At 37.8% G+C, this 115,343-nt stretch carries 97 protein-coding genes, 5 pseudogenes and 3 riboswitches (2 of these 105 cut by a window edge); of the genes and pseudogenes, 81 read left to right on the forward strand and 21 right to left on the reverse strand.

What is annotated here, in order from left to right; genetic code table 11:
• The 3 genes from AC2TDL_RS12210 to rlmD all read left to right on the forward strand — a co-directional run.
• On the forward strand, positions 1–128 hold the end of the coding sequence (locus AC2TDL_RS12210; protein WP_484696379.1) for a MarR family winged helix-turn-helix transcriptional regulator. 334 nt of this gene lie to the left of the window's left edge; only the last 128 of its 462 coding nucleotides appear in the window; its start codon lies beyond the left edge, outside the window; it ends in the stop codon at positions 126–128.
• 27 nt (positions 129–155) lie between these two features.
• A complete protein-coding gene (locus AC2TDL_RS12215; protein ID WP_484696380.1) occupies positions 156–1,610 on the forward strand; it encodes an MFS transporter in 1,455 nt (484 codons plus the stop codon).
• Between the two features lie 86 nt (positions 1,611–1,696).
• The gene (gene rlmD / locus AC2TDL_RS12220; protein WP_484696381.1) at positions 1,697–3,535 is read left to right on the forward strand and encodes a 23S rRNA (uracil(1939)-C(5))-methyltransferase RlmD; all 1,839 of its coding nucleotides are present in this window, start codon (positions 1,697–1,699) and stop codon (positions 3,533–3,535) included.
• A 264-nt stretch (positions 3,536–3,799) separates the two neighbouring features.
• On the opposite strand, the gene AC2TDL_RS12225 is transcribed toward rlmD, so the two are convergent.
• Both AC2TDL_RS12225 and AC2TDL_RS12230 read right to left on the reverse strand, forming a co-directional pair.
• Entirely contained in the window at positions 3,800–5,053 is a 1,254-nt protein-coding gene (locus tag AC2TDL_RS12225) for a tyrosine-type recombinase/integrase (RefSeq protein WP_484696382.1), read from the reverse strand.
• A gap of 42 nt (positions 5,054–5,095) precedes the next feature.
• On the reverse strand, positions 5,096–5,782 hold the full coding sequence (locus AC2TDL_RS12230) for a helix-turn-helix domain-containing protein (protein ID WP_484696383.1): 687 nt from the start codon (positions 5,780–5,782) through the stop codon (positions 5,096–5,098).
• 156 nt (positions 5,783–5,938) lie between these two features.
• Here AC2TDL_RS12230 and AC2TDL_RS12235 point away from each other — a divergent pair, with 156 nt between their 5' ends.
• The 12 genes from AC2TDL_RS12235 (at position 5,939) to AC2TDL_RS12290 (ending at position 13,942) form a co-directional block, all read left to right on the forward strand.
• Positions 5,939–6,190 carry a helix-turn-helix transcriptional regulator gene (locus tag AC2TDL_RS12235; protein ID WP_484696384.1) on the forward strand — a complete coding sequence of 84 codons (252 nt, stop codon included), beginning with the start codon at positions 5,939–5,941 and terminating at the stop codon, positions 6,188–6,190.
• Positions 6,171–6,590 (forward strand): helix-turn-helix domain-containing protein, encoded by a 420-nt coding sequence (locus AC2TDL_RS12240; protein WP_484696385.1) that lies wholly within the window; start codon positions 6,171–6,173, stop codon positions 6,588–6,590. Before AC2TDL_RS12235 ends, AC2TDL_RS12240 begins: the two co-directional genes overlap by 20 nt.
• A gap of 25 nt (positions 6,591–6,615) precedes the next feature.
• On the forward strand, positions 6,616–6,798 hold the full coding sequence (locus AC2TDL_RS12245; protein WP_484696386.1) for a helix-turn-helix domain-containing protein: 183 nt from the start codon (positions 6,616–6,618) through the stop codon (positions 6,796–6,798).
• Positions 6,799–6,919: 121 nt separating this feature from the next.
• The gene (locus AC2TDL_RS12250; protein WP_484696387.1) at positions 6,920–7,156 is read left to right on the forward strand and encodes a hypothetical protein; all 237 of its coding nucleotides are present in this window, start codon (positions 6,920–6,922) and stop codon (positions 7,154–7,156) included.
• Positions 7,157–7,203: 47 nt separating this feature from the next.
• On the forward strand, positions 7,204–8,178 hold the full coding sequence (locus tag AC2TDL_RS12255) for a conserved phage C-terminal domain-containing protein (protein ID WP_484696388.1): 975 nt from the start codon (positions 7,204–7,206) through the stop codon (positions 8,176–8,178).
• A 4-nt stretch (positions 8,179–8,182) separates the two neighbouring features.
• The gene (locus AC2TDL_RS12260; protein WP_484696389.1) at positions 8,183–8,863 is read left to right on the forward strand and encodes a DnaA ATPase domain-containing protein; all 681 of its coding nucleotides are present in this window, start codon (positions 8,183–8,185) and stop codon (positions 8,861–8,863) included.
• A gap of 39 nt (positions 8,864–8,902) precedes the next feature.
• Positions 8,903–9,715 (forward strand): hypothetical protein, encoded by an 813-nt coding sequence (locus AC2TDL_RS12265; RefSeq protein WP_484696390.1) that lies wholly within the window; start codon positions 8,903–8,905, stop codon positions 9,713–9,715.
• 141 nt (positions 9,716–9,856) lie between these two features.
• Positions 9,857–10,345 (forward strand): hypothetical protein, encoded by a 489-nt coding sequence (locus AC2TDL_RS12270; protein ID WP_484696391.1) that lies wholly within the window; start codon positions 9,857–9,859, stop codon positions 10,343–10,345.
• A gap of 99 nt (positions 10,346–10,444) precedes the next feature.
• Positions 10,445–11,059, forward strand: coding sequence for a head maturation protease, ClpP-related (locus tag AC2TDL_RS12275; RefSeq protein ID WP_484696392.1), 615 nt, complete (start codon positions 10,445–10,447; stop codon positions 11,057–11,059).
• Between the two features lie 21 nt (positions 11,060–11,080).
• On the forward strand, positions 11,081–11,647 hold the full coding sequence (locus AC2TDL_RS12280; protein ID WP_484696393.1) for a hypothetical protein: 567 nt from the start codon (positions 11,081–11,083) through the stop codon (positions 11,645–11,647).
• Between the two features lie 11 nt (positions 11,648–11,658).
• Positions 11,659–12,105, forward strand: coding sequence for a hypothetical protein (locus tag AC2TDL_RS12285; protein WP_484696394.1), 447 nt, complete (start codon positions 11,659–11,661; stop codon positions 12,103–12,105).
• Between the two features lie 88 nt (positions 12,106–12,193).
• A complete protein-coding gene (locus AC2TDL_RS12290; protein WP_484696395.1) occupies positions 12,194–13,942 on the forward strand; it encodes a phage tail protein in 1,749 nt (582 codons plus the stop codon).
• Positions 13,943–14,542: 600 nt separating this feature from the next.
• Here the strand turns inward: AC2TDL_RS12290 and AC2TDL_RS12295 are convergent.
• The 4 genes from AC2TDL_RS12295 to AC2TDL_RS12310 form a co-directional block, all read right to left on the reverse strand.
• The gene (locus AC2TDL_RS12295) at positions 14,543–14,812 is read right to left on the reverse strand and encodes a group-specific protein (protein WP_484696396.1); all 270 of its coding nucleotides are present in this window, start codon (positions 14,810–14,812) and stop codon (positions 14,543–14,545) included.
• A 1,048-nt stretch (positions 14,813–15,860) separates the two neighbouring features.
• Positions 15,861–16,445, reverse strand: coding sequence for a replication-relaxation family protein (locus tag AC2TDL_RS12300; protein WP_484696397.1), 585 nt, complete (start codon positions 16,443–16,445; stop codon positions 15,861–15,863).
• On the reverse strand, positions 16,387–17,670 hold the full coding sequence (locus AC2TDL_RS12305; protein WP_484696398.1) for an FtsK/SpoIIIE domain-containing protein: 1,284 nt from the start codon (positions 17,668–17,670) through the stop codon (positions 16,387–16,389). The genes AC2TDL_RS12300 and AC2TDL_RS12305 overlap by 59 nt, the downstream gene beginning before the upstream one ends.
• Positions 17,671–17,917: 247 nt before the next feature.
• Positions 17,918–18,106: a hypothetical protein gene (locus AC2TDL_RS12310; protein ID WP_484696399.1), complete on the reverse strand. Its 189-nt coding sequence runs from the start codon at positions 18,104–18,106 to the stop codon at positions 17,918–17,920.
• Positions 18,107–18,220: 114 nt separating this feature from the next.
• Between AC2TDL_RS12310 and AC2TDL_RS12315 the strand changes: the two genes are divergently transcribed.
• Both AC2TDL_RS12315 and AC2TDL_RS12320 read left to right on the forward strand, forming a co-directional pair.
• On the forward strand, positions 18,221–18,439 hold the full coding sequence (locus AC2TDL_RS12315; protein WP_484696400.1) for a hypothetical protein: 219 nt from the start codon (positions 18,221–18,223) through the stop codon (positions 18,437–18,439).
• A gap of 147 nt (positions 18,440–18,586) precedes the next feature.
• On the forward strand, positions 18,587–19,354 hold the full coding sequence (locus tag AC2TDL_RS12320) for a hypothetical protein (protein ID WP_484696401.1): 768 nt from the start codon (positions 18,587–18,589) through the stop codon (positions 19,352–19,354).
• Positions 19,355–19,721: 367 nt separating this feature from the next.
• Here AC2TDL_RS12320 and AC2TDL_RS12325 read toward each other — a convergent pair whose 3' ends face one another.
• Positions 19,722–19,913 carry a DUF3427 domain-containing protein gene (locus AC2TDL_RS12325; protein ID WP_484696402.1) on the reverse strand — a complete coding sequence of 64 codons (192 nt, stop codon included), beginning with the start codon at positions 19,911–19,913 and terminating at the stop codon, positions 19,722–19,724.
• A 146-nt stretch (positions 19,914–20,059) separates the two neighbouring features.
• Here AC2TDL_RS12325 and AC2TDL_RS12330 point away from each other — a divergent pair, with 146 nt between their 5' ends.
• Positions 20,060–20,290: a helix-turn-helix domain-containing protein gene (locus AC2TDL_RS12330; RefSeq protein ID WP_484696403.1), complete on the forward strand. Its 231-nt coding sequence runs from the start codon at positions 20,060–20,062 to the stop codon at positions 20,288–20,290.
• 13 nt (positions 20,291–20,303) lie between these two features.
• Positions 20,304–21,089: a type II restriction endonuclease gene (locus tag AC2TDL_RS12335; RefSeq protein ID WP_484696404.1), complete on the forward strand. Its 786-nt coding sequence runs from the start codon at positions 20,304–20,306 to the stop codon at positions 21,087–21,089.
• Positions 21,090–21,333: 244 nt separating this feature from the next.
• Here the strand turns inward: AC2TDL_RS12335 and AC2TDL_RS12340 are convergent, their stop codons facing one another.
• Together AC2TDL_RS12340 and AC2TDL_RS12345 are read right to left on the reverse strand one after the other, a co-directional pair.
• A complete protein-coding gene (locus AC2TDL_RS12340) occupies positions 21,334–21,603 on the reverse strand; it encodes a hypothetical protein (protein WP_484701159.1) in 270 nt (89 codons plus the stop codon).
• A gap of 114 nt (positions 21,604–21,717) precedes the next feature.
• Complete coding sequence (locus AC2TDL_RS12345; RefSeq protein WP_484696405.1) at positions 21,718–21,876, reverse strand: hypothetical protein; 159 nt, start codon at positions 21,874–21,876, stop codon at positions 21,718–21,720.
• Between the two features lie 99 nt (positions 21,877–21,975).
• Between AC2TDL_RS12345 and AC2TDL_RS12350 the strand changes: the two genes are divergently transcribed.
• A protein-coding gene (locus AC2TDL_RS12350; RefSeq protein WP_429776203.1) for an IS3 family transposase occupies positions 21,976–23,099 on the forward strand; the annotation gives its coding sequence in 2 pieces (ribosomal slippage) (positions 21,976–22,225 and positions 22,225–23,099; 1,125 coding nt in all).
• 598 nt (positions 23,100–23,697) lie between these two features.
• Here the strand turns inward: AC2TDL_RS12350 and AC2TDL_RS12355 are convergent.
• Positions 23,698–24,615, reverse strand: coding sequence for a DNA adenine methylase (locus AC2TDL_RS12355; protein ID WP_484696406.1), 918 nt, complete (start codon positions 24,613–24,615; stop codon positions 23,698–23,700).
• A gap of 569 nt (positions 24,616–25,184) precedes the next feature.
• Here AC2TDL_RS12355 and AC2TDL_RS12360 point away from each other — a divergent pair.
• The 6 genes and pseudogenes from AC2TDL_RS12360 to AC2TDL_RS12385 all read left to right on the forward strand — a co-directional run.
• A pseudogene (locus AC2TDL_RS12360) lies at positions 25,185–25,575 on the forward strand (transposase); the annotation flags it as partial.
• Between the two features lie 690 nt (positions 25,576–26,265).
• Positions 26,266–26,442, forward strand: coding sequence for a hypothetical protein (locus AC2TDL_RS12365; protein ID WP_484696407.1), 177 nt, complete (start codon positions 26,266–26,268; stop codon positions 26,440–26,442).
• An 818-nt stretch (positions 26,443–27,260) separates the two neighbouring features.
• On the forward strand, positions 27,261–27,470 hold the full coding sequence (locus tag AC2TDL_RS12370; RefSeq protein ID WP_484701161.1) for a lactococcin 972 family bacteriocin: 210 nt from the start codon (positions 27,261–27,263) through the stop codon (positions 27,468–27,470).
• A 180-nt stretch (positions 27,471–27,650) separates the two neighbouring features.
• Entirely contained in the window at positions 27,651–27,959 is a 309-nt protein-coding gene (locus tag AC2TDL_RS12375; protein ID WP_484696408.1) for an ATP-binding cassette domain-containing protein, read from the forward strand.
• A gap of 103 nt (positions 27,960–28,062) precedes the next feature.
• The gene (locus tag AC2TDL_RS12380) at positions 28,063–28,164 is read left to right on the forward strand and encodes a hypothetical protein (protein ID WP_484696409.1); all 102 of its coding nucleotides are present in this window, start codon (positions 28,063–28,065) and stop codon (positions 28,162–28,164) included.
• 85 nt (positions 28,165–28,249) lie between these two features.
• Complete coding sequence (locus AC2TDL_RS12385; RefSeq protein ID WP_484696410.1) at positions 28,250–29,230, forward strand: MerR family transcriptional regulator; 981 nt, start codon at positions 28,250–28,252, stop codon at positions 29,228–29,230.
• A gap of 75 nt (positions 29,231–29,305) precedes the next feature.
• Here the strand turns inward: AC2TDL_RS12385 and AC2TDL_RS12390 are convergent, their stop codons facing one another.
• Together AC2TDL_RS12390 and AC2TDL_RS12395 are read right to left on the reverse strand one after the other, a co-directional pair.
• Complete coding sequence (locus AC2TDL_RS12390; protein WP_484696411.1) at positions 29,306–29,938, reverse strand: sensor histidine kinase; 633 nt, start codon at positions 29,936–29,938, stop codon at positions 29,306–29,308.
• Entirely contained in the window at positions 29,916–30,347 is a 432-nt protein-coding gene (locus AC2TDL_RS12395; protein WP_484696412.1) for a hypothetical protein, read from the reverse strand. Before AC2TDL_RS12395 ends, AC2TDL_RS12390 begins: the two co-directional genes overlap by 23 nt.
• Positions 30,348–30,474: 127 nt before the next feature.
• Here AC2TDL_RS12395 and AC2TDL_RS12400 point away from each other — a divergent pair, with 127 nt between their 5' ends.
• From AC2TDL_RS12400 to AC2TDL_RS12430, 7 genes and pseudogenes are all read left to right on the forward strand, one after another.
• Positions 30,475–31,116, forward strand: a complete 642-nt coding sequence (locus AC2TDL_RS12400; protein WP_484696413.1) for a DUF4352 domain-containing protein — start codon at positions 30,475–30,477, stop codon at positions 31,114–31,116.
• Positions 31,117–31,728: 612 nt separating this feature from the next.
• The gene (locus AC2TDL_RS12405; RefSeq protein WP_484696414.1) at positions 31,729–32,517 is read left to right on the forward strand and encodes a cache domain-containing protein; all 789 of its coding nucleotides are present in this window, start codon (positions 31,729–31,731) and stop codon (positions 32,515–32,517) included.
• Positions 32,518–32,546: 29 nt separating this feature from the next.
• Entirely contained in the window at positions 32,547–33,410 is an 864-nt protein-coding gene (locus tag AC2TDL_RS12410) for a methyl-accepting chemotaxis protein (RefSeq protein ID WP_484696415.1), read from the forward strand.
• Between the two features lie 79 nt (positions 33,411–33,489).
• A complete protein-coding gene (locus tag AC2TDL_RS12415) occupies positions 33,490–33,816 on the forward strand; it encodes a hypothetical protein (protein ID WP_484696416.1) in 327 nt (108 codons plus the stop codon).
• 246 nt (positions 33,817–34,062) lie between these two features.
• Positions 34,063–34,869 carry an arginase family protein gene (locus AC2TDL_RS12420; protein ID WP_484696417.1) on the forward strand — a complete coding sequence of 269 codons (807 nt, stop codon included), beginning with the start codon at positions 34,063–34,065 and terminating at the stop codon, positions 34,867–34,869.
• A gap of 38 nt (positions 34,870–34,907) precedes the next feature.
• Positions 34,908–35,795, forward strand: coding sequence for a fructosamine kinase family protein (locus AC2TDL_RS12425; RefSeq protein WP_484696418.1), 888 nt, complete (start codon positions 34,908–34,910; stop codon positions 35,793–35,795).
• A 127-nt stretch (positions 35,796–35,922) separates the two neighbouring features.
• A pseudogene (locus AC2TDL_RS12430) lies at positions 35,923–36,459 on the forward strand (IS1595 family transposase); the annotation flags it as partial.
• Positions 36,460–36,509: 50 nt separating this feature from the next.
• On the opposite strand, the gene AC2TDL_RS12435 reads toward AC2TDL_RS12430, so the two are convergent.
• Positions 36,510–36,665: a hypothetical protein gene (locus AC2TDL_RS12435; RefSeq protein ID WP_484696419.1), complete on the reverse strand. Its 156-nt coding sequence runs from the start codon at positions 36,663–36,665 to the stop codon at positions 36,510–36,512.
• 197 nt (positions 36,666–36,862) lie between these two features.
• Here AC2TDL_RS12435 and AC2TDL_RS12440 point away from each other — a divergent pair, with 197 nt between their 5' ends.
• From AC2TDL_RS12440 to AC2TDL_RS12465, 6 genes are all read left to right on the forward strand, one after another.
• Complete coding sequence (locus tag AC2TDL_RS12440) at positions 36,863–37,822, forward strand: IS30 family transposase (protein ID WP_340834498.1); 960 nt, start codon at positions 36,863–36,865, stop codon at positions 37,820–37,822.
• Positions 37,823–38,071: 249 nt separating this feature from the next.
• Entirely contained in the window at positions 38,072–38,458 is a 387-nt protein-coding gene (locus AC2TDL_RS12445; RefSeq protein ID WP_484696420.1) for a hypothetical protein, read from the forward strand.
• A 6-nt stretch (positions 38,459–38,464) separates the two neighbouring features.
• Entirely contained in the window at positions 38,465–38,767 is a 303-nt protein-coding gene (locus AC2TDL_RS12450) for a hypothetical protein (RefSeq protein ID WP_484696421.1), read from the forward strand.
• 156 nt (positions 38,768–38,923) lie between these two features.
• Positions 38,924–39,037: riboswitch (TPP riboswitch) on the forward strand.
• Between the two features lie 82 nt (positions 39,038–39,119).
• On the forward strand, positions 39,120–39,689 hold the full coding sequence (locus AC2TDL_RS12455) for an ECF transporter S component (RefSeq protein WP_484696422.1): 570 nt from the start codon (positions 39,120–39,122) through the stop codon (positions 39,687–39,689).
• Between the two features lie 58 nt (positions 39,690–39,747).
• Positions 39,748–41,355: an ABC transporter ATP-binding protein gene (locus AC2TDL_RS12460; protein WP_484696423.1), complete on the forward strand. Its 1,608-nt coding sequence runs from the start codon at positions 39,748–39,750 to the stop codon at positions 41,353–41,355.
• A gap of 69 nt (positions 41,356–41,424) precedes the next feature.
• Positions 41,425–42,216 carry an energy-coupling factor transporter transmembrane component T family protein gene (locus AC2TDL_RS12465; RefSeq protein ID WP_484696424.1) on the forward strand — a complete coding sequence of 264 codons (792 nt, stop codon included), beginning with the start codon at positions 41,425–41,427 and terminating at the stop codon, positions 42,214–42,216.
• 114 nt (positions 42,217–42,330) lie between these two features.
• Here the strand turns inward: AC2TDL_RS12465 and AC2TDL_RS12470 are convergent, their stop codons facing one another.
• Positions 42,331–42,981 carry a TVP38/TMEM64 family protein gene (locus AC2TDL_RS12470; protein ID WP_484696425.1) on the reverse strand — a complete coding sequence of 217 codons (651 nt, stop codon included), beginning with the start codon at positions 42,979–42,981 and terminating at the stop codon, positions 42,331–42,333.
• Between the two features lie 290 nt (positions 42,982–43,271).
• Here AC2TDL_RS12470 and AC2TDL_RS12475 point away from each other — a divergent pair, with 290 nt between their 5' ends.
• Positions 43,272–44,633 (forward strand): amino acid permease, encoded by a 1,362-nt coding sequence (locus AC2TDL_RS12475; protein WP_484701163.1) that lies wholly within the window; start codon positions 43,272–43,274, stop codon positions 44,631–44,633.
• 94 nt (positions 44,634–44,727) lie between these two features.
• Here AC2TDL_RS12475 and AC2TDL_RS12480 read toward each other — a convergent pair whose 3' ends face one another.
• Positions 44,728–45,198: a GNAT family N-acetyltransferase gene (locus tag AC2TDL_RS12480; RefSeq protein WP_484696426.1), complete on the reverse strand. Its 471-nt coding sequence runs from the start codon at positions 45,196–45,198 to the stop codon at positions 44,728–44,730.
• Positions 45,199–45,493: 295 nt separating this feature from the next.
• A riboswitch (purine riboswitch) is annotated at positions 45,494–45,597 on the forward strand.
• 127 nt (positions 45,598–45,724) lie between these two features.
• On the opposite strand from AC2TDL_RS12480, the gene AC2TDL_RS12485 reads away from it, so the two are divergent.
• From AC2TDL_RS12485 to AC2TDL_RS12530, 10 genes are all read left to right on the forward strand, one after another.
• Positions 45,725–46,339, forward strand: a complete 615-nt coding sequence (locus AC2TDL_RS12485; protein ID WP_484696427.1) for a xanthine phosphoribosyltransferase — start codon at positions 45,725–45,727, stop codon at positions 46,337–46,339.
• A complete protein-coding gene (locus tag AC2TDL_RS12490; protein WP_484696428.1) occupies positions 46,329–47,597 on the forward strand; it encodes a nucleobase:cation symporter-2 family protein in 1,269 nt (422 codons plus the stop codon). Before AC2TDL_RS12485 ends, AC2TDL_RS12490 begins: the two co-directional genes overlap by 11 nt.
• A 139-nt stretch (positions 47,598–47,736) precedes the next feature.
• The gene (locus AC2TDL_RS12495; RefSeq protein WP_484701165.1) at positions 47,737–49,101 is read left to right on the forward strand and encodes an amino acid permease; all 1,365 of its coding nucleotides are present in this window, start codon (positions 47,737–47,739) and stop codon (positions 49,099–49,101) included.
• Between the two features lie 86 nt (positions 49,102–49,187).
• Positions 49,188–50,747, forward strand: a complete 1,560-nt coding sequence (locus AC2TDL_RS12500; protein WP_484696429.1) for an NAD(P)H-hydrate dehydratase — start codon at positions 49,188–49,190, stop codon at positions 50,745–50,747.
• A 631-nt stretch (positions 50,748–51,378) separates the two neighbouring features.
• Entirely contained in the window at positions 51,379–52,161 is a 783-nt protein-coding gene (locus AC2TDL_RS12505; RefSeq protein WP_484696430.1) for an arginase family protein, read from the forward strand.
• A 408-nt stretch (positions 52,162–52,569) separates the two neighbouring features.
• Positions 52,570–53,661 carry a methyl-accepting chemotaxis protein gene (locus AC2TDL_RS12510; protein ID WP_484696431.1) on the forward strand — a complete coding sequence of 364 codons (1,092 nt, stop codon included), beginning with the start codon at positions 52,570–52,572 and terminating at the stop codon, positions 53,659–53,661.
• A gap of 2 nt (positions 53,662–53,663) precedes the next feature.
• Positions 53,664–54,997, forward strand: a protein-coding gene (locus tag AC2TDL_RS12515; RefSeq protein WP_484696053.1) for an IS3 family transposase whose coding sequence is annotated in 2 segments (ribosomal slippage) — positions 53,664–54,048 and positions 54,048–54,997 — 1,335 coding nt in all. Because the reading frame shifts where the segments join, the coding sequence is not laid out codon by codon here.
• A gap of 59 nt (positions 54,998–55,056) precedes the next feature.
• On the forward strand, positions 55,057–55,725 hold the full coding sequence (locus tag AC2TDL_RS12520) for a methyl-accepting chemotaxis protein (protein ID WP_484696432.1): 669 nt from the start codon (positions 55,057–55,059) through the stop codon (positions 55,723–55,725).
• Positions 55,726–55,842: 117 nt separating this feature from the next.
• Positions 55,843–56,772 (forward strand): ribonuclease Z, encoded by a 930-nt coding sequence (gene rnz / locus AC2TDL_RS12525; RefSeq protein WP_484696433.1) that lies wholly within the window; start codon positions 55,843–55,845, stop codon positions 56,770–56,772.
• 456 nt (positions 56,773–57,228) lie between these two features.
• Positions 57,229–65,433, forward strand: coding sequence for an InlB B-repeat-containing protein (locus tag AC2TDL_RS12530; RefSeq protein ID WP_484696434.1), 8,205 nt, complete (start codon positions 57,229–57,231; stop codon positions 65,431–65,433).
• A 95-nt stretch (positions 65,434–65,528) separates the two neighbouring features.
• Here the strand turns inward: AC2TDL_RS12530 and AC2TDL_RS12535 are convergent, their stop codons facing one another.
• On the reverse strand, positions 65,529–66,404 hold the full coding sequence (locus AC2TDL_RS12535) for an AraC family transcriptional regulator (protein WP_484696435.1): 876 nt from the start codon (positions 66,402–66,404) through the stop codon (positions 65,529–65,531).
• 129 nt (positions 66,405–66,533) lie between these two features.
• Between AC2TDL_RS12535 and AC2TDL_RS12540 the strand changes: the two genes are divergently transcribed.
• The 8 genes from AC2TDL_RS12540 (at position 66,534) to AC2TDL_RS12575 (ending at position 77,496) form a co-directional block, all read left to right on the forward strand.
• Positions 66,534–69,236 carry an MGH1-like glycoside hydrolase domain-containing protein gene (locus AC2TDL_RS12540; RefSeq protein ID WP_484696436.1) on the forward strand — a complete coding sequence of 901 codons (2,703 nt, stop codon included), beginning with the start codon at positions 66,534–66,536 and terminating at the stop codon, positions 69,234–69,236.
• A 211-nt stretch (positions 69,237–69,447) separates the two neighbouring features.
• Entirely contained in the window at positions 69,448–70,416 is a 969-nt protein-coding gene (locus AC2TDL_RS12545) for an ABC transporter permease (RefSeq protein ID WP_484696437.1), read from the forward strand.
• A 30-nt stretch (positions 70,417–70,446) separates the two neighbouring features.
• Positions 70,447–71,319: a carbohydrate ABC transporter permease gene (locus tag AC2TDL_RS12550; RefSeq protein WP_484696438.1), complete on the forward strand. Its 873-nt coding sequence runs from the start codon at positions 70,447–70,449 to the stop codon at positions 71,317–71,319.
• A 29-nt stretch (positions 71,320–71,348) separates the two neighbouring features.
• Entirely contained in the window at positions 71,349–72,911 is a 1,563-nt protein-coding gene (locus AC2TDL_RS12555) for an extracellular solute-binding protein (protein WP_484696439.1), read from the forward strand.
• 88 nt (positions 72,912–72,999) lie between these two features.
• A complete protein-coding gene (locus AC2TDL_RS12560; protein ID WP_484696440.1) occupies positions 73,000–74,196 on the forward strand; it encodes an MFS transporter in 1,197 nt (398 codons plus the stop codon).
• A gap of 273 nt (positions 74,197–74,469) precedes the next feature.
• The gene (locus AC2TDL_RS12565) at positions 74,470–75,807 is read left to right on the forward strand and encodes an ABC transporter substrate-binding protein (RefSeq protein WP_484696441.1); all 1,338 of its coding nucleotides are present in this window, start codon (positions 74,470–74,472) and stop codon (positions 75,805–75,807) included.
• A 127-nt stretch (positions 75,808–75,934) separates the two neighbouring features.
• Complete coding sequence (locus AC2TDL_RS12570; RefSeq protein WP_484701167.1) at positions 75,935–76,999, forward strand: methyl-accepting chemotaxis protein; 1,065 nt, start codon at positions 75,935–75,937, stop codon at positions 76,997–76,999.
• 8 nt (positions 77,000–77,007) lie between these two features.
• Positions 77,008–77,496, forward strand: coding sequence for a methyl-accepting chemotaxis protein (locus tag AC2TDL_RS12575; protein WP_484701169.1), 489 nt, complete (start codon positions 77,008–77,010; stop codon positions 77,494–77,496).
• A gap of 124 nt (positions 77,497–77,620) precedes the next feature.
• Here the strand turns inward: AC2TDL_RS12575 and AC2TDL_RS12580 are convergent, their stop codons facing one another.
• The 4 genes from AC2TDL_RS12580 to AC2TDL_RS12595 all read right to left on the reverse strand — a co-directional run bounded on the left by AC2TDL_RS12580 (position 77,621) and on the right by AC2TDL_RS12595 (position 84,239).
• Positions 77,621–78,676 (reverse strand): response regulator transcription factor, encoded by a 1,056-nt coding sequence (locus AC2TDL_RS12580; RefSeq protein WP_484696442.1) that lies wholly within the window; start codon positions 78,674–78,676, stop codon positions 77,621–77,623.
• 6 nt (positions 78,677–78,682) lie between these two features.
• Entirely contained in the window at positions 78,683–80,374 is a 1,692-nt protein-coding gene (locus tag AC2TDL_RS12585) for a sensor histidine kinase (RefSeq protein WP_484696443.1), read from the reverse strand.
• Between the two features lie 326 nt (positions 80,375–80,700).
• Positions 80,701–80,804, forward strand: a riboswitch (guanidine-I (ykkC/yxkD leader).
• A 100-nt stretch (positions 80,805–80,904) separates the two neighbouring features.
• Positions 80,905–83,142 (reverse strand): MMPL family transporter, encoded by a 2,238-nt coding sequence (locus AC2TDL_RS12590; RefSeq protein WP_484696444.1) that lies wholly within the window; start codon positions 83,140–83,142, stop codon positions 80,905–80,907.
• 101 nt (positions 83,143–83,243) lie between these two features.
• The gene (locus AC2TDL_RS12595; RefSeq protein WP_484696445.1) at positions 83,244–84,239 is read right to left on the reverse strand and encodes a 3-oxoacyl-[acyl-carrier-protein] synthase III C-terminal domain-containing protein; all 996 of its coding nucleotides are present in this window, start codon (positions 84,237–84,239) and stop codon (positions 83,244–83,246) included.
• 214 nt (positions 84,240–84,453) lie between these two features.
• Between AC2TDL_RS12595 and AC2TDL_RS12600 the strand changes: the two genes are divergently transcribed.
• The 14 genes and pseudogenes from AC2TDL_RS12600 (at position 84,454) to AC2TDL_RS12665 (ending at position 100,124) form a co-directional block, all read left to right on the forward strand.
• Positions 84,454–87,153 (forward strand): PEP/pyruvate-binding domain-containing protein, encoded by a 2,700-nt coding sequence (locus AC2TDL_RS12600; protein WP_484696446.1) that lies wholly within the window; start codon positions 84,454–84,456, stop codon positions 87,151–87,153.
• Between the two features lie 15 nt (positions 87,154–87,168).
• Positions 87,169–87,921, forward strand: coding sequence for an ABC transporter ATP-binding protein (locus tag AC2TDL_RS12605; RefSeq protein WP_484696447.1), 753 nt, complete (start codon positions 87,169–87,171; stop codon positions 87,919–87,921).
• Positions 87,922–88,006: 85 nt separating this feature from the next.
• Positions 88,007–89,116, forward strand: a pseudogene (locus AC2TDL_RS12610) (ABC transporter permease); the annotation flags it as partial.
• Between the two features lie 419 nt (positions 89,117–89,535).
• Positions 89,536–90,348: an alkaline phosphatase family protein gene (locus tag AC2TDL_RS12615; RefSeq protein WP_484696448.1), complete on the forward strand. Its 813-nt coding sequence runs from the start codon at positions 89,536–89,538 to the stop codon at positions 90,346–90,348.
• Positions 90,349–90,405: 57 nt separating this feature from the next.
• Complete coding sequence (locus AC2TDL_RS12620; RefSeq protein WP_484696449.1) at positions 90,406–91,578, forward strand: ABC transporter substrate-binding protein; 1,173 nt, start codon at positions 90,406–90,408, stop codon at positions 91,576–91,578.
• Positions 91,545–92,399: an ABC transporter permease gene (locus tag AC2TDL_RS12625; RefSeq protein ID WP_484696450.1), complete on the forward strand. Its 855-nt coding sequence runs from the start codon at positions 91,545–91,547 to the stop codon at positions 92,397–92,399. Before AC2TDL_RS12620 ends, AC2TDL_RS12625 begins: the two co-directional genes overlap by 34 nt.
• Positions 92,396–93,241, forward strand: a complete 846-nt coding sequence (locus tag AC2TDL_RS12630) for an ABC transporter permease (protein ID WP_484696451.1) — start codon at positions 92,396–92,398, stop codon at positions 93,239–93,241. Before AC2TDL_RS12625 ends, AC2TDL_RS12630 begins: the two co-directional genes overlap by 4 nt.
• The gene (locus tag AC2TDL_RS12635; RefSeq protein WP_484696452.1) at positions 93,238–94,269 is read left to right on the forward strand and encodes an ABC transporter ATP-binding protein; all 1,032 of its coding nucleotides are present in this window, start codon (positions 93,238–93,240) and stop codon (positions 94,267–94,269) included. Before AC2TDL_RS12630 ends, AC2TDL_RS12635 begins: the two co-directional genes overlap by 4 nt.
• Before the next feature lie 10 nt (positions 94,270–94,279).
• Entirely contained in the window at positions 94,280–95,059 is a 780-nt protein-coding gene (locus AC2TDL_RS12640; RefSeq protein ID WP_484696453.1) for a DeoR/GlpR family DNA-binding transcription regulator, read from the forward strand.
• Between the two features lie 2 nt (positions 95,060–95,061).
• Complete coding sequence (locus AC2TDL_RS12645) at positions 95,062–96,060, forward strand: histidinol phosphate phosphatase domain-containing protein (protein WP_484696454.1); 999 nt, start codon at positions 95,062–95,064, stop codon at positions 96,058–96,060.
• A 2-nt stretch (positions 96,061–96,062) separates the two neighbouring features.
• The gene (locus AC2TDL_RS12650) at positions 96,063–96,836 is read left to right on the forward strand and encodes an MgtC/SapB family protein (protein WP_484696455.1); all 774 of its coding nucleotides are present in this window, start codon (positions 96,063–96,065) and stop codon (positions 96,834–96,836) included.
• A 29-nt stretch (positions 96,837–96,865) separates the two neighbouring features.
• Positions 96,866–98,251: an ethanolamine ammonia-lyase subunit EutB gene (locus tag AC2TDL_RS12655; RefSeq protein WP_484696456.1), complete on the forward strand. Its 1,386-nt coding sequence runs from the start codon at positions 96,866–96,868 to the stop codon at positions 98,249–98,251.
• Positions 98,248–99,021, forward strand: a complete 774-nt coding sequence (gene eutC / locus AC2TDL_RS12660) for an ethanolamine ammonia-lyase subunit EutC (RefSeq protein WP_484696457.1) — start codon at positions 98,248–98,250, stop codon at positions 99,019–99,021. The genes AC2TDL_RS12655 and eutC overlap by 4 nt, the downstream gene beginning before the upstream one ends.
• 140 nt (positions 99,022–99,161) lie before the next feature.
• Entirely contained in the window at positions 99,162–100,124 is a 963-nt protein-coding gene (locus AC2TDL_RS12665; RefSeq protein WP_484696458.1) for a tRNA dihydrouridine synthase, read from the forward strand.
• 185 nt (positions 100,125–100,309) lie between these two features.
• Here AC2TDL_RS12665 and AC2TDL_RS12670 read toward each other — a convergent pair whose 3' ends face one another.
• Positions 100,310–101,128: an alpha/beta fold hydrolase gene (locus AC2TDL_RS12670; RefSeq protein ID WP_484696459.1), complete on the reverse strand. Its 819-nt coding sequence runs from the start codon at positions 101,126–101,128 to the stop codon at positions 100,310–100,312.
• 203 nt (positions 101,129–101,331) lie between these two features.
• Here AC2TDL_RS12670 and AC2TDL_RS12675 point away from each other — a divergent pair.
• The 9 genes and pseudogenes from AC2TDL_RS12675 to AC2TDL_RS12715 all read left to right on the forward strand — a co-directional run.
• Positions 101,332–102,284 (forward strand): annotated as a pseudogene (locus tag AC2TDL_RS12675) (helix-turn-helix transcriptional regulator).
• Between the two features lie 178 nt (positions 102,285–102,462).
• Positions 102,463–103,206 carry a CPBP family glutamic-type intramembrane protease gene (locus tag AC2TDL_RS12680; RefSeq protein WP_484696460.1) on the forward strand — a complete coding sequence of 248 codons (744 nt, stop codon included), beginning with the start codon at positions 102,463–102,465 and terminating at the stop codon, positions 103,204–103,206.
• 69 nt (positions 103,207–103,275) lie between these two features.
• Entirely contained in the window at positions 103,276–103,719 is a 444-nt protein-coding gene (locus AC2TDL_RS12685; RefSeq protein WP_484696461.1) for a GNAT family N-acetyltransferase, read from the forward strand.
• Positions 103,720–103,726: 7 nt separating this feature from the next.
• On the forward strand, positions 103,727–105,973 hold the full coding sequence (locus AC2TDL_RS12690) for an MFS transporter (RefSeq protein WP_484696462.1): 2,247 nt from the start codon (positions 103,727–103,729) through the stop codon (positions 105,971–105,973).
• A 221-nt stretch (positions 105,974–106,194) separates the two neighbouring features.
• A complete protein-coding gene (locus tag AC2TDL_RS12695; protein WP_484696463.1) occupies positions 106,195–108,942 on the forward strand; it encodes a type I restriction-modification system subunit M in 2,748 nt (915 codons plus the stop codon).
• Positions 108,939–110,360 (forward strand): restriction endonuclease subunit S, encoded by a 1,422-nt coding sequence (locus tag AC2TDL_RS12700; RefSeq protein WP_484696464.1) that lies wholly within the window; start codon positions 108,939–108,941, stop codon positions 110,358–110,360. The genes AC2TDL_RS12695 and AC2TDL_RS12700 overlap by 4 nt, the downstream gene beginning before the upstream one ends.
• A gap of 177 nt (positions 110,361–110,537) precedes the next feature.
• Positions 110,538–112,085 (forward strand): annotated as a pseudogene (locus AC2TDL_RS12705) (IS1182 family transposase); the annotation flags it as partial.
• A gap of 339 nt (positions 112,086–112,424) precedes the next feature.
• The gene (locus tag AC2TDL_RS12710; RefSeq protein ID WP_484696465.1) at positions 112,425–113,981 is read left to right on the forward strand and encodes a PTS sugar transporter; all 1,557 of its coding nucleotides are present in this window, start codon (positions 112,425–112,427) and stop codon (positions 113,979–113,981) included.
• A gap of 657 nt (positions 113,982–114,638) precedes the next feature.
• Positions 114,639–115,343 carry the beginning of a methyl-accepting chemotaxis protein gene (locus AC2TDL_RS12715; protein WP_484696466.1) on the forward strand. 1,242 nt of this gene lie beyond the right edge of the window, so 705 of the gene's 1,947 nt are visible here — the first part of the coding sequence; it begins with the start codon at positions 114,639–114,641; its stop codon lies off the right edge, out of view.

The raw sequence follows: 115,343 nt of genomic DNA on the forward strand, positions 1-115,343 counted from the left end.
AAGGCGTTATTCAGGAAATGAAAAATGGAATAGGTGAGCAAAACTATAACGAGCTTATTCAAAACTTAATGCGATTAAATGATTACTTAAGTATTGTGAAACTCGAGGATGAAGAAAAAAGCTTCTAGAGCTTGGCGATGGAAGGGAGAGACACCATGGGAGAAGTAAATACAGCTACACAAGCCATGCAGCAGAAGCCTGCATTGTGGACGAAGCAGTTTGTCACATTGACACTGTCTTCGTTTCTTTTATTTATGAACTTACAAATGCTATTATCAACGTTTTCCATGCATATTAAAAGTAACCTGCATGGAGGAGATATTCAGGTCAGCCTGTCTACCAGTATTTTTGCTGCTGCAGCGATTGTAGCTAGGCTAATGACAGGTGGTTGGATTAAGAAATTATCGAGAAATGCAGTGCTAACTATCGGACTTATTATTGCCGCCGCAGCAACTGCACTTGCCGCATTGCCAGAATCCATTATGCCGCTCCTCTTGCTGCGAGCGTTATATGGTATCGGCTTTGGGATTGGCAGTACCGTTATTCCGACACTTGTATCACAAATAATCCCGATTAAGCGAATGGGAGAAGGCATCGGGTACTTTGGGTTATCTACTAGCCTTGCGATGTCGATCGGTCCAGCTTTAGGGTTATCGATTATGAAACAGATGGGGTTTCCTACCCTAGCAGTTTGCGGAGCGTGCGCCATTCTGTTTATTTTTCCAATGCTAATCTTGTCCGGCACCTATGTCCTGCGCAAGAAGCGGGATGAGTCTAGTTATAAAGAAATTAAAGGAATAGAAGCAGGAAAAGTTGAGAAGAACAAAGGAGCCAAGATCGCAGCAACAAATGAGAGTTTGTTGCAGTCTGACGGAACAGCAGCAAATCAGGATTCGTTGCAGTCTGATGGAACAGCAGCAAATCGGGCTTCGTTGCAATCTGGTGGAACAGCAGCAAATGAGAGTTTGTTGCAGTCTGACGGAACAGCAGTAAATCAGACTTTATCGCAATCTAATGAAGGAGCTATAAATCATGCATCATCTCAGCCACGCTCTGTATGGCGCTTTACAATTTGGTTTCCAGCACTGCTTAATGTTCTGCTTTCCGTTACCTATAGTGGTATTTTAAGTTTTATTGCCGTTTATGGAGAGGAACGACTGCTTGCTCAGGTTGGATTATTTTTTATGTTTAATGCAATTGCTATTTTAATTGTACGACCATTTGCGGGAAAGCTTTTTGACAGAAAGGGACCGCTGCTTGTACTAATACCAGCAGCGTTATTTGTCATTGTAAGTATATGGGTGCTTTCCTTTGCCGATCGGATGTGGATTTTGCTTGTTTCAGCACTTCTGTATGGAACAGGCTTTGGTTCAATTCAGCCAACCTTACAGGCATGGATGCTGCGTTCCTCTAATAAGGAAGAATACGGGAGTGTAAATGGAATATTTTATAACTCTACCGATGTCGGTGTTTCACTTGGGGCAATGATTCTTGGTGTTATCGCTTCAATGACCTCATATATTATGATGTATCGTTTATCTTCCGTCTTTATGATCGTCTTTGTGCTGGCAATGATGATGATGATCGGAAAATCGAAAACGGCGAAGTAATTTCATTTGAGCCTAGTAATCCAATGTAGGATCTGTATGCAGAATCGTCTATAATAGATGGATATAGCAAATTTACAGGAGAACGGATGAAAGAGGACAAAATGATGACAGAGCAACGGTCCAAAAAAGAAGTAAAACAGATGAAAAATAAAACAGCTGGCGGGACTCAAACTGGGAGTAAGCCCTTTGCAGCAGGAAAGCATAAACATGCTAAAGCGCTGGAAGCAGAAAGCAAACAAGCGGATGTAAGCAACGCCAACGATCCTGTTGCAGCAGTTCAGCAAAAGCGAGCGCAAGGCAATATGCAAGGGATGAATGATAGCACAAATAAGCAGAAGCTAAGTACTAAAGCAAATAAGCAAAAGCAAAGTGCTAATGCAAGTAAGCAAAAGCTAAGCGCTAATGCAAATAATCAGATGCTGAGCACTAATGCAAGTAAGCAAAAGCTAAGGGCTAATGCAAATAAGCAAAAGCTAAGCACAAACGCAAATAATCAAATGCGAAGTACTAGCGCTATTAAGCGAAAGGGATCAGGGCAAAATAGTCATTCCTCCGCAGAAGACGTGGTTGTTGGAGAGCGTATCGTTGTAACGATTAAGCGAATCGGCATTAATGGTGAGGGTGTCGGCTATTATAAGCGCAAAGCAGTGTTTATTGAAGGAGCGATTACTGACGAAGTTGTAAAGGCTAGAATAACAGCAGTCGAACGTTCTTATTTACAAGCAGAACTAGTGGAGATTGAGAAGCGTTCACCATACCGTCAGGAGCCTCCTTGCCCAGTGTATGAGCAGTGCGGCGGCTGCCAATTGCAGCATATGAGCTATGAGGCTCAATTAATAGCCAAAGAAGAAATTGTACGTGAGGCGTTTAATCGTTATACCGATGTGAAGGAGCTACCTTTGCGTCCAATTTACGGGATGGAGCATCCTTGGCATTATCGCAATAAAGCGCAATTGCAGCTTGGCTGGCAGCAGGGGGAAAAGCAGCAGCTTGTAGCGGGGTTATATGCTGCTAATTCCCATAAACTTATTGATATTAGTGAATGTACGGTACAAGAAACAGCAATTAATGAAGTATATAAAAATTTAAAACCGATCTTAATGGAGCTAGAGATAGAGCCATATGATGAGCGGACGCGCAGTGGCTGTGTGAAAACAATTGTTGTGCGTATTGCTAAAGCTAGCGGAAAGCTGCAGCTTACCTTTGTGACTGCAACGGACAAGCTGCCGCAGCAGCGACTCCTGGTGCAGCGAATTCGTACAGCTTTGCCAGAGGTTATTACGATTGCCCATAACATTCATAAGGAACGCAGCTCGGTTATCTTTGGTCCGAAAACGAACATCCTTTGGGGTGAGGAGCGTCTGCCTGAAACATTGGGCAGCATTCAGTTTGCCCTATCGCCAAGGGCATTTTTTCAGTTAAATCCGACGCAAACCGTTAAGCTGTATGATGCGGTTAAGGAAGCTGCCGAACTAACGGGCAAAGAGCTTGTTGTTGATGTCTATTGCGGCACAGGTACGATTAGTCTATGGCTTGCGGAGCAGGCGAAGGAAGTGCGTGGGGTAGAAATCATTGCAGAAGCGGTTGCTGATGCACGCAGTAATGCGAAATATAGCGGAATCGACAATGCGTTGTTCTATGAAGGCAAGGCAGAGCAGCTAATTCCTGAATGGGTAAAGCAAGGCATCCGTCCAGATGTTATCGTCGTCGACCCTCCTCGCACTGGCCTCGACCCAGAACTAATCGCAGCCGTACTTCAAGCAAAACCGAAGCGGTTTGTTTATGTGTCGTGCAATCCGTCCACACTTGCGAAGGATTGTAAAGAGCTGCTCAGCGGCGGGTACAAGCTAGAGTGGGTTCAGCCAGTGGATATGTTTCCGCAGACGGGGCATGTGGAGTCGGTTGTTTTGATGAAATGTAAATAGTACAGAGTCTGAAAGCCTTGATTTTACTGGGTTTATTCAGTAGAACAGGCTTTTAGTTTTATATATAACAGTGTTGTTTTTGTATCGTTGATGTGAAATTGATGTGAAAAATGATTAGATTAGCTGTGAAAAGAAGATATTTCGACATGATCAACAGTAACGGTATGGGCATGGGCTACTAAACTTTACATGCTCAAAATTGAGAGTGCAGTAGTACAGTCATGTTGGTAAAAGAGCATACGAAAGAAAACAAGATGCCAGCTATTAACTTCCAGCATCTTGTTTTTTCGTTTTGTCATTATTCAGGAATAGTACTTCAAATTTATCTGCTGCAGCTTGATCGGCTGACCGCAACGCATGCCCGTAGATGTTCATTGTTGTGGTAATGTCACTATGTCCTAGCCTTTCAGATATTACTTTTGCATGCACTCCTTGATTGATTAGCAGCGTAGCTGATGTATGGCGCAGATCATGGAAACGAATAGGGCGCAAGCCAGCTCGTTTTAAAAATTGCCTGAACCACTGGTAGGGTCTTTCGTGATGAAATGCTGTACCGTCTGCATGTGAGAATACAAAGTTCCATTCATTACCGTTCTTATCACGATTATTGTAGGCATCTCCCATCTTATCGCGTTCTTTAACACGATATAGATAATATTCACGCAATTCATTAAGGACAGAATTCGGTAAGGAAATGAGACGACTTGATTTCTTTGTCTTAGGCTCTTTAACAATAACCTCTCCTTTAAGAGCATGTACGAGAGATTGACGTACATCAATTGTACCGTTTTTCCAATCTATATGCTTCCATTCTAACCCCAATAGCTCTCCTCTACGCATTCCAGTGGTCAATGCAAGTGTAATCATCATTCGCCAGTGGTAAGGCTCTTTCTGTAAGGCTACAAGCATTTGTTCTACTTCATCCTTATCGTATGGAACAACCTCTTTATAAGTTACTTTTGGCTTTTTTACCGTTTCCACAGGATTTACTTTAATAAGTTTCCACTCTACAGCTCTACTAAAGATGTTTTTCAATATACGGTGAGCCATTTCAAGAGATCCTGAAGATAATTTACCACTTTCACGATCTCCGCGAGCACCTTCCTGGCTGAGATGTTCCATGAAATCAAGTATATGCAGTGGCTTAATTTCATCAAGTTTCATATGACCGAAAAAAGGGAGGATTCGTGTTTTTAAATTCGATTCGTAATTGATTATGGTCTTAGCTGCTAGTTGTTTTTCAGCATATTTACTACGCCATTCCTTTATAAAATCTTCAAACTTCATCTTTTGCGGTGCAATGTATAGCCCTGCTTCCACTTCTTCTTTGAACTTCATGTATTCAGCCGTTAGATAGTCATTAAGCTTCTTTGTGGTCTTTAGTAGTGCCTGGTCGGTTATAGTAATCGTTTTAGTTTTGCGGCCGTACTTCTTGTCTGGCCCAAGTCCTGTGTATACAGTGAAAAACCATGAATTTTCACCACGTTTTTGAATGTTCAGCTTTTGACCTTTAGCCATTTTGGATCACCTCACTAATGTTTTTACTATATAGATTAATAATTATTCTTGATTGAGATAATTAGGGAGCAATGCTTTAATAACGTTATTTACTTGTTCAGATTCTTTACTGGATAACTCATAACCATTAAAAATAATCGGATCTTGAGATATAACTTCAAATAAATCATTGTATGATTCTGACATTTGGGTGCACTTTAGCAGAATAAATACTAAACCAAACAATTGTGCCTGTTTATTATTCTTAACATCAACTGTAAAAGCAATTTTTCCTAAACTAAAAGGCAAAGAGTTGAATAATTCCATTTCACTTACATTACCACCATTTTTGTAAGTAATAAAATTCCATAAAAACGATTCTAAGGATTTATCTAACTGATCAGAATTTTTTAATTCATCAACAAGACTCTCTATAAGCCTTATAATTAGAACATTTAAATTCAAATCTCTATTGGGTTGATTATCCTTCAATAGGAATTCAATTATGTTTGAATGAGTGTGAGTACTATCGATATATCCAGCTGCTAACAACAAAGATCCATTTGGGATTCCTAACCCTAATGCAAGTTTATTGAGGGTTTCTATTTTAGGTGTTTTTCTATTCCCGTTTTCTAAGTTAGAAATATAAGATTGTGATAATCCTGATAATTCAGCCAACTGACTAGTAGTCAATCCTTTCTCTTTTCTCTGTTCCTTAATGAAATTTGCAAACCACATATTTTGATCCAAAACTATTCACTCCATTTCAACGTCTTTTGTTCACATTATAAATCATTTTTAATTCAAATGAAATAAAAATATTGACAAAAGAATTAATTGAAGTTTATCATATAGTTAATCCAAATGAATTAAATATTTCAAACAGAATTAAAGGGGGTGCTCAAGATGTTTGTGTGTTTGAAGGACCTTAATAAACTTAACATACTAATGATAAAAAAAGGGTTCAACAAAAGCAGTTTTGCACAAGAGTTACAAATTTCCAAGTCGACACTGACTAATATAGCTAAGGGGGAACGTAATCCAAGTCCCAAAGTAGCGAAGAGAATAACGGAATTATTAGAGGTTGATTTTGATGACATTTTTGAGATCGTAACTAACGAAAAGGGAGATGAAAAAAATGAACAAGATCATTGTTAAGTCAGTTCCAGAAACATGCGGTATTTTTGCAAAGTTGAATGAGGATAATTTAACTTACGATTGCTACATACGTGTAAATGATGAGGAATTCGAATACCTTCACACGATGAGTTATCAGTTATTTTCTATCTACCTAAGGCTTCTATCTCAGGCAAGTTTAAAAACTAAAGATTTGTTTTTTATTGAAGGCAAGATTAAGTTATCTCAATTACGAAAACATGCAGGTCTTAGTTTGAAAGAAGCCGGATTGAAAGGAGGAATGGATCCTAGAACTTTAAAACGATGGGAATCTAATTGCGGCAAAGCTCCAGCTTGTAGAATGTTTATTTATCTAACGACTGTCTATGGTTGTTCTTCTGATCTGTTGTACATAGGAGAGGTTCAAGAACAAGCAATATAATCTCAAAATAGGAGTGGTTTATGTTATGGAAAAGATCACATTGGAAGTCAAGGAAGTTGCTCAGATGTTGGGTGTATCAGTAGGCACTATTTACACAATGGTTCGACTTAATGAAATTCCTCATTTGAGAATCAGAGGAAGAATTCTCTTTAATCGTAACGTGATTGAGGAATGGTCTAAAGGTTCATATTCGACTGTTAATGCGTGATATATGGAAAGGAGCGGTCAACTATGACATTAGAGCAATTAGCTAGATTATGGTTTAATCGTCCCTTACAACATGCGGTTATCGTTAAAAATATCGTGAGGGTTTCAAGGAGGAATAGCCCATGAATTTTAGTAAGCGCGCTGTATGGTTAGCTGTTAACTCAGAGCATGGAGATCGGCTTGTGGAGATTGCTCAAGAGCATTTGAAGCTTGCTAATGCGTTATCTCCTAGACCACATCTTGTTATGGATGCTGCTGAGCTGAAAGCTTATGAATCAATTAAGGAGCGCTCATTGACACGTATCAATGAATTACGCATGGAGAGAAATGCAATCATTAGTCGTTTCGTAGGTGTGTAATGTAAGCAACACAATAATTAAATGCTTTATACGAAAGCGGTGATCCAGTGGCATTTGTAAAAGTTGATAGAAGTATTGTAGATCACTGGATATACCAGGATGCAGAATACTTCAAAGTATGGTTTGAAATGTTGTATCGAGCTAGGTACTCAGAAGAACCGACTAGAGAAATTATTAATGGTGAACTGATAACTTTAAATTACGGTGAGTTTGTTTTCGGGAGAAAAAGTTGGTCTGAACGACTTAATATAAGTGAACGAAGAATTAGGACTTTAATAGAGTTATTAAAAGCAGAAGGAATTATAGAGGTTGTTTCGACTCATAACAAATGTACTATCTATCGCATTAATAATTTATGTAGTACTGACCACCAAGAAGTCCATGAAGGGCAAGGGTTTAGGGATTTAGACGACCACCGCGCGACCACCGCGCGACCACCTAGAAGAGCTGAAAACGACCATCGGAGCGACCAACAGACCGACCACCGAAGTGACCACCAAGAACTTCAATATTATCAAAGGTTTGAAGGTATTAGTGACCATCGAAACGACCTTCAAGCTGACCATCGAAGCGACCAACAGACGACCACCGAAGCGACCACAAAAGAAGAAAGTAAAGAAAGTAAGAAAGAAAAGAATAAAGATATATATATTATCGTGCAATACCTCAATGAGAAAACAGGCAAAAGATTTTCACCTGAAACTAGCGATACAGTCAAACATATCAATGCCAGATTAAGAGAAGGCTTTACGGTAGATGATTTTAAAACAGTTATTGATAACAAGGTTAGGGATTGGATGCATAGTCCTACAATGAAACAATATTTACGACCTAAAACATTATTCAGTCCTAGTAATTTTGAAGGATATTTGAATCAAGGAGGGACAAGCCATGAAAAAAGCAATAGAAGCCAGCAATTTAATGGACGAGATCAAGAAGCGAGTGAGTTTGCTTACCTCAACAGAAATAGCAAAGTCGAACCAATCTCAGACGAAGAACTCGCAAATGCAGGAATCTTTTGAATGTATGGAATGCAAGGACGAAGGCGGCAAGTTAGTAATCAATGATGAAGGTTACGAAGTTTGGCGGTTTTGCAGCTGCATTGAACAGAAGCGTATTAAGCGACTAATGGCATTTAGTAACATATCGGAGGAATTCAAAAAAAAGACCTTCAGCAATTTCCAGCATGAAGGTTTAGCAGAATGCGTCTCACAAGCCCTTACAATGGCTCGTAATTACGTTATAAAGTTCTCTGAGATAAAAGATACTAGGGAGAACAGTATAGCCCTTCTAGGACGCCCTGGGAGCGGTAAGACACATCTGCTTATGGCGGTGTCTAACAATCTTCTAGCAAGAGGGGTCGAAGTTAAATACTTCCCTTGGGTAGAGGGGTTCAATTCAATTAAAAACGACCTAACCTTGCTAGATGAAAAAGTGAAAGTGTTACAAAATGCTGAGGTTCTATTCATAGATGACATGTTCAAAGGTCGAAAGGAACCTACAGACTTTGAAATACAGCAGTTATATGGAATCATAAATTACCGTTATACCCATAATAAGCCGCTGCTAATAAGCTCTGAGAAAAGTATAGCACAAATCTGTGTGTTTGATGAAGCAATTGGAAGCAGAATTAATGAAATGTGTAAAAATTATATGGTTCATCTTAAAGGTGGGAAAGAATTGAATTACAGACTAAGAACGGAGTAGGTACTACATTTAATAACGCAGTAACTACGGAGGGAAAATATGTTCTGTGTAATTCAAAAAATCACCAATAAGAAGCCTAACCTAAACGGAGCTTATAAAGAAATAATCTCAGATACTTTCTCTATCACCTATAACGGTAAAACAACGACAAGATACAAGTATTATTACGGTGGAGAACGCTTTGAACGACCCAATAAAACCGCTTATAAGATCATGATTCATAAAAGCTATCGTGAAAATGGTAAGGTCAAGAAAAAGCAATGGGTAATCTGCACCGTAGGATATTATGACTTGATAGATTACGGGGTTAGCGATTGTGTTAATTATAGTATGCTGGAAGAAAAGCTAACTGAAATGGGGATTGACGAAGATACACTATGGGAGTTGATCTATGAGAAGCTTGATCCGCTAATTGAGCGAGTAAAAGCTGAGTTTAGCATGACTGAAGAGTATCAAATGCAACAAAGGCACAAGCAACTTATAGCAGATTATGAGCAGCGCAAGAAGGAATTTGAAAGTAAATATGGTGTAGATACCTACGAATATTGTTACGACTTCTACGGAGAGCTTAAAAATCCTGAATACCTAGAATCTTTGGAGGAAGCACTAAAGCAGCGTGAACAATATCGAGAAAGTAGTTACCGAAGCCAATCCAGTAGTAACTACAATTATGAAAGCTTCTTTAATAGTAGTTACTCTAATTCAAAACAAAGTACCTACACAGAAGAGGAACGAGTTTTGCTTAAAAAAATAGTTAGAACTCTTACAAAGACATATCATCCAGACATTACAAAAGATGATGGTGAAATGATGAAACTCATTAACAAATTAAAAGAGCAATGGGGGATATAAAAATTATAAAGGTGGCAAAAGTATGGTTCTTAGTCAAACGAATAATTTTAAGCGGGCAAGTCCTGATATTATGCTGCTGAATGTTGTCAATGGTACCAATCTATATAAGTGTAGGTGCTACAAATGAGATATGACCGACTAATGAGAAAAGAATTAATGGCGTATATGGTGTTAGTTTCAATCGTACAGGAGTTAGAAGAGGAAAGCGAATCGTTAACAGATAGCTTTTATGTTGCATCAAATTACGGTCGTATCGGCTCAAGAAGCACTAAAATGACCTCTTCAGTAGAATCCTCTGTAATTTGGATGGACGGGAGAGAAAAGAAACTCAAATATATTCAACTAGCTCTTATTCCTTTGAAAAATGCAATAAATAGCTTAGAAGAGCACGAAAAGCAGCTTATTAATTATTTATACCTATCTCCTTTTCATTCTGAATTTGATCGCATGAGCTACACCGATTACCAATTTGAGGAGTTGAAGTATCGTGTAATGATTAACTTGTATCTGAATTATAGAAGGGAGTTGTTAAACAAACCTAACTTTATGTTGTTACATGAGATTACAAAATTATTGCGGTATGAGACGGAGCATTTCAACGAAGTTCTTGGAAGTGTGTTTAATGAGTAATTCGCAATAAGGTAACTGACCATAAAAGGTTATTTAGCTTATGACATGAATACCAGATTAGTTATCTGAATTTTCAAAAAAAAGGAGTGGTGATAGTTGATGATGAGAAGGCAAGACGCTTTCCGAATGAGCAAAAAATTAGATTTCAAAAACGCTGCAATCAACAATCAGAAGATAATGAGTGTTCAATACAACGCTGAAACTAAAAAAACTGATCTAGTTTTATATGGGGTAATCGGTCCCGAAGAATGGGAAAATGCGATTTCTGTAAAGGATGTTGAGCATTCATTGAAATCAGCTAAAGGTGATTTAGTGGTATATGTCAATTCGCCTGGTGGAGATACGCAAGAAGGCATTGCGATCTATGAATGGCTAATGAATTACAAGAAAACCAAAAAGTCTAGCATCGAAGTCATTGTTAATGGTCACGCTTGCTCTGCTGCATCCGTTATAACAATGGCTGGAGATAAGATGAAAATGGGTCTTGGTTCGTTGCTCAAATTGACTAACGCTTATTCAATCATTGTGGGTACAAAACAAGATATACGTAAAGCCGCGGTAGAGTTAGATAAGCTAGATCAACAAGTCATTGATATTTACATGACTAAAGCGAAAGTTTCTCGCAATGAATTAGTTCAAATGATGGAAGATGAAACATGGATCAATGCTAAAAAAGCATTAGATATAGGATTCGCAACAGAATCCCAACAATAACCCAAACAGGAGTGAAGAGTAATGAAAAAAGTAAAGTTAATTAACCCTAATCAGTTTTTCGTCGAATCAAGAAAAGCAATTAATGCTGCATTAGATACTGAACAAGCTCTATATGCAGAATTGCCTAAAAAGGAAAAGTTGCAATTGATCAGAGAAAGAAAGAAGGTGACGACTTCACAGGAGGAGTATGAAGAAATTGAAAAGCTGGAGAAGATACTGGAAAAAGAAATTCAATTTTCTAAGCCTATCCCACTTGTTCCAAAAGAATATAGAACATTAATTAAGCGTAATATCAAGGTTGAAAGTGAGGAGCATAAGAAGCATTTAACAAAAGTTATAGACGAACTAAAAGAGCAATTGCCTTATTTGCAGCATGTTCTAAAACCGTTGCTACTGAATTTAAGTCAGTTAACCAGCCTTGGTATCATCCCAGCACATGTGGACAAAGTTCTTAAAACTGAATTTATATATGGAAAAAGCCACTCCCATTCAGCGGGATATGTGATTAAGAATATGGGTGTGCAATCGGATAAAGAAAGTATTGAATCATTGAATACATTAATTAAAGCTATACAGGAGCTTAAATAGGGGGAATGAAAATGTTTGAATTTGAAAAACAAATTATGAAACGTGAAAACCGCTATCCGATGGTTGGTTATCCATACAAAGTAATACCTAAAACTGAAAAGGCAAAAATGTGCTTTGCAAAATTTGTAGCTCCGCATGAGGTAAGTTCAACTGCCGTAAATACGAAAAAATTTATTGATAAGTATATGGATTTATCTCGAGAACCATTTGAAGGTGTGATTGATTTTTATGCTGATATGAACGAGCATGAGATCGAAACAAACGGAAAATATCGTATTCTAGTGAAGTTAGGGGAATACGGAGTGCCAGGTATTGAATATTCAGATGAAAAAGGATTAAAACAACGAGTATCGTTAAATCCTTTGAAAAATGGTGAAGATTATGTAATTGAATTTGGTCAAAGAATCACATATACCACACCTCGAACATTAAGTTTTGATGATATTAAAGCTCTGTAGTTAGAAAGCGCCCCTACCATTTATAAATCATTTATATTTTGGTAGGGGTATCAAGAACATGAAAATTATAAAGTTGAGGTGTTAAAAGATGAGTAATGGAGCACATATCATTGTTTATGATAAAGAAATGAACAAAGTTGCTTTCTTAGAAAGTGCATACGGTATTGGTTATGAAATGCCATTTAATTCATTGTGGAGTGCTAGCTTTACGCTTCCAGCAACGGACGAAAAGAATAGTGAGTGTAAACCGTTCAATTTTATTGAGATTTATGATAATGGCGAATATATCGGCATTTTCCGTATATTAAGCAGCCAAACGAGCAGAGGGAATGACGGACTAACAGCAATTACTTACCGTTGTGAGCATGTACTCGCAACCTTACTGGATGATATTCTATTCCAATATCACACAGTGGGTGGAACAGATATTACAACTGGGGATGTAATAGCATATCTCCTTAGTAAGCAGTCAGTAACACGCTGGCAGCTTGGTACATGCGATTATAATTACGAGTTTGAATATACATGGGAAAACAATAATCTGCTAGGAGCATTATTCAGCGTGCCCAAGCCGTTTTTAGACGAATACCAATGGACATGGGATACACAGACATATCCTTGGACATTAAACCTTGTACAAGCTCCTGAGGGCGTAGAAGCGTATATTCGTTATGGTATGAACATGCAGGGGATAAGCAAGCAAGTTGATCCAACTGACTTGTGTACACGACTATATTGTTTAGGCTATGGAGAAGGGGTTAATCAGCTAACGATTAGTGACGTTAACGGAGGATTGCCCTACATAGATAGCGATACAATTCCTCAATATGGTTTAGCTATTAAGACTTTTATAGATCGCAGCATCGAGAAGCCTGAAATCTTAAAGGCAAGAGCACAAGTATTGCTTGAACAATCTAAACATCCTCGTATCGCTTATAGTGTGGATGCTTCTGAATTATATTCTATGACGAAGGATACGATAGATAAATTCAAAACGGGTACACAGGTACGAGTGATTGACGAGGAATTAGGCATTGATATAATTTCAAGGGTAGTTAATTATTCCAAAGGTGATATGTTAGGAAATCCATCGGCTGTAAGGCTGGAGATAGCCAACAAAACACAAGATATTGCATCTAGTTTAGCTGATCTTGAAAGCAGACAGCGAATAAATGAAACCCACGCACAGGGAGCGACCAACGTCAATAACTACAACCTAGCAGAAAACTGTGACCCAACACATCCAGCAGTGTTTAAGATATGGATTCCTTCCGAAGCAGTTAGAATTAATAAGGTATTGCTGACGTATGAAAATGAACCATTCAGAGCCGACAGCAAGGCAACGTTAGGCGGTGGAGGAGAGGCGGTGACTTCTACCAGTGAAGGGGGATTTATCGGCGACACTGCGGGGAATGAAACGGATGTAGATGGTATAGTTCACGAATCGTTATGGAGAACAACCACAACTCCAAGGGATGGAGACGGTACGGACCCAAACCATGTACACAAGATTCCTCCGCATAAGCATAGAGTAGTTATCCCTACTCACAATCATACAGTAACATATCCTGAACATGTACATGATATAGAGTTTGGTATTTACGAAGGACCAAAAGCAACAGCAACTGGTTTATTTGTAGATGGTAATTTAGTACCTGGTTCAAACGCTAGTGCGACAAATTTTGATATCGTGGACTACTTGGAGCTTGACGAAGAAGGCAAGGTAAAGAGAGGGCATTGGCACACTATTGAACTTGTACCGAACACTCTCAGCCGAATTGTAGCTAATGTTATGGTTCAGTTTTTCGTTAACTCTCGTGGTGGCGGGCAATACTAATATGATGGCAGCTCTTAGGAGCTGCTTTTTATTATAACCATTCATCAATGATTGAAACCCTTATAGAACGAATGAAGAAACAATCCAATCTTGGTTTGGTTAAATGTGAACAGATTTCTCAAACCAGCGCAATTTTTCGCTCGTTAACCTAGTGGAAAAGTGAGGTGAACGCAAAATTGCGCTCAGTAGGTTGTAAGTGAAAAGGGCTAGATAGACCGTACAGCCCTTTATAAATTAAAGAAGTATATAAGAAGTTTAATCAAGCAATCGACTCTAACCTTTTGATTCAGAAGGTTTGAAATTCGGATATTGCGAATCGCCATGACCGAAATAAAATCGGATACGGCGAATAACCGAACCCCAAACTCAGACCTTCTGATTTGGAATGACCAATTCTAATATGGCGAATCATTTATAAAAAACTTTTCCCCAGTAGATGGGGAAGGAGTGAACAGACCATGCAAGTGCTCACCTCAAATTTGAGGGAATCCCTATCGGACTAGGAGGTCATAATTTGACGATCTAGACTAAACCTAGACCGTGCGTTGTCGTCTGCTTATTTTCACTGCATTAGAAGGATTCGAGATTCAAATATTGTTTTCAGTATCTCTTCTGCTCTCTTAGCCATGTATCAAGGAATTGTTTTGTTTCTTTAGGTGGAAATAACCACTTAGAACCAACCTTATATTTAGGGAATCGTTCATCATAGAAGAACTGATTTTTAATGAAGCTCCAGCTCATACAAGTCCTTCTACATAACTCTTTTGAATCCCAAAACACTAATTCGTTATCTATTGAGTTGATTGTTTGTTTAACTTGTTCAATTACTACCTCTCTAACTTTTGCATCATCAATTGCTACCTTTAACATGCGAATCATCACCAATCTTTTTATTAAGAGTATATCTAATTCATATCTAAGTGTGAAAAAATGATTAATATTAGAGGGGTTTTATAGGAAATATTGAGTCATTAGGCTAAAAAAACATACCGCTTTATGCGTGTTTTCAAGAGTACTTTTCAATAGAAATAAGAATAAAAAGGAAAAAGTACTCCATTGTTTTTTCTAGAAACATGACCACTCGTGAGTTATTAAGGTTTATAAAAACGTTGATAATACAAGGTTTTGAAGGATACCCCCCCATCAAAAAGGTTTTGCAAATTTCTCAAACGTGGGCACCGGTGGGGGGACTCGACTGTCGAGTTTTTTTCTCGCGCGCGCGTAAGGGGGGTATTGGAAATAAATGTAATTAATCTAAGGGTAAACATGATATATTTAAGTACAATATTCTAGACAGTTGCACAAGACGATAAGAAAAGTGGTTAATATTATAGGCTCAAATTTGAGCGCATCTATACTGAAATCGAATAATACTTATACTTAAAGAGGATTTAGAGAGCACGATTTTGTGCCTTCCTTGCTTCACTTGGACTAGAACACACATTTCTAACCAGCTCAATATTGTGCTGGTTAAATAGGTCAGCCCAAAGTTGGATACCCCTTTAATTACAACCATTCATCAATTTGATGAACAGTTTTCGTATTATGGGTTAGTCAAAAAAAGACTAACAGATCATCCTCCAATATTGGAGAGTCAATCAAATTTTATTATAGGGACAGTCCAAATTGGACGATCCTAAATATTCACGCTTCCATGGAGTTTGTTGAACATACGTAATAAAATACCAATCCGATCTTGGTTTGGTTAAATGTGAACAGATTTCTCCAACCAGCGGAATTTTCCGCTCGTTAACCTTGGGGGAAGTGAGGTGAGCGCAAAATTGCGCTCAGTAGGTTGTAAGTGAAAAGGACTAGATAGACCGTACAGTCCTTCAACAAGTGTGAAGAAATGTACAGTTGTTAGACGTCTCCCCAAAGTTGGCGACACCTCCAACCGAATCTCGGGAATCGGTATGACCTAACAGACCAGGAGGTCATAAGATAAACCTTCCAATGCAGCACTAAGCTGCTTCTTTTTATACTCAGTTACCGTAACATACATAATCTTAGGGAAATACCCATATTTAGTTTGAAATATATTCGATTGCTGGAGCTCCTTATAGAGCTCTATTTTCTTTCTATTAGCTTGCATGGATTGAGTATTGTCTATTTCAAGGAAAACAAAACGGCCTTCAAGCTTAAAAATCGCATCAGGAATTATTGTTTTTTGTCCAAACTTAATAGGAAATTCAGCCTTCCAGTAGCTAGGACGGTACTTTATATATACATCATTCCTCATCAAGAAATGCTGCACTAAATTAGTACGTTTTCTAACGATATTAGAGCCTATTTCCTGCCTTCCTTTAGCAGATAGGTAATAAACCATTTCATCGAGCTGGAAGGACTGCAAATAGTCGCTCATGTCGTTTAAAATGCGGTTAGTATTACGTCTACCTCCTAAGTTATGGAGTCGTTGTATCTGTGAAGTTGTTAAATAACCTAAGTCATTCAAGCTCGTCAATATTGCTATCCATCGTGCTTGTTTTAACAGCGTTCTGCTCATGTATAACACCTTCTATCTTGTTGGTAATAGGTTGACACTCATAAGACTTTAGAAGCTCTCTAGCGGTCTTGTAGGGCAGATAAAAGGATTGTACTGTAACGTCATGAGCTTGTTGGAATATTGCTCTGCCTGGTACATCGGGAAGATCGGCAGCATTATTAGAATCTAATATGATGCGTGATTGAGTAGCGTCTCTTGTACGAAAACAAATAGACGTTGCAATGTTGGTTTTAATCAATCCATCGACTATACTTGCATCAGGTCTTTGAGTACAAAGTATAAGCGTTACAGCAGCAGCTCTACCCTTTGCGCTTATATTTGTGAGTTTTGCTTTAATATTTGCCTTTAGTGCTGCAACAGGATCTTTAGAACGTGCTTTAAGGTCTGCTAATTCATCAATTACAAATAAAATTCTTTGACCTTCCCATTGTTGACTGCCATTTCTCTCCATAATTTCATATCGTCTAATCATTTCATTTTCCACCATATCTGCTACACGTTGTAGATCATATATGGTTGTAGCAAAGGCTTTCGTATGTTGTAAATTTTTGAATAAATTCAGTTCTGTACCGCCTTTTAAATCTGATAAATAAAGAGCGATATTTGTATTCCCAACAAGCTGGGAAAGAATAGAACGCAATAGAACCGACTTGCCGCCACCCGAAATACCACCAATTAGCAACGATGGGTAATTACCAGCTACATCATAATAGACCGTTTCAAGTCTTTTATTCACCCCTATAGCGACTTTGTAGTCATTCCGTTGCTTTATTTGTTCAAATGGTATGGACTTGGGTAATTCCTGTTGAAATACATCAATAATCAATCCTTTATGCCAATAAATATCAACGTCATAACGTAAAGCTTCTGATATGGCTTTTGATTGCTCTATGACCTTATGAGAGCTTAGTCCAGTAGGTAAGGAACATAATAAGCGTGTGCCCCAAGGATAGTCGATCTGCTGATTGATAAGCGGATAGAGCATCTGCTCCCCTTGCTGTATGCCTAACTTTAGATTCTTGAATGCAGCGTTAAGCGTAGGAGTTAAGTTTTTAGAAGAAGAGTGAGAAGAAAGAAGAACAGACGATAAACTCACAACACTGCCCAACACTAACCCAGCTCCAATAACAGACAATGTAAACATAGATTTTCCTCCAAACCAAAATAGTTCTTTCACGAAAGCAGAAGGAAATAAAGAAAGCTCTAAGCCTTGATATAGCAGCAATTGTAATATTCCTCAAGAATGTTCTAGGCTAGAATGAAAGCTGGAATGGTAAATGGAATAGTAAAAAGAGGAAATTTAAAAGGGATGTGGAATAGTAACTGGAATAATAATCAACGCTGTGTTTTCAACCCACAGCGTATCAATTGAATCGATACAATAAGAGAGCAAGTTGAACTTACATCCCCACTTGTGGCAACAATCTAGTTTTAATCTAGGGTGTGATTGGATGGACTGTCGAGTCATAAAATTAAGGCACAACCAGCGCAACCATACCACCATAGACATACCACCCAAAATAAACCACTGTACCAATGATAAACCACTTTGTAAATGTCTTTGTAGCTTTAGCGGCAAGTATATTTCCACTATCAGCAAAACGCTTTTCTAACCAACAAGAAGAAATCGCAATACCAGCAATACAAACCGTTGTTAACATTGAGATCAACCCCTTATCAAGAATGTTCCAAGGAATGTTCCTGTGGAATTAATAAAGGAATATGTATTAAGGATTGTCCAATATTCCTATAGTTCGTCAAAAATAGGTGATGAAATGGAATCATGGCATAAACCAATGACAAGATTAGGATTATGGATGAAAGAAAATGGATTAAGTGCTAAGTGGCTTGTAGAGCAAACAGGTTTAAATAAGAATACTGTGACAAGGTGTTTAAGTGATGTGAATTATAAGCCATATGAAAAAACAAAACGAGACATAATCAAAGCAATTAAGGTGCACGATCCTAACATCAACATAAGTGATTTTTGGTGATGGAGAATTACGAAGAAAAGTTAATATAAGCCAGAGAACATTTAACCAAGTAACTCTTAAGGACTGTTATTTTGATTAAATATGATAGCTTGTTGTTAGATATTTTCATTTATAATTTTGATGAATGCATGTAAAGGAGATGTGAACATGGAAAAGATTGTTGAATGGATTAAAGGTAAAATAGGATTTTTGTTTGTAATAATATTTATACTGTGGTTGATTTATGGAATATTAATGTATTTGGTTTTTGGGAGCGAAATAGGTGCTGGAACATTTGGAGATATGTTTGGAGCTATTAATGCCTTGTTTACAGGATTAGCACTTGCAGGTGTAATTGTTTCAAATGTATTTCAAAGTCAAGAGTTAGAACTTCAACGCAAAGAGCTGGCTGAAAATAGAGCTGAATTAAGACGAAATGCAGATGAATTGGCTGAACAAAGAAAAAATATGCAAATCCAAAGATTTGAAACTACACTTTTCAATTTAATTGATGCACATATCAACATTGTGAATAGAATTAATAAAGAAATTCAATTTAAAGGGTATACAGGGAATGAGGAAATAAGATTACATCTTGACTATCAGATGTGTTCATATTCAACCATTACTCAAAACTTTATGCATATAAATAAAATTCTTGAGCAAGAGAAGAATCATAAAATAATTGGTTGGTCTCTAAAAAGTCATCTTGAATCTATAGATAACTTTACGTTGGCTTATAATAACTACATTTTCATTTTACAATTCATTAGTGATTCAAAACAGTTTAGTGATACTGAACGTTTAAAATATAAACAAATCTATGATTCTTTACTTTCTAGAGAATTGAAAGAATTATATAGATTGTATTTAGAGTGTAAAATTGGTAACGGTGATTTAGACGCACAACATCAACTCATGCTTGTGAATAAGTAGTTTAATACTAAATTTTACATTCATTAATGTATATTTTGATGTGAAATTGATGTGAAAATCGATGTTAATTCACATCAATCGACAAAAAATGAAAATAATGAGTGGACAAGAACCTTTAATTTATAAGGTTTCTTACCACTATAACAGATAATATATAAAGGGGATAGTTTCCCGCAGACGGGGCACGTGGAGTGCTGTGTGCGGTTAGTATATACAGGCAAAAAAATTTGATTAAATGAACGGTGAGTGAACTTGAACTCACCGTTTTCATTAACTTCAATTTGTCTTAAAAAGTGATTTATTATCTTTACAATGGCTAAAATTTTAAATTCATAATCAATTTTACTTGAATTTACGGCTAATGGTGTTATTCTTCAACTAAATAATGATAAATATCATATTGTACTGGCTGTTCGAGTAATAAATTCATTGTAACTACTGGGAGTTCATTACCTCTTCCATCATTCATGGTTTCGTTTTTTGCACTACCTTCAACAAATTCTACTTCTCCTAAGTAATAGTAATCTGTACCTTCTCCATCATCTTTTTTCACAAACAAATGAATTCCAATTAAGTGGATATGATTTCCCTTATTAAGGTATAAAAGGGAGTTGAGTTAACGAATAAATACTAAGTACAACTTCGTTCAAAACAGACTAAAATATATATACACTAAGTTTAGCTTCGTATACGGGTGAGGTTAAAATGAGTAAATCTTTGTCAGAAAAATTTGGTAATAGGCTTTATAGGATAAGAAAAGAAAAAAATTTAACTCAATTAGAATTAGCTGAAAAAATTAATGTTTCAAGTGATTTCATTGGGTTGATGGAGAGGGGAGTTAATAGTCCGTCTTTTAAAACACTTGAAAAATTATCAAATGTGTTAGAAATACCGGTTTATCAGTTCTTTAATTTTGATGACAATATAGATATATAAGGAGAAGATATACTTGGAGATTTTAAAAGAACTGGCTTTCGATATGGGGAAAACATTAAAAAATTGGAATGTCAAAGGGATAATTGACAACGAAAAAAGGATATATAGCGTGTCACAAGATACAAAACTACTTTCAAAGGTATTTGAATTATATGTTACTCCTTTACTCATGGAGTTTGCTAGAAAACACAAACTAGAAATAGCGCCTGCAATGACACAAATTCAATATCCTGATTATTCTCTTAGAGGTGAAGCGCTAGGAATTGGTGATAAGTGGTTAGCACTTGATCTAAAATCAACGACAAGAGATTCTGTTAACCCAAACAAAATAGGTGGATTTACATTAGGTTCATTTAGAGGTGCATTAAGAAATCCAACATCTACCCAATATAGTAGATTTCCATACAATGATTATGGGGCTCATTGGTGTATCTGTTTTGTTTACGAGAGAGTAGAGAATGTTAATGAAAATATTGTATATTCTATTGAGGACATGGATAAGATTCCTGATGCTGTAAAGAACATTGATGTTTTTGTACAGGAGAAGCATAAGCTTGCATGGTACACACCAGGAAGCGGAAATACAGCCAATATAGGCTCTGTTAAAACAATAACTGATATCGTTGAAGGAACAGGTCCATTTTCAAAACTTGGAAAAGAAGTCTTTGAAGATTATTGGAGGAATTATCTTCGTCTTGAAGATGCAAAACAATTAGGGTTGTCAGTACAGCCTTACAAAAATATTGATACGTATTTTGAGTGGAAAAAAAAGAGTCTGGGACAAAACCCAGTCAAATGACTGAAAAACTTCTAGTGCTCTACAGAGTATAGTGCTAGAAGTTAATTTTTTAAATAGATAGATTGTCAAGCTAAGTGCGACAACTTTTCCATAATCGCTTCGTGAGCAGTTTTTCAATTCAGATATTTACGTGGTCGATGATTGATTAAATCTAAGGCACATTGAAACCGTAGCTGAAAGCATAGGCAAGACTAGTTCTTCTAGAGCCGTAGCAACTGTTTGTTCCATAGATAAGGCTGAACGGTCAGGCATTTTTACAGCGTAGTAATAGCGTTGTGTTACGCTCGACTAAGGTAGCTAAGCAGCCTTTACTTTTCCCACGGCTAGAAACGACAGTATCATGCTCCCAATCGCCAAAGGATTCACGTTGTTTCACTTCTTTTGGACGATGTTTGATGGATAATCCAAGATTAAAGCGACCTCTGTTTTCACGAGGCTTTCTACGCTTACCCTTATGCCGCAAGAAAGTGGTATTTCCTTGGACTAGCTTACCTTGGTAAGTCCAGCGGTAGATGGTTTTGAAGGATACAGCTTGCTCCGCATAGTCTTGTTACATACGACCTTCAATTTGTTCTGGAGACCCTGTTGCAGCCAATGTATGAGTCAGATAGTGAACTCTGTCTTTCGTCTACTTTCCTTTAGGCTTGCTTTGCATACGTTTATGTTGGTAATCTTCCTGTACATGGGTAGCCGCAGAGGAAAGACTCGTCATACGCTTAAGCTCACGTGACACTGTAGAATGATAACAGTTGATATGCTGAGCTATCGCTCCGCTCTGGCACTCCATCCTAAATTAAATAATGTTTGGATCGGCTACACTGAATTGGACAATTCTCTTAAGGTCTAGTAGATTGAAATCAAATCGACAAAGAACGGAGAGAATGTCATGCAGAAACGTGAGCGTCGGTCATTTACAGACGAGTTCAAGCAACAGATGGTTCAACTTTACGAGAATGGGAAACCGCGGGCAGATATTTTGAGAGAATATGATCTGAGTGCATCTGCGTTTGACCGTTGGGTCAAACAGAGTAGAACAACAGGTTCTTTCAAAGAAAAGGACAACCGGACAGAGGAACAGAATGAACTCCTTGCGCTGCGTAAGGAAATCCAACGGTTGAAGATGGAAAACGATATTTTAAAGCAAGCAGCGCTGATCTTCGGACGAAAATAACGGTAATCCAGCAAAACGCTCATAAGTATCCCATATCGGCCATGTGCAAGATTCTTCAGGTCAATAGGAGTACCTACTACTACGAGAGTAATGAGCAATCATCTGTCGATGATGAGGTGGAACAAGCAATTATCCGTATTTTTGGAGAGAATCAGCGCGTGTATGGAGCAAGGAAGATCAAAGCAAAACTTCAAGAAGAGGGAATGACGGTTTCCAGACGGCGCATTGGACGTCTGATGAAGAAAAACGGCCTGGTCTCGGTCTACACAGTGGCGCAGTATAAACCGCATATGTCGTCATGTAACGAATCGCCGATCCAGAACGAACTGAATCGCGAGTTTGCGAAAGAAGCACCATTGGAAGCCGTTGTGAGTGACTTGACATACGTTCGGGTCGCAAATAAATGGCACTATATTTGTTTGCTCGTGGACTTGTTTAATCGGGAGATCATCGGTTACAGCTGCGGAAAATTTAAAGATGCCGCACTAGTCTATCAAGCATTTGCAAGCGTAAAAGGAGATCTACGCCAAATCCAGCTTTTTCACACAGATCGTGGCAGTGAGTTTAGAAATCTCACGATTGATGAAGTGATCAGCACGTTCAAGATCAAGCGTTCATTGAGTATGAAAGGCTGTCCCTATGACAATGCAGTTGCGGAGGCAACCTTTAAGCTGATCAAAGCCGAGTTCGTGAAAAATCGCAAATTTGAATCGCTATCTCAGTTAAAGCAAGAGCTAGGAACATACGTCAAATGGTTTAACGAAGCTAGGATTCATTCCACACTAGGATATCTAAGCCCATTAGCGTACAAAGAGAAGGCACTTAAGAAATCTGTCTAGTCAGGTGTTGACAATCCAGTTTCTATTTTTGAACGCTCGTTTATGGTAAGATGTTTATAGCTCATGACGAGTTTTCCTTGTAGATGGTGTGTGGTAACTTCATTCTACACGAATTCGTCATGGGATATTTTTTAGGTGTCGCACTTCATATTACAATCTGTCAATACAAAAAGAACACCTTTTGTTAAAATTTAAAAAAATTCAAAAGAAAGGTGTTCCTTATATTTGAAATTATACCATGAATCAATTAGTTTGACCTCTAAATAAGAAGTTAAATTAGATGGAGTAGATATTATTTTGCGATTCATCATTGGGTAGAGAGTATTCCAGATAAGTCATTCTAGTTGCTGTCCATCCTGAGCTGAAAGAAATATTTTTTGGAACATTGAAGGATAATTGTGGTTTCACTCGTTTTTCCGTTTGTGAAAAAAAGGTGGAATCTTAGATTGGACTTGCTCTTATGAATTTAAGGAAATATTTGTTACAAACGTAGCCTAGAATAACAAAATTGGAATCTAAAATGAACAAACGGTGAAATTTGTACTGAGATTTCACCGTTTGCTTGCTTTAAGAGACCAGTTTTGTCTCAGGCTGTTATTTAGATATTTAAGAGTAGTTGCTCAGGCTTCTGTTTATCTTCTATTTTGTATTTAATTTCATTTGCAAAGCCATTTTGAATTATTAGGGCTTCCTGCATTTCATTTCTTAAATTCTCACTCGAGCCTACGTGATAGAAGTGAGAGAATGTTCTTTCTTCTAAACCACTCCAACATTTCTCTAGGTGATCATTATTTCTATACTGGTTTTCTTTCCACATTGAGAGAGCAAAACCACAAGGTAGTTTTCTAGTAACCTCAGCTAATCTTTCTGCAGCTACTACATCCCACTGTGTGTAGTAATCAGTATGTCTGCCTACATAAGGAGGATCCAAATAAACAAAATCATTAGCTTCGGCACGATTTAGAGTGCTCTCCCAATCAGAGCAGACAAACTCCCATTCTTTTCCCTTCATAATATCAGAAATCCACTGTATTTGGTTAACAATTTTTGTTATATAAGCCTGTCTAAATCTATCAGGCTTCCTACAAAATGGAACATTAAATCCACCTTTTTTATTAAATCTCATAACGCCATTGAAACAAGATCTATTTAGGAATAAAAAGTCTAAGGATGAACCAAATTCATTAAATCTTTTTCTTACTTCATAATAGTGTTCTTCACCTACTTCCAAGAGTTTTTTTCCTTCCTCTTCAAGGAAAACTTTAGCTGTATAGGGAGTAATATCTCCACTTTGAATTGCTTTATATAATTTGATAATATGTGGATTAATGTCCGAGACCAATGCTCTTTTCGGCATGATATTAAATAGAACAACACCAGAGCCTAAAAAAGGTTCGATCCATCGTCCTGCCCCATCCCATACAATGCTCTTTGAAATAAATTCAACGAGTTTTGTTTTGATACCTTGGCACTTTATAGGAGGTGCTTTTACATGTGTAATATCCGTAGGTAACACAGGAACTCTCCTTTACTAAGTATTACTTAGTTTTTATTCAATTATAAGTCTTTGTGTATTATTGTACAACTTAATTTAATTATTTGAATGTTTCTTATTTCGAATGTTTTCTCTCTTTATTTTCTTCGCTCATGTTAAATTCTGATCGTGGTGATATATATTGTTTTGAATAATTCAAAACAATATATATCAATTAAATATGTTACAGCATACTGAATTTAATTTGTTTTTATTTTCTATGATAGAAAAGGTTAAAAAAGCTTCTACCATAATATTAAAAATGTGCTTCTAGTCAACCATCTATGATTCAATTATCACCTTGGAGGAATCGCCTCAATCTCTTAATTTTGTTACATAAAAATGCATTTGACATTACTCTTTCCCAAAATATCAAAGCTCAACTTTTTATTTTGAAACAGTGCGCTTTAACAATGTTTAGAAAGGTACAAGAACTAAAGAAGTGAGTTTAAAATATTATGTGTAAATGAAAAATAGAAAAAGTAAGACCTTTTCTTGTAGAATTGAGTTACCATACAGCAATTCATAGAAATAGTTCTTCCCTATGAACCATTTTTACAACAGATTTATTTCTAGCTTTAGTCACGAAGCAAGATGTAACTGGAGTTTTTTGTCTGCATCTTGAAAAAGTGATGAATCACTTACTAGAAACAGAACTAACAGCACTAACAGCACAATGGGAATTACTCACGAACTTTTCATACTTAGTACGGACCTGTTCCTGCAGATTCCTCGTGATCGTAATGGAGAGTTCAATCAACAGACGGTAGCCCATTACAAACGTTCAAACAATCGTTTGTTTCACATGTTTCAAAAGTCACGATGACTGAAATCACTGACTTAATCGAGAAATGTATGGGCATAATTACACGCCACAAACCATTTCTAACATGACAGAGGTGATGGTTGAACAACGTGAATGCATTCTTAAAACGCTCGTTAGCTCAACTGAAAGCGGTGAACAGGCAGAGAAGCATTAGAGCGCATCTACAATAAATAGAATTCTACATACTCAAAAGCGACAAAGGCTTTAACTGAAAATCCTTATATTTTTACTTTTTATAGCTTTCCAGAAGCGATATGGAACAAATCCTTCAACAAACAGGTCAAGAAATACACGAAGCGAAAAGAACAATTTCCTCATAAAGCAGCATTAGAAAAATTTCTTATTTCACAGTTTGGAGGGCATAACCAATGCTTTGCTACACGCTTTCATATTGGATTTGGCAAAGCACGGGGAGAACTCCAAACCATGTTCAAAAAAAATCTGTAACATCAATTCTGCAAGTTAAGTTTATTTTTATTTACACAAAATTATTGACGCTACCCTTAAGAACTATTATGATAACTTGTAACGTAAGTTTTCAGTTCTAATCATATTTATTTTATAGCATCATTCATACTAGTACCTCTTCGCGAAAGATAATAAAACTACAAAATATCTCCATTTGAACACGATATAAAGTAACCCAACACATAACAACAAATAAAACAAGGTGAACGTGAAGTTCACCTTGTTTTATTTGTTAAAATATATCCCTTCTCCACCAATCCCACATCCATGAATAATACTTTCTACTTAGGAAAACAATAAACCAGTAAGCTATATAACACAAAAGGAGACGAGAGCTGATGTCAAAGCAAGAGCAATTCAAAGAGAAAATCGTGCCAAATCAATCACAAGCAAAATCAAATATTGATACTGAAAATGAGTTTGCGGCTGAGTTTGGAGAAGAATTATATGGCGCTCAAGCTCGTGAAGCATTTAGACAACATCAAGCCAATAAAAATCAAAAAACGACTGAATAAGCTGGGACGTAAAGACATATCTTAGATTTATCCCTTAAGTTCACTTAAAAAATAACAAAACAAACGAATGGTAGAACAGATTCTAACAACGAATTCTCTGTCATTCGTTTCTACTTTAAAATCTTCTAGATAAGCAAATTTCTTAGATAAACGTTGAAATGGGAATGAACAAGAAATTACATAACCCTTCGTTAACATGGAAAGTAGTATTTCCGTCTAGGCATTAGCGTATGTAGAAATAGTAAATTATCTAAAAGCAGTAATTCATTATTAAATATCCAACTTCACTTCATTAATCCTCCATGAAAATAGCATTCATATACTTTTTCATGATTACAGTTAAATCTGCTTTTGCTACTTTCATTATACAGAACTTTAAATAATAACTCTGAGAATTAAAGGCAATGCAGAAACTTTGAAATCCTTATTCTTATTAGTTTTTTCAATGGATAAGATCTTTATATTAAAAATAGAAGTAACGCAAGGAAATGCTATTTTGCAATGATAAGATAAATAATTGCAGTGGTAGATTTGATAATAGAAGGTTATCAAGACAGAAAAAAATAAGTAAACAGGTGTAATTTTGCTAGTCAGAATGTGAGTTTTTAAAGCAGTAAAATTACAGTTATTATTTTTTTATCTATCTTATTACATATATATAACAAGATAAATTCCATATGCTATCATAATCACCAGCATCATCATGGGAGCTTAAAAAAAGTGGTGGTATCGATCTAGATCGTTACTAAGCAGAATATACACCATTCAAGGCTGTTAATGGTGGAAATGTATTCAGAATCGAGCCTGGTGCTAATCTGATTCAAGCCTCGTATGGAAGAGAGTTCTGGGTTGAATGGGGTCTTGATCGCCATTATTTTAATTATAATCACCCTACAAAAGTTCATAGAGCAAGTGCATCTAATTACAGAGCAACAGTAAGTAGTGATTGGATGGATCCTACAATTTTAGCTACTACTTGGATCAAGAGCTCATTATGGGGTAATAAAGCTAATTGGGATGTTAAGTAATTATCAGTTTTTAGCATAGTGCAGAGAAATTCTGCACTATGTTAGTTTATTTAAAGGAGTATTCTTCAGTGAAAAGATTACTTTATGTGTTGTTGGCTTTAGTTTTATTCTTTGTAAATTTATTGAGCTATCTTTTTATGAGCAATAAGTACGCTCTTGATTTCTTGTTACAGCTTAGATATGGTGCACAACGTACTTGAAAAAGTTGGACTTGATTCTTCTATATTAAATAAAAAAGTATACCAGTTGAGCGGCGGAGAACAACAACGAATAGCTATTGCCCGCGTAATGCTAAAGCCATGTCAAGTGATTCTCGCTGATGAGCCTACAGGGGATCTGGATAGTTATAACAAGGAAATAATTGTTGGTTTGATTCGGGAATTACAACACTTAGGGAAAACCATTGTTTATGTAACCCATGATCAAGAAATTGCTGACCATTCAGACCGAGTGGTGGATATTACTGCGAAAGGAAAAATAGGAGCATAAAAATTATTGGACAGACAATTGTCAATTGCGTATTAATTCTTGTACTGTCATTTTGCGTAAAATAATTTACCGTCTCTTGCTCTTGAATTACGAGAGCTTGGTGATGTATTGGGGAATTTTTGTTGCAATATTTTTCGTCTTAAATCTACTAACCAATATTTTATTTAATAAATCGGATAAAGGTAATTCAGTTCGCAATCTATAAAAAACGATTTTCCTCTTTACTCTTCCTTTAGGTAATACTTTATATTTAAATTAAACCAATTTTTAGAAGGGAGAGGTTAGAGGCAATGAACAATTTAATTAAGATTAAGGATGTATCCAGCAAGTATGACATTACAGCTCGTACACTGCGCTACTATGAAGATATGGGACTATTGCAAAGTATCCGAAGTGATGACTACGCATACAGAATGTACGATGAGCATGCGATTAGACGACTTGAGCAAATTCTAATTTTACGCAAGTTAAATATTAGTATAAGGGATATTCAACGTGTTTTTAACTCATCTAGCTCTGATGTAGTCTTAGAAGTATTAGAGAAGAAAGTACAGAATATTGATGATGATATTGCGTTGCTATATGAGTTAAAGGAAATCGTCCTCGATTTTATACATGAAATTGAAAAGGTGAATTTTTCGGATAACTCGGATATTAAGCTATTGTATAACAAGGCAAAAGAGATAGAAACACAATTAAAAACGATTGATTATGTTGGCAAGCCATCTAACGTTACTCGCCTGATTGAAATAACGGAAAAATTGGATAGGAAAATCCCAGATATAATGGTCGTCTATATTCCAAGTTTTAAAGCGGTGACAGTGGGCGAACAAACATGGGATGATATGTTCAAAGAAGGCGGATATATGAATCAATTGTGGCAATTTGTGCATCTCTACAAAACTATCATTTTCGACTGTTTCGATTTTCTTCTATTTAAAAAGGATAAAAGCAAAGCCGAGTGGATTTGTGCTGTAAAAGATGGTGTTACTGAGGAGGAATTAAGTCCTTTTAAATTAATAGACTTCCCAGGAGGCATATACGCAATGGCTGTCAGCATTGACGAGGATAATGAAAGCATACAAAAGGTAGAAGACAAAGTTAAGCAATGGATTGAAAATACTAACTTTGTTTTTGATACAGATCGAGATGTGATGTTAAATATGCCTTATTTGTTTGAGGAGGGAAGGGATCCTATCTTTAGCGAGATAGAAAAGGGACTCGGTTATAAGCAAATGCAACGATATTTTCCTATCAAGTTGAAGGATTAGAACTGAAATGTTTCGCATAAAAGCAATATCTTAATAAAAGTAAGGGGCGCTATTTGGCGCCCTAATTTAATGGTCCTAATTACAATCTATCGCAGGCAAAACAATCTCTGCTCTAAATCCTTCTCCAAGTTCGCTGTACAAGTTCAATTCTCCTTGATGTGCTTTAGCAATTCTTGCTACCATCGGTAAGCCTAGCCCATGACCATTTGAACGAGGATGTTTTCTTTTAGATGAATAAGGCAGTTCTAATAGATCAGAAAGCTCATTTTTTGAAATTCCCTTCCCGTTATCTGCCACGATAAAACTGCAGCTGTTATTTTCTTCATTAAAAGATGTTTGCAATCGAATTTCACAGCCGTCAGGGTTATGGTTAATACTGTTTTGAATAAGGTTAGTCATTGCTCGTGTCAACAACCGCTCATCCCCATGAATCTGATGGATTTCATCTAAAATCTCTATTTCTAGTATGTAACGCTCATCTAGACCATTATTTAAAAATTCAGAGGCAATTTGTCTAGTCAGTGCTGATAATCGAATAGGCTTTTTATCAAGCGGCTGCATTTCGTATTCTAACATTGAAACAAGGTTTAAGTCGTTTACAAGAAATTTTAACTTTTCGGCTTGCTGCCGTATAATAGCTGCTTGCTGTCTTTGCTCCGTAAGAATATCATTGTTTTCTTCCAGCTCACTTGCATAGCCAAGCACCATAGAGAGTGGGGTGCGAATCGTGAGAGATTCCTGCTATCCAGTTAGAGCGAGCTTCATCTCTAGTTTTTAAGCTATCACTTCTTTGCTTTAATAAAACTGATGCACGGTTTACGCTTTGTGCAAGATTGGATAAAACTCCTTTAGGCTCTACATATACCTCTTTATCCAGCGCAAGATCTTGTATGCCTTGGGTTAGTGGACGGATGGAGCGAATCAATCTAGAACCGATAAATATTGATAACAATAATGCAAGCGCAATATTTCCAATAAACAAAGATCCCATTTTCATGCCTAAGGAAGTGACCCAGCTAGTTGGTAAAATATATTGATACTTGGATAAACTATTTTTAGGGTAGCCGACCACAATCAGACCATCATCATGTTCCCATGTAAAAACAGGATAATCCATTAAGAAATTTCTGGAAAATTTTGATACGTCAACTATCCTTTTATTTTTTTGTACATATTAACTTATTGTGCAATATTGATTAATAATATTAAAATTTAGTTATATAAAATAGATGGAGGAGATTTTATTGAAGAAATTAGCAATTTTACTTCTTACTTCTATGATATTACTCACAGCTTGTAGTGGAAAAACAGTAGAAAAGGTTGAGCCTACTCAGTCAACAGAGCCAGCTGAATCGACACAGCCGACAGAAACTAGCTCAACTGAGCAAAATTCTACTGAGCAGTCTCAAGATAATCAGAAGCAAGAAGAGGGGCAAGCAGAGACAGAAGAGAACAGTGAAGATCTAGTAGCTCGGGTAGGCGAAGCTTTAAAATATGGAGATTTTAGCCTTGGTCTTGAAGGGGTTTATCTTTATGAGGATAATTCCAATTTTCAGCTAGATCGAGCTGCAGAGGGAAACGAGTTTATTTCACTTGTGTTTGTTGCGGAGAACACTGGAACAGAAGATTATAACATTAACATGTTTCTTGAAGACTCTTATCTTGATGGATTCTCTATTGATCCAGAAATTATGATATTGAACTCGCCAGTTAGCGATCTGTGGGCTACAGTAGCGGGTGGTAAAAAGCATAGAGGGCATCTTACTTATCAAGTACCTATTGATGGTAGTTGGAAAGAACTCGAGTTTTCTTATCAGCCAGAGATTCTCGGAAACTCTTCAACTAAAATGCGTTTTATTGTAACGCCAGAGGATGTACAGCGTTAATCGCAAGATAGAAAAATCCCTAGACTGAACTACATCTCCAACTATTAGATAGTTCTAACAATTTGGAGAGCAGTTCAGTTTTTTTTATTAAAAAATATTGCTATTTTGAATTAACCGTGCTTAACAGAATACTAAGGTGCGTAATAAAAACGTATGAAAATTTTTATTTTGCTCTTACGCTCGTCATACTTATTACATAGTTGATTATTTTTCCTGCCATCATAGAATGATCTACACCATTATCTTTACTGTTAAGATAATAATGTGATCAATATGAATACTATTTATGTGAGCTAAAGCTAATAGAATAGGTTTTAGAACAAAATTATAAAGATTAGTACTTCTTCCTGGTAGTATTGCAATTCAGAGAAAGACTTGTTGGATAGTGGCTAGCGCTCATCCAACAAGCCTTTTTTCTATTAGATAATCATGAGTCATCCTATGAGACGAAATAAATCAAGCAAAACATATAAATTTCCAAATTTTTATAAAAAAGTTTATTGTATAGATAACAAAAAATATCAAAAATTTTCAGGAAATACAGATTATTATATTGAAGAATATAGAAATTGTTCATATAATGTAGAAAAAACTTAACAGCGGAGTGAAAATATGACAGGATATTTAAGTGTGAATCGCAGTATCAAAAGTAACTTGATTATTAGCTTTGTATCTTTATTAGTAATTTCTTTGTTGTTAATGGGTTTAATTAATTATGCAGTTGTAGTTAATCAAACAAAAACAGATTACACAAACTCTATTCATAAAGAGTTGATCCATGTAAATAACGGGATTGAAAATCAGCTTGAATTAATTCAAGAAAATACCTTAATGCTTTCGCAAAATTCACTTATTCAAGAAATAGATTCAAGAATAACTTCGTATGTTGATAAGCAAGATCCTTCCGGCATGAATGAAATGACACCTCTAGAAAATGATCCATTTGAAGCAGAAGTATTCATCACCTTAAAAAAATTCGCAGAATCACATCCTGAAATTCAAAGTATTTCATTAGGAGTTGAGGAAAATGGAGGCTATCTTCGTTATCCAGAATCAGCTCGAAAAAATGGATACGATGCAAGAACTAGAGATTGGTATAAACTAGCGATTGAAAATCCAGATCAATCATTACTAAATACGGTTGCTTATTTTGGTTCAGATGGTACGAATAGTATCCTATCTCTTTCAGCTGTAAAAGATAAAAATAGCAAGGTTATAGGTGCATTAAGTTTGGATGTCCAGCTGGAAGTGCTAACAAGTATGATTGAAGATGTCAAAATTGGTGAAAATGGTTATGTTATCATGTTAGACCAAAATGGCACGATACTGGCTAATCCCAAAGATATTAGTTTAGTTTCAAAAAATATAACCGAGTTAAATATTAGCGAGCTAAAGATTTAAGCAATATTAGTGCTCCATTTGAAACGATAATGCCTGATGGGAAAAAGTATTATGTAAGTATTGAAACTCCTTCGGATTTAGGTCCAAGTTTAGGCTGGACATATATTAGCTTTGTTGAAAAAAGTGAATTTCTGAAAAGTGCGAATAAAATAGGGATGTTAACCATTATATTTATAGCAGTTTTTGCGTTATTAAGTATAGTGGTAACGATTTTACTTGCTAGAAAAATCGCAAATCCAATAACGAATATTAGTCATTATTTGAAATTAATGGGTAATGGTGATTTTTCAGTTGAAATAGAAGCTAAATATTTAAAGCTTAAAAATGAAGTGGGGGAAATTGCTAGATCAACTCAAACGATGCAATCTTCCCTAAAAGAGATGTTATCTACTATCCAAAATCACTCAAATGCGATTAATAGCAAAGCAGAAAATATTCATGAGGTTGCAGATACTGTAGCGATTTCATCGGGTGAGGTTGCTAATGCAGCACAGGAAGTTTCTAAGGGTACTGATCAGCAATCACAGAACTTGATCGATGCGACAGATATTCTTTCTAATTTCGCAAAAGCTATTGAAACGATGTCGTTAACGTTAGCTGATATTCAAGAAAAAACGAATGCTATTAATTCCTTAGCAAGTGAAGGCAATAACAATATGAGTGGGTTAGTGAACTCAGTAGAAAGTGTAGGGGCAAGTTTTAAAGAGTTTGAAGCAAAGATTAGTGAGTTAAGTCAAAACGTAGACCAAATCAATGAGATTACCAATTTGATTAACAGCATAGCAGATCAAACGAATTTATTAGCCCTAAATGCAGCAATTGAAGCATCTAGAGCAGGGGAAGCTGGGAAAGGATTTGCTGTAGTAGCGGGTGAAATTAGAAAGTTAAAGTAAAGAGTCTGCTAATGATATTGCCGAGCTGTTAGGCACAATTACAAATGACACTGGCAATATATTAAGAAATTGCGACCATATGAAAGGTGAAATGGATAACCAATTAGCCGGAATAAACTCAACAATAACATCATTTAAAGAAATTGTTGGGGAAATTGAAAAAGTGATTCCTGAAATTCATAGCGCAAATTCATTTGCTAAGGACATTAATGAGGAAAAGGATCATATTTTAGAAAGAGTAGAAAATACATCCGCTATATCACAAGAAACATCAGCTGCAGCGGAGGAAATAGCCGCTTCTTCTGAAGAAATGAGTGCAACTGCTGAAAGTCTGTTTTCTACCGTAGAAAACTTAAGAGATATGGCTAAAGATATGATTCATCAAGTGAATAAATTTAAATTATAGTAATACATATTTAATATGTATTGGCGTAATTGCAAGAGGGGATATGGTAGTGACCCCCTCTTTTTTTATTGGCATGACGTTGTTTTCGGTATTGATTTAATAAAAGCAACTATCTATCTTTTTAATTAGAATGCAAGACTTACTATATAACTATGCAATGATTTAAAGAGCGAGCATTGTTGCTGTCAAGTTCCATTGTACCCCTTATAACCTAAGCCTGGCTTAAATTATTAGGAGTGTGAAGCAATGAAGAGCAAAACAGTAAATAGTGGAATATCCTTATTAAATTTCGACGGTACATTGGAAAAACAACTGTTACTTCAACAATATCCAAACGAATGGATAGATTTTTCTGATTTAAAGGATTGCAATGGTTACTGCTATGAAAAATCTATGCGGAAACTTCAACTTCGCTTACTATCTCGAAAGTATAAAAACATCACTTTTATTGGCAACGGAAACTATCACTATATTACGTATTTATTGTTATCAGATATTGAACAGCCATTTTCACTGGTCCTTTTTGATCACCATACTGACCTTGTACAGGAGATTGACATTCCGTTTATTGCTTGCGGTTCATGGGTCAGTACAGCGCTAAAGGAACTGCCGCTGCTGCAGTACGTTGTCATTATCGGAGCAAATCCGCCTAATCGTAAACAAACTGTTCCCGACAACGTAACAATCATATCTGAGCAAGAGGTAGGTTGCTTGTCTGCGGCGGATATTGTACAGCTTATCCGTTCTGTATTACCTCAATATCCGATTTATATTAGCATAGATAAAGATGTACTTAGTCAGGAAAATGCCGTAACAAATTGGGATCAGGGCAGCATGACTTTGCAACAGTTGCTTAATATTATTCGAGAGCTAAAAGCAACTTATCCGATTATCGGGACGGATATTTGCGGGGAACTGCCGCTAGTTGATGCGTCTCAGTCTGATATTCATATGCAGCATCTGAAAAAAAACGAGATTGCCAATAAGGCAATCGTTGATATAATGCTAGCTGATCAATTTGTTAACTATAAAAATCAGTTTATTTTCTCATAATGGAATAATAAAAAGGCTTAGTTGATGGGATGAATGGAATGATGGATTGGATGATAATAGCTTTGAAGCGGGCTCTTTCGCTTCATCCGAAGGAAGAAATAATCTCAATAAAAGAAGCTCATGGCGGGGACATCGGTCGCTCATATTTTGTTGAGACTAAAGAGCGTAAACTATTTGTAAAGTATCGCACTGATCTTTCCAGCCTTGTCTTTCAGCGAGAAGCAGAGGGACTGGCACTATTACGAGAAGCAAAGGGACTGGCAGTGCCTGAAACGTTTTATGCTGGGGAGATTCCTGGCAAGGAAGGCGGCATGATCGTATTAGAGTGGATCGAGTCGGGGGTTTCTCACCAAGCAACGGAAGAAGAGCTGGGCACAGGAATTGCGGAACTGCATAAAAAACAGTCTCCTAACAGATTTTTTGGACTAGAAAACGATAATTATATTGGCTTGCTTTCCCAACCAAATGGCTGGTGCGATACTTGGCGAGAATTTTATTTGCAGCGACGTCTCTTGCCTATGATTAAATTAGCGGAGGAACGTGGCAGATTGCCAGTCATACGAAAAAAGCGGCTAATGAAGCTTGCGGAATCACTGGAAAAATGGATACCAGCAACAAGCAAACCGTCCTTACTTCATGGGGATCTTTGGCATGGCAATTGGATTAGCGGAGCACAAGGACAACCATATCTCATCGATCCTGCTGTTTTCTATGGGGATCAGGAATACGAAATAGCATTTACGGAATTGTTTGGCGGATTTTCATCCACTTTTTACGCTGCTTATGAAGAAGCATATCCGCTCTCTCCCGAATACGAGGAGCGACGTTCTTTATACCAGCTTTACTATTTGCTTGTCCATTTAATTTTGTTTGGTGAATCCTACGGTTCAGCAGTTGACCGTGTGTTAGTGCATTATGTAGGATAACTTCCAGAAAAAGTGAACTTTAACTACGATGTTACGCCTTCGCTCATTAAAGTTAATGAAGTTATTTATGGAGAGTTAGAGGAAGAAACGATTACATTTTGCAACATGGAACAGCAGCAACAAATAAAGAAACAAGATACTTTTCTTGAACGCATTAGGTAGTCTTGGTATTAATCAACTTCAACTTCAAGGTATTGTTGAGAGTGACGAAACCTTCTTCCGTGAGTCTTTAAAAGGAAAGCGTAAAATTACCTATAGAAAGGCTAAGAAACGTGGAGAAAAAGACGAAAAAAGAGGGATTTCTAACCTTAAAATTGCCGTGGTCGTGGCACAAGACCGTAATGGAAATATTATAGCTACTAATTATAAGAAGTTTGCAAGAATTAAAGGGTTACAACATGAAACAATCAACGAACGACAACAACAACGTGTGAAAAAGGGAATCTACCACATTCAACTTGTTAATAACTTTCATAATCGTCTCAAAGGTTGGATGGAACGCTTCAAAGGTGTGGGTACTCGTTATTTAGATAACTATCTTTATTGGTTTCGTTGGTTAGAACTGAGGAAACATTTAGCATTTGATAAACGTGTAGAACAAATGCTTATTTCAGCATGTCAAAAATCTAACTATAATACTGTTGAAACGCTAAGAAGTGTATAAAAAAAGAGCCACAGGTTAGTGACTCGCTCTAAGTAGTGATTATGTAGTGCCTACGCTTTACATGCATCTACAAATTTTTTCGCCGCTATTAATGACATACCTGTTTCTTCTCTCAAAAACTTCACCGTTTTAACCTCACCGATGGAATTCAATTTCTCTTTTACTGAGGTAATCAGTTTCTCATTATATATTTCAGTATAGTCCATGTAGTAACACCACCTTCTATCTATAATATTCTATACGAATATTTAACCCTTTAGTTTCAATTAAACTGTTTTTGATAGTTTGAAATTCATTTTATATAAGAAAGATTGTAATATGAAGTGCGACACCTAAAAAAATAACTCATGACGAATTCGTGTAGAATGAAGTTACCAGACACCACCTACAAGGAGAACTCGTCATGAGCTATACACATCTTACCATAAACGAGCGTACAAAAATAGAAACATTATTACATTTAGGATGGAGTGCAAGAGCCATTGCACAGCAGATCAAGCGCCACCATTCTACGGTTTCTCGTGAAATACAACGCATGAATAACCACTCTTCTACTTATGAGGCTAGCGACGCACAAGCCGATTATCAGCACAAGCGGATGCAAAGTAAACCAAAAGGAAAGTGGAACAAAGACAGAGCACATTACCTTACTCAAACTCTGGCTGCAACATGGTCTCCAGAACAAATTGAAGGTCGAATGAAACAAGACGATCCTGAGCACGCGGTATCCTTTAAGACCATCTATCGCTGGATTTACCAGGGGAAGCTCGTCCAAGGAAACACCATCTTCTTGCGACACAAGGGAAAGCGTAGAAAGCCTCGTGAAAGCAGAGGTCGCTTTAATCTTGGATTATCCATCAGGCAACGTCCAAAAGAAGTGAAGCAACGTGAAACCTTTGGTCATTGGGAGCTTGATACTGTCGTTTCTAGCCGTGGTAAAAGTAAAGGCTGCTTGGCTACCTTTGTCGAACGAAAAACACGCTATTACTACGCTGTAAAAATGCCTGACCGTTCAGCCTTGTCTATGGAGAAAGCTGTTGCTACGGCTTTAGAAGAACTTGCTTTACCTATGTTTACAGCTACCGTTGACCGTGGGAAGGAATTCGCTTGCCATCAAGCATTGTTAGAAGAACACGGCTTGATGGTTTACTTTGCTGATCCTTATTCATCTTGGCAAAGAGGCAGTAACGAAAATGCCAATGGGCTTCTCAGAGAATTCTTTCCTAAGAAGTTCGACTTAAACACGATAGATCAAGCTGAACTTGAATGTGCTTTAGATTTAATCAACCATAGACCACGTAAATGTCTAGGTTGGAAAACTTCTCACGAAGCGATTATGGACGAGTTGTCGCACTTAGCTTGACAATCTATCATTTTAGTATTAAGTTCCCCATAGTCTTATGCCACGATTAACTGAATGGAAAAATTAGTTTGTGGTTTACTTTATATTAGATATATAATAAAAGTTATATATTGGAAATATATTTTAGAATTATTTGGAAATTGCAATACTATAAATTAAACAGTAATAGATGCAGATGAGAAATAGAATAAATGCTGTTTAATTTCAAGGCCTGTTGTTTGACAAAATACAATTAAGGTGGAGAAAACTATGGGATTTCTATTGAAGGCTTTATCTGTTTTAACTGGTAGTTCTGAAGAAACATTATTAAATGCACGAGCTGAAATGTCAAACAAATTTGGCAGCGGAAGATTAAGCACTGAAACGGAAAGAGAGTATGTATTCGAACAGCTATATTTATTTCTAAAAAACAATGGTATCCCGAGAGAACTTTCCAATGAACCGACAGGTGTAATCATCGGTTTTATTTTAGATTATCTCGTTCAGGACAAAAGAAATGGACGTTTCATACAAGTTACTAATCGAGTGCTGGTAGATTTTTATAATTTTGAGCTTGGCAATACCGATACACTAATAGAAGCATTATTAAAAATGGGAATTGATTTTGAACGATACGTTGAACATAAAGCGGGGTAATGATTGATGAGCGTTTTTTATCCAGCCGATCCGATTAATGATAAACAACTTTTATTAAACATTGTAGCAGTTAACTGGTACAATGAATGCTTAGAAACTGACTTTGAACTATGGCAGGTCCTCTGTAATTTTAACAATCATCAATTAAGAAATTTATTTGATGAAACGATGATGGGCGACTATCGCTTTGCATCATTCGTAAAAAAATCAATTAAGCTATGTTATGGCGGAGGATTTTTTGGTCCTTCTACACTTGCTATGAATAATTTTATTACGGATCTTAGAAAAACGATGAATAGTATGCACTAAGTCTAAGCCATAGCTGCAAAAGCTAGCAAAATTCACTAGAAAGCGTATGGCGCGGACGATAGAATTCAATCTTTTTTTACTTTTTTCGCATAAATATGAATGAATATAGTTGTCAAAAATGAAAAAATGTAGTACTTTATAAACAATCGAATAAGAATTTCCACATACGGGTGCTTGAGGGAATCAGGCTGAGATTGTAGCTGTAGTCCGCTACTGACCGGTTGATCTGATCTGGATAATACCAGCGTAGAGAGGGTGATGGAAGAACGTTTATTTTCCGTGCAATCAAACCGTCTAGCTATGTCTGGACGGTTTTTCTTTTTGTAATTTTGATAAGAAAAGGAGAATGTTGATGAAACAGTGGAAATTTACAGATGTGTTAGTAACGATTATGGTGGGCATCGTATTTGGAGTAATTATGAGATTTTGGGACGACTTTTATACGTTTCTTTCACCTATTTTGCCAACATTGAAGCAGCTAGTTTACGGAATGTGGTTTATGGTAGGTCCGTTTGCGTTTCTGCTCATTCGCAAACCGGGCGCCTCTTTGCTTGCTAGCTTAGCAGGTGCTGGGCTGTCTGCTGTTATAGGACACGGTGTAGAAGTATTAATATACGGGTTTGTCCAAGGGCTGGCTGCCGAGCTATTATTTGCAGCATTTCGCTACAAATCGTATAACATCGCAGTAGCGGGAATTGCAGGAGTGATGTCTTGTTTAGGAAGTTTTTCGCTCGATCTGTATTACGGCTATGCGGATTTGGAAGCCTGGGCGCTAGCTGTGAAATATGGATTAAGAGTGGTAAGCTCGTTTATTTTCACTGGTATATTCGCTTATTACATTATTAAGGCGCTTGAAGCTACTAAAGTAACGAACTTAATTCGTCCTGTTTCTCCAGATGAGTATAAGCAACTAGATCAGTAATTGATTACTTCCGATGCAAGGGGGATCTAGCGATATAGCTAGGCAAGGAGGAACAAACATGATAGTTGCAAATAGTAAATCTCAAGAAATTCCTGTACACGAAGGAAATCGTGAGGTTCGTGAGCCCCAAAATGTGGGTAATTCTTTATCGAACAATATGATTATTCATGATTGCGACATCTGCCTTAGTGTAGAAAATTTGCGGTTAAAATTTCCCGGGGAACCGAACATTTATTTTCAAAATTTAACCTTGCATATTCCTCAAGGACAAAAAGTGCTTATTTTAGGTCCAAGCGGTTCAGGAAAATCTACGTTATTGCAGGTGCTGTGCGGCTTAATTCCGAATTCCATCGAAGTGCCGCTGAAATATAGCCATATTCAATTGCCTGAATCGTGGGGATTTGTATTTCAAGACCCGGATACTCAATTTTGTATGCCCTGTGTGGACGAAGAGCTTGCTTTCGTGCTAGAGAATCTACAAGTGCCGCGACAAGAAATGGAATCGCGGATGCGTGAGGTGCTCGCTTGGGTAGGGCTATCGCTAGATAATCTTCATATTCCGATTCAAAAATTGTCCCAAGGGATGAAACAAAGACTAGCATTAGCCTCTGTATTGCTATTAAAGCCAATGACTGTGTTTTTGGACGAACCTTCGGCTTTACTGGATCCAGAAGGCACTGAGCAAATTTGGGCAGCGATAAAACATTCGCTAAATGATCGTACAGTAATCTTGGTTGAGCATAAAATTGACGCGATTTTAGACTGGATCGACAGAATCATCATGTTGGATGAACAAGGGCGACTTCTTGCAGACGGCACGCCGAGCGAGGTGTTTCGTTCTCATAAATCAGCATTAGTCCGGTATGGAATATGGTATCCTACAGTTTGGGACGAATATTTGGAATCATCCCGTTGGAAAGAGATCAAGGCGAATCGGCAACAAGCGGGTCTTTCTCTTATTGCTTGCAGCGATAATAGTTGCTCGGTCAACGAATCAATTTTGTCATTAGCACAATTTGATGCGTATCGTGGCAAACAATGCAAGCTGCACATCGATATGGCAAATATCGCTGCACAATCTTGGATTGCCGTGACGGGTGAAAATGGTGCAGGAAAAAGCACACTATTACTTGCTTTAGCACAGTTAATTTGGACTGCGGGGAAATATATTTTGCATGGGAAAGAGTTTTCTGAGCAATTGAAAAAACGTCATGTGCCAGAGGGAATAGCGCTGGTGTTTCAAAATCCAGAGATGCAGTTTGTGGCAGATTCTTTATTCGATGAATTAGCATTACCTTTAGTCAAGGAAGGAAAAAGACAGGAAGAAATTGCTGTGGAAGTACAGCGGCTGCTTACATATTTCCATATGGATCATCTCGATCCCCAGCGGCATCCGTATGACTTATCTTTAGGGCAAAAGCGCAGATTGAGCGTAGCAACGGCAATGTCTAGACAGACATCCGTGTTGCTGCTGGATGAACCGACATTCGGACAGGATGCACGCAATACGTTTGCGATTTTAGAATATTTAGAGCAGCTAAGAGTTAATGGGAAAACTATCGTTATGGTGACGCATGATCGGCGCGTGGTCGAACATTTTGCCACTGAAGAATGGGTCATTGAAAAAGGGCGTTTAAAGGAAATACGCAAGATTTGGCGCTCATAATTGTGCAGCAAAGGATGACAAGGTTAAGCGTGACGTCCTTTGCTGACATTACAGGACAATGGAGGGAGAATGACGTTGTTCGAATGGTTTGCACCACAAAGAATAACATGGTTGCACGAAGCAAATCCTGCATGGAAAGGTTTGCTAATGTTTTTAACGATGCTGGTGCTATTTTTCTGTCGTGACCTTAGCTTTATAGTAGTTATGGCATTTTTATACGGCGTGTTTTTATTTATATTTAGCGGAATTTCTTATCGTAAATTGCTGCTTCTTTGCTTGCCTTTTCTGCTTACATTTTTGTCTTCTTCATTAACATTAGTTTTATTTGGTAAAGGGGAGCATGTGCTGTGGCAATGGGGGATAATTAAGATCTCTGAAGAAAGCGTGAGATCGGGACTAATTATTGGAACGAAGTCGCTAGCTATTGGGATGATTAGCCTCGTGCTTCTGTTAACGACTCGTCCAGTATTATTATTTTATGCGCTAATGCAACAATTTCGCTTTCCTGCCAAATACGCATACAGTTTTCTCGCTACAGTAAGATTAGTGCCAAACGTTATTGAAGAGTGGCAAACGAGGTCGCACGCCTTGAAGGTAAGAGGGATAACCTTTTCCAAAGGGATAAAAGGCATTTACGAAAGGTTAAAGCTTTACAGTGTGCCGTTGTTTGCTCAAAGTATTCGTCGGGCGCAGCGCATGGCGATTGCTATGGAAGCAAAGCAGTTTCGTATGGATCAATCGCGAACGTACTATTATAAGACGTCCTACTCCAAAATTGATGCCTTTTTAACTCTGTTTGTTTGCGCTACATTGCTAGTAGCATTGTCGGTATCTTTACTAATGAGTTATCAAAACATATGATTTTTACAAGCCTTGATTTCACTGAGTTTTTTCAGTGAATCAGGCTTACCCAGTTGTTAATACAGATGACAGCCCACGATATTCCGTTGAACTATATAGGAGTTAGTTATTTTTTTATTTGTTGCTTGCATTTTTTTTAATAAATTTCCGAACAACAATAATTGCTATAAATGCAATGAGTAAATAGAAGATATACTTATATTGCTGTGATACTGAAATAATCTCATATGAGATAGAGGCTAATACAAAACCATAGATCATATTGCCGATTGTTGTAGCGAAAACAAAATGAGAAATTTTCATTTTACTTAAGCCAGATACGATGTTAATTAAATTGGTCGGTAAAAACGGAAGTATACGACCTGATAGAACAAATAAAAAGCCGTTTTTATTAATTTTTTGCTCATATTTTTTAAATCTGTCTGAGTGAAAGAAACCTGCAAAAAAATAACGAATGGAAAGAAAGATCGAAGTACTGCCAACAACACTGCTAAAGGTGCTAAATAAATAACCGCACCAAAAACCAAACAATGATATATTAATTGTAATGACTACAATTAGTGGAATAAAGGTAAATAAATTTTGCAGTAACATTAAAACCATCATAAAGCAAATCACGATAGGCAGATTATTATGAGCAAGTTCTAAAATAAACTGCGGTGATAAATCAGATACTGAAATCCCGCTTTGATAAAGAATAAACAATAACCCTAATAAAATTAGGGCAAAAATCGTTCCACGCAAGTATAATGCTCTTCTTCTCATGATGTTTTCCTCGCTTGATTTAACTACTTAATATGCCAGCCATTATCTTATCATGCTGCAAAATGGCTTACAAGAAAAATGCCGCTATTATCTCAATATATAGCCATGTAATTAGGATATTGAGGCTAAAGAAATGAAAACCAATTTAAAACTATTTGATTAGATCAAGGGCTATGTTAAAATAAATTGGATAGTATGAGTTAATCGTCCTTATGGTTAATCCAAAGGGCGATTTTGTTTTTTGAAGTGCAGCAATCGGAAAATTAATGGTTGGGGTGTTAGAAGAAGTTATGAGTGAAAAACAGCAAGATTCGCAGCTTAAACGTGGTTTAAGTAACAGGCATATGCAATTAATTGCGTTAGGCGGTTCAATTGGCGTCGGTTTATTTTATGGATCGAGTTCTACGATTCAAATGGCTGGTCCATCAATTTTACTCGCCTATTTAATTGGCGGCTTAGTCATTTTTACAATTATGAGGGCGCTTGGTGAAATGGCTGTAGCTGAACCGATTTCGGGTTCATTTAGTTCATATGCTAATAAATATTTAGGTAACTTTGCAGGATTTTTAACTGGCTGGACTTATTGGTTCATGTGGATTGTCGTCGGCATGGCAGAATTAACGGTAGTCGGTGTCTATATAAACTATTGGTTCCCTGATATTCCGCAATGGGTTACTGCGCTGGTTGTTCTTGTCGTTATGACGCTTGTTAATTTGGCAAATGTAAAAGCATATGGAGAGTTTGAGTTTTGGTTTGCTTTAATTAAAGTTCTTGCAATTATTGGGATGATTGTGCTTGGCTTAGCGATTATTTTATTTGGGGTAGGGAATCACGGCGAAGCGGTTGGTTTTGCTAATCTTTGGTCGCATGGCGGATTCATGCCAAATGGCTTTCATGGACTATTCATGTCGCTAGTATTAGTGATGTTCTCGTTTGGCGGGGTAGAATTAGTTGGGATTTCCGCAGGAGAGGCGAAAAATCCAGACAAAAGTATTCCGAAAGCGATTAATAATATTGTATGGCGGATTTTAATTTTCTATATTGGTGCATTAGGTGTAATGATGGCGCTATATCCTTGGAATGAGGTTGGTGCTGAAGGCAGTCCGTTCGTACAAATTTTTGATTATGTCGGAATTCCTGCAGCAGCTCATATTATTAACTTTGTTGTGCTTACAGCAGCAATGTCTGCCTTTAATAGCGGACTATACGGATCAGGAAGAATGCTATTCAATTTATCTTTGCAAAAAAATGCGCCTAAATATTTTACTACACTAAGCAAAAATGGCAGTCCGAAGAGAGGCATTCTTTTTTCATCTTTTATGTTGTTAATTGCAGTAGTATTGAATTATGTAGTGCCAGAAAAAGTGTTTATTTATATTTCCGCTGTGGCTACAGTTGCTGTAATTACAAGCTGGATGATTATTTTAATTACGCAACTGAAATTTAGAAAATCTATATCAAATGAAGAAGCAGCAGCGTTAAAATTCAAAATTCCGCTATATCCGATTTCCACATATATTGCCATCACTTTTTTGCTTATGGTAGTTGTGTTAATGGCATTTATCGCGGATATGCGCGTTGCGCTATATGTCGCGCCGATTTGGTTTATTATCCTGTATATTGGGTATAAGGCGATTAATATTAAGAAGTAGCTATCATTATCAACGAGGAATAAGTTAGGTTACTTTACCGGGCACAATTCATAAGGATTGTGCCCTCTTTAATTGCAGGGTTAATTGTTAATTTTTAAATCTTCAAATACCATGCGTCCATTGCAGAATGTTCAGATCCCTCTAATGGTTGATTTAACAGAGAGAATCCATACTTTTCATATAATTTGCATGCAGCTTTTAATGTATGCTTAGTTTCTAGATAACACTTATTATAATGTTTGCTTGCAAAATCTAAGGCGGTGTCCATTAAAAGATTCGCTATGCCGCGGCCTTGCACTTCAGGAATTAAGTATAGCTTTTGTAATTCACAAATTTTTTCTTGTTCATTAAATGGGGCTATCCCGATTCCGCCAACGATTTTACCATCGCTCTCAACTACCCAATAGTTGGCATTAACGAGATTGCTATAATATTGATGAAGATTGCTTAGCTGCGGATCATAATAAGCTGTTCCTGGAATATCTAAGCCAAGTGATTTTAATGATTGTTGAATAATTTTTTTTATGCGGGCATTATCTTCTTTTTTGATTGAGCGAATATTCATCAATAATTTCCTCCGAATTTCTTAATGAGATTGTGAACACTCCATAAAGTTGACATAAGATACATTTGAAATTAACCTATAATATATCTTTTATATTATACTATCTAAACGGTGTGATTAAAAATTGGATATGAGGCATATTGTTTTTCTGTAGATGTTGCAATTAGTTAACTGATTGGTGTTATTAAAACTGTCGGTAATGGTAGTGGAAATATAATAATATTTCCTGCAAGTATGCATTTCCACCCATTAATTTTATATTGAAACGTTGAATAATATCATGTAGCATTACAAGATACCAATCATTAAACTGACTCATATAATTGAGGGAATATGGCCCACAAGTCTCTACTGGACAACCAATGTAATTGTCTAACTATGGGTGGAATAAATCTAAGGCTTATTTATATGTATGAAGACGTATATTAAAGACCGCAGGACAGTTTCACTTGAGATATTTAAGAGATTAAACTCATTTGAAACTGTTCTTTTTTATTAATAATTTACAAAGGGGCGTTGACAGCGAATGAGATTACTTCAAGAAAGAATACGTCAAGAAGGATTAATTTTATCGGATACCGTATTGAAGGTGGATTCCTTTCTTAACCATCAAGTGGATACTGAGCTGGCACTTGAAATTGGAAAGCAGTTTGCTAATATTTTTGCCGATCGAGGTATTACAAAAGTAATTACTATCGAGGCTAGCGGTATTCAATTTGCAATGGCTACTGGTATCGCCTTAAAAGTTCCATTTGTATACGCGAAAAAGAAGAAGGCCGTTACCTTACATGAGCAGGTGTATTCCGCTCCTGTGCATTCATTTACTAAACAAGAAACATATCAGGTTTGTGTTTCTGCGAAATATATCGATAAAAACGATAAAGTACTTATTGTCGATGATTTTTTAGCGACAGGTGCAGCACTTATTGGCTTGGCCGATATTGTAAAGGAAGCCGGAGCTGAGCTTGTAGGAGTAGGCTGTGTTATCGAGAAAAGCTTCCAAGAAGGTAGACGTTTATTAGAAGAAAAAGGTATTGAAGTACATTCATTAGCTCGTATTGCTTCGATGAAACCTGGGGAAATTACCTTTATAGAAGAGGATGCTGCTCAGCAAGTCGCGGTGACAAGTCATGCTGAATAAAAGAAAAACGATAACTTTGGGGCTGCAACATGTATTAGCGATGTATACCGGTGCAGTAGTAGTTCCTATCATTGTCGCTGCCTCGCTTAATTTAACACCAGCACAACTTTCGTATTTAATTGCTGCTGATTTATTTGTATGTGGAATTGCAACTTTGTTACAAGTAATGGGGACTAAGTTTGTTGGCAGCGGCTTGCCAGTCGTCTTAGGCTGTACATTTACTGCGGTTGGACCTATTATTGCGATAGCTTCTTCATCTAATTTGGCAACGGCATACGGGGCAATTATTATTTCTGGACTATTTCTAATTGCTATAGCACCGCTGTACGGTAAACTATTGAAATATTTCCCTACAATTGTAACAGGTTCAGTCGTTACGATTATCGGTCTTTCGTTAATTCCTGTAGCTATGAAAAGTGCAGCAGGCGGGGAAGGCAGTGCTGATTTTGGTGACGGCAGAAATTTACTGCTTGCTTTATTGACATTAATTATTATTTTGCTTATTAATCGCTTTGCTGCTGGATTCCTTCGAGCGATTTCGGTGCTTATTGGAATTATCGCAGGGACGGTTGTAGCTTATTTTATGGGATTGGTGCAATTTACAACTGTTGCCGAGACATCTTGGTTTAACATTGCACAGCCATTTTATTTTGGCACTCCGCAAATTAGTGTTACTGCAATTGTAACTATGATTATCGTGAATATTGTTAGTATGGTGGAGTCGACTGGTGTTTACTTAGCAGTCGGTCAGGTAATAGATAAAAAAGTAGAAGAAAAGCAAATTGTAAATGGTTTGCGAGCTGAAGGGATAGCCATTACGTTGGGCGGTATTTTTAATGCTTTTCCGTATACAGCATTTTCACAAAATGTAGGTTTAATTTCATTAACAAAGGTAAAATCTAGAAGCGTTATTTTTGCTGCTGGCGGAATTTTGGTCGTACTCGGTTTATTGCCTAAATTAGCAGCATTAACAACAGTAATCCCTGATGCTGTATTAGGCGGTGCGATGATTGTAATGTTTGGATCGGTTGCTGCTTCTGGTATTTCGCTCTTGTCCGAAGTTGATCTACAGAAGGGAAATAATCTAATTATTGTCGCATGCAGCATTGCCGTTGGATTAGGCTCAGCAACTTTGCCGGAAATGTTTGAGCAGTTGCCTGAATTCGCTAAAATGTTATTGCAAAATGGGATTGTTTCAGGATCGATTACAGCGATATTGTTAAATATTTTGTTGTCAAAGCGTGCTGACATAAAGTAATAAACGTTTTGCATTCATTTTGCTTAAAGAGCTAAGGCCGTAATAAAGGTTAAGATCGTCCTTCGGTTATCCAAAGGACGTTTTTTTATTGCAACGTAAAGTGTGTGGAGATATAAAGTATGAGGAGTTATTCGTATTTATGAAAGAAAAACAGCAAGATTCGGAGCTAAGAAGAGGTTTAAGCAATCGACATATCCAATTAATTGCGCTCGGCGGATCAATTGGCGTCGGTTTATTTTATGGATCGAGTTCAACAATTCAATTAGCTGGACCATCTATTTTACTTGCCTATTTCATTGGCGGACTAGTCATATTCACAATTATGAGAGCGTTAGGTGAAATGGCTGTAGCTGAACCAATCTCAGGTTCATTTAGTACGTATGCCAATAAATATTTAGGCAACTTTGCAGGATTTTTATCTGGCTGGACCTACTGGTTTAACTTAATTTTAGTTGGAATGGCGGAAATAACGGTAGTGGGTGTATATATTAACTATTGGTTCCCTAATATTCCGCAATGGGTTAGTGCGCTGGCCGTGCTGGTTATCTTAACGTTAGTTAATTTAGCTAATGTTAAAGCTTATGGAGAATTTGAGTTTTGGTTTGCGCTTATTAAAGTTATTGCGATTATCGGGATGATTGTGCTTGGCTTAGCGATTATTTTATTTGGGGTAGGGAATAACGGCGAGGCAATCGGTTTTGCTAATCTATGGTCGAACGGAGGATTTATGCCAAATGGCATTAGCGGTATCTTAATGTCGCTTGTCTTAGTGATGTTTTCCTTTGGCGGTGTTGAATTAGTTGGTATTTCGGCAGGGGAAGCGAAGGAACCGAGCAAGACAATTCCGAAGGCGATTAATAGTATCGTATGGCGGATATTAATTTTTTATATTGGTGCATTAGGGGTAATGATGGCAATTTACCCTTGGAACGAGGTTGGGACAGAGGGCAGTCCATTTGTGCAAATTTTCGATTATGTCGGAATTCCTGCAGCAGCTCATATTATTAATTTTGTTGTGCTTACTGCGGCGATGTCTGCGTTTAACAGTGGATTATACGGCTCAGGTAGAATGATGTACAACTTAGCATTGCAGAAAAATGGACCTAACTATTTTGGTAAGCTTGGCAAAAATGGCAGTCCAAAAAGAGGGATAGTATTCTCTTCATTTATGTTATTAATAGCAGTACTATTAAATTATATCGTACCAGAAAAAGTGTTTATCTATATTTCTTCTGTTGTGACAGTCGCTGTTATTACAAGCTGGATGATGATTTTGCTTGCTCAATTGAAATTTAGAAAGTCCAAATCGAAAGAGGAAGCTGATGCGTTGAAATTCAAAATCCCATTTTATCCAATGTCAACGTATATTGCTATTGCCTTTCTGCTGATGGTGGTTGTATTAATGGGATTTATCCCAGATATACGAGTTGCTCTATATGTTGCTCCGGTATGGTTTTTAATTATGTATGTGGGGTATAAGGTGTTAACGATAAAAAGTAGATAGTATATGTCACAATTGGGCTGCTGAAACAAATAGTACTATAATGAGAATATAAGATTTATTAGTAAAAGGTTGAGTGGAGGTGCAGCATGGTACTTGTTACATCGGCAGAAATGCGAGCAATTGATCGATATGCGATTGATGTAATTGGCTTGCCAGCACTTGTATTGATGGAAAATGCGGGCAGAGCTGTAGCTGAAGAAGTGATTCGGCTGCAGAGTAAGCTGCAAGCTGATTGTTTGCATAAGCAACGTTCTCCTCGCTGGTTAATTCTCGTAGGAAAAGGGAATAATGGCGGCGATGGGATTGTAGTGGCGCGGCATTTAGCTGAGCATGGTTACGAGGTGCATGTTGTATATGCAATTTCACCTGCTGATTTTCAAGGAGAGGCAGCCATTCAGCGGGATATTGCTGCGCGGATCGGTATTAGCACTTCAATCTATGGGACAGGTGAGCCTATAAATTGGGAGAAGTGGGATGGAATTGTCGATGCGCTGTTAGGAACGGGAACATCGGGTCCGCCGCGCGAGCCTTATGCTTCTTTGATTGAAGAGGCAGTTAACAGCGGTCTTCCAATTGTCTCTGTAGATTTGCCCAGTGGACTTAATGGCGATACAGGAGAACTGGCAGAGCCGTGTATTCGTGCCCGTCTTACTGTAGCACTTGGTTTGATGAAACGAGGCTTGCTTCTTTATCCAGGCTCGGAAGTAGCTGGTGAAGTTGTTGTAAGATCGATTGGTATTCCCGAAGCAGCGGTTCAGCAGCAGAGAGTACATACCTTTATTTTAGATAATGCGCTGCTTGCCAAACGGTTTGGGTTAAATATTCCGCTAGTCAGAAAGGCAGATACTCACAAAGGCACTTATGGTCATGTTCTAGTGGCAGCAGGCTCTAAAAATATGAGCGGAGCGGGCTTGCTTTGTGCAAAGGCAGCCTTGAGGTCAGGTGCCGGTCTTGTAACATGGGCGGTTCCTGCACTTCTGGCTTTGCCACTGGTTGGATGTTTGCCAGAGGTGATGATTATTGGTATGGGGGATTCAGAAAGTGGTCAGTGGAGCACAGTTGATCCGCAAATAATTGGCAAAGAGACTGCTCGCAAGCAGGCTGTAATAATTGGGCCGGGTATGGGGCGCTGGCAGGGCGATTCTGCATGGTTAAAAAGCTTATGGCAATCGATCGAACTTCCGCTTGTGTTAGATGCGGATGCGCTGAATATGATTGCAGATGATGATGAACCGTTCGCTAATTGGCCTAAGCGCAAGTTTCCAACCATTTTGACGCCTCATCCAGGCGAGATGGCGCGACTTTGTCAAATTTCCGTGCCACAAGTACAGCAAAACCGCATTGAGCTTGCTCGACAGTTTGCTCGGCAACATGACGTAACGCTAGTGCTTAAAGGAGCGCGAACGGTTGTAGCTGCACCTGATGGCACTGTTTTTGTAAATACGTCAGGCAATCCAGGAATGGCAACAGGCGGAGCAGGAGATGTGTTAGCGGGGGTTATTGGCGGACTGCTAGCGCAAGGATTAGATGGAACAGCAGCCGCTGCTGCAGGAGTTTATTGGCATGGATTAGCAGGTGATCGTGCTGCGGCTGCGCGCTACTCTGCTGCGGCATTAATCGCTGGAGACATTATTGATGCATTGTAAGCAATAAATAAGCAACTGAGCATTCCTATTCTAGCATGGGTGCTTAGGCTATAACGACAGAGTCTTTTATAAATGTTGACAATTTGGATAAAAATGGCACGATATACCATCCTTAACTATAGAAGTGTTCACCAAACACCAAAGCCTGAACTATGCGTTCAGGCTCTTTTTACTTATTGATTTTAAGGTCAGCTTAACGATATTGATGTGTGCGTAATGTGATAATTTGGATCTGCAAATTTGCTTATGCTATCATATAATAGATGCTGGTTTCTTCATAATTAGTCGATAGATTATCTAATGGACGTTAATGCACGTTGTCATTGTTGCTGAGATCAAATGTGAACCATCCATTCGAAGTAGGCGCAATAATTAGGGTGCAGATGACAACCGAGAGTGAAAACTATTTATCGAAGATGTTAGCAGTTAGCGATATGGAGCAGAAGAATTACGTACCGATAATAGTTTACAAGAATATCGAAGTAAACATTTTGATGTAATGAATAGAATGAAGTTTTTGACACGACAAAGATTGTCCTACAAGAAATATTGTCTGATGATGCTAACATCGTCGTTTCATTGCGTTGCGCCTATCAATTAAGCAAGCTTAAAGAAATAGGAGTGTGAAACAATGAAAAAAAGAACGATGAACAGCGGAATTTCCTTGTTAAACTTTGATGAAACGTTGCCAAAGCAACAACAGTTGTTCCGAGGATACCCGTTTGAGTGGATTGATTTTTCCGATTTGCACGGTTGCCTTGGTTACTGTAGTATCGATTCCTTACGTAAAATTCAAACTCGTTTAAAATCAAGAAAATATAAGCGTATCACTTTAATCGGGAACGGAAACTATCATTATGTCACTTATGTGCTGCTTTCAGAAATCCAGCAGCCGTTCTCGCTAATTTTATTCGACCACCACACTGATCTCGCGCAAAATAACGATATTCCGCTTATTTCCTGTGGTTCGTGGGTCAGCACCGCGCTGCGAACTTTACCGCTCTTAAATCGTGTCGTTATTATCGGTGCTCACCTTTCAAATCGCGGCGAAACATCCAGCATTCCCGACAACGTCACCGTTATCTCTGAGCAAGAGGTAAGTCATCTATCAGCCTCGGAAATTGTGCGCGCTGTCTGTTCTCTTTTGCCCAACCAGCCAATTTATATTAGTATCGATAAGGATGTGCTGGATCGAGAAAATGCGATCACGAATTGGGATCAGGGCAGCATGACTTTACGACAGCTATTAGATGTGATTCGTAAACTGAAAAGAACCCATCCGCTTGTAGGTGTGGATGTTTGCGGTGAACTGCCGCTATCTCCCATAGATTTTCTATCGGACGAGCGAGCACGGTTACTTAAGAAAAATGAGATTGCCAACAAGGCGATCGTTGATCTGTTGCTGGCTGGGTGATATGATAAATCAACTATTCATTGATATGCAAGCAAGTTGAAAGAGAGCGAAATGAGAAATTCTGAGCATTTAAGAGAAAGACACTTTTAGTGCTTATACGAAAAATGAGTTGAACATTTAATTTTTGTCATTAAAAATAACAGATTGTCATGAAATTGTTGCATTGAACATCCCACCGATTTATAATCATATAGGTAAATACAGGGTGGAAAATTACGTTTGTGCTATTTTACGTTCGTGCTAACAACGAGTTTAGTTGCGTATAATTATCGTTAATGATAAATAATGACATTAACATAAAACAGACGCCTGATTAGCTGTGCAAAATTGCACCGGTAATTAGGCGTCTGCTCTTTTTAAATAACTTCATAGAGATAAACAACTTCATAGAGAAAAGAGGAAGCAGAGTTGAAATTTAAGCTAGGTAGCAAAATAAATCTTTTGTTTTTAAGTATTATTATATTATTTGCCGTTATTGTTGGTGTTGTGGTGAAAAATCAAGTGGAAGAAGGGATCAAGGCGTTTGCTGCTGAAAAAGCAAAAAGCGATTTGAATTTGGCATATCGTTATATAGATGAATATTATCCTGGGGATTGGAGGATAAAAGAGGAGCAACTTTATAAAGGCGATGTTCTTATTAACGGAAATTATGATATTGTCGATCAAATTAGTTCAGATACTGAGGGTACAATTACACTTTTCCAAGGAGATACTAGGGTTTCAACGAACGTATTAGTGGATGGTGAGCGAGCAATTGGCACTAAGGTTTCCGAAATTGTAGCAGAGGCAGTACTAACTAATAAGCAAAACTATGTAGGGGAAGCTAGCGTTGCTGGTCATCTCTATCAAGCTGCATATCGACCTTTATATAATAGTGAAGGTGACGTTATCGGGATGTTGTATATCGGTGCTTCCCAAAAGATGATTGAAACGATCATAGCGAAGATTATAAAAAGTTTAATAATATCGCTTGTTGTTATTATTATGATTGCTATTGTAATCATTATGCTGTTTACAAATCGAATTAAAAAGCGTTTATTAACCATTAAAAATGTGCTAAAGCAAGCTGGAAGCGGGAATTTAACACATACATTAGTTGATCAGGCTAGTGATGAGTTAGCAGAAGTATCGTTAAGTTTTAATCAAATGTCTGCTAATATGAGAAACTTATTACATAAAGTTACTGGGAATACCAATCAAGTGGAAGAGTCAGCAAGCGGTTTACTGCTAAACGCTCAGGAAAATGCTGTTTCGACTAAACATGTTGCAGAGTCTGTTGCTGCAATTACAGAACATGTGGTGCAACAACAGCAAATGATTGAGCAAAGTGCATTAGCGATTAATGAAATTACGCAAGGTATTTCACAAATTGCCGAAAATGCATTGAATGCAGCTGGTGCTTCAGATAAAATGTACCCAATAAGATGGACACTTGAAAAAGGTTATCTTATTGGGTCTTTTTTTGATTATAATGAACAAAACAACAATCGGAGCCGATGAATATGAGCAAACAATTATTTACAAGAAAACAACAGGAACAATTAAGACAAAATCCTTATGTAAAAAGAGTTAGCGAAAAAGCAATTACGTATACGGACGCATTTAAGCAGTTATTTATTCACGAGTATGAGCAAGGGAAACTCCCCTCTCAAATTTTTGAAGAAGCTGGGTTTGATGCAGAAGTGTTAGGGATGACACGTATCTGGAAGGCCTCTAGTCGTTGGCGTGCAGCTTATAAGGATAACGGAGTAGCAGGATTAGAGGATACACGTAAATATAGTTCTGGTCGTCCATTAGAGCGTGAGTTAAGCATCGAAGAGAAATATGCACGTTTAGAGGCGAAGATGAAATTAGTACAAGCAGAGAATGAACTATTAAAAAAGCTCGATCAACTAGAAAGGCAGATGATGAAAAAGAAATCCTATTAAGTACCAGTCAAAAATTTCAACTCATTCATCAGATTATTGAGAAATATCAATTAAAACGACTTGCTAGCTATCTTTGTAAACTCACAGGCGTATCACGTTCAGGTTATTATGGTTATTTCAAAGAAGAGGCAGTACGCAATCGGAGAAAACGTGAGGAAGCCGATATGAAATTGAAAGCGATCATTCTAAAAGCCTATCGTTTCCGCAATCGAAACAAAGGGGCACGTCAAATTAAAATGACGTTAGAAAATCAATATCAGATTATATTTAACTTAAAACGAATTCGTCGTATTATGAAAAAATTTTCAATCATATGTCCGATTCGAAAGGCTAATCCATATCGAAGAATGGCGAAAGCAACAAAGGAACATCGAACATGTCCAAACCTGCTACAACGTCATTTTAAGCAAGGGGTAGCAGGAAAAGTATTATTAACGGACATTACCTATTTAACGTACAAATACGGAAAACGTGCCTATTTGTCTACCATAAAAGATGCTGTAACAAATGAAATTTTAGCCTATGAAGTATCCGATAAAATCACTTTAGATATTGCAATCAACACGCTCCAAAAACTGAAGTTAAAACATCGTCATTTAACCAAAGATGCTTTTATTCATTCCGATCAAGGTATGCACTATACGCATCCTAAATTTCAAAAGTTGGTAAAGAAAATGAAGTTAGGTCAATCGATGTCACGTAGAGGGAATTGTTGGGATAATGCCCCACAAGAATCCTTCTTTGGACATCTCAAAGATGAAACAAGGATTAGTCATTGTGAAACGTTAGACGAGGTTAAACAAGAAATTAAGGACTATATGATCTATTACAATTACTATCGTGGTCAGTGGAATTTAAAAAAGCTGCCGCCTGCAAAATACAGACAGCAGCTAGAACAAGTCGTCTAACCTTTTAATAATTGTCCTTTACAGAGGGTACATTTTAAGAGGAAAGTATTCAAAAAGCGATGAATGGACAGCAGTCCGTTGAAAATGTTGTTCATCAAATTGAACGCATTCATGAGGTGAATGTTGAAACAAATGACGTTATTATTGATTTGAAAATTCGAGCTGATGAAATAGGAAAAATAACTGAGGCAATTACAGCTATTGCTAAACAAACGAATTTGTTGGCATTAAATGCAGCGATTGAGTCAGCAAGAGCAGGTGAACATGGCAAAGGGTTTGCCGTTGTAGCGGAAGAAGTTCGTGAACTATCTGAGCAAGCTAATAGTTCAGCAGCCATGATTACTAACATCGTAGAATCGATTCAGTTTGATACGGAAAAAGTATCCCAAATGATTGAAAATACTGATCATGAAATAAAAAATGGGATTCATGTTGTTAAAGATATGGGCAGCGCGTTCCAGCAAATTGTTTCTTCCATTGCCGTAGCGAATAAAGGAATACAAGAGCTGTCAGCTGTAACTGAGCAGTTGACTGCTGGCATGGAGGAAATTAATTCATCGATGGACAATGTTGCCTACTTAGCAAAAACAACCGCAGCGGATGCTGAAACAATTACGGGCATTACAGAGAAGCAATTGGAATTAACCGAGCAAGTTACTGGAGCAGCATCAGCTCTTGCAGGAAACGCTAAAGAGCTGCGTATCGCAGTAACTAAATTTGAAATTTAATTTGACAATACACGGTTTGGTATGACGAAGAGGCTAGGCGTTGTATAATCATTGGCACATCATGAGATAATATGCGATATTTTACCCATTTTATGGACCTTAAAAAGGGGGAGCGGGATGGAACTTTGGTTTCTTGGAACTAGCGCAGGAATGCCAATTCGTGAAAGAAATGTAACATCTATCGCACTTAAAATATCAGAAAATGGCGGGGCATTTTGGATGTTTGACTGCGGAGAGGGAACGCAGCATCAGATGATGCAGACGCCCTTAAAGTTAACTCGTTTGAGCAAAATTTTTATTACGCACTTGCATGGCGATCATGTCTTTGGTTTACCAGGTGTATTAAGCAGTCGTTCAGCGCTAGGCGCAACAGAAAAATTAGAAATTTACGGACCGCCAGGCTTGCGTGAATTTGTGGAAGCAAATTTACGCATAACGGAAACATATCTTAATTACCCGTTTGAAATTGTAGAAATTGTAGAAGGAGTAATTTACGAGGACGACAATTTTATGATTGAAGTTGCTCCATTGGATCATCGAATACAGTGCTTCGGTTATCGAATTAAGGAGCATGAGCGAGCGGGAACACTTAATGTTCGCTGGCTAACTGAAATGGGAGTGCCGCCTGGTCCTATTTATGGAAAATTGAAAGCAGGAATTGATATACAGTTAGAGGACGGTCGCATTATTTGTGCAGCTGATGCAGTGGGTGAGCCGAAACCTGGTCGCATTATAACTATCCTTGGTGATACCAGACCATGTGCAAACGCCATAAAGTTAAGTGAGGGGGCGGATGTACTTATTCATGAGGCGACATTTGCTCATATTTTAGAACAAAAAGCATATGAATATGGACATTCTACCGCGTTGCAGGCGGCTCAAATTGCAAGTTCTGCAGCTGTTAAAAAACTATATATTACTCATTTTAGCTCGCGATATACAAATGAGGATTTGGCAAAGTTAGAGGCAGAGGCTAAAAGTTTATTTCTGCATACAGAAGTCGCAGCAGAACTTCAATCGTATACGATACCTAAAAACGGATTCTAAACTAAGAATCTGTTTTTCTTTAATCAAAAAAATATTATTTTAGCAATAAACAAGTGATATAAGTGACTTACTTTGGGTTTGATTTAAATAGAAAGTGCTAATTGAATCAATTCTATCTCATGGAAAATATTAATGTGCTGACAACTGCTATTTTATCTTAAATAACCAGTATTTTTCATTTTTTCTATTTTTATATTTTAATTTAAGGTTTTCTTTACATCCGCAACAAAAATTAAATTAATTGATAATATTTTTAGTAGCACCCATGTGTGAAATACCAAATGCCGATCATTAGCTCGATATATCATAATGCAATAAAAAATGAATATAGGCGACTAAATCAGCAGATAGACGGTATACGAGAATAAGATAGCTTCTCAGCTCATGGTTGTATCTAGTTTTGGATAATGATTGAACTGCAATCGTTTCTAACATTAATAGAGAGGAAGACTAGATATGAAAAAAAATTCAAAGCGGAGATGGATGTCACTAACTGTGATTTGGTCGCTACTCATCAGTATTGTGGTAAGCGGATTGCCTCTACAGTCGCTGGCATCGGCCGAGTCCAACGGGGCTAATTCAACCGACATATTTAAAAATATGACGCTAACAGACGTCGAAGATACTGCATTATTGGATAACTTTCAAGATGTTGAGACAACTGATTGGTATTTCGATGCGGTAAACTATGTCCATAGGAAAGGGATATTTAGCGGTACGAGTAACCATATGTTTTCTCCTAATGAACCGCTGACTCGTGCTATGTACGTGACAGCACTTGGACGTATGGCTGGTATAGATGTAAGCCAATACGTTACTTCTTCCTATACTGATGTGAAGATAGGCAGCTGGTATGCGCCTTACGTCGAATGGGCAACTAAGCAAGGGATTAGCCAAGGAACCAGCACTGAAAGATTTTCTCCAGAAGCGGTGATTACAAGAGAGCAAATGGTAACGATGACGCTTCGCTTTTTTGAAAGCCATGGAATTGACTATAAATCTAGCAATGCTGATAACACGGAGCCAAATGATCTAGCTGATGTTTCCAATTGGGCAGTAGATGCAGTTGTGAAGCTTTGGCAAGCTGGATTGTTTGTAGGGGATGCAAAGGGGAATTTTAACCCTCGTGCTCAAGCTACTCGTGCTGAAGCGGCAGTATTATTTATGCGCAATGATAAGATAGTCGATGCGTGGAAGAAGCAGAGTCAAGTTACGGCAACACCTTCACCGACATCAACTGCAACAACACCAGGAGTAACAACAACACCAGCAGTAACAACAACACCAGGAGTAACAACAACACCAGCAGTAACAACAACACCAGGAGTAACAACAACACCAGGAGTAACAACAACACCAGCAGTAACAACAACATCAACTGCAGCGCCCACCCCATCGGATGAGCCGAATCAGGAAACAACTCCTCCAAGAAATACAAATAATCCTGATGATGGTGCTAATGATACTGTATATACAATTACGTTTGACACAAATGGTGGGACTACTGTTGCTGCTCAAAACGTGAAATATGATAAAACAGTTGCATTGCCAAATGAACCAACTAAGGAAGGTTATTCCTTTAATGGATGGTATACAGATAGTCAACTGACTAACGCTTACGATTTTTCAACCTCAGTTAGGTCAAGCTTTATATTATATGCGAAATGGAGTATTAATCGCTATACAGTAAGCTTTAATAGTAACCAAGGTACCCAAGTAGAAGTTCAAACGGTAGTACATGGTGCTGTAATCTCCAAGCCTATTAACCCAACTCGCTACGGTTATACATTTGGCGGATGGTACAGCGATGAGCAATTAACGCTTGAATATAATTTCGCGACACCAGTAACTAGCGGGTTAACGCTATATGCGAAGTGGGATGTAAATCGTTATTTGGTGAAATTCAATAGTAACGATGGATCGACGATTGAAGATCAAATAGTAGAATTTGGGAAATTGGCATTCGAGCCTGAAAAACCAATCCGCACAGGTTATACGTTTGCTGGCTGGTATATCGATAACGGCTTAACCAATATTTACAGTTTTAATACACCTATACAAGATTTTATTTCGTTATATGCGAAGTGGGATGTTAATCAATATACGGTGAGCTTCGAAAGTAACGGTGGAACATCTGTCCAAAATCAGACAGTTAATTACGAAGCCAAGCTTGCTGTACCTAATCAACCAACTCGCACAGGCTATACATTCGATGGCTGGTATAGCGACAGTAATTTGACAAAGATTTATAGCTTTACAACACCTGTAACGGGTGATATGACGCTGTATGCAAAATGGACGAAAAACAGTTTTAAAGTAAGCTTTAATAGTAACGATGGCTCGACGGTAGAAGCTCAAACTGTTAACTATGAGGAGTTAGTATCTGAGCCTAGCCCACCGACCCGCACAGGTTATACGTTTGGCGGTTGGTATAGTGATAGCGATTTAACAGTTATTTATGACTTTTCGACACCAGTTACTGAAGAACTTACGCTGTATGCGAAGTGGAATACAACTTACACAATTAGCTTTGACAGCGTTGGCGGATCACAAGTAGATTCTATTACGGTTGAAGAAGGAGAATTATCTACAATTCTGCCTGCACCATATAAGGAAGGCTATCTTTTCCTCGGCTGGTATCAAGACAGCGATTATTCACTTGTTTTCACACAAGGTAGTATGGTTAATTCAGACATAACATTACATGCACAATACACAGAAGAAACGCATGAATCAAAGCAAAGTATTCCGAGTTATTCCGTGCAAGATGTTGCGCCTAACTTTACTGTTGTTGTCAAGGATAAGACTGGTGCGATGACAGCTAATCAAGTCAAAGACAATATCATGTTCGAAGATAGCGGATATTCTAATTTTGATGGCATTAATGTTATAGGTGCTAATGGTACTTTTGTTGTAACGTCTGCAGCAGAAGATGGAACATTTGAGGAAGGTCATACCTATCAACTGACGTTGGAAAACGAGAATCTAAGTTTCGAAGGTCAAGATGAGACAACAACGATTTTTGTGTTTAGCATTGCTAAGCAAGAAAAACTAGATATTCCATTTAATCCGAATATGCTTTATTTACCTTTTTCAGAAATAAGCGATTTAACTATAAATGGTGAGAAGGTAAATACAGTCGCACTTCCGCTAATTTCAACGACTGTAAATGGACAAGTGACTCCTGACATTTATGATGGGGACGGAAGTTTCACCTACACAGGAAATCAACCTATCGGGGTAGGCAGTCTTGTTGCTCTTTATGAAGGGATTCATCCTGACTTACGAACGATCAATACATCGGATGAAGACAATGGCAGTATAGCTTATATCCAAATCACCAATATTGAGAATAACACTTATCATTATTCGCGTGCTGAGATGAAGGATGTGCTATTTAAGCCAGATGTGCTTCCAGTGAACATTGCAGAGGATACAGATGGTCAGCGTGACAATTACGCAATAACGGTTGAGCAAAGCGTAATGAACTTTAGCGATGAGAAATATGCTCCTTTGGGCTTAAATGAACTGACTACAATCGACGTTGGAGATTTTATCGCGTTCTATGATGAACAAATCGAAAATCCTGACAAACGATTTATCGGTTACGTACAAATTATATCGGTCGAACAAGCGGCTGATATGATTACGATCACCTATGAAGATGCTACAGAAGATGATATCATTCATTTCTTTGATAGCTATCAAAAAGAAAGTATTGACGGAATGTCGATGTTGTCGGATGAAGATATAGCGAAGCTTGAGGAGCAACTCGAGACTCAAGCTTTAGAAAGCGGCTTTGTTGATGAAGCGGCAGATTATTTGTCCGGTTTAGCAATTCAGACCAATACGTTTAAAACTCAAGCAGCAGCGTTAGGGGCAACAGCTGCAGCGTTAGATCGCCAAAAATTTAGAGTAAGAAATTTGACTGTGCTTGCAAACGTTGGGACATCCCTGAAAAATATTAAGTATAGAGATGGTGTAAGTGTTACGTTGCAAGTAGGTGCCGATATTATCATTTCTGTTACTAAAGAAACCGATATGATTATCCATATGACGGCTACATTTACTGAAGAGCTTTCTTTGGATGTTAGCGTTGATGGTTCATCAGAATGGGTAAGTACGACAGTTGATTTATATGTAGTAGAAATACCATTTATAGAACTTGAATATACCGTAACTGCAAATGTCGATGCTTTTACGTATACTGGTCTTAACATTACAGCGGAGATTACAACTGTTGAGCATAGTAAGCTAGAAGACGCATTAAATTGGTTGTCTGGTAAAGATGTCATTGTACCTTTGACGCTTATTAATATTGAGGTCGAATTAATTGAAATTCTTAAAGGTATGAAAGATAACGCAGCAGATACTGATGCAATCAAAAAACGTTATCAGGATATGCTTAGCAATGAGACAGAATGGACGACGCTCGTTAAGAAAAATATTACAAAGAAAAGTTATTATCTATTTAGCTTCTTAATCGAAGTCAGAGTTGAAGCAGATTTCGTTGTTAAAGCTAATGTGAACTTAACAGTAGGACTAGACTTTAGATATAAAACTGCAAAACGTTACTATTTAACGATGAAAGTAACTGAATTAGAGGGTAAAAGCGGTTCGATGTCATTAGCAGGCGATGGCGATATGCAGTTTACTTTCTATGTCATGGGCACACTTGGACTTCGTGCAGGGATAGAGCTCAGTGTTAAAGCAGGTTTAGGTTCAGTGGACCTGGCAAATGTCGGGGCTTTGGCGGAACCTGGTGCTTATGTTCAATTATGGGGATATTTTTACTATCATTATCAAGTTGATGGCACAAGAACGGTTAGTAATTCGAGCGGTTCATTATATTTCGAAGCGGGTATTTATTTAGATATTAACTTAAATATGAGTGCGATCAAAGATACGTTTGAAAAATCGATACCGTTGTATGTGAAAACATGGCCGCTTTTCCAAAGAGGTTCGCAAACCGCCGTGTTAGATTTTAACTATCCTAAGGAGCACGCTTACGAATTATTTTTTGCAGGAAAAGCAGCATCGCTCGATCTACCAGATTCGTTGTTTACGATGGAAGTTATGGATTTGAAAACTGGGGAAAGTAAAACTTCTGTCTATAATCCGACATCCTTCGAGGTGAAGGTCGATAATCCGAATTTCAGCGTTAACGTATATTCGCGAAAAATAGAAGTGCAAAATAGAAACCTTCCAATCATTAAGGGTAATTTGGTTATAACATGGAAGCAAAGTAAACTATCGTATTCGTCACAGCCGCTTTCTCGCAGCATTCCATTAGTTTGGGTGCAAAGAGACGGTGACTTTACGCTTCAGTTGCATCCAGAGAATGGTCAGCTGACCCAAGTAATTGTTGCTCCATATAACGCAGCAATTAATCCAACAATACCTGCTAAGCCAGGCTATACTTTTGCTGGTTGGTATACAGAAGCAACTGGCGGTGAAGAGGTGAATCTTCCTAGCACGATGCCAGCTGGAGATTCTGAACTGTATGCGCATTGGCTTCCAAATACCGATACGCCGTATACGGTTGAACATTATTGGATTGATCCGAATACTGGTACATCAGATACGCCTGTGATAACCGAACATCTTACTGGGACAACAGACTCTGAAATTCGCATCGTTTCAAATATTTTCGAGCAAGATGGTTATGCAGAGGGCAGAGTAAATGGTGTGGTTATTAAGGGAGATGGCTCAACGGTTGCAAAAATTTATTATTATCCAGGATATAGCACAATTAACTTTGACTATAACTACCCGTTAGCGCCAAGCAGCAGCATTACAGAACAGTTTGGCAAAAATATCGAGCGAAATATCCCCGTTCCAACGAGAAAAGGTTATCTCTTTGTTGGTTGGTCACCTGAAGTGCCGAGCAGAATGCCAAAATCAGATACTCCGATTACCTACACAGCTCAGTGGGCTCCAGCTAGTGATACGCCATATCAAGTGGCATACTTGCTGCAAAATATCGGAAGTAATAGCTATACAGTTGCTAACACAGAAACTTATCGTGGTACGACCAATGCTGAGGCAAATTTACAGGGGATTAAAACGAGAAGCTATGAAGGTTATACGCTAGATACTTCAGTTCTTGGCACGGTTGTCGCTGCGCCAATTGCAGGTGACGGTTCTACTGCGCTGAAGCTATATTATAAGCGCAATCTATATGAATTGAGCATTAATTACAATGGTGCTGATACGGCTTCACAAAATGTTAAAGTACAAGTTCCGTATGGTGCGAAGACTCACATTTATTTAGGAGAGCCAACAAAACAAGGATACGAGTTTACTGGATGGTCTTCATTAACTCCAGATTTTACAGAAATTCCACAAACGATGCCGGCAAAAAATTTAGAAGTTTCGGCACAGTGGAAGATTAACGAATATACAGTAAGCTTTGAGCTTAATGGCGGAGTGGGTGAAGCTGAAGATCAGAAAGTTAATTATGGTGAAAAAGTTAGTTCGCCGCAAGAACCAACAAAAACCGATTACCAATTTGATGGTTGGTATAGCGACAGCGAATTGAATAATAAGTTTGATTTTAATACAGAAGTGACAAGCGACATGAGGCTCTATGCGAAGTGGTTGAAGCTCTACACAATTAGCTTTAATAGCAATGGTGGTTCTCCAGTAGGTGATTTGAAGGTTGCCGAAGGACAATTTGCAAGTGCGCCAGAGGCTCCTACACGTGAAGGTTTTGTATTTAGCGGATGGTATAGCGATGAACAATTGACTCATGACTATGAATTCGCAACTACAACCGTGACGAAAAACTTCACCCTTTATGCGAAGTGGATAGCTGAGACCAAAAATAGTTACACAGTAAGCTTTAACAGCAACGGTGGAAGTGAAGTGTTTGAGCAGATCATTGAAGAAGGAGGCGTAGCTGCCGAACCTGCTGTTACGAGAGAAGGCTATAACTTCCTCGGATGGTATAGTGATGAGCAGTTAGAAAATCGCTTTAGCTTTACAACGAAGGTAATGAATAATCTGCAGCTGTATGCAAAATGGGAGATTAAACAATATACGATTACGTTTAACAGCAACGAAGGTTCGGCTGTAGATCAACAAATTGTTACTCATGGACAGTCTGCAACGGAGCCAGATGCACCTACTCGAAGCGGATATAAGTTCGTCGGCTGGTATAGTAATAGCAGCTTAACGAACTCATATGATTTTGCAGCTGAAGTAACAAATAACTTGACATTGTATGCGAAGTGGATACAAGTATACACGGTTACTTTCATTACCAATGGAGGTTCAGAAGTAGAAAGCCAAACAGTAGAGTATAACGAATATGCGCTAGAACCAACATCGCAAAAAGATGGATATACGTTGGAGGGCTGGTACATTGACAGTGAGTTAACGGAAGCATTTAACTTTACAACGACCCGAGTTACACAAAACATGACGTTATATGCGAAGTGGAGGTTAGCTAGCTTAACGGTTAGCTTCGACAGTAATGAGGGCTCGCCAGTCGATAGTCAGTTCATCAATCCGGGAAAAAAAGTGACGCGTCCTGCTCAGCCGTTCCGAGACGGTTATTCGTTTGAAGGCTGGTATACGAGTGATGGTAATCTCTATGACTTTAACCAAGTTGTAACGGAGGATATGACATTATATGCGATGTGGACATTGTCACCATGGCGTGTTGTCGGTGAGCCATTCACATATTTGTATGATATGTCTTATACGGAACTGTTAGTCGATAGCGAAGGGAATCTAAACTTCTATCTTAGTACTTATCCTTTACATGGATTTTGGAAGTATGCGGATAATGCCTGGACAAAGATCGATGATACTGGCGTAAATGCTTACCTATCTCATCTAGCTATTGATAACAACGATAATATTTACCTTTCGTATTCGGATATGGGGAATGGTGCAACATTAGCTATTGTGAAGTATGACGGTACTGGCGTAGAGCCTATACTGGGGGCAGATTATTCAGGACAAAATGCAATATTAAAGACTGATGATAGCGGTAATTTATATGTGATTTTCGATAAATTTGAAGATCAAGCGCTAAAAGTCTTAAAATATGATGGAAATACATGGTCTGATATTGGCGACAACTGGGGCAGAAAATATAATGCAGCCTATATAGATGCAGCCATAGATGGAGATGGGAATCTATATGTACTCGCAACTCAAAGAACTAACGAAAGTACTTATACAGCAGACCTTGAATTATTAAAATACGAGGATGGTGTTTGGAGTTCTATTGGCGAGTTCTCGACCAACAAAACTGGAAATGGTTCTGAATCAATGGAGATCGCTCCAGATGGCACAATATATGTCTCATTCATTAGTGACTCCATTCTGACTGTGAAGAAACTGTCAGGCACGACTTGGGAAACTGTAGGTAATGCAGCATTTCAAACAAAGGCTGGCTCCACAAGTGACATCATTATTGACAGTAACAATATTCCATATGTTATTTATAACGATGCGACGAAAGACAATAAACTTACTGTTCAAAGATTTGCAGGATCTTGGACTCCACTTGGAAATCCTGGATTCTCGACAGCCACCGATTGGTTGAGAAGAATGACTATCGACGATAACGACAATATTTATGTCATCTTCTACGATTATAATGAACAGTGGATAAAAGTGATGAAGTACGATCCAGATTTTAATTAGAGTAATGATTGAGTGTCAAAATTGAACGAGATGGAATAATAGAAATGCCCCCTTTTAGCAGAGCAATAATCTTCTGCGAAAGGGGGCGTTTTAATTTATACTGATTGCTTTTTTAAATCGCGAAATTGCTTAGGCGAGCACTGATGATACTTTTTAAATAACGTATGAAATTGTCCTGAGGAAGGAATTCCGACCTGCTCACCAATTTGCAATATTGTGAGATCGGTTGTAAGTAATAATCGTTCAGCATGTTTAATTCTGCGATAGTTAACATAATTAATAAAGCTCATGCCTAGCTGTTTGCTGAATAGTTTACTGCAGTAATCGTAGCTGAAGTTTAAGATTTTACTAATATCCTCAATTTTTATTTTATGCTGTAAATGATTTTCAATATAAAGCAATGCTGGCTGTAGCTTTTCTAAATAAACCAGCGAAGTTTCTGAACTCGACTCTAGTGCTTGCTGAGTGGAAATGATGTTCCATAGCAGTAAGCGAATTCCTCCGCTTAATGCAAGACTGTATCCTGGTTTACTTTGCTCAATCTCATCATAAAGCTGCTTAATAATAGGAAGAATTAGCTCATAATTTAAATAGGGTGAAATACGGCTTAATGGTTGGGTTTGATTTAAGAATAGATTTAGAAACATAATATTGCTCGGATCAAAATAGATATTCGGATCAAATTGCAAAACTAAGTATGTTAGCTTTTGTTGATAAGGTTTTATACAACGATGCGGCTCAAGACTGCCGAGAATACAAGCTTGATTACTGTGCAAGGTATAAGTATTATCAATCGTTTCAAGTTGCACATAGCCTTCTAACACGACCAGCAACTCCACCTCTTTATGCACATGCCAATCCCCTGTATGCGGAAGATTATGTTGAAGATACTTTTTTTCGTACATTTGAATGCGTAAGTAGGTATCAAGATAAGTAACAATTTCATGTAAAGCAGTCTCAGTAGTCTTCATAATAGGAGCGCTCCTTGCGTAGCGATAATATGACGAAATCGAGAGTATTTTATTCGGGATACAGCCTGTTTAATAGGCTCCACTCTCTTCTATACTTATCGTAAACGACGTAGAGGAGATGCACAAGAGATGAAGCATTTAGAACATAATCATGATGTGAGATTGCCGCAATGGGGACCGTTCTCCAAGAAATATACAGGAATATCCCATATCGCACATCCCAAAAAAGGGATTCGCTATGATTTAAGTGTGGTGCCAGGTTTTTATCGTCGCAAAATCGATGTTCCTTCTGTATTGTGGGAGTCTGGGTACCATCCTTGGGAAGCATCACCAAATTTAGAGTACTATGCTTTTCGCCATGAGCTGGAATGGAAAGACAAGCTTATTGCAGACATATCTTACAGTGAGATTTCAAACCAAGCTAGATTAATTCGTTGTCATTTTCAAAATAATACGGAAGCGGAGCAAAATGTAACGCTGCAATTGATTTCTTCCATTCATTATCCTCAAATCGGCAATCACAAGTCATTGCTTAAAATATGCGAGTTTACTGGTCCGCAGCAAAGTGATTTTTTAGATGCATTGCAATATAAAGAGTTAGCGTATACCAATTCAAGACCTTCAGATAATTTAGTTTATGATGGACTACTAAGAGGAGAACAGAGAGAACATGGGGCTACCTTTGGTTCAGTGATTGGTAAAGGTTTTGGCTCAACTTGCGGAGATAAGGTAGCTTATAACTGGAAAATTAACCATAGCTATGTTGATGCGACACTAATAATTCGCTATAAAGCTTTGAATACAGCAAGTATTCAACTCAATTTCAATAACTCTATCATAGAAGTGCTAACGTTAAATGCTTCAGGCGATGAATTTGCTAGTTTTGCATTAAACATTGGCAAGCTGGATAACCCCTCACTTTCATTAACGATAACCTCATTACAGGATGCTGCTTTTATGCTCGACAGTTTTGTAATCGCAGAAAATGATGAAATTGAACAAGTCGAATATAAAGAACTTCCATTTCAGTTTGAGCCAATAATTGAACAAGGACCTGTCAGACAAAGTGTAATCTTAAAATATGAAGATGCAGAGGACTATTACGGAATTGTATGGTCTTATGAGCATTATGATTTTCGCGAATATATTTCCGCAGAGTTGGACATAACTTTACGTTTTCGAGTAAATCATCACGGAGAGCCTAAATTTATTGGTAACGGGGAAGGGCATTATTACGATGTCATGTTAAAGCCTATTCCAATTGCACCGTTAAGTGAAAAGAAAGTATATGCTGCAGTAGTAAATGGTTCAAGGGAGCAAGTTAATAGTTTTCTAGAGCAATTTAGTTTAACTCCTAAGGCGTGTGAAAAAGTGTATGAAGCAGCAAAAGGTAAGCTTATTCCATTCGCAGCTTCTACATCAGGCTTAACTTATCGACTAGGACAGCAATTGATGCAAGCGACGTTAATGACCAATATTGTTTATCCTGTATATATTCAAAGAGATTATATTCGTCATTATACGCCGGGCAAGTGGTGGGATTCCTTATATACTTGGGATGCAGGCTTTATTGGCTTAGGTTTGCTTGAGCTTGATGTTGATAAGGCAATCGAAGTGCTTAACACCTATGTCACTGATCCAGGCAATGAGCATGCTGCCTACATTCATCATGGCAGTCCTGTTCCTGTGCAGCATTATTTATATTTAGAAATATGGAATCGAACACAAAATAAAGAGATGCTTAGCTTTTTCTATGAACGATTAAAGCAATATTATTTATTCCAAAGCGGACAGTTAGGCTCATCAACCTTTAATAAATTTAAATCAAATTTATTAACGAGCTGGGATTATTTCTATAATAGCGGTGGTTGGGATGACTATGCCCCGCAAGTATATGTTCATGCCGAGCAGCTAGGGGGAAGAACATCACCTGCCTCTGTTACAGCTCATGTAATTCGCATTGCAAAAATATTAAAAATGGCAGCGATCGAGCTGGAACAACAAGAGGATGTGTCATTGTACCAGCAAAATATTGAGATGTTTACACGTGCTTTAGAGGAATATTCATGGGATGAAACTTCAGGATATTACAGCTATGTTGTACACGATGAATTAGGCAATCCTAGCTATCAGTTAAAGCATGAATCAGGAGAAAACTACAATCAAGGCTTTGATGGGATTTATCCATTAGTTGCGGGAATATGCGATGAGGAAAAAGAAGTTATTCTTCTTGAACATATGATGAGTGAACAGGAAATTCGCAGTCCAATCGGCTTAACAGCGATTAGTCAAAAGGCTCCTTATTACCGGATTGATGGTTATTGGAATGGAGCAGTATGGTTCTCTCATCAATGGTTTTTCTGGAAGACATTGCTTTCCTTGGGCAGAGGCGATGAAGCATTTTTAATCGCGCAAACTGCGCTAGATTTGTGGAAAAAAGAAACGGAGCTCTCCTATAACTGTATGGAGCATTTTATTATTGCTTCTGGTCGCGGAGCGGGTTGGCATCAATTTGGTGCTTTGTCTGCCCCAGTACTAAATTGGTTTAAGAGTTACTATGTACCAGGGACAATTACAACTGGCTACGATGTGTGGGTGACAGAGCAAACATTCAGTGAAAATCACGATCATCTTCAACTATGTTATAACTATTATAATGACAAAACTAGCGGCACTTATCTCTTTATCATTCATATGGCAGAAGGGCATACTTATCAAGTGGTATTGAACGGTGAAGCCATTGAAGCTAAAGAAAGACATAGCGGATTATTGGAAGTTTCGATTCCATGCGTAATTACTGAAGGGAAATTAGAGATTAAATGTCTCAAATAAGATGATTTTATGTAATAAAATCTAACATATAATTCAAATAACAAGTCAATCTAACAAGTTGACTTGTTATTTTTTTATGTTTTTAAAGTAAAATCAAAAAAACACAAGGTTTATTCGTTAAAACCATGTTAGATTTTATAACGTTTAATTATAATTGAGCTATCAAACGGAAAGTAAAACTTGCATTCACAGAGAAAACAGAAGGTTGGTGATGAACTTGGAGGCAACAAAAGCTATTCGTGTTAAGGCAAAAGCTAGTGTGAAGGCAGAAGAGGAAGTAAAGAAAAAGTCCCATTTTGTTAAGCATTGGGAAATTTACTCAATGGTTATACCCGGTGTATTGTTCTTTATCGTTTTTAAGTATGTACCAATGCTAGGTTCGATTATTGCTTTCCAAGATTATAACGTTTTTCAGGGGTTCCTTGGAAGTAAATTTGTAGGATTTAAGCATTTTGAGAATTTGTTTGCTTATCCTGAGTTTTATCGAATGTTCAAAAATACTATGCTGATTAGTTTTTATCAACTGATTGTAGGTTTTCCGGCACCATTAATTCTTGCTTTATTACTAAATGAGGTATTGAAAAATAAAGTTAAACGTGTCATTCAAACGATCGTTTATTTACCTCACTTCTTATCATGGGTTATTGTTGGCGGTTTGATTATTAACATGCTATCGCCAAGCTCTGGTATTGTAAATGCGATTCTTGCAAAGTTTGGAATAGAGCCAATCTTCTTTATGCAAGAGCCGTCCTATTTCCGCAGTATTGTCGTATCATCAGGTGTTTGGAAGGAAATCGGCTGGGGGACTATCGTATATTTGGCAGCTTTAGCAGGGATTAATCCAGATTTATATGAGTCAGCACAAATTGATGGTGCAGGCAAGTTTAGACAAGCGATCAGTATCACTCTCCCAAGTTTATTGCCAACGATTATGGTGCTCCTATTACTGAAAATTGGTAGCATGCTAGATTTGGGATTTGAGCATATTTATATTCTGTTAAATCCGTTAGTGCTTGAAACTGGTGAAATTTTAGATACTTATATTTACCGTGTAGGTTTATTAGGCGGTCAATATAGCTATACAACGGCAATTGGATTATTCAAAGCAGTCATTGGCTTAGTGTTAGTTGTTGGGGCAAATACGATTAGTAAAAAAACAACAGGAAATTCAATCTACTAAGTCTATTAATGCAGGAGAGGAGGGGCTTAAATGAAAATTAAAGTGAGTTTAGAGCGAAAAATCTTTAACGTCTTTAACTATACGATTTTATTTCTGGTTGCAGCCTCAATGATCTTCCCATTTTTGAATATTATTGCAGGTTCCTTTAGTGGTGGCAGTGCGATATTAGCGAATAAAGTTACGATTTTTCCAGTGGATTTTACATTGGAAAATTATATAGGCGTCTTTACCAACAAAGGGATATGGAGAGCATTCGGTATTTCAGTCTTTGTCACTATATTAGGGACAGTAGTTAGTTTGTTCTTCACTTCAATGATGGCATATGGCTTATCTCGTCAAGAATTAAAGGGACGCGGAATTATTTTGAAACTGGTTGTATTTACACTAATATTTCAAATTCCAGTTATCCCAAGCTTCCTTGTTATTAAAGAGCTAGGCCTAATTAACACATTATGGTCATTAATTATTCCATCAGCCATTAGCGCTTATAACTTAATTATTATGGTCTCATTCTTCAGAAATTTAGAGCCAGAAATTCTCGAAGCAGCAAGAATAGATGGATGTCGTGAATACGCCGTATTTTGGAAAATGGTATTGCCTTTATCTAAAGCTTCACTAAGTACGATTGGCTTGTTTTACGCAGTGAGTCTTTGGAATGGATACTATAACGCGATTATGTACATTCGCGATAGCAATCTATACACCTTACAAGTTAAGTTAAGACAATTGCTTGAAGGTGGAGACGTTGAGGAAATGATGCAGCGTGCAGCCTTCTCTATGCAATCAATGGAAGGGGTCAGAATGGCGACGATTATTTTCTCTACACTACCAATCTTGTTGATTTACCCGTTTATTCAACGCTACTTTGAAAAAGGTTCAATGATCGGGTCCGTCAAAGGATAAATAAAAAAAGAAGAATAGGAGATGAGAGTATGGAGAGATTTAAAAGTACAAAGCTAATGTTAGTTTCTGCAGTGATGTTAGGATTATTAAGTGCTTGCGGTAATGGTAATGATGCTGGAACTTCTTCTAGTTCGGGAAGTGGTGAAGCGTCTGAAGTAAAGCCTGTTTCTTTTACAGTTGCTAAAAGTACATCCGGCTATCCTTACATTGAGGGACAATCAGACATTAATGAAGATAAATATATGAAAAAGCTAGAGGAACTAACAGGTGTTGATCTAGATGTAGAACTGCTTCCTCACTCCGAATTCGAGCAAAAACTCCAACTAATGTTTGCAAGTGGCGATTTGCCAGATTTAATTGAAACGAATGGGATTAATAGCTCAAGTATTAGCGCTGCTGTAGATGCAGGGGTCATTATTCCGTTAAATGATTTAATTGATCAATATGCACCAAATATGAAAAAGGCTTTATCTGAGGAAGAATGGAAATACGGAACCATCAGTAAGGATGGAGTGATTTACGGAATACCGACATTAGAGGCTGCTCCACACGGCGTAAATGCTTTCGTTCGCAAAGATTGGTTAGATAAACTAGGCTTAGAAGCTCCAACAACATTAGATGAATTTGTTGAAATGCTAAAAGCTTTCCGCGACCAAGATCCAAACGGTAATGGTAAACAAGATGAAATTCCTTTCTCTGGTCGTGAAAACTTTAAATCTAGCGATATTTTCTTTGGTGCTTACGGTGTAAACCCAGAAGCGTGGACATTTACAAATGGTGAGCTAGTGCCTAACTTTACGTTACCTGCTATGAAAGATGCTTTAGCTTTCTATAAAATGCTCTATGATGAAAAACTATTTGATAATGAATCTTTTGTGCAACAAGGCAAAGACTGGGATTCTAAAATTCGCGGACAAGGTGTAGTAGGTTTCTGGCAACATTCTAGTACTGAGGCTCAATTATGGGATACTGAAGTTAAAGCAAATAATCCAGGTGCATCTGTTATTCCGATTGCTGCTCCAGTTGGTCCAGAAGGTTATAGCGGTGGAGTAGTTCGTTCTAGAATTGCCAACAATACTTGGGTTATTACAAAAAATGCTGAAAATCCAGAAGCAATTATTAAATTCCTAGATTTCTTCTTTACTGAAGAAGGTTTAGAATTTACAACTTACGGTATTGAAGGTGAAACTTATACAAAAGCTGATGGGAAATACGACTATAAATACCCTGAATCTTCAAGCGAAATTGAGGAAGAAATGGCAAGACAAGATTGGTACAAATTCACTGGTCCTTCATACTTAGATAACGAAGAGTATATGAACAATAAACCGGATAATGAGCTTATCGTTGCTGGACTTGAAATTGCTAAACAAGAGGGTATTGTTAATGACGGTGCTGGGATGCCAGTAATGCCAACATTAAGCTCCAGACCTGAGCTAGAGTATAAAGGACTATGGATGGAGTATGCAGCAAAAGTTATTACAGGCAAAGAAAGTGTTGATACTTTTGATGACTTTGTTGCAGATTGGAAAGCACGCGGTGGTGCTGATCTTATTAAAGAAGCTACTGAATGGTACAATTCTACGCATTAATTATAGAGATAGAGGATATTATTCCATACGGAATAATATCCTTCCTCTTTTTATTGCACTTATATACTAAACGTAAAGAGGAAATATTATGGGCAACAATATGAATGGCATGATATTTAAACTGCGAGGATTATATTTAGCGATTGGTTTAGCTGGCGGTGTAATGGCACCTTATTTAGCTTCTATGTTTATGAATCATGGGATTACAGGAGCGCAAATTGGGCTTATTATGGCTGTAGGGAAAATCGCCTCGATGATTATACAGCCTTTTTGGGGAATGCTGGTAGACAAATCAGGGAAAACAAAGCTTGTTTTACTGTTAAGCCTAGGTGTCCCTGCAATGCTTGCATATTTTTATAATTTGCCTTGGTTTACGGCAATTATTATCGTTTACACCCTTTCAACCGTTTTTCAAGCCACACAATCTCCAATTTCTGATTCTTATGCGGTGCATGCTGCGAAAATGGCAAATAAGAGCTATGGCTCAATAAGATGCTTAGGCAGCTTGGGCAATGCATTAGGCTCATATATTGGCGGTCTATATGTACAGATCTTTTCATTATCGACATTGTGGATACCATTTATGCTGCTTAATAGCTTAGGTTTACTGGCCATTGTAACGTTGCCGCCAAACACAGAAAGAAAAGCAAAGGCAGGTTCCTTTAAGAAAGGATTAAAACAATTATTTACGAATAAAATGTTTGTCTTTTTTTTAATTGGGGCATTTTTAATTAACCAAACATTAACAGCCTTTAATACGTATTTTGTAGTAGCCTTTGAAGATATAGGCGGCTCATATGCATTATCAGGCATAGCGTTGCTATTGGCATCATTAACAAATATTCCGTCCATGCTAGTCGCTTCAAATTTAATTAAAAAGTACGGATTGCAGATGATGCTGCTCGTTGCCGCGGCTGCCTACATTTTGCGCTGGGTTATTCAATGGATATTCCCTATCCCAATGGTAGTTGTTGGCGTACAAGTGTTGCATGGTTTATCGTTTGGTTTCTTCTATGTAGCTGCAGTAGAATATGTAGCAGAAGTGTCAGGACCTACAATGAAAGCGACTGGACAAAGTGTATTTACAATGATCTTTAGCGGACTAGGAGGCATTGTAGGGAATCTGTTAAATGGTTATCTGTTAGATTTTGGCGGCCCAAGTTATATGTATGCGGCTTGCAGCTTAAGCGCGATTATTGGCACTGTATTTTTATCTTTAGTTGTATTAGAAAAATGGAAAAGTAAGGCTAAGGAAGCAAATGGAACTGTAAAGTTATCGGTATAATGTTGTAATTAATTGGAGTAAAAACTGAATTTTAGCAGGGTATACCATTGAAAATGATGTACCCTGCTTTTTTATTTATCATTAAAGACGAATGTTTATTAATATTTTTTCTAAAATGTACGTAAATAATAAAAAAATTATCTAAAAATAACGTTGAAAGTGGTTATTTTGTAAAAAATACATTGTAAATGTGAACGTTGTTCTATAATATTGTTCAAAATAAACAAAACTAAATTGTTTATTTTGTGATGAATTGGAAACGGAGGAAATGATATGTTACACAAAATTAAGAACAGGCAACTTCCTCGATTTAAGTTTCGAGCTAATTCGGCAGCGAAATTCATGATGCTGTCAGTTAGTTTATTGATGCTGTTAATTGCGGGATGCAGCCAACAAAATGAAAAGCTAAAAACAGAATCACCAGAAAATGAGGTTGAACTGAAATTCATTTGGTGGGGGAATGATGCGCGTAAGGACATTACTGAGCAAGTCATCGCCTTATATGAATCTCAAAATCCTCATGTAACGATTCAAACTGAAGTGGTGTCTGGTACAGAACAAATGGCTAAGAAGCTGGCAATTTATACAGCAAGGCAAGAAATGCCGGATATTATTCAGGCTGATTACAATTTTGTATTTAACTATATAAAACGAGATTTACTTGAACCATATGATGGTTATGTAGGGGAAGAGCTCCAGCTTTCTAATATTGATGCTAAATATTTAGAATCTGCATACTGGCAGGATAAGCTCTATGCCATTCCGATGGGAGTTAACTCTCAGGCTTTTGCTTATAATGAGGATTATTTTAAAAAGGCGGGAGTAGCTGTTCCTGAAGGCAGTTATTCATTGGACGAATTTGATCAGATGCTAAAAAAACTAAAGGAAGCATCTACAAGAGAGGATTTTTATCCGCTTGGTAATATGATTGATATGATCTATTTTTTTAGAGCGTACGGTGCCTCGATATATAACCAAGCTGGTGATGGATTAGGCTTTGAAGATGATAGCATAATGAGTACTTATTTAAACTTGCAAAAAAAGTGGATGGATGAAGGGATATTACGTCCTGATTTATCAACAGCGAGCGTAAATGATCAGCATCCGTTAATTACAGGTGAAACAGCGATCTATTCTGTTTCGACGAATAATGTAGCTTCACTAAATAAACTTACAAATGATCATATTAAATTATTAAATTATCCAACAATTAAAGAGGGAGAGATCGGAAATTATATTAAACCTTCAATGTTTTTAACGGTATCTTCCTACTCTAAGCATAAGCAAGAAGCAGTGAAGTTTGTTAACTATTTGACAAACAGTATTGAAGCAAATGAAATTCTAAACGGAGAACGCGGCGTACCGATTTCAAGTGCTGTAAGTGAGCATTTGCTTAGTAAATTGGATGATTCAAGTGCCTTGCAATACGATTATATTAATCAGTTATTAAGTAATTCTAAACCAATCGATCCGCCAAACCCTACAAATCATGTTGTAGTCAATCAAGCTTATGAGAATATACGAAATAACGTATTAGCAGGAAAGATAACGCCTGATGAAGGGGCAAAGCAATATCGTGAGCAAGCGACATCATACTTATCGAACAAGTAGAGTGGTTAAATATGAGATTACTTAATAAAGCTACCATTAAGATGAAATTAGGGTTAGGTTTTGGTATTTTAATCTTTATGCTTTTGCTCGTTTCGCTTATAATATTAACCAGTCGTATACGGATTTAATTAATAATGAATCTAAGCTTGTGCAGCAATTAAAGGATATGACGATCTCGATTGAAAATCAGGAATCTGAGCTAATGGCCTATCTAGCTACTGCTGAAGAAGAAAGTCTAGAGTCATTAAGTCAAGCGCAAAATAAATTTCGACAGCATTTTAATGAGGCTAATCAATTGATTGCCGATCGAGATGAAAAGCAGATTATACTAGGGTTGGAATTGCTACAAGCACAATTTGCAAGTGCAGCGATCAATATGATTGAAGCAAAAAAACAAGATGATACTGAAAAGTATACCAAGATTATTGGAGAGCAATCAGAGGTTATTTCTACATTTATCGACGTCGCTAATTCATTTTCTGAGAAAAAGCAACAGCATATGGATGAAGTGAAAGACGATACTTTTGCGTGTGTGACCTCTTTGCAAAATATGCTTATAGTTATCGCAGTTATAGCTATTATGATCGGTGCTTTTGCTGCGTTTTACATGAGCAGAATTATCTCTAAGCCGTTAAAGCAACTGAAAGATGCAGCAATTAAAATTGCTAGCGGTAACTTAGAGGTTACGGAGCTTAATATTAAAAATAAGGATGAAATCGCAGAGGTTGCTGATGCATTTGTTCAGATGCGAAGCAATTTAAGAAAAATTATTTCTGATGTGGGCAGCAATGCTGAGCAATTATCTGCATCGTCTGAGGAATTAAATGCTAGTGCCGAGCAATCAGGACAAGCTTCAGAGCATGTGGCAATTATATCAGAAAAACTGTCTTCAGGCAGTGAGCTGCAAGTGTCAAAAGTAGCAGATGGCGTTGAATTAGTTCAAACGATGCAGCATGATTCTAATGGAATATTGCAAAGTTCTACAGAGGTTATGCAATCGGCTAAAACGGCTTCTGAACTAGCAGAGCAAGGCAATGATGCTGTAAAAGCGGCTATCCATCAAATGAATAATGTTCAGGTTAGTGTTAATGATATTACGAATGTTGTAACGAATTTAGGCAATCGTATGACGCAAATTGATGAAATTATTAAAATCATTACTGATATTGCCGGACAAACTAACTTGCTTTAAATGCGGCAATAGAGGCTGCTCGCGCAGGGGAACAAGGCAGAGGTTTTGCTGTTGTTGCTAATGAGGTGCGTAAGCTGGCTAATCAAACGACAGAAGCTGGTAAGCAAGTTTCTAATGTTTTAAGTGTGCTCCAGAAAGAAGCGAAACGTTCCGTAGATATGGTTGTGAAGGGTGAAAAAGAAATTTTGCAAGGGATTGAAGTTGTTAATGTTGCAGGAAAATCATTTACTGAAATTGAAAAGTCCGTTGCGACAGTTTATGAGCAAATTTCTGATGTGTTAGCGCGTTCTCAACATATGGCTAAAGGAACAGAGTCTTTAGTTAGTACATTTGATGGAATACGTGAAGTAAGTTTTGTAACGGCTGAAGGTGCGAGCAGCGTATCTGCTGCGACAGAGGAGCAATTGGCTAGTATGGAAGAAATTAATGCCGCTTCAAAAGAATTAGCGGCGCTTGCCCAAAATTTGCAGGAAAGTATCGCTCTCTTTAAACTATAGAAAATAATTGACTTGATAAGCGATGTGCAGCTGATATCAAAACTCCGAGCATTCTGAACTAGAGCTCGGAGTTTTGTTTTAAAATTGGAATGGCAAAGATAAATTTACTGCCGTTTCATTGTAACTAAGATATTGTTTTCTTAAATTCTGTAGGTGACACGTTAAATTTCTTCTTAAATGCTTTCGCAAAATGAGGATAATCGTGATAGCCGACTTGAAAACAAACATCAATTGCTTTTACTAATGGATCAGTTAGTCGTTCTTTTGCTTGCAGTAAGCGATATTCGATTAAATATTGAGAAAAGGTCATTCCTGTATTTTGTTTAAATAAGCGGCTGAAATGAGCTGGTGACATATTTATATGATTAGCAACCATTGGTAAACTTAAATTATAATCCTGATAATGCTCCGAGAGGAATTGAATTGCTTCGTTAATAAGCTTCGAGTAACCTAAATTTCGTTTTTGGCGAATTAGATCGCATAAGCTTGTGATCGTATCATTTAATTGCTGCATTAATTGCTGATGAGTGCCTGTCCATTTGCGCTCAAGTGCCTCTTTCAAGTCAATTTGATTTTGGCTAATTTTTGCAAGTTCTTCGTCCAATAATACGATAAAATCGTAATAAATTTGCGCTAAACTATAATTTTGCTGTTCCTGCAAAGCAGACTCGGCGAATTGATGAAATTCTGCCAATTGCTTTGTTATCTCCTCCTGCTGTAACGACCAAACAGAATGGATGAGCTGCTGAGCGAGCGTTAAAATTTTAGGAATGGACTTGCTGCGCTGTTTTAGTTCCTCGTCTTTTTCCTTCCATTCCTCCTGTAATTGATAGAGTGTTGACTGAACCTTCTCCTGCTTAATTGGCTTTAGCCAATAGTCGTACACGCGGTATTGCAAAGCGGTTTGTGCATATTCAAAATCGTTATATCCCGACAAAATAATAATGTCGATAACTTCCTTGCGATTTTTAATTTCTTTTATAAGCTCGAAGCCGTCCATAATCGGCATATTAATATCGGTAATTATTAAATCAGGCGCAGTCGTGTTTATGACCTCTAATGCCTCCTGACCGTTGTCAACACAGCCGATAATTTGAAAAGGCAACTCCATCCGTTCGATGATTTTAGCTAAGCTTAGTTTGATAAAATGCTCATCATCTACAATCAAGATTGATTTCATCTGCATTTACCTCGCTTCCGAATAGGGTAGAAGGATTTGTGTTTTAGTGCCTGAACTATCTGAATGTATAATGTGTAAGCCGAATGGATAGCCGAATGATAATCTAATACGGCGATGTACGTTCCATATGCCAATGCTTTTTTTATTTGTAGCAGGCGGAGTATTGATTTCTGCAGCCGCAAAACTAGTATTGTAATGTGTTCGTTTTTCAGGAGGCATTCCTCCGCCCTTGTCTGAAATAATAATTTGACATGCATGATTTGTTGTTTGTTTAATTGAAATGCCAATATACGTCGGTTTAAGTTTATGTTTCTCATAGCCATGAATAAAGCAATTTTCAATAATAGGCTGCAAAATTAATCTTAATGCATCATAATGCGCTAAAATGCTGGAATCAGCGTCGATATCAATTGTAATAAACGGAAATCGTTGCTTTTGGATTTCGAGATACCGAATCGTATGTTCTAACTCTTCCTGCAATGTTATTTTTTCATTTAAATCACTAATGCTATATCTAAATATATCAGCAAGATTGGTCGTCATGTGACTGATCTCGGGCTGATCAGCTAAAATAGCTTGGGAGTTAATAATCTCTAAAGTGTTATATAAAAAATGAGGATTGATTTGAGCGTGTAATGCTTCAAGCTCAGAATTAATGCTGCGTAATTCCAATTCTTTTTCTTTTAACTGAGCATGTTTAACTTGTTGCATTAGTCTTTGGATGTTGCTAACCATATGGTTAAAGCTGTGATTCAGTCGTCCAAATTCATCATTGCGATGTGTGGGTGCTTTAATGCTAAAGTTCCCTTTCTCTGCTTCAGACATGTAGTTTTGCAGGTTGCGTACAGATTTTGAAATATATATCGTAAAGGCGCTGATAAAGATTAGTGCTGAGATCACAATGATTGTAATGGCGTACATACTAAAGTTTCTAACGATATTAGTAGCCGTCATCAATTCTTGGAGCGGGACTTGAGAAATCATCGTCCATTGCGTTTTTGGCGAGCGGTTAAAAACATACAATTGCTCGTTTACTTCAACATATCCGTTATTTTTATCGCTAAATAATGACAGTGTTTCGGATGGTGCAGTTGTGCCGATTAGTTCTTTGTTTGGATGATAGACAATTTGTCCGCTTTCATTAACTAACCAAATGAACCCGCTGTTTCCTAGAGGAACTCTGTTTAAAATGTTTACAATATCGTTTAATCGGAGCTGAATGACAAGCATTCCTTTTGAAAGATAAGTGTTTGCATCGATAAATCGACGGAGAATTGTAATAACTGGCAAGGTGTCTACGTAAGTGATGTCAACAATCTTGTAATTTTTATCATTAGGCAGGATTCTATTATACTTATCGAATAGCTCCAAATTGCTATATCCGCCTTGTTGTGAAAGATAAATATTGTTTGAAGAAATAATTGCAATGCTATATATATCAGGTCTGCTAAACGTTAAATTGGCGAGTAATTCATCTTGAATTTTTTTTGTAATGACATATCGCTCATAATTTTGCGATGGCTCGATTGAAAGGAAAGTTCGTACATCTGGATGAAGAATTAAAGGATAGGTCGTATTTTCTAAAGTTAAAAAGTAATTATCGAGCTCACCGTTTATTTGTTTGACGAGCTGAGTGTTTGAAATAATTGCATTTTTTTTAATTTCAGAGGTTGATTTTTCATACCATATAATACCCATGAGAAAAAAGGGGACACAAATGACAACAATAATTAAGGATATAAGTTTACTTTGGATAGTTTGTATAAACTTAAAGTTTTTCATTGTGATTACCACCAGTTATGTTATGGAATGAATACATCACTTCTGAAATTGCAGATAAACATCACTATATACGTAAGATAACATTACATGAAATATTAATCAACTCTTTTGTAGGAGTCTGTACTAGCGGTAGAAACGGATGGGAGTAAGGTGTCCGCATAAAAATATAATAAAATATAACATAAGGAATTAATTTTATCTAACATCATTATTATGCTTTAATTAACAATAGCATCACGTTATTAAATTCTTTCTAGGGTTCCGTTCAATTTAGGTTGAAGACTGGTTCAAGAGAAAGAGTATAGCATATGTGCTATATACACGGAGGGATAAAAACCCGAGAGAACTTACCTACGTTCTCTCGGGTCTTCTAATCTTTGGCGGCGCTATCCAAGCTTGTGAGCCGTCTTTTTTTTATTAATAGAGGAAGTGATTACGGTTTTGAGCTAACTGTCCATTCCTTTAGAGAGGAAAATTTTACGAAAGCCGTACCAGTTAATATGGCCAAACAGCTTCATAAAAATCGGCACTAAAATTGTACGAATAATAAAGGCGTCAATAAGAATTGCAAAAGCTAAGCCAACCCCTAATTCCTGCACAAGTTGAAAATCTGCAAAAAGAAATACGCCAAAGACGACAATCATAATCGAGGCAGCGCCTGTTACCATCCCGGCTGTTGTTACAATACCGTCGGTGACGCTTTGCATATGTTTGTTCGTCTTATCATATCTCTCCTTCATTCTTGAGATTAAGATAACCTCATAATCCATGCTTAGTCCGAACAGTAATACAAACAATGTTAATGGCGTGTTGACGCTTAACGGAATAGCCTCTGCTCCAGGCATATAGCCGTATTGATACATGAGGACAATAAAGCCCATTGATGCCGTAGTAACAATTCCATTCATCAGAATTGCTTTTAAAGGAATGAGCACTGATCTAAATGCGATATAGAGCAGAATATAGGTCAAAATGACGACCAGTAAAACGACATACGGTAAGTTAGAAATAATTTCTTCATCATAATCTAGTCCGATTGCGGTTTCTCCTGTGACTCTGCCAACAAAGCCGCTGCTAATTTGTGGTAAAATTTCATCGCGAATTTGGCGAACAAGACTTCTTGTTTCATCTGAATTGGCATGTGTATCAGGTGCAATTCGCAGCATGGTAGATTTCCCGTCCTTGCTAATTAATTGCTGCAGCTGATACTTCACTTGCTCAGGCTGCTCTTCAATTGCTTGATAAGCTTGTTCCCAATAGGCAGCGGGAGTTTGATTAGTAATCAGCGAATGAATGCCTGTCACTTCTTTCACATGAGGTAAATTAGCAATCAGTGCTGACAGGCGTTCGATTTCTGCAACAGAATCGGAGGCAAATACATTTTGCTCATTGGTTTGTGTAAGCAGTAGCTGCACAGGGAACACGCTGCCGTTATCTATATGCTCCATCAGATAATCCATTCCCACTCTTGATTCTGTTTTCTCTGGAAGCTCGTGGTAAGCAGCAACTGGCAATTGCATCTTAAGCTGCAGGAAAGGAATGGAGCACAACAATAAAGGAATAAGGGCAGCAATAAGAGAAATAACAGGGCGCTTTAATACCCAATCTATAAGCTTACGCCAAACAAGTGGGTTGTCCTGTTCGGATTTTCTTTTCGTATCGAAACGAAGCCAATCGATTTTCTTTCCGATGATCATTAGGAGTGCTGGCAGTAAGGTGAGTGATACGATAATTGAAGCAATAACGACAATGCTGCCACCAATCGCAATGGAGCGAGTAAAGGCAGTATCTGCAATTAATATTGAAATAACGGTTATTCCTACTGTTGTACCCGCATAAAAGACAGCCCGTCCAGAAGTTGCAATTGCTTCAATTACGGCAGATTTAACATCCATACCTTGGCTTAGTTGCTCGCGGAATCGTTTAATGATAAACAAGGCATAATCGATCGATACCCCTAAACCAAGCATTGTAATGATATTCGTTAATAGTGTGCTTAAGTTGGTAAATGAAGTAATAATTAATGCTGCCGACATGGATAATGATACAGAAAATACACCTAATAACACTGGAAGTATTGCTGCGATCGGAGAACGGAAAACAAATAGCAATAAAATAAAGACAATTGGTAAACCGATCAGCTCCACTTTTGATACATTTTTTTTAGCTAATTCACTAGCGTCAAGATTCATTCCAGGCGTGCCAGTAATGTAAATTTGAAACTGCTGCTCATTGTCGGCGAAATCTTGCTTGAGCGATCTTATAAATTCGCGTTCCTCGCGTGTACCCATATCTAACTCAGCAAAGATAAAGGCTTGATCATTCGTTTCATCCAGTAAGTTCAAATAAGGTGTTGAAAATGGGCTTTCAGTTTTGGTGACATGGCTGTTGGAGGTAAGCTGCTGTTCGATTTCCTCTGTGAATTGCTTAAATTCATCTGATGTAGCAGAAATTCCGTCACCCTCAATAACAATAATAAGACGATTTTGCGAAACATTACTGAACTGCTCACGAATGATTTCATTTGCAATGTTTGATTCGCTGCCCTCGATCTCAAGTGTGCCTCCGCCTAAGTGGTCGTTCAAGTGTGAGCCATACGAAAACGAGGCAATAATCAATACAAGCCAAATGACTAATATGGTTTTTGGATAGTTTGCAGTGAGTTTTCCGATTTTTTTAAACATCACATTCTCCTTTGGCGAGTCGTCAAGACATTAAGTAATATATGGAATTTATTGAATATAGTAATGATATAGTTTTATTTTATATGTGACAGAAGGTGAGTTTAGTACTGTAAGGTTAGTCCGCCAATTGATAAACCGGCAGATGTACCGCATAGCAGCAATTTATCGCCTCGCTGGATTCTATTACCTTTGATCAAATCATGAAGCAGCATTGGGATTGATGCGGCGATACAGTTGCCGTGTGTTTCGATATGGCAGGCGATTTGCGGTTCACGGAAACCGTATTTCTTAAAAATTTGGATACCGTGCATGCTTGTTTGATGAGGGATGACAAACTTTAATTCTTCTTGCTTGATTTTAGATTTCTTAAAGAAACTATCGAAAAATTTTGGTGCATATTGATTAGCTAATTTAAATACCTTTTTGCCATCCATTTGAAATACATTGTCGTATTGTGTCGTTCTTGGATCATTTGGATGTCTTAGAATTCCACCGCCAGGTACTTGAGTTAAATGATAACCTTTGCTGTATGTATTAAAGCAGAAATGGTCTACCCAGCTGGAACCATTATCTTCTTCGCGGGTTAGTACAACAGCAGCAGCACCGTCACCGAACAGACATCTAACCTCCTTTTGTGTAATCTTTAACGTAGGGCTTGGAGAATCCGCACTAATAATTAATATATTTTTATAAATTCCATTATGAATTAGGTTAGAGGCTACATACATGGCTAAAGGAAAGCTATAACAAGTGGTGTTTACATCGAAGCAGGGGATGCCTGAATCTTCCAGACCAAGCTCTCTTTGAAATAATGACGCAGCGCAAGGGATAGCTTGCAGAGGAGAGCCGGAAGCACCGATAATGCATTCAATATCATTTAGCGACAGTCCGCTGTCCTCCACTGCTTTTCTAGCTGCAGCTGTGCCGATTGTTAGTGCATTTTCTCCTTTTTCATAATCAACATAGTAGCGGCTTTTGATTCCTGTTGACTTCTCGATCCACCCTCTCGGTAAATCTAAATCTCTTTCTATTTCTTCGTTGTACACAACTCGTGAGCCGGTTTGTTTCCCAATTCCTTTAATTTTTGTTTTCAACATTGTTCGATCTCCCCTTAATTATTGATATAGTAGTTGTTCTTTTCTAGCATCTTATGAAAGAAAGTGTCGCTTTTGAATTGGAACTATTTTAATAAATATGGGAAATAATAGCATGAATATAAAAAATATGTCAATATTGATAAATCTGTATATATGTAATAATATGGATAGGAAGAGGCTGGGGTTATCAGCAAACTTTCGGAGGAAGTAAACGATGAATTATATTATGTCTTTTAATAGAATCGTTTCGAGCGACTTTTCTTTAGTTGGTGGCAAAGCAGCTAATTTAGCAGTCATGGTGCAAGCAAGTCTTCCAGTACCGCCTGGCTTTTGTCTGACAACGGAGGCTTATCGTCGCTTTATTGCGCACAACGATTTGCAGGGGGAAATTGAGTCATTGCTTCCGCCTTCAGGCAATCATGATTACGCTGCCTATGAAGAGGCTTCTGCAAAAATAAGAGATTTATTCCACCGCGGAAAAATTCCGCAAGAGATTATAGATGAACTGGAAGCTGCGTATACAGCTTTAATAGATAGTGATTTGTCAGATAACTACGTTGCTGTACGTTCATCGGCAACTGCTGAAGATTTACCTGATATGTCATTCGCAGGGCAACAAGATACATACTTGAATATTTTAGGGATGCCTTCTTTGCTTAGCTCCGTTGTTAAATGTTGGAGCAGCTTGTGGACAAGCCGGGCTATTAGTTATCGGGAAAAAAATAAAGTAAATCACAGTGATGTTGCTTTGGCAGTCGTTGTACAACAAATGATAGAAAGTGAGTCTTCTGGTGTTTTATTTACGGTAAACCCTCTGACAGGAAGACGAAGAGAAATCGTAATTGATGCGACCATTGGGCTGGGGGAAGCGTTAGTATCTGGTCAGGTTGAACCCGATCATTACGTTGTTGAACGGATACCGGAAACCATTACAAAGCGAATTTTAGGCTCAAAAGCTGTAAACATTCGTACTTGCAAGGACGGGGGTACCGTTCAACTTGCAGAGGACGGGTCAGAAGTTCAAGCATTAACTGATGCTCAAATTATTGAACTGGTGCGACTAAGCAAAAATATTGAGCAACTATTCCGTGCGCCTCAAGATATTGAGTGGGCATATGCTCAGGGAGAGTTTTACATATTGCAATCCAGAGCGATTACATCATTGTATCCTCTTCCGCAAAAAGATTGCTCTGCAAACGAGGAAAGTGAGGAAAAGGTTTGGTATTCGTTTGCCTCCTGGCAAGGGATGGTTGAGCCTTTTACACCTTTGGGACAAGATTTTATAAAATGCATTGCGGTTGGAGTTGCAAATCAACTGGGATTCCGAAAAGAACTTGCCACTCAGAATATTTTTGAAAGTGCGGGAGAACGATTATTTGTAAATATTACTCCGCTTATGAGAAGTAAAAACGGTCGAAAAATAATCCTCAAAGTATTATCTGAAATGGATTTGGACGCGCATTCTTCACTTCAAGAGCTTCAACAACATATGCACTTCAAAACTACTCAACGAAAAACAGAGACCTTTTTATTAGGGAGAGTAAAATTATTTTTCACGATTATTTCATTATTTGCTCAAGTTGTCCGTAATTTTCTTAATCCAACAACCTTCCATCAACGAATAATGAAAGAAATTGAGTTAGTCATAGATCGGTCTAAAAAAGAGAGTATGCGCAATATGACGCCGATTGAGCAGATTAGTTGGTCGGAATCTCTTACTGTCGAGCTTTCTCGTATATTACTTAAAACGCTGTTGCCTGGTACGTTATCAGGTCATTTGGCAATTCAGTCGTTAATGCGGCTTAGCGCTAAAGGAGTAGAAGAGCAGCGGGATGTGTTAGAGTTGACACGAAGTTTACCGCATAACGTAACGTCAGAGATGGATCTTGATTTATGGGGGGCTGCCTCTGAAATTAAAGGGAATAAAGCTGCTTATGCTGCATTTATTGAAAAAGATGGAGCACAGCTAGCTTTTGATTATCTCGAGCAGCGCTTTCCTGCGTCGATTCAAGCTAGAATTACTGCTTTTCTTGAGCAATATGGTGTGAGAGGGATAGCGGAAATTGATATTGGGCGGCAAAGATGGTCTGAAAATCCGACTCCTGTGATGCAAGTATTAAAAAGTTATTTGCAATTGGAAGAAACAACTTCTCCTATGGAAGTTTATCGAGAAGGTAAGAAGATAGCAGCGGAAGCTGAGTACAGACTTATTCAACGGATAAAGGTTAAACGTGGGAAACTAGCAGGTGCGCTTGCTAGATTTCTAGTAAAACGTGTTCGCTTTTTAGCAGGATTTAGAGAAACCCCTAAATTTACCGTAGTGCGTTTAATGGCAATAATCCGCTCTGCTTGGTTAGAACTAGGTGAGGTATTGAAGCAACGAGGAGTTTTGAATAGTAAGGACGATGTGTTTTATTTGCAGCTTTCGGAATTGAAGGGGCTGGTCACTCAAGTAGCTGATAGTCAAGAGGTTATGTCCATTATTGTTGAGCGTCGCGAAAAATATGAGCGAGAGCTAAGAAGAACAAGAGTGCCGCGTCTATTGTTCAGTGATGGGACGGCTGTATATACTGCACAGACATCTGCTTCGCCTCAAAATAATGCGATTGTTGGCAATCCTGTTTCTCCTGGCGTGGTGGAAGGGGTAATTCGGGTTGTTATCGATCCGCACAATGCAAAAATTGAGCCGGGTGAAATATTAGTTTGTCCTGCTACAGATCCAGCATGGACACCGCTGTTTCTCGTTGCAGGCGGATTAATAATGGAGATCGGCGGAATGATGACACATGGCTCGGTTGTTGCCAGAGAATACGGTATCCCAGCAGTTACAGGGATTAATCAAGCAACAGAAATATTTAAAAGCGGTCAACGGATTCGTTTGGATGGTTCAAGCGGACTTATTCAAATTTTATAATTCATGGAGGAGTCTATGGAATATGCTGTGGAAGTAGAGCAATTAGTAAAGAGTTATGGAGAGCGAACGGTTATTGATCAGTTGCAGTTTCGTGTGCCAAAGGGCAGCATCTTTGCTTTTCTTGGACCTAATGGTTCCGGCAAATCAACGACAATTCGTATGCTCTGCGGGGTTATAACGCCTACTTCGGGAAGCATTAAAGTGTTAGGACTAGATGCCACTAAAGAGATTGAGCAAGTGAGGCGGAAAATTGGGTATATGTCCCAACGCTTCAGCTTGTATGAAGATTTGACTGTAGAAGAAAATATAAACTTTTATGCAGGGGTTTACGGACTCCGTAACGATATTCGTCAAGCAAGAAAGTCAGAAATTTTGCAGATGGCAGGGCTGCTAGGCAGAGAAAAGCAGCTGGCAGGCACGCTGTCTGGAGGATGGAAACAACGCTTGGCGCTTGGGTGTGCCATTGTCCATCGGCCAGAGTTATTGATTTTAGATGAACCGACTGCAGGAGTAGATCCTGTTTCGCGAAAATTGTTTTGGGACATTATTTACCATTTGTCTAAACAAGGCATGACTGTTTTTGTCACAACTCATTATATGGATGAAGCTGAAAAATGCGATTATGTAGCATTTATTTTTGATGGGAAAATGATTGCCGATGTTCAAAGTCCGCAGCAACTGTTAAAGGCGGAAAATGAGCAATGTTTAGAGGATGTGTTTATTCGCTATGTAAGCGAGCATACTCATATGCCAGCTAATCATGTCTAGTACCCGCTGAAATGGGGGAAGTCAAAAATGAAAACCTATCTAATCAACTGGCGTCGCCTATTATCTGTTATAAAAAAAAGAGTTTCGCCAAATTATTCGTGATCCAGTAAGTCTGCGCGTGCCGCTTCTGCTTCCTGTATTTTGGATTATTTTGTTTGGATATGCGGTTAATTTTGAGGTTGAGCAACTACCGATTGCAATTGTTGATGAAAGCAAAACGACTTCTAGCGAGTCGTTAATTGAACGACTGCAGATGTTTGATGCTGTTCAAGTAGAGAGTTATGCAGAAAACAAGGATGAGCTGCTAAAGATGATTGATCGTGGTCAAGTAAAAGCTGGCATTTATATTCCAGCAGGCTATGGAGCGGTGAAAAATGAAGAAGACGCTCCTGTTATTTCCTTTTACATAGATGGATCGGAGGCAATTCCTGCCCAAACTGCACTGAATTTAAGTACACAAATCAACGAACGCTTGGCAGGAGAACTTTTAGAAGCAGGAGCGGGAAATCAACAACGCTTAACAGAGCAATCAACAATCCCGCAAGAGAGTCCACATGTAAAGCTTGAGCCGATCGTTCAATATAATCCGGAGATGAGTAAAACGGTATTTACGATACCTGGTCTTATCGGACTTGTCGTACAAAATATGACGATTATTTTATCGGCGTTTACGATTGTGCGTGAAAGAGAAAGAGGAACAATCGAGCAGTTGATTGTTACACCGATTAAACCGCAGGAGCTTATATTTGGTAAATTGCTGCCGTATGCTGTAATCGGTTATGCGGGATTTTTGTTTTGTTTATTCATTTGCTATACATTGTTTCAATTTCGTGTGACTGGTAATTTCGTTTTGCTGCTAAGTGTAACGCTGATTTTTGTTATTTGCTCTCTTTCAATTGGGATTGTTATTTCTTCGTTGGCTAAAACCCAATTACAAGCGTTGAATTATACATCAATGGTGCTTCTTCCTAGTGTATTATTATCAGGCTTTTTGTTTCCAAGAGATTCAATGCCGCTAGCTATTGAATTCATTAGCTATCTCATTCCGCTTACATATTTTGTTGAAATTATGAGAGACATATCAGTAAAAGGAGCAAATCTCTCTTTAGTATGGGAAAATACTGCCATTCTTATTGGGTTTACGCTTCTATTGCTGCTGCTTGCCAATAAGCGATTCAAAAAAAGTATGGATTAGTTTTAGCTTGAATATAGAACAATTTTCATAAAGTAATGAAGCAAGGTTGTCCAGTATGTCGGTAAAACCGACTGTGGGCAATCTTTTTTTTACGAAAAAAAACGGATAAGAATATTTAAATATAACATAAATATGTTAATTTATATAACACAAAATTTTGAATTTATTGAGTTTCGAAGACTAGTTAAATAGGAAAGTGAAAGTTAAACCACGAGTTCGCACGGATTCCAAGGGTTGAATTTTCTGAAAATAAGGATTCTTATTATATTTTTGTGGATTTTAATAGGTTTTCCCACATAAAAATGATTAAATTTCAATATTTTTTTTGGATTTCTGTTGACTTTCGATAATGTTAGTATTATGTTAATAAATATAACAAATAACAAACAACAAGAAGCCAAGAATTGAGGGGATGACCATTGTCAAAAGTTATTTACATTGTATTGGATGGACTAAGATATGATACTGCAGTGTCACAGCTAGGGTATGTATATCATTTAGTAGAAAAGTCAAAGGCAGCTCTTTATAAAGTGAAATCAGAGCTTCCGAGTTTGTCTAGACCATTATATGAAGTGCTGTTAACAGGTACACCTGCCTGGAAAAATGGTATCACCTGCAATCACATTGTGCGGTTATCTACACAGAAAAGTATTTTTCATGTCGCACGAGAAAATGGATTGACTACAGCCGCGGCTGCTTACTACTGGGTTAGTGAACTTTACAACTATGCTCCTTTCAATCATGTACTTCACCGAGAACAACACAATCCTAACAATCCAATTCAGCATGGTAAGTTTTATTTTGAAGATCATTATCCTGATACGCACTTATTTTTAGATGCAGAGTATTTAAGAAGAACGTATGATCCTGATTTGTTATATATCCATTCCATGAACATTGATGATACAGGTCATAAGTTTACTTCTGACTCAGCCGAATACCGAGGACAAGCCTTAAAGGTTGACAATATATTAGCAACGCTTTTACCTACTTGGATTGAAAATGACTACCATATTATTATTACCGCCGATCACGGTATGAATGAGGATGGACATCATGGAGGCACAGGTAATGGAGAAAGAGATGTACCGTTATTTATAATTAGTCCTTCAATTGAACCAGGCATTTATACAGATGAGTATGTACCTCAACTAGCACTTGCTCCATTTGTTTGCAAGTTGCTAAATGTAGAACCAACAAATGATATGACACCAATCGATTTTGCAAAGTAAGAAGTTAGGTGTTAATCAGTTGGATATATATTAAAGACAATTATAGGAGGGAAAACAATGCTTACAAAGAAACGCGGAAAAGGATTTTTAACAGTAATGTGTGTTGCATTAACAACAACAATGGTACTAGCAGGATGTGGAAACTCAAGCAGTAACTCAAATGGAAATTCAGGTTCCACTACAGGTTCTAATTCAGGTTCTAGTGCCAATGCAAGTGCATCAGTTGATGAAACAGCAGTACTTACTCTTGAAGAGCTAATTCCTCTAGCACAAGAAGAAGGAAAAGTAGTAAGTGTTGGTATGCCTGATTCTTGGGCGAACTGGAAGGATACTTGGGAAGATATAAATAGTAAATATGGTCTTGACCATACTGATACAGATATGTCGAGTGTAGATGAAATTAATAAATTTGCTGCAGAGAAAAATAACCCTACTGCTGATATAGGGGATGTTGGTATCGCATTTGGTGATATGGCTATAGCAAAAGGTGTTACACAACCTTATAAAACAGAATATTGGGATGAAATTCCAGATTGGGCGAAAGATGATGAAGGTCACTGGATGGTTGCTTACACAGGCTCAATTGCTTTCCTTTGTAATACAGAATTAGTAGACAAATGTCCGACAAGCTGGGCAGATATTGAAAACAATGGAGGTGCTTATAAGCTAGCGATTGGCGACGTTGCTACAGCAGCACAAGCGCAACATGCAATTCTAGCTGCTGCAATTGCATTTGGCGGAGATGAAAGCAATATTCAACCAGGTATTGATTATTTCAAACGTTTAGCTGAAAAAGACCTTCTTTCAAAAGTTGACGTAAAAGTTCCTAACTTCCAAAAGGGTGAAGTTACAGTAGCGGCATTGTGGGACTTTAACGCACTATCCTATCGTGAAGAAATTGGAACAGAGAAGTTTGAGGTTTCTATTCCAGAAGAGGGCAGCGTAATTAGCGGTTACGCAACAATTATTAATAAATATGCTCCGCATCCAAATGCAGCTAAACTTGCACGTGCTTATATTTTCAGTGATGAAGGTCAAATCAATCTTGCTAAAGGATTTGCACGTCCAATTCGTTCAAGTGTAGTTCTTCCTGAAGAAGTAGAGACAAAACTTATTCCGCTAGAGCAATATGAAAATGTTAAACCAATTAATGATTTCACAGTTTGGGAAAATACAGTGAAGGAGCTTAGTGCACTATGGCAAGAAGAGGTTCAAGTTCACATAAAATAATGCTTTTGCTGCTTCTACCATTCTGCTTGTGGGTAATTGCATTTCTAGTCTTGCCAGCAGCGGGAATGATTATCTCTAGTTTTCAAAATGACGGCGGCCAGGGGTTTACCCTTGGCCAGTACTCCAAAGTATTGTCACACCCGTTATATCAATCTGCGATTGTAAACAGCGTACTGCTATCGTTGTTTTCTAGTGTTGTAGGGATTATTATTGCGACAATTAGCGCATATGCCTTTACGACATTTTCACCTAAAGTGCGTGACGGGCTGCTTAACGTTTCTAACGTAATGACAAACTTTGCAGGTGTTCCGCTAGCGTTTGCTTTCATGATTATTTGGGGAGCTAACGGAATGTTTACACTAATCTTTAAAGAGATTGGATTATCGTTTTTAACCTTTGATCTTTACTCTTGGACAGGGTTAGCACTTGTATATATTTATTTCCAAATTCCAATGGGAATTATGCTAATCTACCCATCGTTATATGCAATTAAAACCGAGTGGAAAGAAGCTGCTGCACTGCTTGGTGCAGGTACATGGCAATTTTGGAAAAAGATCGGCATCCCGGTTTTGCTTCCAAGTATAGTAGGGACACTTAGTGTGCTTTTCGCAAATGCAATGGGTGCCTATGCAACTACTTATGCTTTAGTACTTCGTAACTTTAATTTGCTGCCTATTCAAATAGGTTCGCTAGTAAGCGGGGATGTATTCCCTCGCCAAGAGCTTGGCAGTGCAATGGCGATGGTATTGTTCGTAATTTTACTTATAGCTATGTTGATTAATGAGAAAATGCTGAAGCTTGCAAGGAAGGGGAACGAATGAAAACAAAAACGCATAAAAGAAAAATTGGTTTTAAGGCTTGGAATTTGGTTGTTGTCATTGCATTGTTTACATTTTTGCTTACTCCCTTGTTAGTTACTGCGCTGTTCTCTATAAGTGTGGAGTGGCAAAATACAATCTTGCCAGCAGGCTTAACATTAGATTGGTATAAAGAGTTATTTACTGATGAGCGATTTTTATGGGTAGTAGCGAGAACGTTAATTGTAGCAATTTTATCAGTGGTTATATCGTTAATTGTTATGATTCCTACTGTATTTATCGTTTCGGTTTATTTGCCGAATCTTGAAAAATATTTGAAAATCATTGTGCTCCTGCCGTTTGCATTGCCAGGTATTGTTGCAGCAGTAGGGTTAATCAAGCTATATTCTTCCGGTCCAATCGCAATATCAGGAACAATTTGGATATTGATAGGTATTTATTTTATTATCCTAATGCCTTTTATTTATCAAAGTATACGAAATTCATTGCGCTCTGTTAATGCGATTGAATTGATGGAGGTAGCTGAAATCCTTGGTGCAGGAAAGCTAAAAGGCTTTATACGTGTTATCATTCCTAATATTATGCCAGGAATCATTGTTGCTAGTTTATTGTCCCTCTCTACAATTTTCGGTGAATTTGTACTAGCGAATATGCTGGTTGGCGGTAGTTATGAGGTTGTACAGGTATATTTATTTAGAATGATATCTACAGATGGACATACCTCAAGTGCGACAATCATAACGTTCTACGTTGCAGTATTTATTCTTTACGCTATCGTGTTAAAAATCGGAAATATGAAGCCTAAAAAACAATCAGTAGGAGTTATAGAGGAGGAGACAGCATGAGCTTTGTGCAAATAGAGCATGTTTCAAAATACTATCACAAAAATAAGGTGCTTGATGAAGTTTCATTAACAATCAATGAAGGAGAATTTATTACTTTGCTTGGTCCCAGCGGTTGCGGAAAAAGTACATTGCTGCGAGCAATTGCTGGACTAAATGATATCGACGAAGGAGCAATCAAAGTAGGCGGGAAAGACATTACACCTTTGCCTCCAAAAAAACGCAATGTCGGAATGGTGTTTCAATCTTATGCACTATTTCCTAATATGACAGTGTATGACAACATCGCATTTGGTTTGAAGATGGATGGCTTAAACAAAAAGCAAATTGCCCCATTAGTAAACGAAATGATGGAAGTTATAGACTTAATCGGCAAAGAAAATCGTTATCCTAGCCAATTGTCCGGCGGTCAGCAGCAACGTGTTGCTTTGGCTAGAGCGCTTGTGAAAAAGCCGACAGTGCTTTTGCTTGACGAGCCGCTTAGTGCTTTGGATGCAAAAATCCGTCGAACACTGCGTAATGAAATTAGACGAATTCAACAACGACTAAATATGACAACCATATTTGTTACCCATGATCAGGAAGAAGCGTTATCGGTATCCGATCGAATCTATATTATGAATCATGGTACAGTCGAACAGGAAGGCTCACCAAACGAGATTTATAGCAATCCGAAAACAGAATTTGTAGCGAGATTTATCGGTAATTATAACGTGCTAAGCCGGGAGGAGGCAATATTAGCTGCAATAAATGGTATACCTGATGCAGGCAACATGTTTGCAATACGACCGGAAGCAATTCAAGTCTATAAATTGCAAGATTCTAATCAAGCAATTGACTATTCATGTATTGGAACAGTTTCTTTTATTACTGTTTTAGGTAATGTTATCAGATATGAGGTTGACGTTGCAGGACTTTCTATAAAAGTAGACCAATTAAATCAACAAGGATTGGAGCCTTTGAACGTTGGCTCGGCTGTAAAGCTAGTCATTCCTAAGGAAGAGTGGAAAAGTATAGAAAAATCAAATTAAGGTGAATGTAATGTCATTATCATATGAGAAAAGAAAAAAGAAAATACTCGAATATTTAAATCGAGAAGGAAAAGTTCAAGTTCATATATTAGCAGAGGAATTTGATGTTTCCACTGAAACGGTTCGTCGTGACTTGGAACGTCTAGGCAGTGAAGGAAAGCTGAAAAAAGTATACGGCGGAGCTGTTAAAGTTAGGGCTGATTCCTCTGAACTTCCATTTGACGAAAAGACACTGCTTCATGCATCTGAAAAGGCAGCTATCGGGAAGTTTGCTGCTTCATTAATTAAACAAGGCGATACCATTATGCTGGGAAATGGGACGACTGCGTTAGAGATTATTCGAAATTTAACAGATCGTACTGATGTAACTTTGGTTACACATTCAACTGCTGCTCTTTGGTTAGCATTTGAGGTTTTTCCAGGTCGTATCTTCTTCGTTGGCGGAGAGGTGAATAAGCATCAGAAATCTGCATCCGGTCCACTTGCAGAACTGACACTAAATCAACTAAGAGTGAATAAGGCGTTTATATCTGCTGGAGGGATTTCATTAGTTGATGGAATATCAGATTATGAGCTTTCCGAAGCGACAATCTCCCGAAAAATGATGGAGCGAGCAGATGAAACGATTTTCTTAGCAGACTCCTCGAAATTTGGCAAGCCAACTTTCGCAAATATTTGTTCATTGGACGATGTATATGCGATTGTAACAGACAGTAAGTGCAGTGATGAATGGAAAAATTATATGAGTGAGCGTGACATTACACTTTACATCGCAGACGAGGAGGCATAAACGTGAAAGTTGATTTTCATTTTCATCTTGAGGAAGGCCCATATTCATTTAAGTGGTTGGAGCGAACAGCAAAAGCATTGGAGGTAGTACCTGGCGAAATAAAACCGGATAGCGAAAGAAACACATTAGATTGGATTAAACATAAGGTGAAGCGATTAGAGCAAAGATTGGAGGAAGGTTGTTTCACCGAGCGTTGGTTAGAGGCATATTTTATTGAAGGTCAGAAAAAAGGTATTAAGAAATTTGGAATTGTCGATCATTTGTATCGCTTTAAGGAATTTCGAGGCTATTACGAAAAATATATATTAATGGATGATAGCAAGCTTGGAAAACTGCAAAGATATTGGTTTGATCGCGTGCAAATGTGCTCAATCGAGGATTTTATTGGGCTTGTGCGTCGAATGCAGCAAAAAGGCTTTCCAGTTGCTTTAGGTGTCGAGGCAGATTACTTTCCAGGTGGAGAAGAAGAATTAAAAGAGCTGCTATCTCAATATGAGTTCGATTATATTATTGGAAGTGTTCATTTTATTGATGGTTGGGGATTTGATAATCCGGAGGTACAGGATATTTTTAAAACAAAAGACTTAGTAGAACTGTATAAATATTCCTTTGAACATGTAAAAGCTGCTGCTAATTCTGGTTTATTTGATATTATTGCCCATCTTGATAACTTAAAAGTATTTAACTATCGTCCAGATGAAGCATTGTTAGTAGAGATGTATGATGATGTAGCAAGAACATTGAAGCAAGCAGGAGTAGCTTCAGAAATCAACACAGGACTAGCATATCGTTATCCAGTTAAGGAAATGTGCCCGAGTCCGACATTTTTGAGCAAGCTATATGAACATGGGGTTCCAATTACGTTAAGCTCTGATTCTCACTATCCAGATGATATTGGCACGATGTTGGATGAGGCTGCTGATCTAGCGAAAAGAACTGGCTATAAAGAAATAGTTTATTTTGATAAACGTCAAAGATACTTTTGTTCGCTAGAGGATTAGCAATGAATCCGGGAATGGTGATTACACCGGGCATATGGGAAATTAGCCCAACAGAGTTAACGCTTCGCATTGTCTTTGCGCTAGTAATTGGCGGCTTGATTGGTCTTGAAAGAGAATGGGGCGATCATGCAGCGGGATTTCGTACGCATATATTAGTTTGCTTAGGTTCTGCCCTTATTATGTTGTTATCGATTTATGGTTTTAGTGAGTTTGCTTATGAAGCTAATGTGCGAATGGACCCTGCTCGTTTGGCAGCACAAGTCATTAGCGGCATTGGTTTTCTCGGAGCTGGCACGATTATTCGCAATGGAATGTCGATTTCGGGTCTTACGACAGCCGCTTCATTATGGGTTGTGGCAGCTTTAGGTTTAGCTGTAGGAGCGGGATTTTACTACGGAGCTTTTTTAACGGCTTTACTTGTATTAATTAATCTGTTTGTCCTGAATAAGTTTGAAAAATATTTAGTTAGAAAAAGAAAAGAGCTGGAAGTTACATTAAGTATGGCAGATTCCCCAGGTAAGTTGCAACTTGTACTATCTCAATTCGAATATTATGGAGCCAGTGTACTTCATATATCAACTTGCCAAAAGCAACAATGTAATGATGAAGATGAAAAGCTCTTACATTTAATGATAAAAATAAAACTCAGAAAATTCAGAAAAATACCATATCTGTTCGATGATCTTCGTAAAATAGAAGGTATTTGTAATTTAGATATAAAGCCATTTGAAAGCAAATTTAAAAGTGATGGATTAACGAGTCAGCTGCATTTATGAGTATATTTTCAAAAGACAGGAGGTAAATTATGAAGCTTAAAACAACTGTGCTTGGTCAAACTTATCAATTTAAAAATTTGAAGGAGGTTATGGCCAAAGCTAATGAGGAAAAGTCAGGTGATCAATTAGCAGGAATCAGTGCAGAAAATGCTAAGGAGCGTATGGCAGCAAAATGGGTTTTATCTGAACTTACTCTTTCAAACATTTATGAAAATCCATTATTAGCTCCAGAGCATGATGAAGTTTCACGAGTTATTGAAGAGGACTTGGACAAAAAAATTTACAGCAGCATTCGCAACTGGACAGTCGCAGATTTGCGAGAATTTTTGCTGGCATCAAAGACAGATTCTTCTCAAATAGCGACGATTTCACGCGGCTTAACAAGCGAGATGATTGCAGCAGTGACAAAAGTTATGAGCAATCTTGATTTGATTCAAGCAGCTTCAAAGATTGAGGTAATTACCGAGTGTAATATTGCAATTGGTCAAAAAGGAGTACTCGCAGGGCGGGCTCAGCCTAATCATCCTGCTGACGATGTACAAGGCATAAAGGCATCTCTTTTCGAGGCTCTAAGCTATGGAATCGGGGATGCCGTGCTTGGCATTAATCCAGTTATTGATACAGCAGACAGTGTTAAGGCAATTATGAATATGACGCGGGAAGTTATTGATCAATATCATATTCCTACGCAAAATTGCGTGTTAGCACATGTCAAAACGCAAATGCGGGCAATTGAGCAAGGCGGTCGAGCAGATTTAATGTTCCAAAGCTTAGCAGGAACAGAGGCAGGCAACCATTCCTTTGGGATTGATTTAGCTTTACTGCAGGAGGCCGACGATTTAATTCATAGTCAAGGTACAGCAACTGGTCCGAACCGCTGGTATTTCGAAACAGGTCAAGGTTCTGAATTGTCGGGGAATGCACATTTTGATATTGATCAAGTTACGTTAGAGTCGCGCTGCTACGGTCTTGCTCGCAGATTTAAGCCATTCCTAGTTAATACAGTTGTTGGTTTTATAGGTCCTGAATATTTATATGACAGTAAACAGGTCATTCGTGCAGGGCTTGAGGATCATTTTATGGGAAAACTTCATTTGCTACCGATGGGTGTAGATGTTTGTTACACAAATCATATGAAGGTTGATCAGAATGATATGGATAATTTAGCAGTGCTGCTTGCCGCTGCTGGAGTGAATTACATTATTGGAGTCGCAATGGCTGACGATGTTATGCTAAATTATCAGTCAACTAGCTTTCACGATATAGCAACTTTAAGAGAAACGTTAGGAAAACGACCAGCGCCAGCTTTCGAGAAATGGTTGGAATCAATGGGCATTATGGCAAATGGTAAACTTACTTCAATTGCAGGGGATCCATCAATCTTCCAATCATCAGTTAGGAGTGCAGTGGTATGAGTGTAATAAATAAAGAGGTTCAAGTTAAAATTGTACATGATGCAAAGCGCTCAAACGTTCCTAAGCCGAATAGCACGGAAATGATAGAGGATCTGTTAAGCTCTACACCAGCGCGTATTGGCGTATGGCGTTCCGGAACAAGACCGCTTACCAAGGAAATGTTAAAGTTTCGCATCGATCATGCTGCCGCTGTTGACAGTGTGTATAGTGAAGTTTCACCAAAGTTGCTGCAGCAATTTTCACTCGTTCAAGTGGAAACCAAATACGAAAATAAAGAAAATTATTTGAAACGACCAGATATGGGGAGAATTTTGACAGATGAAAGTGCAGAAGTGCTTCGCAGGCAATGTCTGCATGGAGCACAAGTACAAATCGTCGTTTCTGATGGATTAAGTGCCAATGCAATCGAACATAATTTAGCAATTGTTTATCCCAATTTAATCGTTAACTTAAATAAGCTTGGCTTATCTGCAGGCACTCCGATCTTTGTTAAGGGAGGACGTGTTGCCATAATGGACCAGATCGGCGACATATTAAAGCCGGATGTGCTTGTCTTATTAATTGGCGAAAGGCCGGGACTAAAATCATCATCCTCGATGAGCGCTTATATGGGTTATCAGCCAAGAAGCGGGATGCTTGAGTCAGATCGAAATGTAATTTCTAATATTCATCAATACGGTACAACTCCTGAAGAGGGTGCTGTGCAAATTGCTGAGATGTTGAAAAAAATGCTTGAGCAAAAAACAAGCGGAGTACATTTAGTTCTCTAAAGTTTTGCAAAGAGGCAGATAAAAGATAGAGGAATTTCTTTTACAGTAAATGTTAGAGGAAGGGAAGTACTGCAATGAGAAAATATGATATAATACTGATTTAGTAATTTTAGCTGATGAGAGGAATGTCATAGATCGCAATGAGTAATTTTTGGAATGAGTTACCTCGTCCTTTTTTTATACTTGCACCGATGGAAGATGTTACTGACGTTGTGTTTCGTCATGTCGTAAGTGCAGCGGGCAGACCAGATGTATTTTTTACAGAGTTTACGAGCACAGAGAGCTTTTGTGATCCTAATAGTGTGTTTACAGAAGGCGGTAGATTAGTATTTACCGAGGATGAGCAACCGATTGTAGCGCATATATGGGGAGATAAGCCTCACTATTATAAGGAAATGAGTATGTATTTAGCCGAGCAAGGATTTAAAGGGATAGATATAAATATGGGATGTCCTGCTCATAATGTGGCTGCTAAAGGTAAAGGCTGTGGCTTGATTCTCCGACCGCAATTAGCAGCAGAGCTGATTCAGGCAGCAAAAACGGGCGGACTGCCTGTTAGCGTTAAAACAAGACTAGGTTATTCCTATGTCGATGAATGGCGGGATTGGCTCACTCATATTTTTAAGCAGGATATTGCTAATTTGTCGATTCATTTACGCACAAAAAAAGAAATGAGCAAGGTTAAAGCTCATTGGGAGCTTATTCCTGAAATAAAAAAGCTTCGTGATCAAATTGCCCCGCATACGTTATTAACGATAAATGGAGATATTCCTGATCGAGCAACAGGCTTAAGGCTGGCAGAGCAATATGAGGTTGATGGCATTATGATCGGCAGAGGAATTTTTGCCAATCCGTTTGCCTTTGAGCAAGAGCCAACTGAACATAGCATGGAAGAACGGATTAACTTATTAAAATTACATTTAGATTTATATGACAAATATTCGATTGAAGCTCCGCGTCCTTTTGTTCATTTAATGCGCTTCTTCAAAATATATGCAACTGGCTTTCCTGGTGCTACTCAGTTAAAAGACCAGTTAATGAAAACGACCTCAACTGATGAGGCAAGAAAAATTGTTGAGCAGTATTTACAAGGGATTAGTTAAATAATCGTCATAACCCAGACAATCCTTTCCCTATAATGCTGATGTCGTGGAGTTTGGCAAAAGATTTCATCAATAATATCTAAGCAGTGGTGTAAAGTAAAGATTGATGGAGAGGTTAGTATATTTGAATTTTAGTGGAGAAGGGTTTGGATATCGTCCTTCTCCAGCTTTTAAGCAAACGGAAGTCACTGCTTTATCACATCGAGAAAATCTTTTACGACCTGATAAAAGCCGTTCGGGTCATCAGAATGTACTCCGTGGCCGCATTGCTCAAAAACGACAAGCTCGGTGTTTGGTCTTTTTGCTGCCATTTGTTCAGCTTGGCTTAAGTTCAAAATGAAGCTTTTTTTACCGTGAATAAGTAAGATAGGGCAAGTAGAGGACAACCAGTCTTCCCACCAAATCCCGCTAGCATTTTGTGCAGAAATTTTCATCCCCTTCAGATCTGAAAGAAAGCCCCATCCTTGTTCATCTTCTAACACACTTTCTGAAAAATAATCAATAGCTTTAATGCCTGCATGTTTGAGGGATTCTCGTAGCTCGTCAAGTGAACGAGAACGTTGAGGCAAATTCTCGGCAAAAGACATATCGGTTGTAATTTCTGCACCAATATCTTCTACAATAACGGCTCTAGTCAGTTTAGGGTAGCGTGCGGCAAACTGATAGGCATTTAACCCTCCTAAGGAATGACCCAATATTGTAACAGCCTGTCCGCTTAGTTCTTGCTGAATCAAGTGAAATATATCATTTACGTAACTTTCTCGGGAATAATCCTTATCAGGGGAATGATCACTCCATCCATGTCCGCGTTGGTCTAAGCTAATCATTCGCCAACCTTGCAGCTTAGATGCCAGATTGGAAAATGTTCTAGCATCATTCATATGACCGTGCAACATTAGCAATATATTTTTACTCTCTCCACCATAGTCAAGGTATGAAAGAGTAAGATTACCCGATTTAAAATATTTCCTTGTTACTGTACGGTCTTCATGCGAATTAAGCATAAGGTTTTCTCCTTTCTTTGTAACTTGTCTCAATTAACTTACTGCGAAACGTCTTCGTCACTAATTTGCATACCAATACGTTTAGTTTAAGGAAAGTGATCACTCCTTTTACCGGTCGTTCGTAAGAACAACTAGTCTTTGCTTCAATAGTAACTGATAATAGTGACAAATACTGTCATAAATATAGTAAACGGAGGAAAGCTATGTCTAAATCAAAAAGACTGATGGAATTAATGATGACTGTTAATCGCAAACGGAAGTTTACTGTTAAGGAGCTTGCTCAACAATTCGGCGTTTCACAAAGAACGATTTTAAGGGATTTGCAAGAATTGAGCGAATTAGGGGTGCCCTTATATTCGGAAGTAGGGCCTCATGGCGGTTACCGAGTGTTGAATGAAAGAATGCTGCCTCCTATCGCTTTCTCTGAGGAAGAAGCAATTGCTATTTTTTTTTTGCAGTTCATGCACTTCGTCACTATTCATCTCTTCCGTTTGAAACTTCATCGTCATCGGCTTTAAGCAAATTTTATTACTATATGCCTCAAGATACGCGAGAGCGGATTGATCAGATGAAAAATCGTGTTGATTTTGTAACTCCTTTCAGAAGTGTCAGCTCTCCGTATTTATCGATCTTGCTCGACGCAGCCATAGAGCAAAAAGTGCTGCTTATCAATTACGAGTCTCGGGAAAAACAATCAAATCGAGAGATACAACCGATCGGGATATATACAAGGAACGGACTGTGGTACTGTCCCGCCTATTGCTACCAGAATGAAGAGATCCGTGTCTTCCGCTGTGACCGAATTCATTCTGTCGATCATTCGTCGACTACACCTATTGACCTTTGGCATATTCACCTTGGGAATAGAGAATGGATTGACTCGGCAGAACGGGAGTATGTCCCGCTTTATGCGGAACTAACGAAAGGGGGAGTTCAAGTTTGTGAGGCTGAACTATGGACCAGCTCCAAGCTCCATATTCGACATGATGGAACAGGGTGGCTGGAAGGCGATATTCTGAAAACTGATATTCCGTATTTTGCGAATTTCTTTATTGGCTTGGGCAAGGAAGTGACGGTGAAAGGACCGTCAGAACTATTGGAATGTATCAAACGAAATCTATCCGAGCTTATGGCTAAATATTTAAACGAAGTGTAATTTTCATATATAAAGAAGCTGGAATAAAAGTAAGCGATAGTCTAGTACAAATTTTTAATTTAGTTGGCATATTCAACCAATTGTTAAATGTGAAAGCTTAATACAACTAACGTTCCTTTGAATCAACTGGCTGGAGCAGATATCCTTTAATTAAAGCAGAACGTTGGGAGATGGTAACATGAAAAAAGTATTGGCAGCACTATCCTTGAAAAAAGTAATTGCAGTTTTTCTTTTTGGCTTGGTGGCAGGAGGAGTATTAGGAGCGCAACAAGTTGGTACGTTATCCCCTGAATTGAAAGAGCAGATTATTGCGCAAGCAGGTTCAACCCAAGTACTCATTATTGCTGCTATGATGCAAACCGCATTTTTGGCGGCGATAGCAGCATTAGTAGGATTATGGGCTGCGCCGAAAGTAGGCTTAAATAAGCCGTTAAATATAAATGGAAAAAGCATTGTTGCTGCGCTAGTAGTTGCTTTGTTATCAGCTAGTTTTATAGCTATTCCTGAAAAATTCATATTTGCCAAAGCGTTAAATTTAGATACGAATTATGAGTTTTCCGGACTTTACTTTCTTGGCAGTTTATTATACGGAGGGGTTATTGAGGAGATTCTTCTACGTCTAGGGTTAATGACGTTTATTATTTGGCTTGCTAGTAAAGCAACCAAATCGACACAGAGCAATGCAATTTATATTATCGGTATTGTAATCGCAGCTTTCGTTTTTGCAGCCGGACATCTTCCTGCAACGGCACAAATGCTAGGATTAAGTCCGTTAATTGTTACACGCACGTTACTGCTTAACTTTGTCCCTGGTATTGGCTTCGGATATTTATATTGGAAGCATGGGCTTGCCTATGCAATGCTTGCACATATTGCAACGCATATAATTAATCAATTGATTCTTCTTCCTCTATTATTCTAAAAGAGAAAGAGTAATAAGTGTAATAGAAAATGACACATATATTTATGGGAGTTGGAGGGTTAAGTAACATTGAAAGAGCTTATATTTCAAGACGTTGGACTTGAGCATATTCCACTAGTGAATTGTTGGTACAGTGATGTAGATAGTTTTCATGTTGAAGAGCTCACAGAAGATTTTATCCATTATGTCGCTTTAAATGAAAATTATAACTCTTGGATGCTTATATGTAACGATGAGTTTATCGGTAAATTAGACGCAGAAGTCGAAGAAAATTTACTTTTTGTTTCAATTTTGATAAACCCGGCGCATAGACGTAAAGGTTACGGAAAAAAGGCGCTGCAGCAAGTGATAAGTAGATATAAAGACACTCATATTACGCAAATTGTAGCTGGTATTTATTATACAAACGAAGCGAGTAAACGATTATTTTTGTCAGCGGGCTTTACACCTTTATCTAAAAAACCTGATGAAGATGGCTTTATAAATTATGTGTACCGTTTTGAAAAGAGGTAAGAAATGAATGTCTGAAAATAGTAGAAAAAATAAATTAAAAAAATGGTTTAACGTTGTTGAACATTGGCGAATGCTTTCCACAGGATGGAAAGGGGCTGCAATCGGTTTATCCTTAGTTGCTTTCATCCTTTTCTTTTTTCAAGGATATTACATGATCGGTGATCGTGGAATTGCAGATTATATAATTGGCACAATTATTGCTTTAGTTGCAATAATTGTTGTAGCAGGTCTTATTACATTGATTATTTATTGGCTGAGAAAGTTGCTGAACAAATTACCTTCACTTTATTTATGGATTGCATTGACCGGTTTTATGCTAATCTTCCTCTGTTTTATTGGACCGATGCAAGTAATGTTTATCGTTACGCTATCGATCGTTGTTTCTTTCTCACTTATTGGAATGTTGATTTTGCGTATCGTAAGGGGGCAGTTTAGCCGATCAAGTAAATTATCAAAAATCGTAACAGGGACTCTAGCAGGCCTAGCACTAATTTATATGATCATCGGGAGCTTCTGGTTGTTTAATAATGGCGATAAGCAATTGCCAAGCCAGTATCAGTTGAAAGCGATAAAAACCGCGGAAAAATATGCGACGAATTTAGCTAATCCAACTGAACCAGGCTCTTATCAAGTGAAGACATTAACTTACGGAAGTGCGGATAGCTATCGCAAGGAATTTAATGCGGAAGATTCCCTAATAACAACTCCAGTTGATGGTTCGTCATTTGTAGAAAATTGGTCGTCCATTCGCACAAAGACATTTGGCTTTGGACCAGAGCAAATGCCGCTTAATGGGTTCGTTTGGTATCCTGAAGGAGAAGGGAGTTTTCCTTTAGTTATTGCTGTACATGGCAATCACTTAGCGACGGATTACTCAGATCCGGGATATGATTATTTAGGAGAAATGCTTGCAAGCAGAGGGTATATCTTTGTCTCGATTGACGAGAATTTTCTTAATACATCTCCTTATAATGACTTATTTATGCTGAAAGTATTGGAGAAGGAAAATCGAGCACGCGGCTGGCTAATTTTAGAGCATTTAAAGGTATGGAATGAGTGGAATAAAACAAATAAAAATCCATTTTTTGGAAATGTAGATATGAGCCAAATTGCTTTAATTGGTCATTCACGCGGTGGAGAGGCAGTAGCTGTAGCCGCCCTATATAATCAGTTGTCTTCATTGCCTGAGGATGGCAATATTCCATTTGATTATCATTTTAATATTCGTTCGATTATTTCAATCGCAGGCACTGACGGTCAGTATAAGCCAGGCGGTCAAGCGACACAATTACAGGATATTAGTTATTTAGCGATTCAAGGCTCACATGATATGGATGTAAGCTCATTTGATACAGTAAATCAATATGAAAGAATTGATTTCACAGAAAATAGTCCGCACTTTAAATCTGCCGTCTATATTTATGGTGCTAATCATGGGCAGTTTAATACGACATGGGGCAGACATGACGGAGTCGGTTTTGGCAATAAGCTATATAATATCGCAAAACTAATGCCTGAGGATGAGCAACTGCAAATTGCTAAAGTGCTTATTGCTTCATTTCTAGAAGCTACATTAAAACAAAAAACAGAATATCGCCAAGTATTCCAAGACCTTGGCTATGCTAAGGATTGGCTGCCAGACACGATGTATATTAGTGATTATTGGGATGGGAATACGGTTAAGATAGCTAATTTTACTGAAGATCTCGATTATGCTACGACTACGTTAAAAGGCGGTAAATTAGTAGGTAATGCATTGCAGGAGTGGGGAGAAGAGAACGTTAAGTTGAAATATATGGATGGAGTCCGACGCGCAGTAAGGCTGGAATGGGATCGTTCCAAGACGGAAGAACTTCCTAGCTATAGTGTGGATTTGCCTACTATTGAACTGACTACAGATGAAAACAGCTCTATTGTTTTCTCTATAGCTGACCGTGATGAACGAAAACGTGAGGAGGACACTGCGCTGCTAGATTTATCTGTGCAGGTAGAGGATCGCAGCGGAAATATAGCAAGTTTGCCATTAAGCGATATTGGTGTTTTATTGCCAATGTTTGAGGGGGATATTGTAAAAAGACCATTTACTTCATTTATGCCTACGAAAGAACCGATTTTTCAATATTTTTCAATTCAGTTGTCAGAGTTTACAAAGGCAAATGCTCAGTTTGAATCGCAAAACATAAGTAAAATAAGTTTTGTTTTTGATAAAACAGAGAAGGGTTCCGTATATTTAACCAATATCGGAATCAAATAGCTATTAAATGATTAAGCGGCGAAAATATGGCGATGCAGGCTGAAATTCTGCATCGCCTTTTTACGCTTGAGCGTATAATTTCATAGGTTTTGCTTGTGAAAAGTGTAATGCAGTTTAGTGCGTAGAAAAAAATTGTATGTTATGATGGGGGCAGTTCTTGAAAAATTGTAAGAAAACTGGAAATTAATTGTACTGGCTATGCGTTAAGAAAGGGGAGTTACATGACAACCTGGCAACAAGTTATTGAGACTAAACTAGCTCGCCAAAAGTATAAGGCAGCAGAAATTAGGCTTAATGAAGGCACAGTTAATTATTCTAAAAAAATTAAGCTTAATAGAAGCTTACAAGTCTTAACTGGCAACGAAGAGATTGTAAGAGCGTTTTTAATAGATCGTTTAGTTAATGAGCTCCATTACAAGCCTGAGATGCTAGAAACTGATAAGGAATATAGCTTAAAAGCTGGGTATAGCAAAAGTAACCAGAGCAGTATTGATCTGCTTGTCAAGGATGAGGAAGGCAATCCGTTCTTTTTTATCGAAGTAAAGGCACCTGGCAAATATGCGAAAGATCGAGCGGAAATTGAAGAGCAGCTTTTTACTTTAGCGCAAGCTGAGGAGCAGGACTATAAAAAGAAAGTTAAATATATCGTATATTATTCGGTCGAGCTGCAAGAAGGTCAGCTTATCGATAAAGCAATTGTAATAGATTTTGTAAAGTATCCTACCTATGAGAAATGGGAGGCGGACGGGTTTATTTCGATTGGCTCAGAGTTGACTGCAGGATATGGCGAGCCGAGAAAACAGCCCCTTATAAAAGGTGACGATAAGCATGATTTACGAGTGAAAATAAGCCACGAAGAAATTGATGGATTAGGAAGAATTCTTCACAATGTGCTGTGGGGAGGCGGGGGTACAAATGATAGTGATATTTTCTACTCCTTAGTAAATATTATTCTTGCTAAAATTCAGGATGAATATGAGCGAAAAGAGGGCGAGGAATACCAATTCCAAGTCTATCAATTTGGTGAAAATATTGAGAGCGGGCATAGGCTGTTTGAAAGAATTAATAGTCTGTACAAGCGAGCTTTGCGAGATCAATTGAACGTAACAGACGAGCAAAAGATTAACGAGGATAATGTGATTAATCGCAATAAGTTTCCGCTAAATAAACTTATATTTACTGTGCAAGTTTTAGAAAGATTTTCGCTGCTAGCGGGACGCAGTTCGCTAGATGGAAAAGATATACTCGGTGATTTTTTTGAGCGAATTACGCGTGATGGCTTTAAGCAACATAACGGTCAGTTTTTCACACCAACTCCTATCGTGAAATTTATCCTATATGCCCTGCAATTAGATGTTCTAGCCATTGATAAGTTAAACAAGGAGAGGCAATTACCGTTCATTATTGATCCATCCTCAGGAAGCGGTACATTTCTCGTTGAAGCAATGAAGTTAATTACGAAAGAAGTGAAGTATCGGCAGAGGCATAAACTTAAAGCTAATCAATCAATTGTCGCTCGGTTTGAGGAGTTATTTTCTCCAGATCATAACGAAAATAAGTGGGCAAAAGAGTATCTTTTTGGATCAGAAATTAACTTTGACTTAGGCACTGCATCGAAAGTTAATATGATTTTACATGGTGACGGCTCATCTAATATTTTTATTCAAAGCGGGTTATTACCATTTCGTTTCTACACAAAGGAGAACGAGCTAAGTCATTTAGCAAATACAACTACAGATTGCCTATATTTTGATAAAGAAGTAAACGAAAAATTTGATGTAGTTATTTCTAATCCGCCATTTAGTGTTGAGTTGGATTCGCAAAGTCAACGAGAAATAAGAAATACATTTATCTTTGGCGATAAGCGAAATTCAGAGAATTTATTTATTGAGCGGTATCACCAATTACTTAAGGAAAAGGGGAGGCTTGCTGTAGTACTTCCCGAAAGTATCTTTGACACGATTGAGAATAAATATATTCGCTTATTTATATTCAAATATTTTAATGTAAAAGCCATTATTAGCTTACCGCAAATTACCTTTGAACCGTATACAACAATAAAAACGAGCATACTTTTTGCGCAAAAGAAGACAAAGGCTGAAATTGAAGAGTGGAATTTGTTATGGGAAAGATATGGAAAGGAATGGAGCTTGCTCAAAACAAATGTAAAACATTACTATCAGTACTTTGTGGAAGGAAAACCGATCAACAAAAAATGGTCTTTTGATGCGGAAATTAATATACAAGAGAATAATATTATCAATATTCGCAACCACCTGTTTCGCTTCCTTAAAGATTATATTCGGACTGAAGATAAGGAACTCGATATTACGGAGTTGCTTATTAAATATGCTGAGGAGATAACTAATCTTTCTAAGTTGGAAAAGGAAACAGAAATTTTCGGTTGCTATAACGCGTGGTGGGTATTTGGGGAAGTTGCTAAAGCATTAAACTACGATATTTTTATGGCTGAAGCTGAAAATATAGGTTATAAACGTTCAAAAAAAGGTGATAAGCCGATGCCGAATGAGCTTTATGATATAGAGCATGCCCCAACCTTTTTAGATTGCAATGAAGTCCTTGCAAACTACACTGAAGAAATCGCGGTTTATTTAGAAACGAAGAATACATTGCTTAAAGAAAAAGCAGAGCTACTGAGCAGCGATAGTGACAAGGAAGCTGATAAAACTAAAAAAAGGTTAGAGAAGCTGACGGAGCTGTTGGAAGGTGTAGAGCTAATATTGGCTAACTTACGTGCTATAAAATTAGAGGTTGAACAACTTTTAACTACGTACTATGAGCAAAATAAGCTTAAAGCAGAATATATGGAACGTAACGATGAGCAATTAATTAAACACTTCAAAAAAGGCGGAGTTCTTTATCGTTATCGAAGTGAGGAGATATTGCTGCGTAAGAGTTTGGTTATGAATATTTTAGATGCGATGAGACAGGAGGTCATTTGGGATTGAATTACACAAAACGAAGCTTCTCGATGTTTGCAGCAGAACCAAGTGTAAGATTTGACAATAACTTTATCAAATCAATCCCTGAGGTAGCGGAAGAAACTTACTCCTATAAATCGTTATTTGAAATTGTTCAGCCTACAATACCAAAGTTAGATGAAGCTGCTCCTTTTCTATACGCTGAAATTGGACATGTATCGCAAGCAGGCGATGTTTCACCAGTCAGTTTATCATTTGAAGATAGAAATGAGTTAAACGAGGACTTATTTAAAAAAATTGAGAAGGGATATATTTTTCTTCCCGCAAAAGGAAATATTCTTATTTCTACGATTCGACCTAATCTTAATAAAATGATTTTGATTAGGGAGGACGAGAAGCAAGAGATCTTTTTTACAAAAGCATTTATTCAAATTAAGCCGTTAATAAACAGTCGACTTCTCTATTACAGCTTAAAATGGCTCTTTTTTGATCGGATCAGTGCGCTATCAAGACAAGGCAAAGGCTTTCCTGCGATAAAGGAAGATGATTTAAAAACATTAGAGTTCCCAAAACATGCGATTGATACTTTGCTTGCAAAGCAAAGCGAAATACTTGAAAGCCTAAAGGAGATTGAAAAAGAAATTAATGATTTAAAAAGGCAACAGGTTAGCAAAAAGCAAATTACAGATAAAGTATTTGCTAATCATTTTCAAATCGAAATCGACAAGTTGCTAGATTTTGATCGTGTTAGCAGCTTTAATATAAAGCTTAGCAGCATTGCAGTGCAAAATGGACATCTTCGACATAGCTACAGATGGCATAAAATGCAGTTGATGCAAAAGACTTTATATCAAGGATTAAGCTGCATCGATTTATTAGGCAAGTATATCGTAGATTTAAAAATTGGTTGGAGTCCAGAGTCAATTGTTGGCGGCGAAGGTACTCCTGTATTGGGGCAGGAACATTTTGATTTCGATGCTCAGTTAAAGCTTACTCCAACAAAGGCAACAACAAAAACAAGGAACAATATTGAGCAGTTTTATATTAATGAAGGTGATTTATTTGTCAGCAGAGGCAATACTTTAAATCTTGTAGCGCTTGCTAGCGTAGTGGAAACAGAAGTAACAGAAGATATTATTTATCCTGACTTATATATTCGCCTTCAGTTAGATGAAACGGTGCTGAACAAAAAGTATTTAGCCTTGCTGTTCAATTCCTTTATCGGCAGACTGTACTTTAAATATGTGTCTAAGGGAAAAAATCAGACGATGGTGAAAATTTCAAGTGATGAATTAATGAATTACTATATTCCGATTCCCCCGTTAAAAGAGCAAGAAGCAATTGTTAAGGAAATCGAGGAGAGAATAAAGTTACAAAAGGAAATTGAAAAGAAAATTGAAACTAAGCAAAATCAAATAGGATCGCTACTTAAAGGATATTTATAATTTTGTGGGATATTCATTGGCCAAACGAGCCTGGGACAAAACCCAGCTAAATGAAAGAAAACTCCTGGTGCTCTACAAAGTAGAATGCCAGGAGTTCATTTTTTACATACAAAAGGAACACTTTCTGTTAAAATTTAAGTATCTTACCCCAAAAATTTCAAAAGAAAGGTGTTCCTTATGTTTAAAGATTATAACATGAATCAATTAGTTTTGCCTCTAAATTTAGAAGTTAAATTAGATAAACATGATATCGCATTTGCCATTCATCATTTGGTCGAAAGTATTCCAGATGAAGCGTTTCGTTCGTTTGTTCGTCGTGACGGTTGTCCAGCCTATCATCCGCGCATGATGCTCAAGATCATTCTATGCGGCTACACTCAATCTGCCTTTTCTGGTCGTAAAATTGAAGCTCTTACGAAAGACAGTATTCGGATGATGTGGTTAGCTCAAGGCTATGAACCTTGCTACCGTACGATTAATCGTTTCCGTGTTCATCCTGTGATGAAAGACTTACTCCGCCAGTGCTTCGTTCAATTTCGCTCGAAGTTAGTGGAAGAAAAGATCATTACCCAAGAAGCGATGTTCATTGATGGAACCAAAATTGAAGCCAATGCGAATAAGTTCACCTTTGTATGGAAAAAAGCCGTGGACAAACATCATGCTCGGCTCATTGAAAAGTCGAATCAACTGTACAACGAGTTATTGGAACAAAAGATCATTCCAGAGCTTGAACATGAGCAAGAACTCTCTACGGAAAACTTACTGGAGATCGCAGAACACCTTGAGCGAGTGGTTGAAAGCTATACAGAAAAGATCGCAGCATCCGAAGATACGAGTGAACGAAAACAATTACGAAGCAAGCGAAAAGCACCAAAACAACTACTCAAGCAAGTCCGTGATTGGATGGAACGAAAAAACATGTACAAGCTTCATCAACAACGATTCGGAAAGCGCAACAGTTATTCCAAAACCGATCCTGATGCAACCTTCATGCGAATGAAAGATGACTACATGAAGAATGGACAATTGAAGCCTGGATACAATGTACAAATTGCAACCGAAGGACAATACACACTGGCTTATGGTATCTATTCCAATCCAACGGACACCAAGACGCTTATTCCTTTTCTTGATGAAATTGAAACCCATTATTTTGACTTGCCTACCTATATCGTAGCGGATGCCGGATATGGAAGTGAGCAAAACTATGAGGATGTGATCACGAAGCGCAAGCGTGTTCCATTAATAAAGTATACGATGTATGAGCGTGAGCAAAAGAGAAAGTCTAAAACCGATCCATTTCAAACAAGTAACTGGCACTATGATGCCGAAAAGGATCGTTATCTTTGTCCAAATGGACAGGAACTAACGTTTCAACGCTATACCATACGCAAAGATAAAGATGGGTTTGAGCGACAATTCAAGATCTATGCTTGTGCGGATTGTACAGGATGTCCTTTCCGATCCTCATGTACGAAAGCACAAGAAGGAAGACACCGACAACTGATGATCAATGCACGTTGGGAACAACAAAAAACCTATGTAAGAGAGCAGCTTTCAGGAGAAAAAACAGGGGAGATCTACCGTCAACGAAAAATTGACGTAGAACCAGTTTTTGGATTCTTGAAGGCTAATTTAGGTTTCACTCGCTTTTCAGTTCGAGGAAAACGGAAAGTTGAGCATGAGATTGGACTTGCCTTAATGGCAGTAAACTTAAGGAAATATGTGCTACGAACGTAGCATAGCATTAGAAAAACAGAGCCTAAAATGAGCAAACGGTGAAATCTTTGAACAGATTTCACCGTTTGCTTGTTTTAAGAGACAAGTTTTGTCCCAGGCTCGTTTTATATTATCATGACGATTCGAAGACAATATCAATCAATATTAAGAAAATCGTTATTTTAATATTTTAATTAAAAAATTCATCATAAATTATATAGAAAAGAAACATTTATTTTCAAAATTACATAAAATAATATTGTTATTATTAGATTTCATTCTTATAATAAGTTAATGCATTACTTAGCTAAAGTATAAACGTCATCGAATTAAGGAGTGTACTTAATGAAAGTTGTAATACTTGGGAGCAGTGGCGGTAACTTATTCAATTTAGGTGGTCGCGATCCGGAGAAATTGCTTGGTGAAATTATTACACAAAGCAAAAGCGCGGGAGTAGAAATTGCAGCAGTTCAATTTATTGCCGCAGAAGAATCTATGGATGTGGCGAAAGATACGACAATGGCTTCTTTGTATACGTGGAATACGAAGGAAGATACATTTGTAAAGGGCAGTCGCGCTACGTTAAAAGAAATTGAAGGACAAGCAAAAGTCATCGACAATCAAATTGCTGATCTAATTCGAAATAAGCAAATTGATGGCATCATCATTATGAGTGGTGATCCAGAAGGCAGTAATGAGCAAGCTATTTTGGCTGCAGCAGAAACGGGCATTCCAGTTGTAGGTACCGGTGGCAGCTCCATGGCAATGATTAGTACGAAGGGGGCAAATGTCATTGCGACATCGGGAACAACAGGTACAACCAATCGTACACGTGCAGTTTCCTTTATGACTTCATTATGCAAGTATTGGAACATTAAATATATTCCTGTACTTGGTCATCAAGGACAAACTAGCGGAAATTCAGGGGTTAGCGTTTGGAAAAGAATTAACTTTAAAGGAATTATGCAATCGTCATTGCCAGGCTTTATTGCCATGGCGCTAGTGCTAGCATTAGGGAAAATTCCAGCCTTATCCGCGCTAGAAGATGTGTTTAACGTTATTGTTGGCGCACTTCCGATATTAATCGCTGTTATCGCGGCGAAACAAGTGTCTGAGCTTGATGAAGTATCCATCGTAGCAGGGGTTGTAGCGGGGATTCTTTCCACTGAAGGTGGCATCATCGGCGGAATGATTGGTGGTATTCTTGCTGGTATTCTTGTGCAGTGGCTATTTACGAAATGTGTGCAATGGCGCTTTCCGATGACAACAGTCAATATTGTTGCTGGCGGTATTGCAGGTCTAGTATCTGGATTACTGATGTACTTCTTGGTCGCACCAATTGCATTGCAAATTGGCGAATGGATTAAAGACTTAATTAATGTGGCGATTGACTTTAGTCCATTGTTAGCGGGAATTGTTTCAGGTCTTTTGATTTGGCCGGCCATTATCGGCGGTGTTTATCACGCAGCAATTTTGCCGATTGTCTTGCTGGAAATGGAGACAACAGGAAACAGCTTCTTAGGAGCAGTAGACATGGTTGGTCTTGTTATGGTATCTGCAGGCATTACGCTGGCAAATATTATTGCGCCTCGCGATAAAGGGGAAGCAGCAGTTGCAACGCCAGGCTTTTTAATTAATATGGGCTTCGGTACATTTGTTGAAGCGGCTTATCCATTTATGTTTGCCAACAAAATCGTATTTGCTGGTGCTATTATTGCAGCAGGTATCGGCGGCGGATTAGTCGGATTGTTTGGTGTTCGTGGTACTGCTTATGTTCCGTCATTTACTGCACCATTTTTATCTGATAATGCGTGGGGCTTTGTTATTTCAATGGTAGTTTCTCTGCTAGTTGCATTTGTCATTACGTTGCTTGCTAATAATGCAGCAAAAGTAAAAGCATAATTGTAATATTTGAAAAGGTTGAAAAACTTTTGAGCTAATTTCACAATATACAGAATAAGAACCTGCTTGAAGCACTAATATGTGCAACGGGCAGGTTCTTTTTGCTTTTGTGATGGAGTCAATCATAAAGTATTGTACGATGTATATTTATCAACTGATAAAGTAACTGCTTGTGGTTGTTTTTATTGTAAGCATGTAGGTTTTTACAAGAAGATAAAAAACTATTAACAAGATAATATTGATTCTTTTATAATAGGAATTAATTCCTATATTAATTGGTGTTAGTAGGAGTATAGGACTCTGTTGATTGACTATGGTCAATATGTTATATAGTGATTTTACCAATTTTATATAAAAAGTAACTTTAGGACTATGATTAATGATGTTGTTTTTATTTAATTGCTTAAAAATATAAGAATAAATTACTATGTTTTTTAAAATTCGTATTGAAATAGGAAATTGTTCTTATTATAATTGGATTACTAATTAATCGACAAAATAATTGTCAATTCGACATTATTTGCCCGCATAACCTTACATACTTCTTAGTTGAATGCCAAATGTGGAAGGTAGTCTTTCTTTTTCGGAAAGACTACCTTTTTATTATTTTGTTAGTGCTAAAAAACGCTGAAATGGATTATTAGGAGGCCGATACGAATGGAGAAAAAACTAGCACGACCAGCATCAACCTATTCAAGTTCAAGTAAGAAAATGGACACAACCGTGCAAAATGATGAAATTGAACGTAAAAGAGCGTTAGCGAAAAAACAAGCCCAGGATAAAGTGAGAGCAAGAACATTAGCCAAGCAACAACAACTTGCAGAACGCATTGCTGCTGCTACAGAACAACTAGCTTCAGGAATTGAAGAAGCTAGCAGTGCTGCAGAAGAGTTAGGTTCAACTACAGAACAAATTGCTAAAGGAGCTAATGAGGCTTCTTCAGCTGCAGAAGAATCAAGAGCAGCGATTAATCAAATTGAAAAAGCTGCATTGATTGCAGATGCAAACTCCAAAGAATCTCTAAATCGAGTGAATGAAGCTAAAGCACTGATTGAAAATGCAACGAGTGAAATCGAAGCGATGATTATAGGTATTCAATTAGCTGCTGAGACTAATTTAGAGTCAGTAAAACTAGTAGGTGAATTAGAGAAACAGTCTGATGAAATAGGCGATATTGTACAAGCGGTGGTTCGCATTGCTGATCAGACAAATTTACTTGCTTTAAATGCAGCGATTGAAGCTGCTAGAGCAGGAGAACATGGCAGAGGATTTGCTGTCGTTGCCGATGAAGTTCGTAATCTTGCAGAAATCTCAGAGAAGTCTGCTAGAAATATTAGAGAGCTTGTAATGGAAATTCAAAAT

This window comes from Paenibacillus sp. plas6 (assembly GCF_057221655.1).

What these genes read in the sequence shown, in the direction of transcription:
- AC2TDL_RS12215 (WP_484696380.1), top strand. Translation starts at nt 156, where the DNA reads ATGGGAGAAGTAAATACAGCTACACAAGCCATGCAGCAGAAGCCTGCA.
- rlmD (WP_484696381.1), top strand. Translation starts at nt 1,697, where the DNA reads ATGAAAGAGGACAAAATGATGACAGAGCAACGGTCCAAAAAAGAAGTA.
- AC2TDL_RS12225 (WP_484696382.1), bottom strand. Translation starts at nt 5,053, where the DNA reads ATGGCTAAAGGTCAAAAGCTGAACATTCAAAAACGTGGTGAAAATTCA.
- AC2TDL_RS12235 (WP_484696384.1), top strand. Translation starts at nt 5,939, where the DNA reads ATGTTTGTGTGTTTGAAGGACCTTAATAAACTTAACATACTAATGATA.
- AC2TDL_RS12240 (WP_484696385.1), top strand. Translation starts at nt 6,171, where the DNA reads ATGAACAAGATCATTGTTAAGTCAGTTCCAGAAACATGCGGTATTTTT.
- AC2TDL_RS12245 (WP_484696386.1), top strand. Translation starts at nt 6,616, where the DNA reads ATGGAAAAGATCACATTGGAAGTCAAGGAAGTTGCTCAGATGTTGGGT.
- AC2TDL_RS12250 (WP_484696387.1), top strand. Translation starts at nt 6,920, where the DNA reads ATGAATTTTAGTAAGCGCGCTGTATGGTTAGCTGTTAACTCAGAGCAT.
- AC2TDL_RS12260 (WP_484696389.1), top strand. Translation starts at nt 8,183, where the DNA reads ATGGAATGCAAGGACGAAGGCGGCAAGTTAGTAATCAATGATGAAGGT.
- AC2TDL_RS12265 (WP_484696390.1), top strand. Translation starts at nt 8,903, where the DNA reads ATGTTCTGTGTAATTCAAAAAATCACCAATAAGAAGCCTAACCTAAAC.
- AC2TDL_RS12270 (WP_484696391.1), top strand. Translation starts at nt 9,857, where the DNA reads ATGAGAAAAGAATTAATGGCGTATATGGTGTTAGTTTCAATCGTACAG.
- AC2TDL_RS12275 (WP_484696392.1), top strand. Translation starts at nt 10,445, where the DNA reads ATGATGAGAAGGCAAGACGCTTTCCGAATGAGCAAAAAATTAGATTTC.
- AC2TDL_RS12280 (WP_484696393.1), top strand. Translation starts at nt 11,081, where the DNA reads ATGAAAAAAGTAAAGTTAATTAACCCTAATCAGTTTTTCGTCGAATCA.
- AC2TDL_RS12285 (WP_484696394.1), top strand. Translation starts at nt 11,659, where the DNA reads ATGTTTGAATTTGAAAAACAAATTATGAAACGTGAAAACCGCTATCCG.
- AC2TDL_RS12290 (WP_484696395.1), top strand. Translation starts at nt 12,194, where the DNA reads ATGAGTAATGGAGCACATATCATTGTTTATGATAAAGAAATGAACAAA.
- AC2TDL_RS12295 (WP_484696396.1), bottom strand. Translation starts at nt 14,812, where the DNA reads ATGTTAAAGGTAGCAATTGATGATGCAAAAGTTAGAGAGGTAGTAATT.
- AC2TDL_RS12300 (WP_484696397.1), bottom strand. Translation starts at nt 16,445, where the DNA reads ATGAGCAGAACGCTGTTAAAACAAGCACGATGGATAGCAATATTGACG.
- AC2TDL_RS12310 (WP_484696399.1), bottom strand. Translation starts at nt 18,106, where the DNA reads ATGTTAACAACGGTTTGTATTGCTGGTATTGCGATTTCTTCTTGTTGG.
- AC2TDL_RS12315 (WP_484696400.1), top strand. Translation starts at nt 18,221, where the DNA reads ATGGAATCATGGCATAAACCAATGACAAGATTAGGATTATGGATGAAA.
- AC2TDL_RS12320 (WP_484696401.1), top strand. Translation starts at nt 18,587, where the DNA reads ATGGAAAAGATTGTTGAATGGATTAAAGGTAAAATAGGATTTTTGTTT.
- AC2TDL_RS12330 (WP_484696403.1), top strand. Translation starts at nt 20,060, where the DNA reads ATGAGTAAATCTTTGTCAGAAAAATTTGGTAATAGGCTTTATAGGATA.
- AC2TDL_RS12345 (WP_484696405.1), bottom strand. Translation starts at nt 21,876, where the DNA reads ATGGAGTGCCAGAGCGGAGCGATAGCTCAGCATATCAACTGTTATCAT.
- AC2TDL_RS12365 (WP_484696407.1), top strand. Translation starts at nt 26,266, where the DNA reads ATGTCAAAGCAAGAGCAATTCAAAGAGAAAATCGTGCCAAATCAATCA.
- AC2TDL_RS12375 (WP_484696408.1), top strand. Translation starts at nt 27,651, where the DNA reads ATGGTGCACAACGTACTTGAAAAAGTTGGACTTGATTCTTCTATATTA.
- AC2TDL_RS12380 (WP_484696409.1), top strand. Translation starts at nt 28,063, where the DNA reads ATGTATTGGGGAATTTTTGTTGCAATATTTTTCGTCTTAAATCTACTA.
- AC2TDL_RS12385 (WP_484696410.1), top strand. Translation starts at nt 28,250, where the DNA reads ATGAACAATTTAATTAAGATTAAGGATGTATCCAGCAAGTATGACATT.
- AC2TDL_RS12390 (WP_484696411.1), bottom strand. Translation starts at nt 29,938, where the DNA reads ATGGTGCTTGGCTATGCAAGTGAGCTGGAAGAAAACAATGATATTCTT.
- AC2TDL_RS12395 (WP_484696412.1), bottom strand. Translation starts at nt 30,347, where the DNA reads ATGGATTATCCTGTTTTTACATGGGAACATGATGATGGTCTGATTGTG.
- AC2TDL_RS12405 (WP_484696414.1), top strand. Translation starts at nt 31,729, where the DNA reads ATGACAGGATATTTAAGTGTGAATCGCAGTATCAAAAGTAACTTGATT.
- AC2TDL_RS12410 (WP_484696415.1), top strand. Translation starts at nt 32,547, where the DNA reads ATGCCTGATGGGAAAAAGTATTATGTAAGTATTGAAACTCCTTCGGAT.
- AC2TDL_RS12415 (WP_484696416.1), top strand. Translation starts at nt 33,490, where the DNA reads ATGAAAGGTGAAATGGATAACCAATTAGCCGGAATAAACTCAACAATA.
- AC2TDL_RS12420 (WP_484696417.1), top strand. Translation starts at nt 34,063, where the DNA reads ATGAAGAGCAAAACAGTAAATAGTGGAATATCCTTATTAAATTTCGAC.
- AC2TDL_RS12425 (WP_484696418.1), top strand. Translation starts at nt 34,908, where the DNA reads ATGATGGATTGGATGATAATAGCTTTGAAGCGGGCTCTTTCGCTTCAT.
- AC2TDL_RS12435 (WP_484696419.1), bottom strand. Translation starts at nt 36,665, where the DNA reads ATGGACTATACTGAAATATATAATGAGAAACTGATTACCTCAGTAAAA.
- AC2TDL_RS12440 (WP_340834498.1), top strand. Translation starts at nt 36,863, where the DNA reads ATGAGCTATACACATCTTACCATAAACGAGCGTACAAAAATAGAAACA.
- AC2TDL_RS12445 (WP_484696420.1), top strand. Translation starts at nt 38,072, where the DNA reads ATGGGATTTCTATTGAAGGCTTTATCTGTTTTAACTGGTAGTTCTGAA.
- AC2TDL_RS12450 (WP_484696421.1), top strand. Translation starts at nt 38,465, where the DNA reads ATGAGCGTTTTTTATCCAGCCGATCCGATTAATGATAAACAACTTTTA.
- AC2TDL_RS12455 (WP_484696422.1), top strand. Translation starts at nt 39,120, where the DNA reads ATGAAACAGTGGAAATTTACAGATGTGTTAGTAACGATTATGGTGGGC.
- AC2TDL_RS12460 (WP_484696423.1), top strand. Translation starts at nt 39,748, where the DNA reads ATGATAGTTGCAAATAGTAAATCTCAAGAAATTCCTGTACACGAAGGA.
- AC2TDL_RS12465 (WP_484696424.1), top strand. Translation starts at nt 41,425, where the DNA reads ATGACGTTGTTCGAATGGTTTGCACCACAAAGAATAACATGGTTGCAC.
- AC2TDL_RS12470 (WP_484696425.1), bottom strand. Translation starts at nt 42,981, where the DNA reads ATGAGAAGAAGAGCATTATACTTGCGTGGAACGATTTTTGCCCTAATT.
- AC2TDL_RS12475 (WP_484701163.1), top strand. Translation starts at nt 43,272, where the DNA reads ATGAGTGAAAAACAGCAAGATTCGCAGCTTAAACGTGGTTTAAGTAAC.
- AC2TDL_RS12480 (WP_484696426.1), bottom strand. Translation starts at nt 45,198, where the DNA reads ATGAATATTCGCTCAATCAAAAAAGAAGATAATGCCCGCATAAAAAAA.
- AC2TDL_RS12485 (WP_484696427.1), top strand. Translation starts at nt 45,725, where the DNA reads ATGAGATTACTTCAAGAAAGAATACGTCAAGAAGGATTAATTTTATCG.
- AC2TDL_RS12490 (WP_484696428.1), top strand. Translation starts at nt 46,329, where the DNA reads ATGCTGAATAAAAGAAAAACGATAACTTTGGGGCTGCAACATGTATTA.
- AC2TDL_RS12495 (WP_484701165.1), top strand. Translation starts at nt 47,737, where the DNA reads ATGAAAGAAAAACAGCAAGATTCGGAGCTAAGAAGAGGTTTAAGCAAT.
- AC2TDL_RS12500 (WP_484696429.1), top strand. Translation starts at nt 49,188, where the DNA reads ATGGTACTTGTTACATCGGCAGAAATGCGAGCAATTGATCGATATGCG.
- AC2TDL_RS12505 (WP_484696430.1), top strand. Translation starts at nt 51,379, where the DNA reads ATGAAAAAAAGAACGATGAACAGCGGAATTTCCTTGTTAAACTTTGAT.
- AC2TDL_RS12520 (WP_484696432.1), top strand. Translation starts at nt 55,057, where the DNA reads ATGAATGGACAGCAGTCCGTTGAAAATGTTGTTCATCAAATTGAACGC.
- rnz (WP_484696433.1), top strand. Translation starts at nt 55,843, where the DNA reads ATGGAACTTTGGTTTCTTGGAACTAGCGCAGGAATGCCAATTCGTGAA.
- AC2TDL_RS12530 (WP_484696434.1), top strand. Translation starts at nt 57,229, where the DNA reads ATGAAAAAAAATTCAAAGCGGAGATGGATGTCACTAACTGTGATTTGG.
- AC2TDL_RS12535 (WP_484696435.1), bottom strand. Translation starts at nt 66,404, where the DNA reads ATGAAGACTACTGAGACTGCTTTACATGAAATTGTTACTTATCTTGAT.
- AC2TDL_RS12540 (WP_484696436.1), top strand. Translation starts at nt 66,534, where the DNA reads ATGAAGCATTTAGAACATAATCATGATGTGAGATTGCCGCAATGGGGA.
- AC2TDL_RS12545 (WP_484696437.1), top strand. Translation starts at nt 69,448, where the DNA reads ATGAACTTGGAGGCAACAAAAGCTATTCGTGTTAAGGCAAAAGCTAGT.
- AC2TDL_RS12550 (WP_484696438.1), top strand. Translation starts at nt 70,447, where the DNA reads ATGAAAATTAAAGTGAGTTTAGAGCGAAAAATCTTTAACGTCTTTAAC.
- AC2TDL_RS12555 (WP_484696439.1), top strand. Translation starts at nt 71,349, where the DNA reads ATGGAGAGATTTAAAAGTACAAAGCTAATGTTAGTTTCTGCAGTGATG.
- AC2TDL_RS12560 (WP_484696440.1), top strand. Translation starts at nt 73,000, where the DNA reads ATGGGCAACAATATGAATGGCATGATATTTAAACTGCGAGGATTATAT.
- AC2TDL_RS12565 (WP_484696441.1), top strand. Translation starts at nt 74,470, where the DNA reads ATGTTACACAAAATTAAGAACAGGCAACTTCCTCGATTTAAGTTTCGA.
- AC2TDL_RS12580 (WP_484696442.1), bottom strand. Translation starts at nt 78,676, where the DNA reads ATGAAATCAATCTTGATTGTAGATGATGAGCATTTTATCAAACTAAGC.
- AC2TDL_RS12585 (WP_484696443.1), bottom strand. Translation starts at nt 80,374, where the DNA reads ATGGGTATTATATGGTATGAAAAATCAACCTCTGAAATTAAAAAAAAT.
- AC2TDL_RS12590 (WP_484696444.1), bottom strand. Translation starts at nt 83,142, where the DNA reads ATGTTTAAAAAAATCGGAAAACTCACTGCAAACTATCCAAAAACCATA.
- AC2TDL_RS12595 (WP_484696445.1), bottom strand. Translation starts at nt 84,239, where the DNA reads ATGTTGAAAACAAAAATTAAAGGAATTGGGAAACAAACCGGCTCACGA.
- AC2TDL_RS12600 (WP_484696446.1), top strand. Translation starts at nt 84,454, where the DNA reads ATGAATTATATTATGTCTTTTAATAGAATCGTTTCGAGCGACTTTTCT.
- AC2TDL_RS12605 (WP_484696447.1), top strand. Translation starts at nt 87,169, where the DNA reads ATGGAATATGCTGTGGAAGTAGAGCAATTAGTAAAGAGTTATGGAGAG.
- AC2TDL_RS12620 (WP_484696449.1), top strand. Translation starts at nt 90,406, where the DNA reads ATGCTTACAAAGAAACGCGGAAAAGGATTTTTAACAGTAATGTGTGTT.
- AC2TDL_RS12625 (WP_484696450.1), top strand. Translation starts at nt 91,545, where the DNA reads ATGGCAAGAAGAGGTTCAAGTTCACATAAAATAATGCTTTTGCTGCTT.
- AC2TDL_RS12630 (WP_484696451.1), top strand. Translation starts at nt 92,396, where the DNA reads ATGAAAACAAAAACGCATAAAAGAAAAATTGGTTTTAAGGCTTGGAAT.
- AC2TDL_RS12635 (WP_484696452.1), top strand. Translation starts at nt 93,238, where the DNA reads ATGAGCTTTGTGCAAATAGAGCATGTTTCAAAATACTATCACAAAAAT.
- AC2TDL_RS12640 (WP_484696453.1), top strand. Translation starts at nt 94,280, where the DNA reads ATGTCATTATCATATGAGAAAAGAAAAAAGAAAATACTCGAATATTTA.
- AC2TDL_RS12650 (WP_484696455.1), top strand. Translation starts at nt 96,063, where the DNA reads ATGAATCCGGGAATGGTGATTACACCGGGCATATGGGAAATTAGCCCA.
- AC2TDL_RS12655 (WP_484696456.1), top strand. Translation starts at nt 96,866, where the DNA reads ATGAAGCTTAAAACAACTGTGCTTGGTCAAACTTATCAATTTAAAAAT.
- eutC (WP_484696457.1), top strand. Translation starts at nt 98,248, where the DNA reads ATGAGTGTAATAAATAAAGAGGTTCAAGTTAAAATTGTACATGATGCA.
- AC2TDL_RS12665 (WP_484696458.1), top strand. Translation starts at nt 99,162, where the DNA reads ATGAGTAATTTTTGGAATGAGTTACCTCGTCCTTTTTTTATACTTGCA.
- AC2TDL_RS12670 (WP_484696459.1), bottom strand. Translation starts at nt 101,128, where the DNA reads ATGCTTAATTCGCATGAAGACCGTACAGTAACAAGGAAATATTTTAAA.
- AC2TDL_RS12680 (WP_484696460.1), top strand. Translation starts at nt 102,463, where the DNA reads ATGAAAAAAGTATTGGCAGCACTATCCTTGAAAAAAGTAATTGCAGTT.
- AC2TDL_RS12690 (WP_484696462.1), top strand. Translation starts at nt 103,727, where the DNA reads ATGTCTGAAAATAGTAGAAAAAATAAATTAAAAAAATGGTTTAACGTT.
- AC2TDL_RS12695 (WP_484696463.1), top strand. Translation starts at nt 106,195, where the DNA reads ATGACAACCTGGCAACAAGTTATTGAGACTAAACTAGCTCGCCAAAAG.
- AC2TDL_RS12710 (WP_484696465.1), top strand. Translation starts at nt 112,425, where the DNA reads ATGAAAGTTGTAATACTTGGGAGCAGTGGCGGTAACTTATTCAATTTA.